This window comes from Pedobacter sp. MR2016-19, assembly GCF_014947265.1.
In the GTDB taxonomy this organism is placed as follows: domain Bacteria; phylum Bacteroidota; class Bacteroidia; order Sphingobacteriales; family Sphingobacteriaceae; genus Pedobacter.
Window position 1 is genome coordinate 1 of the sequence record NZ_JADCNK010000004.1, and the last position, 114,058, is coordinate 114,058.

Genomic DNA, 114,058 nt, shown 5'->3' on the forward strand with positions numbered 1-114,058 from the left:
GATTTTTACAGGGTCGATTCTATTGCCAACCAGGCCAAACCAAAAGATGCACTTGCTTTAATTGAAAAAATAAATGAGCAGGCACGTAAAACGCATAATACGCCTTTGCTCGTTAAATCGGTTATTTACCGGATGATGTTTCAAAGTTACCTGGAGGAAAATTCATTTGATAAGATTTTGATCAATTTGCAAAAAGATATCAATATAGCCAAACAGCCTGAAAAAAGCATTTTACAATCACTTTTAGCCGAAACATATTGGAACTACCTGCAACAGAACCGTTGGCAGATTAACCAGCGTACGCAGGTACAGGGAGATATAGGAGATGATATTAAAACCTGGAACATTAAAAAACTGAATGATGAAACGGTAAAATATTACCTGCTATCGCTAAAAGAGAGCCAGATTTTACAACAGACGAAAGTAGATACTTTGGATGCGGTTTTGGCAGGTGATAAAAAATACAGAAGCTTTAGGCCTACCTTATACGATTTGCTGGCCCACCGTGCCATCGATGTTTTTAGCAATACACAACTCAACCTTACACAATATGATGATGAATTAATCGACATGAGTAATGTTGACTGGTTTGGTAACAGACAACTATTTTTAAATATTAAAATACCGGCCGATAGTTCTTCTTTTAAAGTGCAGGCTTTGCAGTTATTTAAAAACCTGATCCGATTTCACCAGAACAACAGTAATTCTTCAGCACTGGCAGATGTAGATTTAAAAAGGTTAAAGTTTGTACAACAGCATTTTACTGGCGACAAACAAGAATTGTACTACAACGCTTTAAGTCAGTTGGCTGAGCAAAGTACCCAAAGTGAAGTTTTTGCTGATATTTTATACGAGCAGGCCACCATACATAAAAACGCACAATTACCTGTTGATACCAATAAACAAAACCTGATTACGGCAATTGCTTTGGCCGAAAAAGCGATAAATGCCTTTCCAAAAAGCATCGGGGCAAAGAATGCCAGGAATTTAATTGAAGAGATTAAAAGCAGTAGTTTATCGGTTAAAGTAAAAGAATTTGTACAGCCCGATCAACCCAGTCAATTATATCTATCCTACAAAAATACAGATACCGTACAGCTGAGGTTGTACCATTCGCCAGAATTTAAAAATGACTATGAACAGTTTAACAATAAGGCCGATTTTTTAGCTTTTTTAAGAAAGAATAAAATAGTTAAGCAGTGGGCCATAGCTGCGCCTAAAACCAACGATTATCAAACCCACAGTTTAGTTGATAAAATTGAGGCATTGCCTTTTGGTAGTTATACTTTAATTGTCCAGACCATTAACCACAAACAGAACGATACCGTTTATAGCAACATCAATTTTAAGGTTACAGCAATGGCGGTTATTAACAGACGTAATTTTGATAATCATGAATATTTTGTTAGTCAGTTGAATGATGGTGCGCCTTTAAAAAACGTAACGATCAGGCAACGGAGATACGATTACAATACCCGTAAATATATTGATGGTGAATTGTTAACTACAGATGGGAATGGTTACGCCAGTACCGCCGAAACCCAGTCTGGAATGAGTGCCGCATTATTAAAGCTTGGTAAGGATGAATTGCAGATCAACATTAACAATTATAATAGCTACCGGGATGACGAAGATGAAGAACGTATAATTCTATTTACCGACAGACCGATCTATCGCCCGGGACAAACCATTTATTATAAAGGATTGTGTTTGAACATCCTGAATGGAAAGAATAAAATTGCCGTAAATAGGGCCGTTGATATTTCTTTTAATGATGCCAATGGAAAAGAGATTACCAAAACGAAATTGATGAGTAACGATTATGGCACATTTCAAGGTTCGTTTACCATCCCAATGGGCATATTAAACGGTCAGATGGAAATTGAAACCGAATATGGCCGCATTGCTGTACAAGTTGAAGAGTATAAGCGGCCTACCTTCGAGGTGGTTTTTGATAAACCCAATAAACACTATAAACTGAATGATAGCATTAAAGTAGAGGGTAGGGCCAATTCTTTTTCAGGCTATTCGGTGAGCAACGCGAAGGTAAACTATAAAGTTTTTCGGAGAGTGATGGACGATTACAGGCTCAGCTACGAGCAGCGGATTGTTATTTATGGCTCCAGGATGTATGCTGAAAGAAAACAGGTAGCCATTGGCAAAACAAGCACCAAAGCAGGCGGTAAATTCGAGATTACTTTTTTTGCAAACGTTACGGATACCAGGGCAAATTATAGCTATGAAATTGTGGCTGATATCACTGATTTAAATGGCGAAACCCGTTCGAAGACGACTACTATAAATGTTGGAAAAAAGGATATTACACTTAATATCAATGCAGAGCAAGTTGTGTATTTGAGCAATAAAACAGATAGTATCTCTTTTTCGGTTACCAATTTAAACAATGAAGCCATTAAGGCTGATGTTAAAGCAGAGTGGAGTTTATTGGAGGCACCATCAAGACTGATGAACAAAAGTCCTTTTTATCCCGAAAATTATGCCATGAGCAAGGAAGATTTTATTAAGAACTTTCCCCATGATGATTATAACAATGAACTCGAAGTAGCTAAATGGCCGGTAAAATCAGTGGAATTTAAGCAAAACCTTAGTGCCAAAAACGGTCGTGGAAACTTAAGTTTTAGTCAGAAAGACCTGAAACCAGGTTATTATAAAATCATCTTAACGGCTGTAAATGGGCAAAATGATACGGTTACTGTAGATAAATACCTCGTGGTTTATCATGCAGCGCCTGCAGTAATACAATCAAACATCGAATGGATTACACCAGAAGTTACGGTGATCAAACCAAACGAAAGCGCTGTATTCCGTTTGGCAGGTTTGGCAGAGAACAGTAAGGCTTATTACGAAGTTTATTATCGCGATAGCATAGCCGAAAAAGTGTGGATCAATTTATCACCAAAACAGACCATTGTTAAAATACAACCAAAAGCCAATTACGAGGATGGGTTTGCAGTGCAGTTTACCATGGTGCACCAAGGTACTGTTTACAACTCCATGCAACAGGTTAAAATTGCAGATCCGCAGAAGGAGCTGAACATCCGCTTTTTAACCTTTCGTAATAAATTACAGCCCGGTGAAAAGGAAAGCTGGAAACTGCAGATCAGTAATAACAAGGGAGAAAAACAAATGGCCGAAATGGTAGCCACACTTTACGATGCCAGTTTAGACGACCTTAGGAAGATGAACTGGAATACGAATTTGCAAAACAGTTTTAATTATGGTTTTTATAACTGGAATTTCAATGCAAACAATGTTGCTAACCCAGGTTACCTATGGTTTTTAAGACAGGACATAGATTATAGCGTAATTAACCGGGGTTATGAAAACCTTAATCTGTTTGGTTATAACTATTATGGCGGATACAACTCTGGTTACCGGAACTACGTTAGCAATTTACAAAGGGCTAAACGAAAAGGCTTATCTCCGGAAGCGGTAAAAAAACTCGCGGAGTTAGAAAATGGTAAATTAATTTATGGGGTGGTGCTCGATCGTCAGGGCGAAATACTGCCAGGCGTACAGGTTAGTGTAGGTAAAAGGGTAACCACCAGCAATGTTTTAGGTATTTACACCATTAATGCCAAAGCAGGGGAGATACTGAACTTTTCTTTTATCGGCTATAAAAACTATTCTATAAAAATAGGCAGTAAAAAGCGTTTTGATGTAACGTTGAAAGAGGATGGGAATGCTTTAAAAGAAGTAATGGTTACTGGATATGCGACACAAAAAAAACAAAATATAACTGGTTCGGTTGTTCAGATTAGAGGAATGTCAACTTTGCAAGGGAAAGCTGCTGGATTAAGTGTTGCAGCCCCAACAGTTGAAATGTTAAAAGAGGAAGCAGTTGCGGTAGATGAGACTGGGATATATGATTTCGCAAGCATTAACAGTTACGATCCTAAAACAGGTTTAGAAATCGTAAATGGTAAGCCAGTCATCAAAAAACCTAACATTACCCCACGTACCAACTTTAACGAACTCGCATTTTTCTATCCGCAATTGTTAACCGATGCTAAAGGTGAAATCAAGATCGAGTTTACCATCCCCCAAAGTTTAACACGCTATAAAATGATGGGTTTTGCACATACCAAAGATTTAAAAACGGCATCTATCACTAATGAATTGGTTACCCAGAAACAATTGGCCATTGCCATAAATGCCCCACGCTTTTTCAGGGAAGGAGATACGATTTTATTAAGTGCCAAGCTGAATAACCTTGCTGGTACAAAACTGGTCGGCAATGCCAGTTTAGAACTTACCGATGCCTTAACGGCAAAACCGGTCCAGATTTTAGGCTCAAATGATAAGTCGGAAAAAACTTTTGAAGTGGATAACGAGGGCAATACCGTTTTAAAATGGACATTAATTATTCCATCAGGCATTAGTGCCATTACCTATAAAGTTTTGGCCCAAAGTGGCAAATTTAGCGATGGCGAAGAAAATACCATTCCGGTTTTGGCAAATGCCATGTTGGTTACCGAAAGTATGCCCATAAATGTTCGTGGTAATACTAGTAAAACTTTCGACTTTGAAAAGCTGGAGAAATCTGGCGCTTCAAAAACTTTACGCAACCAAAGTTTAACATTTGAGTTTACCTCCAATCCGGTTTGGTATGCGGTGCAGGCCTTACCTTACTTAATGGAATATCCGTACGAGTGTGCTGAACAAACTTTTAGCCGCTTTTATGCCAATAGTTTTGCAACGGGAATTATTAATTCATCGCCAAAAATTAAAACGGTTTTTGAACAATGGAAAAACACCAATAATGGCGAAGCATTGTTATCGAACCTGGAGAAAAACAAGGAATTGAAATCGATTTTATTAGAAGAAACCCCTTGGGTACGCAATGCAGATAATGAAAGCGAACGTAAAAAACGTTTGGCTACACTTTTCGACTTAAACAGAATGACTTATGAGTTAAAAGCCAATTTTGAGAAGTTAGAAAAAATGCAGTTTAATAACGGGGCTTTCCCATGGTTTAGTGGCATGCGGGAGGATAGATACATTACCCAGCACATCGTTTTGGGAATGGGCCAGTTAAAAAAACTGAAAATGGTTGATGAAAAAGCTTTTCCGAAATTTAATGCTATGCTCAATAAGGCCATTATTTATTTAGATGCGGAATTCGTTAAGGATTATAAGGATGAAGTGAAGGGGAAACGCTCTGGCTACTTGCCGTTACACTATCTTTTTGCCAGAAGTTATACCAATCAAAAAAATACTACTGCCGATTTTACAAAAGCTAAAGATTTTTACCTCAAAAAATTGGTTGCCAACTGGAAAACCTTTGATACTTACCAACTGGCACAAACAGCTTTGGTGTTCAACAGAAACGGCAATAGTGTAGAAGCGAAGAAAATCATTACGCTGTTAAGTCAAACCGCACAACAAAACGACGAACTGGGCATGTACTGGGCTAACAACAAAGCAGGTTGGTGGTGGTACCAAAGTCCGGTTGAAACGCAGGCTTTGTTGATTGAGGCTTTTGATGAAGTGGCGAATGATACCAAAGCGGTAGAGGAAATGAAAATCTGGTTGCTCAAAAATAAACAAACCAACGATTGGCAAACCACAAAAGCTACTACAGCTGCCTGTTATGCATTATTAATGAAAGGTACCGATTTATTAAGCGAAAGTAATGAACCAGAAATCACAATTGGTAGTCAGAAATTAACAGAACTGCAACAACCCAATGCTACAAAAGAGGCCGGAACCGGTTATCAGAAAGTAAGCATTGCAGGTGCGAATGTTAAACCTGAAATGGGCAGGGTAGAGGTTAAAAACAATAACCAAACCATAGCCTGGGGAGCACTGTACTGGCAATATTTTGAGCAATTGGATAAAATCACATCAGCCAACACCGGAGTCAAAATCAAGAAACAATTATTCATCCAGAAAGCCAGCGATAAAGGTGATGTGTTAACACCGCTTACCACCAGCAATGTTTTGGCACCAGGTGATTTATTGAAGGTGCGTATAGAAATTAACTGCGATAGGGATATGGAATATATCCATTTAAAAGATATGCGTTCATCAGGTTTTGAACCCGTAAATGTGATCTCCCAGTATAAATATCAGGATGGTTTGGGTTATTATGAAAGCACTAAAGATGCTTCAACCAATTTCTTTATCAGTTACATGCCAAAAGGAACTTATGTATTCGAATATCCATTACGGGTTACCCATGCAGGCAATTTTTCGAATGGCATTACCAGTTTGCAAAGCATGTATGCACCAGAGTTTACTACTCACTCAGCCGGGATAAGGGTAAGTGTAAAATAAATGGGTTATAAACCTAAAAGATGCACTCAGGTGACTTAGGTGGTCAGTTTTTTTTGGAAAAGCAGGGTTCGGCGTACTTGGGTGATTAGAGCCCTGCTATCCGCTACAAAGCCTCGGTTCGTGCCTCACCTTCGGGTTTTACGCTACTATCAGGTTTATTTAACAATGGTTCTGCATTTCATATCGCTGTTCCAGACCTAGCAGATTTCGAAAACCTGCGAGGCTTAAATTGCATTAAGTAAGTTGTATTCCACCATAGGTTGCCCCAATAGGAATGATCTTTTCCCCGATCCAGATTTGGCTGCGGTCAAATTTGGATACTTTGTTTTTTGCAACAATAAATGCCCGGTGGCAGCGGATAAAATCTGTTTTTGGAAGTAAATCAGCCAGATCGTTTATGGTAATGCGCGAGCTCAGTAATTTATCCTTAAGCTGGATTTGGGTGTAATTTCCCGAGGCTTCCACATACCAGATTTCGTCTAAATTAACCTTAATTTGTTCATAACCATCTTTTATAAAAATGTATTCCGTTTTGGCTTCCTGTTTCTGGCTACGCAGGTTAAAGAGTTCGTGTGCCTTATTGCAGGCCTTCAAAAAACGCGAAAGTGAAAAAGGTTTTAACAAATAATCAACAGCGTCAAGTTCAAAACTCTGTACGGCATGTTCGGTATAAGCAGTAGTGAAAATAACCATTGGCGGCTTGTTTAAACTCTTTAAAAAATCAATTCCACTGATATCGGGCATTTTAATGTCGAGAAAAATCAGGTCAACCTTGTTATGCTGAAGATAAGTGATGGCAGCAAAGGCATCAGTAAAGGTTTCCTGCAATTCTACAAACGGAACTTTTGAGGCATGAGATTTTATAATGTCTAATGCAATCGGTTCATCATCTATAGCAATGGCAATCATTTTTGGTTGGTCTTTGTGGATGTCAGGCTAAGCGTAGTCTAAGCCCATTACTTGGTAAAATTCGTATGGCTAGTAGTGTTTTTACAAATAGATAGTTCTTTAAGTTTATCCCAGTTATCGTTTATAATAGCCTCTTTCTTTTTTCTAGACCAACCTTTAATTTGTTTTTCAAAATTAATGGCTTCATTAATGTCTTCAAAGTGCTCGCAAAATACTAAGATTATAGGTCTTTTTCTAGCAGTATAACAAGTTAGGTTTGTAGCATTTTCGTGTTCATAAAGTCTTTTGTCTATATCGTTTGTAACTCCCGTGTAGTAAGAGTTATCTGCACATTTTAAAATATAGACGGTGTAGGTTTTCATATTTTATTTTGACTTCGTCTTCACTTTATACTAACGCGTGGTGTCATCCTGAGCGGAGTCGAAGGACATTTTAAATATAATAAAATCAAGATAAATGCCAACAGATATTTTGATCTACTGCCCTTCGACTCCGCTCAGGGTGACATTCGCAGATAAATTATCATTTATATTGATATAACAAATTATGGGTTACCATAAGCAAAGTCGAAGGACTAATCTAACTGCAAAGTTAAATGAACAAAAAACTCGTTTGCACTTTCGCGGATAATTAATTCGTGTTTTCCGTAATAAAGTAATGATAAGCGTTGTTTAACATTTTCAAGTCCGATGCCGCTTTTTAGTTTTTCAGGATCATTATCTGCCTTGATATAAATACTGTTGCTTACGTCGAAATATAAAGTCTTTTCTTTAGTTTGCAGCGTAATTTTAATGTATGAGGGCTGTTGCAAACTGATCCCATGTTTAAATGCATTTTCGATAAAGGGGATCAACAACATTGGTGTAATCTGCAAATTGTTTAATTGTTCTTCAATATGGGTGTCAATCCTGATATCTGCCGAGCGTGAGGTGCGCAGTTTTTGCAGATCGATATAATTGTTCAGGTATTCTACCTCCCGGGTTAGCGAAATTTTATCCTGTGTGTTTTCGTGAAGCATAAAACGCATCATATCACCCAGTTTTTGAATACCCTCGCCCGTTCTTTCTGCATTTTCCTGTAAAGCTGTTCCAAAAAGGGTGTTTAAAGCATTAAACAAAAAGTGTGGGTTAATCTGCGATTTTAAGAAATTCAGGTTCGCATCGGATTTGCCCAGTTCCGTTTTCAGCATCTGGATTTCGCTCAGCTTTTCAAATTTATGTTTGTAAACATACCAGGCAGATGGCGTGGTAATGCAGATTAAACATATTGCATTTAAAATTAAGGTAATTGGCACAACTTCGCCATTGCGCATAAAAGGGATAAGGGCAATGAGCAAGAGGAGTGAAATGATAATGGTTAAACCTACATTGCCCCAAAAGTACCGGCCAAAACCCTTAAAGTTTTTTCGAAGATTTGGAATGATATAATAAATAGCGCAAAAGGCAAAGAAAATATTTACCGGTGGTACAAGTAACCAAACGATCAACAATTCATAATCGATTTTTAAAGAGAGTACTGCCGCAAATACCATGAGCGTAATCAGCCAGATTTTTGTACTCACAAATATCTCTGAAACAATATTCTTATTATAACTCTTTAAAAAGTGGATTCTATTAAAAAGCTCTATGCCACGCTCGTTAAAATAGGCGTAAGCGTTAAAAAGTAAATAAATAAAAAATATATAGGTAAAAGCTTCTCCAAAAAACATGTCGTAACCGCGGTCCATATCATCATATTCCACAAGGCGGTAAGCTTCCGAATAGGTATTGGCGATCATCCATCCAATAATAGAAAACGCAGTAACAGCAATGGTCATGATCAGGTTCATGGTCACGTTACGGCCCTTTGCCAATTGAGGCATTGAAACAAAATTGAAAAGCAAAAAACTAAAGTAAATGATACTGATCTTGAATATTTCAGGAAGAAAGAAATTCGCCATAATGCTATACTCAACCGAATTTTCAGAAAAACGGTAAGACCCGCCAGAACCATAAGTGGTCTGCGTGCAAATGCTGATCAATGCTAGAATGTATAATGTTGTAGAAATCCAAAACTCAAGCTGGTTGATGTTTTTGGATTTGATGGCAGTTGAATTACCTGAAAGAATTTCCATTTTTATTTTAATTAATAGTACAATTTTACAAAGAGAACCGGTCACAATATTTAAAATGTGATGGATGGGGCTAAAAATGTGACGAATGATCAGGATTTATAGGATTGCGGGATTTTAAGATTGAGTTTTTTCGTTCATCGTGCAGTCAGATGTTGCCATCTGACTGTTTGCGAAAATCAATAATTCAACTTTGTGTCTGATAACAATATCCAACACCACGGATATCAGGCGACCTGATTCATCATCCATTTTTCATTGTTTAACCATTAAGAATTTAAGCACATTAAGATTTTATAGTCAGTTTTTAAAGCGCTTGGTATCGATTATTGAAAATTGATCATTAGTTATTATTCTTTCCATCATCCATCTTCCATTTTACACAGTTTGGCATTGGTTATTGCAAATTGATCATTGGGTATTATCCCCTCATATTCCCTTTTTTACTATCTTTGAAACGGATTGCTGGATTGGTTTTTCCATCATACATTTTCCATCTTACATTATTACAACTCAACATGACCGTTTACGGAATTCCAAATTGCAATACAGTTAAAAAATCGCTCGATTGGTTAAAAGCAAATCAAATTGATTTCGAATTTCACGATTTCAAGAAAAAAGGCATTACTGAAGAAAAGTTAAATGAATGGTGTAATACTTTCGGCTGGGAAACGGTGTTGAACCGTAAAGGTCTAACCTGGAAGAAACTCACTAAAGAGGAACAAGCCAAAATTGATAAGCAGGATTTGGCGATCGCTTATTTAAAAGAAAATACCAGTGCAATAAAACGCCCGATTATTGAGCAAAACAACAAAGCCATATTGATTGGATTTGACGATGAAAATTATTTAAAAACACTAACCTGATTCATTTGTTCTAATGTTAAAGTTTGTTAAATGCAGATTTTAAATGTCGAACTAAGTTACTTTTGAGTATGTACAAACTGATCATTTTTCTATTGCTTGCCTTGCCAATTGGCGTTTTTGCACAAACGGTAACTACAGGTACAGTTTTCGATTATTCGAAAAAAACACTCTCACTGCCTGGCGTTTCCATCAGAAACCTGAACAGTAAAAAATCTACCAGTACCAACAAAGAAGGTAAATATACCATTGCAGCCAACATTGGCGATTTGATTGAATTTTCGGCAATAGGGTATCATACCGACACGCTTTATTTAACCAATCTCCTAAACAGAACCATCTACCTTCCGGTAAAATCGAACAGTTTAAAAGATGTAGATATTACTGCGGTCCGCATGAACAGCCAGGTAACCGATGCTAAAGATCCCCTGGCAGAAAAATACACCTTGCTTAATACCGGGGGTAACCTAAACCGTAAGCGTATGAAAGATAAGGTGGGTGGCTTGAACCTGAATTTAGGTTACGGTAAATATAAAAGACAACAGCGTAAAGAAGCCGATTTAGAAGAAAAGGAATTGTACCAGGATGAAATCGACGAAAACTTCACTCCAAAGGCCATTACCGATCTTACTAAACTGGAAGGTGAAGACCTTAAAAACTTTATGATCATTTATAGGCCTTCAATCGAAGCTATAAAGGCTGAAAGACCTTTTCGTTATTCTTTTTACATCTCACGTGCCTTTGTAGCATGGAAAAAATTAACACCACAGGAAAGAAAATTGCAGGATCTGCCAAAATTAAAGGCTAATTAAGTCTCTTTAACAGATATTAATTGAATTATAACCATTATTGGTAACATTATAACCACATATAAATCTATATGTGGTTATTTTTTATATTTACCGCAGTATTACAACCTTATTATGATCATGAAATTGACTAAACTGATTAATTTTGGTTTGGTTTGTTGTGTTTTTGCTTTTTCAGCATCAGCCCAGCAGGCTACAACCCCCGCACCAGCAAGCAACTATAATCCCGCTGAAGCATTTGGACCACTATTTTATACCCAAAACGGAAATGAATTCCGCTCGGCAATTGGTGCGCCAGGTCTGAAATACTGGCAAAACCATGTTGACTATAACATTACCGCCAACCTCGATGAAACCAAGAACATGGTTAGCGGAACGGTTACTATTACCTACAAAAACAACAGTCCTGATAAGTTGCCTTATTTATGGTTACAGTTAGATCAGAATACTTTTAAAGAAACTTCACGTGGTTATGCCATTACCCCTTCACGTAGCCGTTATGGCGCACAGGGCGAAAAATTTGATGGAGGTTATAAAATCCAGAACATCAGCGTAGCTCAAAAAGCAGGTGCAGTAAAATTCACCTCTATCGTTGAAGATACCCGTATGCAGATTCGTTTAGATCAACCTTTGGCCGCTAATGGCGATTTGGTAACCATTAAAATGGATTATTCGTACATCGTACCGAAAGAAGGATCGGACAGAACAGGTCATTTAACTACAAAAAACGGTGAAATTTTTGCCATTGCACAATGGTTTCCACGCATGTGTGTATATGATGATGTAATCGGTTGGAATACTTTGCCATATTGGGGCGGAGGAGAGTTTTATTGCGAATATGGCGATATCAACTTTGCCATTACTGCACCGGCAAGCCATATCGTTATGGGTTCGGGAGAATTATTAAACCCTGCTGAAGTTTTTACACCAGAGCAGTTAAAAAGATGGAACGCGGCTAAACTGAGCGATGCTACCGTGCATATCCGTACCGAAGCAGAAGTAACCGATCCAAAATCACGTCCGGCGAAAGATAAACTAACCTGGAAATTTAAAATTACCAATGCACGCGATGCGGCCTGGGCTTCATCAAAAGCATTTGTATTAGATGCCGCCAGGTATAAACTGCCAAGTGGTAAAACAGGTTTGGCCGTTTCTGCGCAACCGGTAGAAAGTAATGGTGTTGATTCTTATGGCCGTGGGGTAGAATATGTGAAATCTACCATCGAGCATTATTCATCAAAATGGTTCGAATATCCTTATCCAATGGCTGTTAATGTGGCTACCAATATTGGTGGTATGGAATATCCTGGCATTGTTTTCTGTGGCTGGACTGCTAAAAAGGCCGGCGCATGGGGAGTAATCGATCACGAATTTGGGCACACCTGGTTCCCGATGATCGTGGGTTCTAACGAGCGTAAATATGGTTGGATGGACGAAGGATTTAATACTTTCATCAACGGTATTTCTAAGAAAAACTTTAATAATGGCGAATATGCAGGTCCTCCGGCTGATTTACACAGAATTGGTAAAAATGTGATCGGTAACCCGATTTACGAAAATATTATGCAGATGCCTGATGGTATGGCCGAAAGAAATATAGGTGTTAACTTATACAGCAAACCAGGATGGGGCCTGGATATTTTGAGAAACCAGATCTTAGGCGAAGACCGTTTTGATTATGCTTTCCGTCAGTACATTAAAAACTGGGCATTTAAACACCCAACACCGTTCGATTTCTTCCGTTCGATGGAAAATGGAGCGGGCGAAGATTTGGCCTGGTTCTGGAGAAGCTGGTTTTTAAACAGCTGGAAAATGGATCAGGGTATCGCTGCCGTTGAAGCCGTTAAAAAAGATGATAAATTGGTAGGCTATAACATTAAAGTGGTAAACTTAGAGAAAATGCCAATGCCAATTATCCTTCAGGTTAAAACCAAAAGCGGAAAAACTGAGACCGTAAAAGTTCCGGTTGATGTTTGGATGAAAAATACTAGCTGGCTGGTTCGTTTCCCAACAACTGAAGAAATTGAGTCGGTTACTTTAGATCCCGATAAAGTATTGCCAGATTCAAATCCTGATAACGATACGTGGACCGCTACAGGCAACTAAGCCAATGTTATTAATTAAGTGCTGCGGTTGTCAGTCTGAGGGTTAATTTATTTTAAAAAAACCAATATAATGAGGTTATTAATCTACGCGTAAAAATCCCTCTAGTTACCGTCATTTCGAGCGGAGTGCAACGCAGTCGAGAAATCTAACTAAATAGATCTCTCCATTTCGCTGCGCTACAGTCGAGATGACGACCTTTCTATTGGAGTCTGTCACTGATAGAGTAGTCGAAGACTTCTTGAGGTTTACCCTTTAGCTTAATCGGCAACAGAGCTTACATTAAATAAATTCCAGACCTCCTGATTTTAAAAGATCAGGAGGTTTTTTATTGCAAACTGCCGACGGTTTACGGAAAACTATCAGATAATTTAGCTGTCATAAATTTACAAATATGGAAACACCTGGTTTAGAAATTACCAATCCTGCTGGCATATACGATCCCCGTCCACACGGATATTCTCATTTGGCTTCAGTTCCGGCCGACCGTCAATTGGTATTTGTTGCAGGTCAGGGCGGTAGCAGAACAGATGGCATTTTAAGTGATGATTTTAGGACACAGGTAGGCATTGTTTTCGAAAATATTGCCTTAGCTTTAAAAAGCAAAAATTTAACCATGGCCAACATTGCAAAACTGACTACTTTGGTGGTAGATTACGATGAAGCCAAACACGAGATCCTGATCGAAGAATCAAATAAAATATGGCCCGACCAGAAATTCCCGGTAAACACGCTTATCCCGGTACAAAGGTTGGCCTTAAATGGCATGTTAATCGAAATTGATGCTACGGCTGTTGGTTAATTTATAAACCCGGTTACAATTATTGTTTAACCGATATTGTTTTGGAAATGAAGGGTCCAATACCTTTGGCGTGATCCTGGAAGCAGACCGTTCATCCTAAACCTGACAGTAGCGGGCATGAAGTGCAACGGAGTAAAGCGGATGGCAGGGCTGCATTTGCCAAGAACCACTGCAGTTTTGTTTCCAATAAAAAATAGAATATGTTTATTTTATTGTTGTTAATGCAAGGGGTGGTGTTCTGGATATTTTAAAACTTTGAATTAAAGATTAACATCAATAATAATCTAAAATTTACACATATGGAAAAAGGAGAACGCAAAAACGTTTACAAAGTTTACAATAAGATAGGACACTGGTTTGCTGAAAACCGTTATGCTGATTCGGTAGAGAAAGCTTATTTAAATGATATCCTCCAACACCTTGCAACAGATGCAAAGGTTTTAGATCTGGGCTGCGGTGATGGGAAACCCATATTGGAATATTTTATCAACCATGGGGTAAATGTTCTAGGAGTTGATGCCAGCGAAAAAATGATCGGGCTGGCAAAAATCAATTTCCCATCTACCAGATTTCTGCTAAAAGATATGCGTGAACTCGATCTCGACGAAAAATTTGATGCGATTATTGCCTGGCACAGTTTTTTTCATCTTCCTGCTGATGATCAGCCGGATATGTTTGCTATTTTTAAACGTCACCTTAGGCCCAACGGTATTTTACTGTTTACGTCTGGAACGGAAAGGGGAGAAGTGTGGGGCATGAATGGTGGCGAAAATCTTTTTCATGCTTCTTTGGATACCGCTGAATATCAAACCCTGCTTCAGGCAAATCAATTTGAGGTGCTCAGGCACAAAATAAACGATCCCGATTGCGGCGGTGCAAATGTTTGGATGGCCCAGTACAAACCCTGATAATTTTGCCTTAACTTTGCGAAATGGCCGAACAGCAAAAAAATAATCCTTTACACGGTATCACTCTGGAAAAAATAGTAACCGATCTGCAAACGCATTACGGTTGGGAAAAACTGGGATCATTGATCAGGATCGATTGTTTCAATAATAACCAAACGATCAAATCGAGCTTAAAATTTTTAAGAAGAATGCCCTGGGCCAGAAAAAAGGTTGAAGATTTATACCTTGATACGTTTAATAAATGATGGAATGAGTGAGTTTAGAAGGAGTGAATAGGCTAGTCTAATCCAATATTCTCTCATTTAATCATTTCTCTTTCCTTTGCAACCTTTTCTTTAAAACCGTCGTCATCTTGATCTAAACCATATCAAATGAAAAATATTATCTGTTCTTTTTTGCTGGCGATCATTTTAAGCAGCTGTGCTTTATCAACCATGACAACCATCTATTCCATGTCGAGTGGTAAAATAGATGTTCCTCAGAAAGAAACTTATAGCGTAGTGTATCAGGCAAATTTTGGCGATGGTTTAATGGCCGACATGGCTTACACTACTGAAAATGGAAAACAGACAGAACTAAAAGAAATTAACGGTGCATGGGAAAAGACTGTAATCTTAAAATCTGGAACACATGTTCAGCTTACAACTTTTGCTACTGCTAAGCATCAATCTAAGGGTGAATATAAAATCCTCGTTGACGGAAAGGTAGTTTCTGAGTATGTGTTGAGTGGAAGAAAGCTAAAATATTCTTTTGCTTTCGACCTGCCATAATTCATTAAATCTTCATTTTGCTTTTCGAGATTTAATAAAAAAATAACAAGGTTTATTCATTATTAATCAACTTGAAAATGAAAGCAATTAAAGTTTTAAGCATCGCTTTATTAGCCATGTTTACCTTTGCAACGGTTAATGCGCAAACTGCAGCACCTGCAAAACCAAGTACAGAAAAATCTATGACTAAAAAAAGTCATAAAAAGCATCATCATAAAAAACACACAAAAAAAGTAGCTAAAGCTTAAAAAAGGAAAGTCTTTCAGGTAAAACTGGAAGACTTTTTTGCATTATAACAGGTCATTATTTTAACCCAGTGAAAAAACAGTTATGTAATTAACCCATTACTATAAATGTAAGTTTCTGTGATAATATCAAGTAGCCCAATGAAATTATGAGAATTAAATAAATTTGTTTTGTTACCATTTTGGTAATACATTTGTATATGCGGATTATTGCTAAAAAGACACTTGTTGAATATTACAGGAAGCACAGCACCGCCAAGGCTAGTTTAGAGGCTTGGTATGGTGAGGTTGTTGAGCAAGATTGGAATATGCCAGCAGATGTAATTAAGTTGTATGCAACTGCAGATGTAATAACAGGTAAACGATTCGTATTTAACATTAAGGGTAACGATTATAGGTTGATTGCCGATATAGAATTTAAATTAAAAATTGTTTTTATAGTTTGGATTGGCACACATGCTAATTATGATAAAATTAATGTGGAGGAGGTAAAATATGTTAAAAGTAATTAAAACAGAGAATGAGTATGAATTGGCTTTAGAAAAGGCCTACTTGTTGATGCAAAAAGATCTTGATTTAGATACCGAGCAAGCTGATGAATTGGATTTATTAACATTATTAATAGAACATTACGAAGAAAGTCATTATGCAATTGCACCTCCATCACCAATTGAAGCCATCAAATTTAGGTTAGAACAGTTGGGTAAAGCGCCAAGTGAGCTATCTAAAATTTTAGGTGCCCGCAGTCGCCAATCTGAAATATTGAGCGGTAAGCGCAAACTTAGTTTAAGTATGATTAGAAAATTACACGAGGTTTTGAATATTCCGGCCAATAGTTTGATTGGTGCTTATTAAGCTATTTATTAAATATCGCGAAAAACGGAAGGCAAACTGATCTCCTTTAAACTTTGCAGGGAAAATGTTAATATTAGAAGCCTACTTTTGCCACCTAAACCCGATATAAGTGGAAAGTGAGTTCTTCACGAACTTGTAACATTAGCGGGGCCGAACCCAGCCAAAGTATGGCTGAAACTGCTTTCCAAATAAGCGTTTAATAATGATGAAACAAGGCCAGGATGCATTGAGTATTTAAGGTGAGAAAGATTGCTTCAGGCCACCATCATTGCCTCCGCTTCAGTTCGGAATGACGACAAGAGACAGGAAGAACTGCAAGTCCTTAATCTTCAACTGAAAACTGATAAGTGCCAACTGAAAACTTTTTACGCTAACCCCTTGATTTTTAAAAAGAATTGTTCTACTTTTGCAGTCCGTTTTATGGGCTATCTGCAAGGATGCCGGGGGAGCGGTAAATTTTTTAATAAAAAAACATAAAAAAGCACAATGCCAACCATTCAACAATTAGTTAGAAAAGGTAGAGTAGCACTGGAGTTCAAGAGTAAGTCTCCAGCGTTGGACAGTTGTCCACAGCGAAGAGGTGTATGTACACGTGTGTACACCACTACCCCTAAAAAACCAAACTCAGCAATGCGTAAAGTAGCCCGTGTTCGTTTAACGAACGGTAAAGAGGTGAATGCTTACATTCCTGGAGAAGGTCACAACTTACAGGAGCACTCAATCGTATTGATCCGTGGTGGTCGTGTTAAAGATTTACCAGGTGTACGTTACCACATCATCCGTGGTGCATTAGATACATCAGGTGTGGCTGGTCGTAACCAACGCCGTTCTAAATATGGTACTAAACGTCCTAAACCAGGACAGGTAGTTGCGGCACCAACAAAAGGTAAAAAGAAATAATCGGGAGGAAATAAGAAATGAGAAAGTCAAAACCAAAAAAGAGAATTATTCTTCCTGATCCAAAATTTAATGATGTTCAGGTAACTCGTTTTGTAAATAATATGATGTACGATGGAAAAAAATCTATCGCTTATTCAATTTTTTATGATGCTGTTGAAATTGCTGAGAAAAAAGCAGGTGAAAACGGTTTAGAGATATTCAAACGCGCATTAACTAACATTATGCCAGCTGTAGAGGTTAAATCTCGTCGTGTTGGTGGTGCTAACTTCCAGGTTCCAACTGAGGTTAGACCAGAGCGTAAAACAGCTTTAGGTATGAAATGGTTAATTTTATACGCTCGTCGTCGTGGTGAAAAAACCATGAAAGAGAAATTAGCTGGTGAAATCGTAGCTGCTGCTAAAGGCGAAGGAGCTGCTGTTAAGAAGAAAGAAGATACGCACAAAATGGCTGAGGCTAACAAAGCGTTCTCTCACTTCAGGTTCTAATTTAGGATTAACAGATTAGTAAGATTACACAGATTTAATTAGAAGATTATACTGATTAGATAAATTGCACCGATTTGTTTTAACATAATCGGTGTAATCATTTAAAATCAGATAAATCAAAAACATAACATGGCAAGAGATTTAAAATTTACAAGAAATATTGGAATCGCGGCTCACATTGATGCGGGTAAAACTACAACAACTGAGCGTATCCTTTATTATGCTGGTGTAAGTCATAAAATTGGTGAAGTGCACGAAGGTGCTGCAACAATGGACTGGATGGCACAAGAGCAAGAGCGTGGTATTACCATTACTTCTGCTGCAACTACTGTTGATTGGAATTACAGAGGTCAAAAGTATCACGTTAACGTGATTGATACTCCAGGTCACGTGGATTTTACCGTAGAGGTAAACCGTTCACTACGTGTACTAGATGGATTAGTATTCTTGTTTTCAGCTGTTGATGGTGTTGAGCCTCAATCAGAAACAAACTGGCGTTTAGCAAACAACTACAGTGTGCCTCGTATTGGTTTCGTTAATAAAATGGACCGTTCTGGAGCAGACTTTTTAAAAGTTGTTAAACAGGTTAAAGAAATGTTGGGTAGTAATGCAGTTCCATTACAATTACCTATCGGATCTGAAGATGGATTTAAAGGTGTGGTTGATTTGATCAACAACCGTGGTATCGTTTGGAATGAGCATGATAAAGGGATGACCTTTACTGAAGTGCCAATCCCAGAAGATATGATTGATGAGGTTGCGGAGTGGAGAGAGAAATTACTTGAATCGGTTGCTGATTATGATGAGTCGTTAATGGAGAAATTCTTCGAAGCGCCAGAAACAATCACAGAACGCGAAGTTTTAGATGCTTTACGTGCAGCTGTTTTAGATGCTAAAATTGTACCTATGGTTTGTGGTTCATCTTTCAAAAATAAAGGTGTACAAACGATGCTTGATTATGTGATGGAATTATTGCCTTCACCTATGGATAGTGAAGGTGTTATTGGTACAAACCCAGATACTAATGAGGAGGTTTTATTAAAACCAAGCATTAGTGAGCCATTTGCAGCTTTAGCTTTTAAAATTGCAACCGATCCATTCGTAGGGCGTTTATGTTTTATCCGTGTTTACTCGGGTAACTTAGAAGCAGGTTCTTACGTGTATAACTCTCGTTCAGAAAATAAAGAGCGTATTTCTCGTATCTTCCAAATGCATGCTAACAAGCAAAACCCTGTGCCAAATGTGGCTGCTGGTGATATTGCTGCGGTAGTTGGCTTTAAAGATATCAAAACAGGTGATACGCTTTGTGATGAGAAAAACCCAATCGTTCTTGAGTCAATGGATTTCCCAGAACCAGTTATCGGTTTAGCTATTGAGCCTAAAACTCAGGCTGACGTTGATAAATTAGGTATTGGTTTAGGTAAATTAGCTGAAGAGGATCCTACATTTAGAGTTCAAACAGATCAGGAAACCGGTCAAACGGTTATCTCTGGTATGGGTGAGTTACACTTAGATATTTTAATTGACCGTTTAAAACGCGAATTTAAAGTAGAGGTTAACCAAGGTGCACCACAGGTAGCTTACAAAGAAGCTATTTTAGGTTCAACAACACACCGCGAAACATACAAGAAACAATCAGGTGGTCGTGGTAAATTTGCTGATATTTCAGTAATTATCTCACCAATTGATGCTGATTTCGAAAAAGGTGGTTTACAGTTTGTAAACGAAATTACAGGTGGTTCAATTCCTCGTGAGTTTATCCCTTCAGTAGAAAAAGGTTTTGCTGCTTCTATGGCAAATGGTGTATTAGCTGGTTATCCACTTCCTGATATGAAAGTTCGTTTAACGGATGGTTCATTCCACGCGGTCGATTCAGATGCTTTATCATTTGAGCTTGCTGCTAAAATGGCATACCGTGAGGCTTTACCTAAATGTAAACCTACTTTGATGGAGCCAATCATGAAAATCGAAATCTTAACCCCTGAAGAAAACATGGGTGACGTGATCGGTGATATGAACCGTCGTCGTGGTCAGTTATTAGGTATGGATACCCGTAACGGATCTCAGGTAATTAAAGCAACTGTGCCTCTTTCTGAAATGTTTGGTTATGTAACGCAGTTACGTACCATTACATCAGGCCGTGCAACTTCTACAATGGAATTTGACCACTATGAAGCTGCGCCTAAAAATGTACAGGATGAAGTAATTGCTAAATCTAAAGGCAGAATTAAATCTGAAGACTAATTAGTATTAAGATAAAAGTATCAAGTATCAAGATGGATTATCAGTCTTGATACTTAATACTAAATACTTGCTACTAAAAAGATAAATCCGGTTTCTGTTGTTAATAGCTCTAACAGGAAACCATAATTAAAAATAAGATGAGCCAAAGAATCAGAATTAAATTAAAATCTTACGATTACAATTTAGTAGATAAATCTGCTGAGAAAATCGTAAAAACTGTTAAACCTACGGGTGCAGTGGTTAGTGGTCCGATTCCACTTCCTACAGAGAAAAAAATCTTTACTGTTTTACGTTCTCCACACGTAAACAAAAAAGCTAGAGAGCAATTCCAATTGTGCGCTTATAAACGTTTATTGGATATTTATAGCTCTAACTCTAAAACAGTTGATGCTTTAATGAAACTTGAATTGCCTAGCGGTGTTGAAGTTGAAATCAAAGTTTAATTGATTTTAAAAAGAACAGAAAAGGTCTCGATGCAAATCGAGGCCTTTTTTTATGCAATGCAAATTCCAAAACAAAAGCTGTGCAGACTGGTTGTACTTATATGACTAGTAAGGATAAGGAACAAGAAGAATTACCAATTGAGGGACAGGATTTTGCCGACCCAAAGGAAGAACTAACAAATAAACCTTCTTCACATGGGGAAGTGGCCAATCAAAAAGGCGGTGATTTTTCAGAACTGGAAAAAAGTAGAATGGAAAATCCACCAAAACATCGTGATGAAAATGGATCAACTAAAGACGATTTGGATAGTAGTACAGAGATTGATCAAAGTGAGGGTGTATAGTAACTGCAATTGAATGGCGGATCGATAAGATGAGGTGGAAAGACTGGGCAATATATAATGGGATCTGTTAAACTTTTTTTATTGCACCAATGTTGTTAAAGGAGATTATCTACAAATAAAAAATGGCTATGGAAAGTAACGAAAATAAAAATGTTGATCCTAATGCTGGGGTTAACCACAATGATGAGCACATAGAATGGGATAATGGAGAGGCTACTTACGGCCATAAACGCACTGATTTTAAACGTAAGGATGAACCAGAGGCATCACATTTATTGAAAACAGAAAATGATCCTAATCATACCGTAAATGAAAATTTAAATAATTCGAATTTAAGTCAGGGTGAAGACATTGGAAACAGAAACAAGAATAATGAGAAGGGGTTAAGTGGGAAAGATTTATGATTTAGTTATAAAGAGACTATTCTTATAGAATAATCCCTTTACAAGACTTATGCATTTTCCGGTAGATGGAATTTATTTAGGATTCGACAACTGTAATGCGTTAATTAAGTAGCAAATGCCCTTAAATAGTTAGTTAATGATTTTTTAATCTTTGTCGCGAATCCTACAGCATAGCAAATTTCAGGAACTTATAGTCAATTCACAAAGAATATGGTTTTAATATATTGATATATATCAATATTTTGCCGGTGTAATAGTTAACCCAAACTTGATTAATTAGCAGCCTTTAAGGTCTGGTAAATACTTTCATTTTCAGTAGTGACACTCACCCCTATGGTGCAACGGAAAGCTCCGTAGTAACCATGCCTTAAGCGGGGTATTTATTTGAGTGACAATCTAAACATTAATATAAATCGCTGGTTTGCCGATAATCCTGCTTTATTTTTGTGGCGTAATTATTAATTTCATCAACATATTCCGGAACTTTTTCCTTAAAGTCATCAATTAAAGATTTCCCATCAGTTGCACGCTTTTTTGTGGCGTATTTAAAACCGTATACTGCTGCTGCGCCTAAAATTGCATATTTTAATAATCCCATAACTGTCTCTTTATATTCCTGTATTTAATGCATGGTTTTCATCATCCTCATTGATGCCGGCATTTGCTTTAAAATCTTCAGATGAACTCCCGGTATGGCTTTCGGAACTCTGTATGGTTGGGTTTTTATCAGCACTGTTATATGCATCATCGCTAAGCGAATCTTTACCCTGTGTACCAGAATTATCGAAACCATCTTTTGCTAAAGCATTGCCTTTAATCAGTTCGCTTGGTTCTTTACCAAAAGCGGTTATAACATTGGTATCATTACCCTCTTCGTAAGCTTTCTGCACATCAGATTTTTCTTCTTTTCCACCATCTGGTCCTACGTAACCCTCAGTGTGTTCTTCCTTATTATAGATGCTCGTTTTCATATAAATAAATTAAATCTCATTTAAACAACGTTTCTGAAACCAAAAGGTTTGTATTTTATTATTGAGTTCGTGACTTAAAACTTAGAATATATTTACTTTAATCATGGATATTTAACTTCATATTAATAAGCTGAAAGCTAACTGGTAATTGGTATAGTTTTAGCAAGTGGACTATTAGCTAATATTGAAATATGAACAAGGCAGAGCAAAATCGGATTAATCAACAATATGCCAATCAAAAAGCATGGCTTAAGTGGGGGCCATACCTTACTGAGCGACAGTGGGGAACTGTGAGGGAAGATTATAGCCCCAATGGAAATGCCTGGGATTTTACAACGCATGATACAGCGAGGAGTAAAGCCTTTAGGTGGGGTGAGGAAGGATTAGCGGGCATAAGTGATGATCAGCAACTGCTTTGTGTAGGGTTAGCTTTATGGAATGGCAAGGATGCTATTTTAAAAGAACGGCTTTTTGGTTTGAACAATTCAGAGGGTAATCATGGAGAAGATGTTAAAGAACTTTATTATTATTTGGATAATACGCCCATGCATACCTATATGCAAATGTTGTATAAATACCCACAGTCTGCTTTCCCTTATGCTAAACTTGTAGATGAAAATGCCAAACGATCCAGACAGGAACCCGAATTTGAATTGATGGATACAGGTATATTTGATGAAGATAAATATTTTGATGTTTTTATCAATTATGTAAAAAATGATGTGGATGATTTGCTCATTAATTACACCATTTTTAATAGAAGCAATGAAGATGCCAATCTTCATATTTTACCACAGTTATGGTACCGTAACAACTGGGGTTGGGATGGTGCTACAGCTAAGCCTGCAATTAGCAGTATTGGACAAAATAAATTGCTTTTGCATTCAGAAAAGCTAGGTAAATTTTATTGTTATGCAGATGGTAAACCTGAATTTTTATTTACCGATAATGAAACCAATAATGAACGTTTATATCAATCAGCAAACGCATCAGATTTTGTAAAGGATGGTATAAACGACTATTTGATAAACGGGAATAGAAAGGCCATAAATCCTGCCAAAACAGGAACCAAAGTCGCAGTTCATTATACCAAGCTCATTCCTGCAAAACAAAGCATCAGCATAAAATTAAGATTAAGCTGTAACCAGTTAGAAGCACCATTTGAAGATTATGATCAGATTTTTGAAGTGCGTAAAAAAGAAGCCAATGAGTTTTATGCAGATAAATACGCTGTGGATTGCAGTGATGAAGAAAAAATGCTGCAACGGCAAGCTTGGGCGGGTATTTTATGGAATAAGCAGTATTATAATTATGATGTAAATGCCTGGTTAAAGGGCGATGCGGGTTTACCTAAACCAGCACAAGAAAGAGCATGTGGTAGAAATTACCATTGGAGCCATTTTACGGCTAATGATATTATTTTAATGCCTGATAAGTGGGAATACCCTTGGTTTGCTGCCTGGGATCTTGCTTTTCATTGCATAGCGCTTGCGCCTGTAGATCCCGATTTTGCCAAACAGCAATTGCGATTGTTATTAAACAATAGTTATATCCATCCAAACGGACAATTACCCGCATACGAATGGGATTTTACAGATGCAAATCCGCCGGTGCATGCATTGGCTTCTTACAAGGTTTACCTGGTAGATAAGAAAATAAAAGGAACCGGTGATTTAAAGTTTTTAGAAGAGGTATTTCAGCGCCTACTCCTCAACTTCACCTGGTGGGTTAACCAAAAAGATAGCGAGGGGAACAATATTTTTGAAGGTGGCTTTCTGGGGCTTGATAACATTGGGGTGTTTAACCGCAGTGAGCCCGTTCCCGGTGGTGGTTTTTTGGAGCAAGCTGATGGCACCAGCTGGATGGCTATGTACGCTTTGAATATGCTTCAAATAAGTATAGAACTAGCCTTACACGATCCGTTATATGAAGATATGGCAATAAAATTTGCACAACATTTTTTATTTATTGCCGGATCAATTGATAATATGGGCGATCATCACATTGGATTATGGGATGATCATGATGGTTTTTACTACGATTTATTACGTAATCCCAATGGAGATTGGGATCGGTTACGCCTTCGCTCTCTTGTCGGTTTGATCCCCATGTTCGCGGTAATCGTTTTTAGCGATAAAGATTGGAAAGACTTGCCAAAACTTAGGTCTCATTTGGAGGCTTTTATGCTTCAACGACCTGATTTGGTACAGTTAGTGAGCCATTGGGCAGATAAAAGTGGAAATGATAAACACTTGTTTTCGCTTTTGCGTGGCCATAGGATGAAAATGCTTTTGCGCAGAATGTTGGATACTACCGAGTTCCTCTCTGATTTTGGTATTCGATCGGTTTCTAAAATTTATGAAACACAGCCTTTTAGTTACTGGTTAAATGGAAGTGATTATTCTGTAAAGTACACACCTGCAGAAAGTGATACAGGTATGTTTGGTGGAAACAGCAATTGGCGCGGACCAATTTGGATGCCTCTAAACTATTTATTAGTTGATGCCTTAAAACATTTTCACGAATACTATACAGATGATTTTAGGGTAGAATATCCAACAGGTTCGAACGACTATTTCTCACTGAATGAAATTGCAGATTTGTTGAGCAAAAGGATGAAAAATTTATTCCTTAAAAATGATAAGGGTGAGCGTGCGGCATTTGGAGGCTATCCCAAATTAAATCACGACGAGCATTTTAAAGATTACATTTTATATTACGAGTACTTTAACGGTGACAATGGAAAAGGCCTGGGCGCTAGCCATCAAACCGGGTGGACTGCTTTGATTGCCCTTTTATAGACGTAAAAATTATTCATACCATGTATTACACTCGATAGGCTTAAAAAATCAAAGGTTTTAAAAACGAATCTTTTTATTAAAGCAGCACCTGAATCATTAACTTCGCCCAAAATTAATTGAACGCATGGAGTGGAAATATTTACTATCGAATAAAAGGTACGGACAGGAACAATATGGTGCCAGTACTGATCGTGCGCGTTCTGATTTCCAGCGTGATTATGACCGGTTAATTTTTTCATCTCCATTTAGAAGATTGCAGAACAAAACCCAGGTTTTCCCCTTGCCGGGAAGTGTTTTTGTTCACAATCGCCTTACGCATAGTTTGGAGGTGGCAAGTGTGGCCCGTTCAATGGCAAATATATTTTTAAAAAGTATAGAAGAACATCAGCCGCAACTCATTAAAGATGTTCCTTTAATTAATGAAGTTGGTAATATTGTGGCTGCTGCTGCTTTAGCACACGATTTGGGTAACCCGGCTTTTGGCCATTCAGGAGAAGCAGCCATCTCGCGCTACTTTACCGATGGTGATGGTAAGGTTTACCAGAAAGAAATGAGCGAAACACAATGGCACGACTTGATTAATTTCGAAGGAAATGCCAATGCCATCCGCATTCTTACTCATCCGCTAAAGGGAAAAGGAAATGATGCCTATGCGCTTACTTATTCTACTTTGGCCTCTATAGCTAAATATCCATGTGCATCAATTGCTGGTAAACAAAAAGGCCTTTTGCACCGTAAAAAATACGGTTTCTTCCAGTCAGAAGAAGCGAGTTTTAAAAAGATTGCAGCCGAACTTCACCTGACGCAGGAAGATAATGAATACCTCATTTATAAACGCCATCCTTTGGTTTACCTGGTAGAAGCTGCTGATGATATTTGTTACAGCATCATTGATCTGGAAGATGCACACCGTTTAAAAATCCTGTCGTACGAAGAGGTGAAAAACTACCTGTTACCTTTTGCCAATTCAACAACAATAGAAGAACGTTTAAAAAATGATTACGAAGACGATGATGCCAAAATTGGTCTGCTCCGTGCTAAAGCGATTAATACCTTGACAAACCAATGTGCATCCATATTTTTTAGAGAACAAGAAAAACTATTAAAGGGTGAACTTAACCATAGTTTAACCGATTTACTACCCGAGCCCTACATTTCGGCCTGGAAAGCTGTTGAAAAAATCTCAGTAGAGCGCATATACAATTTCTCGTCGGTTATACAGAAAGAGGTGGCAGGTTACAAAATTATGGCTGGTTTATTAGAAGAGTTTGTTCCTGCACTTATTCATAATAATACACACTATTACAAAAAACTGGTTAAACTTATTCCTAAACAGTATCATACCGATTTGACCGATATTTATTCTATTATACAGAGTGTACTGGACTTTGTTTCTGGAATGACAGACCTATACGCTGTAGATTTATACAGGAATATTAAGGGAATATCTTTCCCGTCAGAAACCTAAGCTATGGCTTTTAGGTAAAATATTCCCGCATACAATTTTGTAAATTGAAGGAACTGGTATCTCGCTTCGGTCGGCTTATGTGGCCAAACGTCGCTACTATGTGTTTCAGTGGTGTCAGATGTTGCCATCTGACACTCATTCAATTTGAACAATCTGGTCATTGTGCCAGATACAAGCAAATTTCTACGTGTTGATCTGCGCATCTGTGGCTAGATCTTTTTTATCTTCCCCGGCCATCATCCCATTTATTCCGTTCGTCCTGAAGCTCACGGGCAAGTTTCATTTCTTTATCTTTTGCCTTTACTTTATGCGCCTGAAATTCATCGGCTACTTCCTGATAAAGCGATGTTCTGTACTTTGCTTCGTGCCTTAATTTGCCAGATTGGAAAATAACAAAGGCCAAGCCTATACCTAACAGAATAATAATTGTCCACACAATAGTATTATAAGTGCCTTTATCAAAAGAAATTCCTAAAAACTTAATTTCGTTAACCGAAGCGGTAGCATTGGCCAGCGAACTCTCTTTTCCGGTTACTTCTCCTTTTAAACTCGAAATATTGCCTGCCTGTGCCTTAATTTCCTGCCTGGCTTCCTGCAATTGCTTGCGTTCCTTTTTCAGCGTATCGTTAACACTTTTCCATAAAGATGATAACCTTGAAGGATTGATCAATCTTGCGCCATACAAACTTTTAGATTTTTTTAACATGAACTGATACTGTCCATTTAGAGATGGATCAGTATTCTTTGTCGTGTCTGGCTTAACTTGCCCAAACGCAACGTTTAAAAATAGCATAGCGCCTAAAAACAATAGGGTGTGTTTAATTTTCTGCATAGTTTAAATATAGGTGTTTGAATGTAAAACTACATTTTTATCTATTTCCCTGTTTAATATTTTTAGGTGAAGTTTAGGAACGATAGATCAAAATGTTTGTGTTTAACATGTTAAATAACAATTTTATCTAAGTTTTATTATAAAATTATTTGCGATAGGTTACATTTGTTTCATGCAAATAGGAATTATTGGTTTAGGCGATATGGGCAAATTGTACGCTTTATCGTTTGTAAATGCAGGTTATAAAGTATTTGGGGCAGATATGCCTTTACGTTTTGCAGATTTAAAGAATGAGCTGGAACCAAAAGGAATCGAAGTTTTAATTGATGGCCATGAGGTAGCACGTAAATCTGACTTTATTATCTATTGCGTTGAGGCCGAAAAAATTGATGAAGTGGTAGCTGTTTTTGCACGCTCTACTAAATATGGTGCAATTGTTTCGGGCCAAACATCGGTTAAACATCCGGAAATTGCTGCTTTTGAAAAATACCTTCCAAAAGATACACAGATTGTAACTTGCCATTCTTTGCATGGTCCTGCTTTTAGCCCTGAGGGGCAAACACTGGTGGTAGTGCGTCATCGTGCTACAGATGAGGTTTATGCACAGGCCCTTGAGATCTATAAATCTTTAAAATCGAACATTATTGAAATGGACGATTACAGGGAACACGATCGTATTGTAGCCGATACACAGGCTGTAACGCACATGGGTTTTGAGAGCATGGGTTCTGCCTGGAAAAATGCTGGTTTCTTCCCATGGGATAATCCTGCCTATGCGGGTGGGATTGATAATGTAAAAATATTGACTACCCTGAGAATTTTTAGTTATAAATCTCACATTTATGCAGGTCTGGCCATTTTAAACCCTTATGCACAAAAACAGGTAAAATATTATGCCCAGGCAGAATCTGAACTGTTTAAGCTGATGATCTGTGAAAATGAAGCTGAGTTTAGGGAAAAGATCTATGCGGCCCGCGATTTTGTTTTTCATGAAAGTCGTTCGCTTTTACTGTTGGATGATAAGATCATGAAAGAATTCAGTCTATCGGATGCCAGCCATAAGCAAAAACCCAATTCACATTTAAGTTTGTTGAGTATGGTATATGCCTGGTATAAAATGGGTGTAAATCCTTACGATAATCTGATCTGCCAAACGCCTCCTTTTAAATTGAGATTGGGTATTGCCGAATATCTTTTCAAGAACGAAGAAATGCTCGAAGAATCGATTCATACCGCCTTATATGATAAATCTATTCGTGGTGATGATTTGGAATTCCATACCGCCGTGCACGAATGGGCATCGATTATTGGTTATGGTGATTTAAAAGGGTACAAAGAACATTTCGAAGCTGCCAAATCATTTTTTGCCAACCGTTTAAATGATGGCAGGGATTTGAGTGCAGAAATGATTAAGCGATTAGGTAAGTAACCACTGAGGATGAAAACCATTTTAAATAAACCTGAGCTGGTTTCGCTGCTGGAGCGAGAACTAAAAGAGATAGAAATACTTTGTGATGAGTACGATAGCGGAAACGAATCTGTTATCTATCCGATTGCAGAGCGAATCGTGGTGATTTTCCATAACTCCGATCAGGCAAAAGCATTGGTAAGTCAGCTTAAATTAAGTCATCTCGATCTGTATTGCAGTTCTGAGATTTACAACTCCAAAAGTCTCACCAATTTTATCGGATTGTTAAAACTGACACATCGTGCTGAAAAGGGGTGGAGTTATTCGGCCAAATTAGATCGTTCTGCTTTAACAACCGTATCGCAAGAAAACTGGTGGAACAATAAAAAAGTGATTGTCGATTCGGATGGTTTGCCTTTTACCAGAGCTAAAATAATTAAATCGCTGGCTAATTCCGTTCCGATATCGCTAAACACTTCAGGTTGGACGGTTAAAGATGCTGAAGGCAACAAATCTACTATTTCTCCAATAGCCGAAACAGTAAGGCAAATTGCTTTTGAACTAATTGAAAGTTTTCGGGGTGTTGATTTGAATAAAGAAAGTAAGCTTTATTATAAATCTTAATTAAGTTCAACAAAAAATTGACAATAATACAATCTCAACAATCAAACAATTCTGCCTTTTATTTTTTAACTTTATTATTATGATCACTTTAACTGTAAATATCGACAATAAGAAATCAGAAAGAGCTGTTAAGGCTGTTTTAGATGCTTTAGGCTTAAATTATAATGTTGATAAGCCTCAAACCCTGGAGCAGTATAATGCCGATCTGGAAGAAGGGAATTCTGAAATAGAAAAGGGAAACTTTATTTCTGCTGATCAGTTGAAAGCCGAAGCCAGTAAATGGTAGTTGTTTGGAGTTATAGAGCAAGATTAGAACTAAAAAAGGTTTTTGATTACATTGCTTTAGACTCTTTAAAATATGCCATACTAGTGCGTGGTGAACTTATTGATTTAACAATTGCGCTTAGTGAAAATCCCGAGAAATATCCTTTGGATAAATATAAAATAAATAATGATGGCAGTTGGCGGGCCTTCGAAAAATATCGTTACCGCATATCATATAAAATTACTGCTAACCAAATCCGTATAGTCCGGTTACGTCATAGCAGTAAATCTCCTTTACATTATTAGCATCTCTTGTAAGCCTTCCATTTTTCCAACTCCATCTTACATCATCCATATAACATATAGACTTTATTTTATTCGCTTAATCTTTCGTTTCCCAAAAACAGTGCATTATATTTGCCCGCATGTCGGTATTGCTGTTTACGATTATCGTTTTATTAGGTGCTTTTTTAGCCGGATTATTAGGTTCGCTAACCGGTTTAGGCGGAGGGGTAATTATTATTCCATTACTTACTTTAGCCCTGGGTGTAGATATTCATTATGCCATTGGTGCATCTATTGTTTCGGTAATTGCTACCTCTTCAGGCTCGGCTGCAGCTTATGTAAAAGAAGGGATTACGAATATCCGGATCGGGATGTTTTTAGAGATCGCTACCACGATAGGGGCAGTTTGTGGAGCAATTGTAGCCGTTTACCTCAATGCCAATTACATTGCCATTCTTTTTGGCTGTATCCTCATCTTTTCTGCCATCATGACTTTAAAGAAAAAGGTAGACCATAGCACTCTGGATGATACCGATAAATGGGCCAAATTTTTTAAACTGAACGGGTCGTTTCCCGATAAAGGCGTTGATCATCCTTATGCTGTAAAACATGTGCCTGGAGGTTTTTTAATGATGCTTTTTGCAGGAACATTATCCGGATTACTGGGCATTGGAAGTGGAGCTTTAAAAGTAATCGCGATGGATAATATCATGCGTTTACCCTTTAAGGTATCAACCACCACCAGTAACTTTATGATGGGTGTTACCGCTGCAGCAAGTGCGGTGGTGTACCTGCACCGGGGGCAGATTGATCCTGGTATTGCCATGCCAGTCTGTATCGGGGTTTTAACAGGCGCTTCTTTAGGCTCTAAAGTTTTATTAAAGGCAAAAACAGATAAACTGAAAATTGTATTTGCCGTAGTGGTTGCCTTTTTGGCCTTGCAGATGATTTATAAAGGAATAAGCGGATTATAATGGGTACAGGAAAAAAAGAAAATCTGAATGATAAAGATATCCAGGTAATTCTGGGGACACTTTTGCGTGCAGGCGTAATCATTTCAATGAGCATTGTGTTAATCGGTGGCGCCATTTTCCTCATCCATAATAAAGGGGCTGTTACCAACTATAAAGTTTTTAAACCCGAGCTTAACAATTTTTCTTCTATCGCTGCGATATTTAAAGGTGTATTAACCTTTCAGGGTGATGCCATTGTGCAGTTTGGTATCCTCATGCTTATTTTTACGCCGATTGCCCGCATTGTTTTCGCTATTTTTAGCTTTTTAATAGAGCGCGATTACCTTTACGTACTCATTGGGGTAATTATTTTAACCATCATAACCATCAGTTTAAATGGAGGGATAGCGCACTAAGTTTTCTGTTCCCATCTTTTTTTTAAAATCTCTTTAAAATATTTAGTTAAAGCACTAAAATTGTAATCAGAAATTTTTAATACAGATCCAATGGCGAAATCAGGTAAAGTTGTTCAATTATTCCAAAAACCAGAGAATTTTATCAAAACCCGAGCCAGGGAATTGCAGTTGGGCAGCTGTTATATCAATTTCGACTGGGAAGAATCCGGTATTGCAAGTGCGTTGGTAAGCCGGAAACATACCAATGGAAACGTTACTCTGGGCTTTTATCTCATTGATCTGAAATGTTTGGGGATTAAGGATGCATTTTTTAAATTTAATGTAGGTGTAGACGAGATGTTCGACCTCGTAGACCAAATGAATGGGGTTGAGATCGAATATGAAAAAATACATAACATTATTTATGGTGCAGAAGCTTTTGCCAACGATTGTGGCTTCAAACCGCATAAAGAGTGGACAGTAACCCAATTTATATTAGCAGAAGACGATGACAGTATCCCATTAATCGAAATCGAATTTGGCGAAGGTGGTGTGCCGGCCTTTTTTGTTGGCCCTTATGATAATCCTGCTAAAGTAAATCAGATACTGGCCACCTTAGATAAAAATGTTGGAGTGGGCAATTACCTGTTTTATAATGATGAAGATGAGTTTGAGGATGATGAAATTACTGAAGGTGGTGATGAGCAAAGTTTCAAGCAGGTATACCATACTTTTACCAGCGCCTACCGTGATAAATTTGAGGGCAGTAGCACAGTTACCTTAGATAAAGACCATATTGCCGAAATTTGGGGCCAAAAAGTGGATTTGGGACTTTACAGCCTCAATGATGAACTGGATGATCGTATTATTGAATATGCCGAAGAATATGAGGCGATTTTTGAGGACAAAAGCCTCGAAAGTATCAGTCAAATTCATGCTTTGCTGATCCAAAATCCTGATATGCCATTATTTTACGCAGAATTATTTTTGCAATATAAAATGATGGGACTTCATGGAAAGGCCGATGCCATGGCTAAAAAGGGGATGCAGCTTTTCCCTGATTTCTTATACTTAAGGTTTTATGTGGCCCATGCCGCAATGGTTGATGGTGAATTGGAAAAGGGTTTAAAGTTATTGAATAAAAAGTATAACGTTGATGAAGCATTCCCACAGCGGACAGCATTTGCCGAAGGCGAGTTTATGCTTTTTTATGCTGCATTATGCCAATATTTTATGGCTAATGACAGTTTAATTGATGCCATCACCTGTAGCGATGCGCTGATTATTGAAGTTTATAAATACGCATGTAGCGAAAATGCGATACTTGATCTTTTATCAGTGATAAAAGCCAAACTGGGAGAGGTATACTAAAAGGCAGGTGTTGATCAAATTAAAGCATTTTTTAAACCAGGGATATGATCTAAATTGCTTTCAGTCAAATATATAGCTATGGCTTTAAACGCTCCAATAGCCCATTAACCTCACTTTTCAGGTTAAATCCCATTATATCAGCAATTTATTTGAAAAAATATTTGGCTAACTATTTGAAAATTAATAATTCTTGCCTATCTTTGCCGTCCCTTTCGGGGGATGTACAACCACCTTGAACGAAGCCCTACTGCTTCGATGGGTGTTAAAAAGAAAAGATAAAATGTCAGGAATTATTGGAAAAAAAGTAGGAATGACCAGTATCTTTGATGCCGAAGGAAGAAACATTCCTTGTACGGTAATCGAGGCTGGACCTTGTGTAGTTACACAGGTAAAAACCGAAGAAGTAGATGGTTATTCATCAATCCAACTGGGTTACGATGAGAAAAAAGAGAAAAACACAACTCAACCATTGAAAGGCCATTTCGCGAAAGCAAACACAACTCCGAAACGCAAGCTGGTAGAATTCGATTCGTTTACAACTTCACTTAATTTAGGTGATGTAGTAACCGTTGACGCATTCGCAGAAGGCGATTTTGTTGATGTTGTAGGTACCTCAAAAGGTAAAGGTTTTCAAGGTGTTGTAAAACGCCACGGATTTGCCGGTGTTGGTATGCAGACTCACGGTCAGCATAACCGTTTACGTGCCCCGGGTTCATTGGGAGCATCGTCATTCCCTTCACGTGTATTCAAAGGAATGCGCATGGCTGGAAGAACAGGTGGAGACAGGGTAAAAGTTCAAAACCTACAGGTTTTGAAAGTTTATGCTGAGCAAAACTTATTAGTAGTTAGTGGTTCCATTCCAGGAGCTAAAGGTTCTTACGTAATCTTAGACAAGTAATCAGATGGAAGTTAAAGTATTAAACATTTCAGGTAAAGAAACAGGTGCCAAGGTGCAACTTCCTGAATCGGTATTTGGTATCGAGCCTAACGACCACGCGATTTATTTAGATGTAAAACAGTATTTGGCTAACCAACGTCAAGGTACTCACAAATCTAAACAACGTAATGAGATTGCTGGTTCAACTCGCAAACTATACAAACAAAAAGGTACAGGTGGTGCCCGTGCTGGTAGCATTAAATCTCCGTTATTTAACGGTGGTGGTCGTGTTTTCGGTCCTCAGCCACGTGATTACAGTTTTAAATTGAACAAGAAATTAAAATCATTAGCACGTAAATCTGCTTTAGCTTATAAAGCAAAAGATAACAGCGTGGTAGTTTTAGAAGATTTCAACTTCGATACCATTAAAACTAAAAACTATACAAGTTTATTGGCTGCGTTAAACGTAGGTACTCAAAAAACTTTATTGGTTTTACCTGCACAAAATAATAATATCTATTTATCAAGCAGAAACGTTCAGAAAACTAAAGTGATTGCTGCAGCAGATTTGAATACATATGATGTATTAAACGCTGGTGTGCTTGTGTTAACTGCTGATTCTGTTAAAACTTTGGAGGAGGCATTTGCCAAATAATATGGAAATTTTAAAAAAACCAATATTAACCGAAAAAGCTTCAGCTTTAACTGAGAAATCTAACCGTTTCACGTTTAGCGTTAACCATAAGGCTAACAAAATCCAGATTAAAGCAGCTATTGAGAAATTGTACGGTGTAACTATCGTTGCAGTTAACACAATGGTTGTTGATGGAAAAGCTAAATCACGTTACACTAAAGCAGGTTTTGTATCTGGCCGTAGCCCGAAATACAAAAAAGCAATCGTAACGTTGAAAGACGGCGAAACAATAGATTATTACGCAACCCTTTAATTTAATAATTCATTATAACTATGGGCTTAAGAAAATTTAAACCAGTTACTCCAGGTACCCGCTTCAGAGTTGGTGCCAGTTTCACGGAGATTACAGCAACCACGCCCGAAAAATCATTGGTTGTATCATCAAAAAAGTCTGGTGGACGTAATAACACAGGAAAGATGACTATGCGCTACATGGGTGGTGGTCACAAAAAATCATATCGTTTAATCGACTTCAAACGCGATAAATTCGATATTCCTGCAACAGTAGCTACTGTTGAATACGATCCAAACCGTACTGCCCGCATCGCATTATTACATTATGCAGATGGCGAGAAGCGTTATATCATTGCTCCTGAAGGATTGCAAGTTGGTTCGGTATTATTATCGGGCGACACCGCAACACCAGAAGTAGGTAACACTTTAAAATTATCGAACATTCCATTAGGTTCTATCATCCACAACGTGGAGATTCACCCTGGAAAAGGAGCACAATTGGCTCGTAGTGCAGGTGCTTATGCACAATTAGCTGCCCGCGATGGTAAATATGCTACTTTAAAAATGCCTTCAGGCGAAACCCGTTTAATATTGACTACTTGTCTGGCTACTATCGGTGCTGTATCTAACTCAGATCACGCAAACGAAGTATTAGGTAAAGCAGGTCGTAAACGTTGGTTGGGCCGTCGTCCGAGAACTAGACCGGTAGCGATGAACCCTGTCGATCACCCAATGGGTGGTGGTGAAGGTAGATCATCAGGTGGTCACCCACGTTCAAGAAATGGTGTTTTAGCTAAAGGCTTCAAAACCAGAGAACTTAAAAAATATTCTAATCGTTACATCATAGAGAGAAGGAAGAAATAATGGCTCGTTCGATAAAAAAAGGACCTTATATTGACCATAACGTAGAGAAAAAAGTAAACTCTATGAATGATTCAGGCAAAAAGTCTGTAATCAAAACTTGGTCTCGCAGATCAATGATATCACCAGATTTCGTGAATCATACATTTGCTGTACACAATGGAAATAAATTTATCCCTGTGTACGTTACAGAAAACATGGTTGGTCACAAGTTGGGAGAATTTGCTCCAACCAGAACATTCAGAGGACACGCTGAAAAGAAAAAATAATTAGACAATGGAAGCAATAGCAAAATTAAACAATTGTCCAACCTCACCGCGTAAGATGCGTTTGGTTGTAGATCTTATCAGAGGTGAACGTGTAGAGAAAGCATTAAGCATTTTAAAGTTTACCAATAAAGAAGCAGCAATAAGAGTTCAGAAATTATTATTATCTGCTATCAAAAACTGGGAAGCTAAAAATGAAGGCACCAATGCTGAAGAAAACCAACTTTTTGTAAAAACAGTAATGGTTGATGGTGGCCGTCAGTTAAAACGTTTACGTCCAGCTCCTCAGGGCCGTGGATATAGAATTCGTAAACGTTCTAATCACGTAACGCTGATTGTAGATAGTAAAAGTACAGAAACAACTCAAAACTAATTAGGAAATGGGACAAAAAGCAAATCCAATAGGTGCCAGGTTAGGAATTATCAAAGGATGGGATTCTAACTGGTTCGGTGGCAACAACTACTCCGATAAATTAGTTGAAGATGAGAAAATAAGAAAATATCTTTCTGCCCGTATTGCAAAAGGCGGTGTTGCAAAAGTAGTAATCGAGCGTACGTTAAAACGTATCACGGTAACTATCCACACAGCTCGTCCGGGTATCGTAATCGGTAAAGCAGGTGCTGAGGTTGATAAAATCAAAGAAGAGTTAAAGAAATTGACTAAAAAGGAAATTCAAATTAACATCTTCGAAATTAAACGCCCGGAACTTGATGCACAATTAGTTGCAGAAGGTGTTGCAAAACAATTAGAAGCAAGGATCTCATTCCGTAGAGCAATGAAATCTTCTATCGCATCAACCATGCGTATGGGTGCTGAAGGTATCAAAATCATGACTTCTGGTCGTTTAGGTGGTGCTGAGATGGCACGTACTGAGCAGTACAAAGAAGGAAGAGTGCCTTTGCATACATTCCGTGCTGATATCGACTACGCTTTAGCTGAAGCCTTAACTACTTATGGTAAAATAGGTGTTAAAGTTTGGATCTGTAAAGGTGAGGTTTATGGAAAACGTGATTTGTCTCCAAACATTGGTGCAACAAACAACGGTCCAAAAGGCGCATCAGACAAACCAGCTTTCGGTGGAAGAGATAACCGTGGTGGTGGAAGAGATAACCGTGGCGGTGGTAACGACAGACGTGGTGGAAACCAAGGTGGTGGTCGTGGTCCAGGTCAAGGTGGTCCCGGAGCAAACAGAGGTGGTGGCGCAGGCGCTAACAGAGGTCCTCGTAAATAATTGATTTATTAACATCGTTTAACGATTAGAACAAAATAAAATGTTACAGCCAAAAAGAACGAAGTTCAGGAAGATGCAAAAAGGCAGAATGAAGGGTTTAGCTTCTCGTGGAGCTGAGTTAGCATTCGGATCTTTCGGTATCAAATCTCTAGAAGCTACTTGGATCACAAGTCGTCAGATAGAGGCTGCCCGTATTGCCGTAACTCGTTTCATGAAACGTGAAGGCCAAGTATGGATCAGGATCTTCCCGGACAAACCGGTAACTAAAAAACCTGCTGAGGTACGTATGGGTAAAGGTAAAGGTGCTCCTGAGTATTGGGTAGCAGTTGTAAGACCTGGACGCGTAATTTTCGAAGCTGAAGGTGTGCCTTTAGAAGTTGCTAAAGAAGCATTGCGTTTAGCCGCTCAGAAATTACCGATCCAAACCAAATTCGTAGTACGTAGAGATTACGTAGAAGCATAGTAAAGTGTTGAGGTGAATGTTGTAAATACTTGTTTATTATAACCGCTACACTCAACGTAAAAGAAAAAGAAAAATGAAAAATTCAGAAATCACAGGGCTTTCAAAAGAAGAATTAGTAGCTAAGATTGCGGAAGAAAAAGAGAACTTATCAAAATTGAAGTTCGCTCACACTATTTCAGCTATCGAAAATCCTTCACGTATTGCAAAAGTAAGGAAAGACATAGCCCGTTTAAACACTGAGTTGACTAAAGTGAAAAACACTGAGTCAGCTACTGAAACTAAATAATTTGAGAGTCGACATGGAAAGACAATTAAGAAAAACAAGAACCGGGTTAGTGGTAAGCAACAAGATGGATAAATCTGTTGTAGTGAGCGTGGAGCGTAAAGTAAAACACCCGATTTATGGTAAGTTCGTAAAGAAAACTACCAAATTTATGGCTCACGATGAGAAAAATGAATGCGGTATCGGTGATACTGTATTGATTATGGAAACTCGTCCTTTGAGTAAAAACAAGAACTGGAGATTGGTACAAATTTTAGAAAGAGCTAAATAAGATGGTACAACAGGAATCGAGATTAAACGTTGCTGATAACAGCGGCGCAAAAGAAGTATTAGTAATTCGCGTGCTAGGTGGAACCGGCAAACGTTATGCTTCAATTGGTGATAAAGTAGTTGTTACCGTAAAAAGCGCGTTACCTTCTGGTAACATTAAAAAAGGTACAGTTTCTAAAGCAGTTGTTGTAAGAACTAAAAAAGAAATCCGTCGTAAAGATGGTTCTTATATCCGTTTTGACGATAATGCTGCTGTATTATTGAACGCACAGGATGAGCCAAGAGGTACGCGTATCTTTGGCCCGGTTGCGAGAGAACTACGTGAAAAACAATTCATGAAAATTGTATCATTAGCACCGGAGGTATTATAAAATGGGAAACAAAGTAAATACACCATCAAAACTTAAAATCCGCACAGGAGATTTAGTTAAAGTCATTGCTGGCGATTCAAAAGGTCAACAAGGAAAAGTACTTTCAGTACTTATAGATAAAAACAGAGCCATTGTGGAAGGCGTTAACTTAGTATCTAAACATACTAAACCAAATGCTGCTAATCCAAACGGTGGTATTATTAAAAAAGAAGCTGCTCTTCACATTTCTAACTTGATGTTGGTTGATCCAAAATCTGGTAAAGCTACCCGCGTAGGTCGTAAACTTAACGCAGATGGTAAATTAGTTAGAGTTGCTAAAATTTCAGGGGAGGAGATTAAATAATGGCTACACCTAGATTAAAAAGCAAATACAAAGAAGAAGTTGTAAATGCACTAAAAGAAAAATTTCAGTACAAAACTGTAATGCAGGTTCCTAAATTGGAAAAAATCTGTATCAATCAGGGTGTTGGTCGTTTTTCTGTTACAGATAAGAAAATTATGGATACCACTATCGTTGAGTTGACTACCATTACTGGTCAGCAGGCGGTTCCGGCTAATTCAAAGAAAGATATCTCTAACTTTAAATTACGTAAAGGTATGCCGGTAGGTGTACGTGTTACTTTACGCGATAACAACATGTACGAGTTCTTAGATCGTTTGATCTCTGTAGCTTTGCCTCGTATCCGTGATTTCAAAGGTATCAATGATAAAGGATTTGATGGAAAAGGTAACTATACATTAGGTGTTACTGAACAAATCATCTTTCCTGAGATTAATATCGATAAAATCAATAAAATTTTAGGTATGGATATAACTTTCGTAACTTCGGCAAAATCTGACGTTGAGGCTCTTGAGTTATTGAAACAATTCGGATTACCATTTAAAAATCAAAAAACAGCAGAATAATGGCAAAAGAAGGTGTAAAAGCACGCGAAGTTAAGCGCCAAAAATTGGTAGCTAGATACGCTGAAAAACGTGCAGTATTAAAAGCTGCAGGAGATTTCGAGGGTTTAGATAAATTACCTAAAAACTCATCTCCGGTACGTTTACACAACCGTTGTAAATTAACTGGTCGTCCTCGTGGATATATGCGTACCTTTGGTATTTCAAGGGTAACGTTCCGCCAGATGGCACTAGACGGTAAAATACCAGGTGTTAAAAAAGCATCTTGGTAATATAATTAGTATAAAGTATTTAGTATCAAGTAGCAAGAAACCAATTTGGTCTTGATACTTGATACTTATATCTATTTACTAAAAAAAGAATTTTAACCGGTAGCAGGTCCCACAGCTGGGTAGCAGAAGGAAACCACTATCAAAAACAATAAAAAATGAATACAGATCCAATAGCAGATTATTTAACAAGAGTAAGGAATGCCATTAAGGCCAACCACCGTGTTGTAGAAATTCCTGCATCAAACCTTAAAAAAGAAATTACTAAAGTTCTTTTTGACAAAGGTTACATCGCGAACTACAAGTTTGAAGATACTACAGTTCAAGGCACTATTAAAATTGCTTTGAAATACAATCCAATTACTAAAGTTCCTGCTATTCGTACATTAGTGCGAGTAAGTAAACCAGGTTTGAGAAACTATGCTGGTGTTGAAAATATGCCAAGAGTATTAAACGGTTTAGGTATCGCAATCTTATCTACTTCTAAAGGTGTAATGACCGATAAAGAAGCAGCCAAATTAAACATTGGTGGTGAGGTATTGTGTCACGTTTATTAATATTAGGAGAACAGCACAATGTCAAGAATAGGAAAAGCCCCAATTACAATCCCTGCAGGTGTTACAATTACCGTATCAAAAGATAACGTAGTAACTGTAAAAGGTCCTAAAGGTGAATTAACACAAGCAGTAGATTCAGATATCACTGTAAGTCAGGAAGACGGAATTTTAACAGTTCAACGTCCTTCAGAACAAAAGAAACACAAAGCATTACACGGTTTATATCGCTCATTGCTTAACAATATGGTTATTGGTGTTACTGATGGTTATAAATTAACTCAAGAATTAGTAGGTGTTGGTTACCGTGCTACAAACACAGGTAATACATTAGATCTGGTTTTAGGTTATTCTCACCATTATGTATTCCAGTTACCAGAAGAAATTAAAGTAACTACATCATCAGAAAAAGGTCAGACTCCTAAAATCATTTTAGAGAGTACTGATAAACAACTGATCGGTCAGGTAGCAGCGAAAATCCGTTCGTTACGTGCACCAGAGCCATACAAAGGTAAAGGTATCAAGTTTGTAGGTGAAGTGTTAAGAAGAAAAGCAGGTAAATCAGCATCTAAAAAATAGTAATCATGGCAGGTAAAAAATTATCAAGAAGAGATCGTATTAAAAAAGGGATCAGAAAAAGACTTACCGGTTCAGAAGAACGTCCAAGGTTATCTGTATATAGAAGCAATAAAGGGATTTATGCGCAGGTAATTAACGATGTAACCGGTACAACAATAGCATCAGCATCATCATTATCGAAAGATTTTACTGGTACTGGAAACAAGAGCGACCAATCAGTTGCAGTAGGTAAATTAGTTGCCGAAAAAGCAATTGCAGCAGGTGTTAAAGAAGTTGTTTTCGATAGAAATGGCTATTTATACCACGGTCGTGTAAAATCGTTGGCAGAGGGTGCCCGCGAAGCTGGTTTAGTATTTTAATCTGAAGAAAAAGTAAGATGTCAACTATTAATATAAAAAGAGTAAAAACCACCGATATCGAATTAAAGGATCGTTTGGTTAGTATACAACGCGTTGCCAAAGTAACCAAAGGTGGCCGTACTTTCAGCTTCTCAGCAATTGTTGTTGTAGGTGATGAAAACGGTGTTGTTGGTTTCGGTTTAGGTAAAGCGAAAGAGGTAACTGAAGCAATCGCTAAAGGTGTGGATGATGCTAAAAAGAATTTAGTAAAAGTTCCAATTTTAAACGGTACTGTTCCTCACGAGCAAATCGGTAAATTCTCGGGTGGTTTTGTTTTAATCAAGCCAGCTGCAGTAGGTACCGGAGTAATTGCGGGTGGTGCGATGCGTGCGGTATTAGAGAGTGCTGGTGTACACAACGTATTGGCAAAATCTAAAGGATCATCTAACCCACACAACGTGGTAAAAGCAACTGTTGATGCATTAACTAAAATGCGTGATGCTTATACGGTAGCTCAAACCCGTGGTATAGATTTAAACAAAGTATTTAACGGATAATATTATGGCTAAGATCAAAATAACACAAGTAAAAAGCGTTATCGACAGAAGCGAGCGCCAAAAAAGAACCGTTCAGGCTTTGGGTTTATCTAAAATGAACCAAAGTGTTGAGGTTGAAGCTACTCCACAAATTATCGGTATGGTTCGCAAAGTGAACCATTTGGTAGCAATCGAAGCAATCTAGTAAAAGTTTTAAAGGTAATATTGGGTAAAACCGGTATTACCTTTATATATGTTTAATCGTTGTACCTGTTTAGTGAAAGCGAAGGGCAACACAAATTCAAAAAAATGAATTTAAGTAATTTAAAACCTGCAGTAGGTTCTACAAAAAACAGCAAAAGAATTGGTCGTGGTACAGGTTCTGGTCGTGGCGGTACTTCAACTCGTGGTCACAAAGGTGCGGGTTCTCGTTCAGGTCACAAAACCAAAATCGGTTTTGAAGGTGGTCAAATGCCTTTACAACGTCGTGTGCCTAAAGTTGGTTTCAAACCAATCAACCGTACTGAGTATGTTGGTGTAAACTTAGATGTTTTACAAACTTTAGCTGAAAAACACAGCTTAACAACTATCGATTTTGCTGCTTTACAAGCACATGGTTTAGCTTCTAAAAACGACTTAGTTAAAATTTTAGGTCGTGGTGAAGTTAAAGCAAAGCTAGAAATTACAGCACATGCGTTCTCTGCAACCGCACAAAAAGCTATTGAAGCTGCAGGTGGTTCTATTGTAAAATTGTAATTATTAAATGAAGAAGCTATTTACTACTTTAAGTAATATCTGGAAAATTCAGGAATTAAAAGAGCGTATATTGTTTACGCTCTTAATTCTTTTGGTATACCGTTTCGTATCTCACGTGGTTTTACCAGGTGTAGATCCAACTGCTTTAGGCAATAACGAAAAATCAGGGATCTTAGGCTTACTAGATATGTTTGCCGGAGGTTCTTTCTCTCGTGTGTCTATTTTAGCATTGGGGGTAATGCCTTATATCTCTGCATCCATTGTGGTGCAACTATTAGGTATTGCTGTTCCTTCTTTCCAAAAAATGCAGAAAGAGGGCGAAAGTGGTAGAAAGAAAATGAACCAGATTACCCGTTACCTAACGGTAGCGATCACAATCGTTCAATCTGTTGGTTACGTTAAAACGCAAGTTCCTGCAGAAGCTATTTTATTGCCAAATACTTTATTTTTAGTGTTATCTACGTTTGTATTAACAGCAGGTACATTATTTGTAATGTGGTTAGGTGAAAAAATTACGGATAAAGGTATTGGTAACGGTACATCACTAATCATCATGGTTGGTATTATAGCCCGTTTACCAGTTGCAATATCTCAGGAATTTAGTGCACGTGTAGGCTCATCTAGTGAAGGTGGGGGGCCGGTTGCATTAGTTTTAGAGATTGTTGCTTTATTTGCAGTGGTAATGTTTACCATTTTAATTGTTCAAGGTGTACGTAAAGTACCTGTACAATACGCTAAAAAAATTGTTGGTAACCGCCAGTTTGGTGGTGTTCGTCAGTACATTCCTTTAAAGGTAAATGCTGCTGGTGTGATGCCGATCATTTTTGCTCAGGCGTTAATGTTTATTCCAGGTGCTTTAATGCAGTTTGTTCCTTCATTACAAGGTTCTTGGTTAATCCAGTTCAGCAACACAACTTCGTTGGCTTATAGCTTAACGTTCGCATTTTTAATTATCGCATTTACTTTCTTCTATACTGCCATTACAGTTAATCCAACTCAAATGAGTGATGATATGAAGAAAAACGGTGGTTTTATCCCAGGTATTAAGCCAGGTTTTGCAACATCAACTTTTATTGATGATGTAATTTCTAAAATCACTTTCCCAGGTGCGGTATTTTTAGCGATCATTGCTATTTTACCTTCTTTAGCGGTTAAGTTCGGTATTAAGCAAGAGTTTGCACACTTCTTTGGTGGTACTTCTTTATTGATTTTAGTTGGTGTTGTATTGGATACTTTACAGCAGATCGAAAGTTATTTATTGATGCGCCATTATGATGGTTTGATGAAAACGGGTAGAGTTACTGGCAGAACAGGAGTTCCTGCTGCAAGTAGCAACGCAGCGTTGTAGTGTAACGGATGTCTAAAATTTATTACAAATCTCTTGAGGAGATCGAGTTAATAAGAGAAAGTTCCATGCTTGTTTCTAAAACTTTAGCCGAAGTGGCCAAGGTGATAAAAGCAGGCATGACTACTATCCAATTAGATAAACTAGCCTATGAGTTTATAAGTGATCACGGAGCGATTCCGGCATTTTTAAACTATAATGGTTTTCCCAATTCTTTATGTATTTCGCCAAACGAGCAGGTTGTTCATGGTTTTCCAAGTGAATACGTAATCCAGGAGGGCGACCTGATTTCAGTTGATTGTGGAGTAATTAAAAACAATTATTTTGGCGATTCGGCTTATACTTTTTCCATCGGGGAAATTGATGCAGAAAAACAGAAATTGATTGAGGTTACTAAACGTTGTCTGGAATTGGGTATAGAAAAAGCTGTTGTTGGTATGCGGATTGGTGATATCGGTTTCGCTGTTCAGCAATATGCAGAAGCTAACGGATTTGGCGTAGTAAGAGAGCTTGTAGGGCATGGTGTTGGTGTAAAACTTCATGAGAAGCCGGAAGTTCCGAATTATGGGAAACGTGGTGCAGGACCAAAACTTGAAGAAGGAATGGTAATTGCGATAGAACCCATGATCAATGCAGGCGTAGCCGGTGTTAAATTCCATAACGATGGATGGACGGTAACCAGTAAAGACAATAAACCATCGGCACATTTTGAACACACAATAGCCGTAAAAAAGGGCAAAGCAGATGTTTTATCAACGTTTTCTATAATAGAAGAAGTTTTACAACAAAAAAAATAAATAATTAAAATTTTTTATTTAATTTTGCAACCCTGTTTAGAAGCAGCTAATTAAGTAACAATCAATAAAATATGGCTAAACAAGCCTCAATTGAACAAGACGGAGTAATAAGAGAAGCATTATCCAATGCCATGTTCCGGGTAGAACTAGAGAACGGGCATGAGATTATTGCGCATATTTCAGGAAAGATGCGGATGCACTACATCAAGATTCTTCCTGGAGATAAGGTTAAATTGGAAATGTCTCCTTATGATTTAACAAAAGGACGCATTACTTATAGATACAAATAAAATGAAAGTTAGATCATCAATTAAAAAGCGTAGCGCTGATTGCAAGATTATTCGCCGTAAAGGAAAACTTTACGTAATCAACAAGAAAAATCCTAAATACAAGCAACGTCAAGGGTAATTAAGAATATTGTAATGAACCGCACAACGGTGGCCCGCCGTTCGGAGTTACTTAAAACATAAATAAATATGGCAAGGATTTCAGGTATTGATTTACCAAGAAACAAAAGAGGTGAGATCGGTTTAACCTATATCTACGGAATTGGTAGAACAACTGCTCAACGTATTTTAACTACGGCAGGTATCGATTTAAACAAAAAAGTACAAGACTGGTCGGATGATGAGTTATCAGCAATCCGTACAATGATTAACGATGAGATTAAAGTAGAAGGTGCTTTACGCTCAGAGGTTCAGTTAAACATCAAACGTTTAATGGATATTGGTTGTTACCGTGGTTTACGTCACAGAAAAGGTTTACCTTCTCGTGGTCAACGTACTAAAAACAACTCACGTACTCGTAAGGGTAAGAGAAAAACAGTTGCTAACAAGAAAAAAGCTACTAAGTAATAGATAGATAGGAGAAGTGAGATTTTAGATATGAGCATCATGTCTTTAAAATCTGCTCAAATCTGGAATAAAAGATAAAAAGTAGGATACTGAGTATCGGGGTAGAGAAAGTCTCATATCTCAAGTCTCATATCTAAAATCTAAAAGATAAAATGGCTAAGAGTAAAAAAGTAACAAAAAAACGTATCGTTGTAATTGAGTCTGTTGGTCAGGCGCATATCAATGCTACCTTCAACAACATTATCGTTACCTTAACAAACAACAACGGACAGACTATTTCATGGTCTTCTGCTGGTAAAATGGGCTTTAAAGGTTCTAAAAAGAATACCCCTTATGCAGCTGGTCAAGCAGCTTCAGATTGCGGTAAAGTTGCGTTTGATCTAGGTTTACGTAAAGTTGAAGTATTTGTAAAAGGTCCGGGTTCAGGTCGTGAATCTGCAATCAGAACTTTGCAAGTAGCAGGTATTGAGGTAATGTCTATTAAAGATATCACTCCACTTCCTCACAACGGATGTCGTCCTCCTAAAAAGAGAAGAGTTTAATTAATTTTAAAGCTAAGAATCTCCAGCTTCAGGTTGGATGATACTTTAAAACAGAAAAAAAATGGCAAGATATACAGGCCCAAAATCAAAAATTGCACGTAAATTCAGAGAACCAATCTTCGGTCCTGATAAAGTGTTAGACAGAAAAAATTATCCTCCTGGGCAACATGGCTCATCAAAAAGAAGAGGAAAACAATCTGAATATGCTATCCAGTTAATGGAGAAACAAAAAGTAAAATATACTTATGGTGTATTGGAAAAACAATTCAGTAACTTGTTTAAAAAAGCATCTTCTCGTGCTGGTATTACCGGTGATAACTTACTTCAATTATTAGAAGCACGTTTAGATAACACAGTTTACCGTTTAGGTATTTCAACAACCCGTTCTGGTGCACGCCAGTTAGTTAGCCATAAACATGTTACCGTGAATGGTGAAGTTGTAAATATCCCTTCATATCAGTTAAAAGCTGGTGACGTGGTTGCTGTTCGTGAAAAATCTAAATCTTTAGAATCAATTAGTAACTCAGTTGCAGGTAGAACTATTAATAAGTTTGCTTGGTTAGAGTGGAATGCCAGTGAATTAACTGGTAAATTCTTAACCTACCCTCAACGTGATGAGATTCCTGAAAACATCAAGGAAAACTTAATCATCGAGTTGTACTCAAAGTAATAAATGAGCTAGTTAATTACCTCAAAAGGGTAATTAACTTTTTTCATGTTACTATATATTCAATAACGAATTTAAAAAATTATAAATGGCAATTTTAGCATTTCAGAAACCAGACAAAGTGATCATGCAGAAATCAACTGATTTCGATGGCACATTTGAATTTCGTCCTTTAGAGCCCGGTTTCGGTGTAACAATTGGTAATGCCTTAAGAAGAATTTTACTTTCTTCATTAGAAGGTTATGCTATTACTACTATTCGTTTTTCAGGCGTTTCTCACGAATTTTCTACCATGAAAGGTGTTGTAGAAGATTTAACTGATATTATCTTAAACTTGAAACAAGTTCGTTTTAAGAAAACAGGTGATTCAGGTGATTCTGAAAAAGTTTTCATCATCGTTAATGGTCAAGATCAGTTCAAAGCTGGTGATATCACTAAGTTCTCTAACAACTTTACAGTTTTAAACCCTGAGCATGTAATTTGCAACATGGATAAATCTGTTACTTTGGAAGTGGAATTAACCATCAATAAAGGACGTGGTTATGTACCTGCTGAAGAAAATAAAGTTGCTGATGCTGTTGTAGGTGTAATCGCAATCGATTCGATTTATACTCCAATGAAAAATGTAAAATACACGATCGAAAACTTTCGTGTTGAGCAAAAAACGGATTATGAAAAATTGGTTTTAGATATCTCTACTGACGGTTCAATTCATCCGGAAGAAGCATTAAAAGAAGCGGCTAAGATCCTTATCCAACACTTTATGTTATTCTCTGATGAGAATTTAGTATTAGAATCTCAGGCTAAAGAAGAAACTAAAGAAGTTGATGAGGAAATTTTACATATGCGTAAAATCCTTAAAACTGAATTGGTTGATATGGATCTTTCAGTTAGAGCATTAAACTGCTTAAAAGCTGCTGATATCCGTACTTTAGCTGATTTAGTTTCTTATGATGTTGCTGATATGTTAAAATTCAGAAACTTCGGTAAGAAATCTTTAACAGAGATCCAGGAATTAGTAAAATCAAAAGGTTTATCATTTGGTATGAACCTGTCTAAATTTAAATTAGACGAAGAATAACCCCTAAATCCCCTTAAGGGGACTTTAGAATTAACTATTAGTTCACAGTGTATAATTCCCTCTGAGACAGAGACGGTATACACTTAATCAAAAAACAATGAGACACGGTAAAAAAGTAAACCACTTAGGTAGAACCGACAGCCACAGAAAAGCGATGTTAGCTAACATGGCTACATCACTTATTAAAGCAAAAAGAATTACTACAACTTTAGCTAAAGCTAAAGCTTTACGTACTTATGTTGAGCCATTAATCACTAAATCGAAAAATGACACTACTCACTCACGTCGTACAGTTTTCTCTTACCTACAGGATAAAGAAGTAATCACTATTTTGTTCCGCGAAATTGCTGAGAAAGTTGCAAACCGTCCAGGTGGTTATACTCGTATCATTAAATTAAACAATCGTCAGGGTGATAACGCTGAAATGGCTTTAATTGAATTGGTAGATTACAATACAGTTTACGGTAAAGATGTAGAAGTTAAAGAAGAGAAGAAAACAACTCGTCGTGGTAGAAGTAAAGCTACTGCTGCACCTAAAGCTGCTGAAGCGAAAGATGAAGTTGCCGAAGAAGTTGCTCCTGCTGAAGAAGCTTCTGCTACTGAAGAACCAAAAGGAGAATAATTTTATTCACCTTAAGTATACGAAAGTCCTGTTCGAAAGAGCAGGACTTTTTTTGTGCCCTTTTGTGCCGTCAGATGTTACCATCTGGCGGTTGTAGTATTATTAATCGGATGAGATGAGGGGATTAAGTTTTTGTGTCAGATGGTAAAATCTGACACCACTATAAATCTATGAATGAACTTCATAGACGACATGCTCTCAACTAATGAACCAATGACCAATGAACCAAACAATCAAACGTTTGTCTCATTTTTTCATTACATAGCTTTATTTCAGTATGCTATACATAAATTAGCTAAAACAAATTTGAAATGAAATTCAGGCTTTTTCTATTACTCTCTCTTTTCGGACAACTATCTCTTAACGCGCAAACACTAAAATATACCAATGGCAACAATGCCTGGAACCCAGATTCATTAGGTAATCATAGAGTTGTTGTTCAATTTGCGGGTACAGGTAAAATCGCTCATGCAAAAATTGATTGGCGCCGGAGGGATGAACATCCGGAATTAAAAGGAATTATCGTACAAGATGCCAATGGGAAAACTGTTTCGGTTGTGGGTTCGGATAAGTTAACCAGAGAAAGTGCTGATGTTTATTTCGAAGCTACCCGCCCTGGAAAATATTATGTGTATTACCTCGCTTATAAAAATGAGGCGAGAAGCAATTACCCAAAAGGTGTTTACATAAAACCTGAACAAATTGATCGGGGCTGGTTGAATAGGGCAAAACAGGTTAAAGTAAACACCGCTGTGATAGAGATCCAGTCTATCAATGCTTTCAACTCCTTCTATCCAATGGAAGTGATTGCTACAGCCAAAGAAACATCGGCTATAAAAGCCAAGTATCCGTCTGAAGCTTTTATCGTATTTCCTGAAGATAGAATGTATCCGATCAAAATGCAGAACGATTTACCTTATCGTTGGGTACAAAAGGGTGCTGCAAATACTTTTACAGGTTCAGCAAGTAAAGGCGAAAATTATGCCTTACAACTGGGTGTATTTGCTTTGAGAGATCTAAATAACCTAACAGTAAGCTTTGGTGATCTTAAAACCTCCACCGGAAAAGTAATCTCCTCGAAATATATCAACTGTTTAAATACGAATGGAACAAGCTATGATAACAAACCTTTGGTTGAAACGGTAAATGTGGCCTCTGGTAAAATTCAACCAATGTGGATCACAATTAATATCCCTAAAAATACTGCTGCAGGTCTTTATGCTGGAAAGTTTACGGTTAAAGCCAATGGAAAAGCTAAAGTAATTGATGCCAGAATTACTGTTGGTAAGGAAGTGTTAGCTGATGCTGGTGTAGGAACGCCAAATAAACAGACCCGTTTAACATGGTTAAATTCTACTTTGGCACAAGCCAATACCATAGTGGCTCCTTATACGCCATTAACTGTTGAAGGTAATGTAATTTCGCTTTTAGGCAGGAAATTCGAAATCAATGCTGATGGTTTTCCTAAGCAGATCCAGACTTTCTTTAATGCTGAAATGACCGCTTATAGCGAAAAACCAAATAATATCCTGGCAGAACCGATTCACTTTCACTTTTTTAATACGCCAAAAACGCAGGAGAAATTTGTGCCAAGCAATTTCCAGATTACCAGTAAAGAAGCTGGGACAGTAAAATGGTCGGCGACTAATACTTCTGAAAACCTGAAAATGGATTTGGAAGGTGCTTTAGAATTTGATGGTTATGTACATTATATAGTTAAGGTTACGGCTTTAAAAGATGTAGAATTCAGTAATGTTGATTTTCATATCCCTTTTGATAAAGGTTCTACTAAATATTTAATGGGTTTAGGAGAGAAAGGTGGTGTTAGGCCAGATACCTTAAAATGGAAATGGGATGTAGCCAATAAAAACCAGGATGCCGTTTGGATTGGCAATGTAAATGCAGGCCTATATTACAATTTAAGAGATGAGAACTATGTTCGCCCATTGAATACCAATTTCTATCTTCAGAAGCCTTTATTGTTACCTAAATCGTGGGGTAATGGGGATAAAGGAGGGATCCAGATTAATGTTAAAGGCAGTTCGATGCTGGCCGATAACTTTACAGGTGCCAGAAGCATGAAAAAGGGGAACGTGCTTTATTATAATTTCAATTTACTGATTACTCCTTTCCATTTACTTAACACCGATTTTCAATGGGATAACCGCTTTTATCATAAATATGGCGATTTAGATTCTATTAAATTGACAGGAGCAACAGTAGTGAATATTCACCATGCTACACCAATTAATCCATGGATCAACTACCCATTTATCGAATGGAAAAAGATGAAAGGTTATATTGATAATGCGCATTCGAAAGGATTAAAAGTAAAAATTTATAACACTGTTCGCGAATTATCTAATCATGCCTACGAGTGGCCTGCTTTGCGGAGTTTAGGTACCGAAGTATATTCACCTGGCAAGGGCGGTGGTTTTAGCTGGTTACAGGAACATTTAGATTCGAATTATATTGCAGCCTGGTTTGTGCCTGAAATTAAAGATGCTGCTGTAATTAACAGTGGAATGAACCGTTGGCATAACTATTATGTAGAAGGAATGAATTGGTTGGTAAATAACGTGGGCATTGATGGGGTGTATTTAGACGATGTGGCTTTCGATCGTGTAACCATGAAGCGGATTAAACGTGTACTGACACAGAATAACCATCCGGGCATTATCGATCTGCATTCAGCAAATCAATACAATAAAAGTGATGGTTTTAACAATAGCGCCATTTTATATCTGGAGCATTTTCCTTACCTGAACCGTTTATGGTTTGGCGAATATTTCGATTACCAGAAAAACAATCCTGATTTCTTTTTAACAGAAGTAAGCGGCATTCCTTTTGGATTAATGGGAGAGATGTTGCAGGATGATGGAAATCCTTGGCGTGGTATGATTTATGGCATGACGAGCCGTTTGGGCTGGTCAGAGAAAAGCGATCCAAAACCGCTGTGGAAAGCCTGGGATAACTTCGGTATTAAAGGATCTGAAATGATCGGTTATTGGAGTGAAAACTGTCCGGTTAAAACAGATAATCCTAAGGTATTGGCAACAGTTTATAAACAAAAAGGTAAAACAATGATTGCTTTGGCGAGTTGGGCAAAGAGCGATGTAAAGGTTAATTTAACTATCGACTGGGCCAAGCTGGATTTAGATGCTGGTAAAGTAAAAATAGCAGCCCCTCTAATTGATAAGTTCCAAACTTCGGGAAGTTATCTTGATGGAAAATCGGTTCCTATTGAAAAAGGAAAAGGTTTGATTTTGATTTTAGAGTAATATTTTATTGGCGTCACCCTGAACTTATTTCAGGGTCATTATTGCAATAAATAAAGAAGTCAAGTTTTTAAAACTTGACTTCTTTGGTATAAGATTATATTTTCCATGCACCGTGGTTCAAGTCTTCACAAGCCGCGTAATTTCGCATTGGTCGTCATTGCAAGGAGGAACGACGAAGCAATCTTACAACGATCGCTACTAGCTAGCGCTTTAAGATTGCTTCGTCGGCTGAAAAGCCTTCTCGCAATGACGATTTTTTTTAGAAATTATACCTTCACATTTTCCATACCGTACTGCTTCAGTACATCGGCAGGAACACCGGCCCATTGGTTTGGCGCATTACCCACATAGCCAATGTCTTTTACGCCTATTTCTGTAGTATAAAAACCTGATGCCGTTAAATTTCTCATTCTATTGAAAAAAGTTACCCCTGCCTGCATTTCTGGCCTGGCTTTTTTAGGATAGGCAATCTCATCTACAATCGAGATTTGCTGATCTGCCGAAGCTTCAACAAAAGGTTTTTGGAATTTATTAAAGCTGTATATATCCAGCCATTTCAGGCCGCCCCGCATAGGTACTTTATGTTCAGGAATATCTTTTACTATAAATTCGATAAACTCTGGCACTTTGGCATCAGATGCACTGCCCGAAACCTCGTCCTTAGGAATAATGATATCGGCCAAAACCGTAATTGTAGCCATTTCATGTTTAGTGAAAAAGGTTTCTAATTTCAGATTTTTATCGCGGTCTAATTCCCATTGCTCCCTTCCTGCTTCTTTTGTGCTTTCTTCTGGTGCGGCAACTTCGGTTTTTGTTTCGGGCTGCTTACAGGCATCAAGCAGCACGCTTGTGCTTATAGCTGTTAAACCTAATGCTTTTAGTGAATCACGTCTGTTCATATGGTAATTCTTAAATGTTCTGTTTTTTCTTTTGAGCTAAAATATATTCTGCAGTACGCATCGAAAGGGCTAAAATCGTCCAGGTGGCATTTTTGTCACCCTGTTGCACAAATGGCCCTGCATCTACCACAAATAGATTTTTACAGTCGTGTGCCTGGCAGTATTTATTTAGCGCCGATTTTTTAGGATCATCACCCATGCGGATGGTACCCACTTCATGGATGATTTTTCCGGGGTTGAGTAAACCATAATTGGTATCTGCTCCCTGAATTTCAGAAGTAACCACGGCACCCATTTCCTTCATAATCGATAGAAAGGTTTCCTGCATGTGTTTAGCCTGTAGAATTTCATCTTTGTCCCATTTGTAGTTAAATCTTAAAACAGGAATGCCATATTTATCTACTGTGTTCGGGTCGATTTCGCAATAGTTACTTTCTCTGGCAATTGCGGTACCACGGCCAGCCATTCCAACACCAGTTCCATAAAACCGGCGGTAATCATCTTTTAATGATTTTCCATAACCTCCGGCTTCTTTCATTTTACCATCTCTGCCAGGTACCATCCCGTTCATTTGAGCCACACCACCACCAAAACCGTAAGCAGGCATGCCCATTCCGCCCCAATATTCGATATGGTAACCACGTGGGAAATTCAACTTCCTGTTGTCTAACCACCATGGCGAATAAATGTGGACACTGCCTACACCATCTTCATTATAACGTTTCCTGTCCATCAATTGTGGCAGGAATCCGGAAACACTTGCTCCGGTAGAATCGTGCAGGTATTTACCAACCACACCACTGCTGTTAGCCAGGCCATTTGGATGTGAAGTTGATTTTGAATTCAATAAAATACGTGCTGATTCGCAGGCACTGGCACCTAAAATAACCAGTTTGCCATTTACCTGGTATTCTTGCAAATCTTTACGGTTCACATAAGAAACACCTTTAGCCGTACCATCCTTATCCGTAATCACTTCGCGTACCATCGCATCTGTAATCACAGTCAGGTTTCCTGTTTTTACTGCAGGGTTTACCAAACATGATGAGGATGAAAAATCGCCATAAACCTTACAGCTTCTGCCACATTGTCCACAGTAAAAACAAGGGGCACGGTCGCTATTATTAGGTAAAGCTTCTGTTAATACAGACCCGCGACCGGTAATTACCTTTACCCCGGCTTTTTCTGCTCCTTTTTTGATGAAAAGCTCATTTAACCTTGGTTTAGGTGGTTTCATAAATATGCCATCAGGTTCATTTTCTAAACCTTCAGCTGTTCCATAAATACCGATCATGCGGTCAACTTTATCGTAAAATGGTTTTACATCAGCATAAGTTATCGGCCAGGCATCTGTTAAACCATCTTTAGGTTTAAAATCGTCAGGACCCATTCGCAAAGAAATCCTTCCCCAGTGATTGGTACGGCCACCGAGCATGCGCGAACGGAACCATTCGAATTCACTTTTGTTTTTCTGGGTATAAGGCTCGCCTTCTAATTCCCACCCCCCGTAAGAAGCATCAAAATCTCCAAATGGACGGACAGTACCTGCCCCACGGCGTGGCGACTCCCATGGCCATTTTAATTGATGTGAATCTAAACGTGGATCGAAATTTTGACCAGCCTCGAGCAATAAAACCTTTTGACCAGCATGCGCCAGAACGTAGGCTGCCATCCCGCCACCAGCTCCTGAGCCAACAACAATGGCATCATAAACTGTAGGCGATTTTTTTATCTGAAAGTCACTCATGTATTGTGATTAGCTATTTAAATATCCTAATCTAGAATTTAATTTTCTGAAAAAAAAGCGTTGCGCTACTTTGGAATCAATATAGATAATGGTGCCTTTTTGTATTTCTAAATCGTATTATGTCATTCATTTATTTAAATCAATACTAACGATTTTTCTGGTTGAAAATGGCAGGCCATATTACATTTTACCTCTTCCGTGATTTTATATGGTCGCTCTATTGTTACATTATCATAGGTATGTGCCGCTCCAAATAAACTTGATTATCTTTGTGTTTTAAATATAAATGCCAGTGTCGGAATATATAGAACAATTTATCACAGCTTTAAAAGAAAGCCTGAATGCAGCAACATTTGTAAAAGTTTCCCTGGGGAACTACAAAGGAGCAGAGGAAGCCTTAAAACAATTGCTGATCCGTAAGGTGGTGATCAAACGTGAAGATAAACTGGCTTTTACCTATCGTTATAAAACACGCGATGTGGTAAAAAATTATGCCATTGATGAGGCAATCGATTTAATTGCGGGTTATCTGGAGAATGGATTTAAAATAGCTACGCTGTTTACCACAGAAAACGACCTGATATTGGAAGAACTGAACAATGGAAAAATTGTATGGAGGAAAGGTAAAGCATCAAGTGAGGCAGCGCCATCAGCCTATCATGACAAGGAAAAAAGCAGGTTGATCAAACCTGATTCGAAATCATATTTAACTGAATTAAAGATTACCGATGCAGACGGTAAGGTTTTTAAAAATGCGCAGGATAAATTCAGGCAGATTAACCATTACATTGAAATTTTAAGTTCTTTAATAAAGGAACTGCCAGAAGGAACCATTAAAAAGGTGGCTGATATGGGCTCTGGTAAAGGTTATCTAACTTTTGCACTGTACGATTACCTGCATTCGGTTTTAAAGCTGGAAAGCGAGGTGACAGGAGTAGAGTACCGTCAGGATATGGTTGACTTGTGTAACCAGGTTGCTGTTAAATCTGCTTTTGATAAATTGAATTTTGTACAGGGAACCATTGAAGGCTATCAAGCTGAGGATGTAAATCTTTTAATTGCATTACATGCCTGCGATACAGCAACCGATGATGCCATTTATAAAGGGATTAAAGCGGATGCTGAACTGATTGTGGTTGCGCCGTGTTGCCATAAACAGATCCGCAGGGAAATAGAGAAAAGCAAAGTGAAAAACGATGTTTCTTTTTTAACCAAATACGGGATCTTTTTAGAACGTCAGGCCGAAATGGTTACGGATGGAATAAGGGCTTTGATTTTAGAGTATTTCGGTTATAAAACAAAGGTTTTTGAATTTATTTCTGATGCACACACACCAAAAAATGTGCTTGTAGTGGGGGTAAAGGGCAAGGCGCATAGCGCGGAGCGAAAAGCAGAGATTTTACTGAAAATTAAAGCAAGTAAGGAGTATTTTGGGATCGGTTACCATCATTTGGAAAGGTTGTTGGAGTTGTAATTTAACCGCAAAGAACGCTAAGTTTTTCGCAAAGAAACGCAAAGCTGTGCTTAAATTATGATGCTGGCTTAAGCTATAAGAACCATAGTCATTTTGATCTGATAGTTATCGGATTTATTTCAGCATCCTTCAAGATAAAACCCTGAAACAAGTTCAGGGTGGCGATTGCGGCCAGGAATTTACCATGTTGGTTGGTGTGATACCAACCAATAGAATGGAGCCTACAGATGCAATAAAATTAATGCGATTAATGCCGGGATGGATTGCACATAAAGGATTTTTTTGCTGGCTGTTGCGGCGCCATAAATTCCGGCAATAATTACGCAAGTTAAAAAGAAAATGGCCACATAAAGTTTCCATTGATGATCGCTGATACATAACGACCAGATTAAACCTGCTGCTAAAAAGCCATTGTACAAGCCTTGATTGGCAGCCAAAGTTTTTGTTGGTACGAATAAATCTTTCGGGATGGTTTTAAAAACTTTTGGTGCTTTGGTGGTCCATGCGAACATTTCCAACCAAAGGATGTAGATGTGGATAAAGGCGACTAAGCCGATTACTATTTGTGCTGCTATTTGCATTTTTTTGGTAATTATAAGGATTTTTAGGTGATTACACAGATTTAAATGATTGCACCGATTGATTGTAATTTAAAGATATAAAACTTTGAGGGCATTTAGATGACTACTCATTATTTCTGCTTGTGTTTTTATCACCGAAGCACAAAAAACGCTGTTCAATAAACCCGATAATAGCGAACACGAGTGAAACGAATAAAGCGGTTAGCGGGGCAGGTGCTCCCAACGAGATTCGAACGCTCATTTTCAAATCAATTTAAAATAACTTCTCTTTAAGCTTTAGTCTTTCTGCTTTCACCTTTGGTCTTTAGCCTCCCTTACTTCCATCTTCCATTCCACATCATCCATCATTTCTGTCATGCTGTCAGTAAACTATAACCGCTTTTTTTACATTTTATCAGTCTTTTACCTGTATTATCTGCCAAAACCCAATTGGCACAAGCATTGTTTAATAGGAGTAGAAATTATAATACTTTAAAAAGAGAAAAATAAAAATACAATGGGAAAAATTATTGGAATAGACTTAGGAACAACAAACTCTTGCGTGAGCGTAATGGAGGGCAACGAGCCTGTAGTTATCGCAAACAGTGAGGGTAAACGTACTACACCGTCTATTGTTGCTTTTGCAGAAAACGGTGAGCGTAAGGTTGGCGAGCCTGCTAAACGTCAGGCTATAACCAACCCAACAAAAACGATATATTCGATTAAACGCTTTATGGGTAACAGCTACGACGAAAGTGCGAAAGAAGCTGGGCGTGTACCTTATAAAGTGGTTAAAGGTGATAACAATACACCACGTGTTGAAATCGACGACAGAAAATATACTCCACAAGAGATTTCTGCAATGATTTTGCAGAAAATGAAAAAAACTGCTGAAGATTTCTTAGGTCAGGAAGTTACAGAAGCAGTTATTACTGTACCAGCTTATTTTAATGATGCACAACGTCAGGCTACTAAAGAAGCTGGCGAAATTGCAGGTTTAACTGTAAAACGTATCATTAACGAGCCAACTGCAGCTGCTTTAGCTTATGGTTTAGATAAAGCACACAAAGACATGAAAATTGTTGTGTTTGACTGTGGTGGTGGTACTCATGACGTTTCTGTATTAGAATTAGGCGATGGTGTTTTCGAAGTAAAATCTACTGATGGTGATACACACTTAGGTGGTGATGACTTTGACCACATTATTATCGATTGGTTAACTGAAGAATTTAAATCAGAAAACAGCATGGACCTTGCAAAAGATCCAATGGCTTTACAACGTTTAAAAGAAGCTGCTGAGAAAGCTAAAATTGAGTTATCAAGCACCACTTCGACAGAAATTAACTTACCATACATTACTGCTGATGCCAGCGGCCCTAAACACTTAGTGCGTACATTATCTCGTGCTAAATTTGAGCAATTGGCTGATAGCTTAATTAAACGTACTATCGATCCTTGTAAATCTGCTTTGAAAAATGCTGGTTTAAGCACAAGCGATATCGACGAAATTATTTTGGTAGGTGGTTCAACCCGTATCCCTGCAATCCAGGAAGCGGTTAAAGCTTTCTTCGGTAAAGAGCCAAGTAAAGGTGTTAACCCTGATGAGGTTGTAGCAATTGGTGCTGCTATTCAAGGTGGTGTGTTAACTGGTGATGTGAAAGATGTATTGTTATTAGACGTTACGCCTTTATCATTAGGTATCGAAACCATGGGTGGCGTAATGACTAAATTAATCGAGTCTAACACAACTATCCCAACTAAAAAATCGGAAACTTTCTCAACTGCAGCTGATAACCAGCCTTCAGTAGAGATCCATATTTTACAAGGTGAGCGCCCAATGGCTGGCCAAAACCGTACAATTGGCCGTTTTATTTTAGATGGTATTCCACCAGCACCTCGTGGTGTGCCTCAGGTAGAAGTATCTTTCGATATTGATGCCAACGGTATTTTACACGTAAGTGCTAAAGATAAAGCGACTGGTAAAGAGCAAAAAATCCGTATCGAAGCATCTTCAGGTTTAACTGATGCTGAGATCAAAAAAATGAAAGAAGAAGCTGAAGCTAATGCAGCAGATGATGCTAAGCAAAAAGAAGAAGCTGATAAAATCAACGGAGCTGATGCTTTAATTTTCTCAACTGAGAAACAATTAAAAGAGTTTGGTGATAAATTATCTGCGGATAAAAAAGCGCCAATCGAAGCTGGTTTAGAGAAATTGAAAGCAGCGCATTTATCACGTAACTTCGCAGATATCGATGCAGCGCAAGCTGAATTGCAAAATGCATGGAACGTAGCATCAGAAGAAATGTATAAAGACGGCGGTCAGCCTCAGGGTGGTGAACAACCACAAGCTGATGGTCAACCTCAAGGTGGTGGCGATAACGTTACTGATGTTGATTTTGAAGAAGTAAAAGAAGACGATAAGAAATAGTGTCTTAAAGTCAGAAAGTCTGAGGTCCGTAAAGTCCGAAGATTTAAATATAGAAAGCGTTCCGGTGTAAAATCGGAGCGCTTTTTTTATGGGCTAAATCTCGCAGGGTGTCAAAAAGGGCTTATATGTTTTTATATGTCTTATATGGTTCAAAAGATTTTGGAAATGAGTGTTCCGGTACTTTTCGGGAACTGCAGTCCCGCCATTCGCTACAATCTTTTTAAACTTCTGTCATGCTGAGGAACGAAGTATCTTTTCCATCTGTTGCAATTGCTTTGTATTAAGGCCATACTTTAAAAAGTATTTTCGCTGCTGTCGGGTTTAGGAAGAAGGGCTTGTTGTTTATGGCAGGTGTTTTAAGCCTCGCAGATTTTCAAAACATGCGGAAGGTTTGGAAAAGTACTTATATGACCTTAAATGTCTTATATGGTCATAACCTGGTAGCTAATTTTTTATTACTCAATATAAAAACAATTCGCTCAGTGAAAAAACCATAAAACAAACAATTGATCAATAGTCCAAAGAAGAAAATAGGACCATTCATAAATTGAAAAAACAAAGTATGTGTAGGGAAACGGAAAATATAATATGCTTTAGCTATTGCTTGTACAGTCGAGCTGTTTCCATCGGTACCTTCATCAACCAATCCAGATGCAATGAATGTTATGAAAGTAAAAAGGACAAAAAGGAGCGAAGCGGAAATAAAAAGCCAGACTTTAAAATTATTGATTCTCATGTTCTTCTCTTTGTTTGGCGTATTGCACCGCAAGCTACTATTAGACTTATTAAATGAAAACATATTTGGCGCAAATGAAGCCATAAGCCAGTATTCGTTGTGAAGGTAGGCCTATTTCTTCGCTGAGTTATCGAAACCGGTTTTATAAAAATGTAATCAGCATAGGTAAAAGCAAGATAATCAGCTATTAGTCTGAGGTTATTTGCAATAGCTTGTGGCGATTTAAATACCAGATTATTGATATTTTGAAGAATATATCTTTTCTTCTGCTTATGGAGAAAGCAAATAGGTACGGTTAATTAAACCCGTACCTATTTGTGTAATTGATATTTTCTTTAGCGTATCCTTAGTCTTTTAAAACTTCAGAATCTAAAATTTAATTCCAAAGTTTTTCCGGATATGTTCCGTTTTTAACCAATTGGTCAATACTATCCTGAACATAAGGCTTGTCTTCTTTGTAAGTTACACCGAACCATTTGTTTGAGGTTGGTACAACTTTAAAGGTTGCTGTATTGCTTTTTACCAGGTTTTCTCCAATTAATGGAATAAAAAATTCTGCCTTAGGTTTATCTTTGTTCGCCTGCACAAATTCTCTAAAAAGATCTTCTGTGATTTTGAATACTGCTGGTGTAAAACCCCAGAAATTCATCGATACAGGTGTTTCAAAGGCCAATGGGAATTCTTCGCCATTTTCTTCGTAAAAGATACTACCGTCTTTAGGATAAACTTTTGTGCGTTCTATAATTTCTTCCAGATTACCGGCTGCATCTACTTTACAAACACCGCGGGAAACAGCGCCAAACTCAGATAAAGTTTTGCCAATTTCGTAACCGATAATTGAATAATTGCTATCCGTCACTTCCGTGGTTAAGAAATCAACCATTTTTTTAAAGGCATCGAAACCATAATAATCATCAGCGTTAATTACGCAGAATGGTTCTTTAACTACATTTCTACCTGATAGGATTGCGTGTGCAGTACCCCAAGGTTTTTCTCTATAAATTTCTTCTTCTATTCCGAACTGTTTTAAATCGAAATTTTGGAAAACATAATCTGTTTCTATTCTTCCTGCAAGTTTAGGTTCGAAAATAGCTTTAAAGTTATCTACAAACTCTTCTTTAATGATAAATACAACTTTACCAAAGCCGGCATTAATTGCATCGTATATTGAATAATCGATAATCGTTTCGCCATTTGGACCAAAACCATCAATCTGCTTCATACTTCCATAACGGCTTGCCATACCGGCTGCCAATATTAATAGGGTGGGTTTCATTTATTACTTGTTAATTTTTGTTAGTGCCGAACTTTTTGATGATTAATAGAACAATCCTCTCTGGTTCGTATTGCGAAATTAATAATTTGAGCGTTTTAAAGGTTAAATAATTTGTTTAGAATCCAAAAAGTCCACCACCGGTTTTTGATCTTGTTTTCTTGCCGGTGAGCATGCCAAAAATACCGCGAACAATTTCTTTACCAATTTGGCGGGTTATTGTCGCGCCCATTACTTGTTCAACCAGACTTTTTTCGCCAGGTTTGGGTTTGCTTTCCTTTTCGGCCTGTTTTTGGGCTTCGGCTTCTTGTTTTTGTTGTTCTACAACAGCAGTTTGGTCGTTAATGCGCCGGGTTAAAATTTCGTAGGCACTTTCCCGATCAATTGCATCTTTATATTTTGTATACATCGGACTGGCGTGAACCACCTGATCAAAATCTGCAGCAGTTAATGGCCCCATTATGGCCCTTGGTGGGGTAAGCATGGTTGCCGAAACTTCAGTCGGAATACCTTTTTCATTTAAAACAGTAACCAAAGCCTGTCCGGTTCCCAATGAGGTTAATATTTTATCGATCTCATAAAAATCTGATTTCGGGTAGGTATTAACTGTCTTTTTAAGAGCATCTACATCATTTGGAGTAAAAGCCCTCAAGGCATGCTGCACGCGGTTACCCAACTGGCCTAAAACACTTTCCGGAACATCGGTAGGTGCCTGTGTACAAAAGAAAACACCAACACCTTTAGAACGGATGAGCCTGATAATGGTTTCTATCTGTTCTAAAAATGCTTTAGAAGAATTTTTGAATAATAAATGGGCCTCATCAAAAAAGAATACCAGCTTTGGTTTGTCTAAATCGCCAACTTCGGGCATGGTATTAAATAATTCAGCCAATAAGCTTAATAAAAATGTAGAGTATAATATGGGCTGGTTTTGAACATCAGAGATGTTTAACAAACTAATGGTTCCTTTGCCATCAACCCGTTCGGAAAGGTCTTCTATATCAAACGATTTTTCGCCAAACATACCACCTAATCCTTGCTGTTCTATGGCAACTATTTTTCTTAGCATGGTACCTGATGTTGCAGTAGAAATACTGCCATAACTGCTTTTGATTTCTGCTGCCCCGGCACCTTCTGAAAGATATGAGACTAGTTTTTTTAAATCATTTAAATCGATTACTGGTAGTTTATTATCATCGGCATATTTGAAGATAACTGCTAAAACACCTGCTTGTGTGTCGTTTAAATCTAAAATTTTTGATAATAGCGTAGGCCCAAATTCAAGTACAGTTGCACGCATCTGAGCGCCCATTTTACCCGAAAGGGAGTAAATCTCAACAGGGAAACCTGTTGGCGAAAAAGTTTTGTTGAGTTGTTGTGCTCTTTCTTCTATTTTCGGATTAACGGCTCCTGGTTGGCTTAAACCTGATAAATCGCCTTTAACATCCAACATAAATACTGGAACACCAGCATCTGATAACTGTTCTGCTAATAATTGCAGGGTACGTGTTTTTCCAGTTCCTGTTGCTCCGGCAATTAAACCATGTCTGTTCATCATTTTTAATGATAAATTAACTTCGGCTTCGCTGTAAACCTGTCCGTCTAAAATTCCGGCGCCTAAATAAATGTACGACCCCGAAGGAGCATAGGATGATTTTATTTTTTCGATGAATTTTGAAGAAAGATCGCTCATTTTTTAAAATTAGATTGCCAATTTAAGAAACATATCTTAGAAGGTTGTGTTTTTGTTGGCACTTTTAATCTGAAATACCGGACAAATGGCTGTTTAGTATTACGGGTTAAGTTGCTTATAATAATTTAGTTCGTTCTGAAGAACGGTTATTTCCTGTTGCATATTTTGCAATTGATTAAGCAGATGAGAAACGGCATGAATACCTTCCAGATTAATCTGCAGATCTTTTGCTAAACGCAGGTACTGCTCCAGTTTAGATAATTCATCGACAGGCAAAAAGACAGATTGCTTTTTAACGGTGGTACGGAGCAGTCCAAAATCTTCAAGAGAATGGATAAAATTGATTTCTACATGGTGATAAGTGCAAATTTCTTCTACAGGTATTAGATAGGTTTCCATAATGGTTAGAATTTGGAAAGTTTTTCGAATAGTTCTTTTTGTTCAGCATTTAGCTGGGTGGGTATTTTAACCTGCCATTTAATATACAGATCGCCGAACTGGTTATCTTCTTTGTAAACCGGAAACCCTTTGCCCTTTAATCTTAAAGTAGCATCTGGCTGTGTTCCCTCAGGCACTTTAAGTTTGACTTTGCCATTTAAGGTTTCTACAATTTTTTCGCCACCCAAAATGGCGGTATACAGATCTATTTCCTCCTGGATATAAATGTCGTTCCCTTTTCGTTTGAATTTGGGGTCATCGGTAATATTGAATTTTATAAACAGATCGCCTGGAGGGCCATTATTAACTCCCGGCGCGCCATAGCCCGGAAGTTTGATCTTTTGTCCGTTTTCTACACCAGCTGGAATGGTAATGCGTACTTGCCTGCCATTAACAGTTAAGGTTTGTTTGTGGGTGGTATAGGCATCAAGTAGGTTTAACTGTAAATCAGCATTGTAATCCTGGCCTTTAAAAGGTGAATTTCTGCTGCTTCTGCCGCCACCGCCACCAAACATGGAGGAAAAGAAATCAGAAAAATCTTCGCCACCAAAACCACCAGAATAGCTATTGCCTCCATAACCCTGGCCTTGCGACTGGTATTGTCTTTGCTGCTGTTGCTGCGCATCAAGCTGATCGGCATGCTGCCAATCTTTGCCGTATTTATCGTATTTCTTCCGTTTTTCGGGATCGCTTAAAACTTCGTTAGCCTCGTTAATTTGCTGAAATTTTTTATTGGCTTCTTCATTGTTGGGATTAAGATCCGGATGATGTTTTCGGGCTAATTTTCTATAAGCTTTTTTAATATCCTCAGTGGTTGCATCTTTTTTTAAATCGAGGATTTTATAATAGTCTATGTAGTCCATGATGGTTTAACAAATTAATAAAGGGAATGTTCAATTTTATTGTATAAATGTAAGATTTTAGGATGGGAATGTAGAGAGGGCTCTAGGCAAAGCGCAAAGTAAATTGGCAGTGAGTAAGCTATTATCAACTTACTGGTGAAGTTTAAACTATTGCAATCCAAAGGAAAACAAAAGTTAAACATTAAGTAGAAATACCTGACACCACCAAAAAAGAAGCCGTCTCATAAATATAAAATTGTCATCATGTGGGATAATTTTTTTATAAAATTTATATTAGTGAGGTATAATTGATTGTTTTGCCATACAACACGGTCTTACCTCCGAAGGTCTCTTTCTTTTTGGCTTGCTTATGATGCGCCGCGGAATGATTTATTTTGTAGTGAATTTAATTGCTGTGAAGAAATCAGCTCAACAGGTAAAATGTTTTTTAATCAGCCTGATGTAAAACAAAATAGCCACCTGTGCGATGGCTATTGGTAGGAAGAACTGTAACTTCTTTATGGTGTGCCTGCCCTCCGCGGATCTCCCGCTCACAGGACTTTTTTGTCTTTTCTTTATGTTTAATAATTTAGGCAATAGTTAGTTTTAATGCATCAAATAATTTTACACATCGTGTGGAAAATGTTAATATCTCTGGAGCTGAGTCAACAGCTATCTACCCTTTCTTATGCTAAGTAGTTACACCCATTCTTTTTGTATAAAACTTTTTTACCCTTGTGCTGTTTGAAATGTGACTGCTGATTCATTATTTATATCGTTTAGTGGCAGATTATCAAACATTAAATCATGGTCGAATTGAATAAAGAGCTTTTTTGTAATCTTGGTGAACGTTCTCTTGATGGTTATTTTATTTTCAACTATACAGCGCAAAATTTTTCATATCTAAATAAATCGATAGGTAATATTTGGGAACTCGATTCTGATGAAGTTATCACTAATCCACAGCTACTTCTGGGGCGTGTACACCCTGAGGATGTAACACATGTGATGTCATGCCGCATGGAATGCCTTGAAGCGCGTACGGAGAAAAAATATGAATTCCGTTTGCTGTTTGCCAATAAGGAAAAATATGTACGTGTAATTGTATTTTCTGTTATTGATGGGGATGTTAAGCATTTAGTGGGTACGGTAGAAGATACTACTGTGGCACGCCATAATAAAATTCACATCGAACAAATAAATGCCCGAAAGAATATAACACTGGAAGTATTGGCGCACGATTTAAAAGAACCGCTGGGCATGATGAAATTAACTGCTTCATCCATGAAAGAGGACATTTCAAAAACGGGCGATGAGCAGATGATAAACTCGCTGGATTTTATTCAGGAAATGTGTGAGCGTAACCTGCTTTTGGTACGGAGCATGATTAATCGTGAATTTTTAAAATCATCAGTAATTGAAATTGGGAAAGAGCGGGCAGATTTGGTTTGGGAACTTAGAGATGTAGTTCGTTTTTATAAACGATCAAAACTAGGTAAAATGAAAAACATTAAGTTCACCAGTCCGTCAGAGCAGATTTATCTGAACCTGGATAGTATGAAATTTTTGCAGGTCATCAATAACCTCATCTCAAATTCCATAAAATTTACTCCTGATTATGGAAATATTACACTACATGCCGAAGAATATGAAAGTTCCGTTTTAATCACCGTAGCTGATGACGGGATCGGTATTCCGGAAGAACTGCAGGCCGGCCTTTTTAACCATTTACCCGAAACTTTGAGACCAGGTCTTAAGGGAGAGGAATCAGGCGGATTTGGTATGGGCATAATCAAGGCAATTGTTGAGTTACATCAGGGGAAAATCTGGTTTAAAAGCAAAATTGGTATCGGAACTACCTTCTACATAGAGCTGCCTAAGTAGCCGTTTTAATTTTAAAATGGCGTAAGTTATATTTGAATTATGATTAACATTATTCTTGCGGACGATCACCATATCATCCGGACCTCTCTTAAAGCGCTTATAGAAAAACACGAAGGCATCAATGTTGTTGCAGAAGTACCAGATGGCTTAGCCGTTTTGGAGCTTCTTGAAAAAGGAACAAAAGCTGATATCATTTTATCAGATGTTGTAATGCCAGGGCTTGATGGAATAGCTTTATCCAATACGATTAAAGAGCGTGGATACAATACAAAGGTAGTGGTTTTGTCTATTTTAGAAGATGAAAAATATGCATCAAATGCTTTAATATCAGGTGCTTTTGCTTACCTGTCAAAAGATATTGAAGAAGATGAATTGCTGTTTTGCCTAAAACACGTAATGAAGGGAAAACGGTATCTTTCTTCTAATATGTGCATTTCCATTTTAGAGCGTTTTAATACGCAGCTGAATATGCTTTCGCGAAAAATGAATACCGATATTAACTTCACAGAGCGCGAAATTAATGTGTTAAAACTCATCGCTGATGGCTTGACGAATCAGGAAATTGCCGATAAATTGTACTTAAGCAGGCGAACAGTAGAGAGTCAAAGAGAAGCTTTAATTAGTAAAACCGGGACAAAAAACTCCGCATCTTTAATTCGTTTTGCTATGCGAAATGGTTATGTAGACTAGTGTTTTTGGTCATTTTTAGAGGCTTTTTTGAGTGATTTAAATAAACCGTAAAAAATCGGGTATTTTTACAAATAACATAAGGTATTGCTGTTTGTTGAATAATTACATCAGCCTTAACTAATATGGATACCTTAAATTTCAATTGCGACATCTATCAGTACAGACAACCACTTTTCGATCGCGCATTAGCCTACACACATGACGAAGACGACGCTGCCGATTTAGTTCAGGATACCTTTATGAAAGCATTTAGGTTTTCGGCTAAATTTGAAATGGGAAGCAACGTGCGGGCATGGCTTTTTACCATCCTGAAAAATACCTTTCTTAATCATTACTATAAGGTAAAACGTAAGAATGAAATGATCCAGCAGGAAGAAGATCTAACTTCCATCCAACTGGTTCCAAGTGCATCATCAAATGGTGGTGCCACAAAGTTTGTAATGGAGGATATTCAGAAATCGCTAAATGCTTTGCCTGAGGATTGCCGGTTTTGCTTTTGCCGTTATTTTGAAGGGTATAAATACCATGAAATTGCTGCCGAGCTAAACATTCCCCTGGGCACTGTAAAAACGAAAATACACGTGGCCAGAGGCTTGCTGAAAAAAATGCTTAAAAATTATAAGTCTGGTTTAGCTGCCTAATATTTATTCGGTAAATTCGGGTATAAATACCTTGTATGAACTAAGCCACTTCAACTAGATTTGCTGCAAATGAGCAACACGCTAGTTAAGAAAATTCTTATAGTTGATGATGATGAGAACATTCATGATATTATTAAATTAATTTTCGAGGAAGAACATTATCATATAAGAGGTATTTTAAATGCTGGAAATTTAGAAGAAACAATCGCTAATTTTTTACCAGATATTATTTTATTGGATATACTTATTGGTCAGTATGATGGCCGGGAAATTTGCAATAAGTTAAAGCATAATCCTAAAACAGCATACTTGCCAGTTATATTGTTTTCGGCTTTGAATATGGATAACTTAAACTGTACTCCCAATGATATCATCGAAAAACCTTTTGATATTATCAACCTGCAAGAGAAGGTGAAGGCATTGCTGAATAGCAATAAACTTGTTTGAACATAAAAAAGGGATAGACTAGAAGCCTATCCCTATATCTAAACTCAAAACATGCGCTCAAACATGAATGAATCTTAACAACTAAACATTTCAGTTTAGTATTGGTTTTAAAAAAGACAGGTTTTATCTGTTAAATTCAGCATAATTTTACCTGATCTTTTGTTTTAGTTCTATTTTCAATTCTTTGATTTGTTCCTTTGCCTGTCTGTTCTCCAGATAAAAATAAATGGCACACGCTAAAAATACTTTTCCTAATACAAAGACTGCAATAAATACCCATTTCCAGGCTTTATTTACGCGCATTTGGTTAGATTCTGATTCTACCTGTATATATTTTTCCTGCCTGCTTTCCCCATTAGATTTTTCATGCCTGTATTCGGGCTCGAAAGTGGTTTGTAGCGCCTGGTTACGACGTTGGATTTCACTGATCTCATGCTCAATTTTAGACAAAGTGCCGACCGGTGGCTCAATACTCATGCTTTGTGCCAGTAATTCCATATCATATTCGAGCAGTTCCAAAGCTTCTTTGAATGCCGGATATTCTTTTTTTAGCGATAAAACTTGCTGTACCTCCTCTTCGGTGGCAATTCCCATTACATAGGTCTCCATTAAACCGCTTTCAATAATTTTATTAATTTCCACTTGTCCTCCTCATTTTATCGATTGATAATTTTAACTGATTGCGGATTTCGCTTTCATCACAGCCAATTGCCGCCGCCAGGTATGAAACTGATTTTCCATGGTAATATATTGCACAGAATATCCGTTTCTGTAAATCATCTAATAAATCCAGCCTTCCCTTGTTTAATGAGGGGTGAGGTTTTAACTGATGATCTTTTGCCGCAAACAAAGTTAATTTACTTTGTGCATATTGGCGCAGTTGGAGCCAGCTATTTAACCTGCATTTTTCCTGCAAAATAACAACGTCCTGAACAAATGAAGTAAGAATAGCAACCAAATGGTCTTCTGATTTTTGATGATCTTGCACGATGCCGTTGATATAGCCAAGCAGCATGGGTGCATACTGATCATAAAACCAACGGATGTCTTTTGATTCGGCAGAAGTATTGTTTGAGACTGCTTTGAACATGGGCTGTTTGAACCTGTGCAAAATGAATTGCAAGATAAGTCCAAATTTTTAAATTATCTGAATTATTTGACCAAAATTTGGCCTAATATTTAAGATCAAAATGTAACAATCTTCTATTTTTGGGTTTTAATGTTGAGCTTTATAAAATGAAAATAGCTACTTATAATGTAAATGGTGTAAATGGCCGCTTGCCTGTACTGTTACGTTGGCTGGAAGAAACCCAGCCAGATGTAGTGTGCCTGCAGGAATTGAAGGCACCGCAGGAAAAATTCCCTGAACAGGCGATTAAAGATGCAGGATATAATGCGATCTGGCATGGACAGAAAAGCTGGAATGGAGTAGCTATACTGGCCAGAAATTTAGAAATAACAGAATTAAAGCGTGGTTTGGATGGAGATCCTGAAGATCTGCAGAGCAGGTATATAGAGGCAATGGTAAACGGTGTGGTAATTGGCTGTTTATACCTGCCAAATGGCAATCCGGCACCCGGCCCTAAGTTTGATTATAAGCTGCAATGGTTTGAACGTTTTGCTGCACATAGCGCAACGTTGCTGGCGCGAAAGATACCTGTTGTTTTAGCGGGAGATTATAATGTGATTCCGACCGAGCTGGATGCCTATAAACCTGAAAGATGGGTTGAAGATGCTTTATTCCGTCCGGAAACACGTTTAGCATTTAAAAATTTACTTGCCCAGGGCTGGACAGATGCAATCAGAAAATTATATCCAACCGAAACCATCTATACCTTTTGGGATTACTTCCGTAATGCTTATGGCAGAAATGCCGGATTAAGAATTGATCATTTTTTACTAAGTCCTCAGGTGAGCGATCGCTTAAAATCAGCAGGAGTGGATATGCACGTTAGGGGATGGGAAAAAACAAGCGACCACGGACCTGTTTGGATTGAACTAAATGATCTGTAACTCATATTAAGATTGTTTTAAATCGGTAACATCTAAAGTTGTTCCAATTAATTTTAACGTTTCGCCGTCCTGTTGGGATAGTATTCCATTGGCTTTTATCCATCGGATTTTCCCATCTGGACGGCGGATACGGTACACAACATCATAACTGTTTTTTTCTTTGGTAATGGTAAGCTCTACTTCATCCTGAACATGATCAAGATCTTCTGCTAGGATTAAGCCCAGAACAGTTTCATAGCTTAAAACACCATCTGGCGGATAACCAAAGTTTTGTTTAAACGACCGGGTTGAACGAAGTATGCCTGTTGCTATACTCAGCTCCCAAAAACCAAGGCCAAGGTGGTCGAATACCACATCCCAATGACCATCACAAATAATGGATAGATCAATATTTTTTTTGTTCATAAATAAAAGGATAAACTATCTGGGTAAATTACATAAACAATGTAAAGATATTTTGAATTTTAATAAAATAATCTTAAAATCAGGAGGTTATCTCAATGTTGAGCAAAATTAGCTTAAGCTAAAACGATTGGAGGTATAGGGGGAAAAGAGAGGCTGTATCATCAAAATATAGAATGTTATCTTGAAGATAATTTATGGTATAAAAATGAATGTTAGTGACAGATGGTTTTAGCGGCTATGTGCCAACGAGGAATCGTCATTGCGAGAAGGCTTTTTTAGCCGACGAAGCAACCTTACAACGATCGCTATCAACGTGCGTATTAAGATTGCTTCGTTCCTAGCAATGACGATTTTTCTATTGGAATCTGTCAATGGTAGCTTGTCGAAGGGCCTTTAAAGGTGTTTCGACAAGCTCAACATGACATCATCTGAAGCGAAATTAATACTGATTGGTGTTTTTTGACTTTTCAATCAGTTGTTTTTGATCGGTTAAATCTTTATAATAAAAATAACCACCAAATCCCAAAATGAGGATGATATTACTTATTTTAAAACTATGATTGAGCCAGTAATTAAGTGGTGGTATATTACCACTAAAACTCTGTCTAATATTTGGCCATGAATTAAGAATGATAATAACAACAATCATTAATAAAACCTTTAACAAGGTGCTGATGATAATTTTCTGGTGGTTTACTTTTTCCATTATTTAAATTCCCTGAAATCCTGACCGTTGGTGATGTTCAATAAGCTTTCATAAATCAGGCTGATCACATTGTCAACATCCTCTTTGTGTACCATTTCTACGGTTGTATGCATGTAGCGTAAAGGCAGCGAAATTAATGCAGATGGTACGCCGCCATTTGAGTAGGCAAAAGCATCGGTATCGGTTCCGGTGGAACGTGATGAAGCCTGGCGCTGGAAAGGAATATTGTTTTTCTCAGCAGTTTTAATCAATAGTTTGTTCAGATTGGTTTGTACAGCAGGGGCATAAGAAACCACCGGACCTTTACCTGCAGATAAATCGCCCTGAACATTTTTGTTTATCATTGGGGTAGTGGTATCGTGCGTTACATCGGTAATGATGGCCACATTTGGTTTAATGCGCTGGGCAATCATCTCGGCACCGCGTAAACCAATTTCTTCCTGTACAGAGTTAACAATGTATAAACCGAACGGAAGTTTTTTCTTGTTTTCTTTTAATAAACGGGCAACTTCGGCAATCATAAAACCACCCACACGGTTATCTAAAGCACGGCCAACATAGTAGCGGTCGTTCAAAACCATAAACTCGTCTTCGTAGGTAATTACACAGCCTACGTGGATGCCTAATTTTTCTACTTCTTCTTTTGATGTGCAACCACAATCTAAAAAGATGTTTTTTAACTCTGGAGCCTGTTCTTTCTCCCCATGGCGCGTATGGATAGCTGGCCAGCCGAATACTGCTTTAACCAAGCCATTCTCGGTATGAATGTTTACACGTTTAGAAGGTGCAATCTGATGGTCAGAACCGCCATTGCGGATCACATAAATTAAACCATCGTTGGTGATGTAGTTTACATACCATGAAATTTCATCGGCGTGAGCTTCTATAACTACTTTAAAATCAGCTTTAGGGTTAATAACGCCTACAGCGGTGCCATAATTATCGATAAAATGTTCGTCGATATATGGTTTTAAATAATTTAACCAAAGTTTTTGTCCTTCCCATTCATAACCGGTAGGAGCAGGGTTATTGATGTATTCTTCCAGAAATTGCAGCGATTTTTTAGTAACCACAGCAACATGTTTTTTCTTTTCGTCGTCTTTTTTCTTAGCCATTTTAATAGATATGAGATTTGAGTATTCAGATTTGAGACTTCATACTCATTTTAAACTTAACTTGATAATTCTTTTTCCATTACTACAAAATCGTAACCATCTTTAAAAAAGGTTTTATCTGTTTCCTGGAAGCCAAATTTAAAATAAAATTCCTTAGCATTTACACGTGCATTGCACCATAACTTTGTTGCTTTTTGAATTTTACAAAAATCAAGGATATAAGCCATTAGTTGCGAGCCGTAACCTGCATTTTGAGTATCGGGCAGAATGGCCAGTTTACGGAACTGATAAACATCACCATCATGAAATAGAGAAACTACTCCAGTTAATTTATGATCGAGGTATAATCCAAAATGGATGCCGTCAAAATCATCGGGAAGCTTTACACTATCAAAAGGTAATTCCGGATACATCGCCTCATGCCTGATCCGCCAGGTTAGCGATGGGAATATTTGCTCAATTTGAACCATATTTATAATAAAAAGCTGAAGCCTATTCTTCCATCAACGCCATAATAGGTTTGATATTTATTAATGCGCATATTTGGGCCCAATGAAAGCTCAAAATTTGTTTTCTTGCCAATGCTGCGTTGAAAACCCCATTGCGGGGTAATTCCGATCTCCCAATTTGCCACATTATATTGATTGAGATTGCCACCTTTAATTAAAGGAGAAAAATAACTGCTTACATCTAGTCCAAAATAATTAGAAGCGTTATTAATGGTTTTTTTTCCTTTTTTAATCCTGTTTTCAAAATGATAATATTTTCTGATTCCCGCGTAAAGGTTTGGTGCCAGATCAAAGTAGGTTTTGGTTTCACTTCCAGCCATGTAGTTATAATTGTATTCTATTAGAAAGGTGCCGGCCAATCCTGCACCTCCATAAACTGTGGTGAGTTTTCCTATTTTTTGTTCCCGTTCATAATGTAGTGAAAGAAGACTCAGTCTTATTTTATTAAGTGACTTTACTTCAGTTGGCTGTTCTACTTTAGTGCTGTCCTGAGCTTTTGCTTTACCAAAAATGGCCAGAAACATTAATAATGCTGAAAGTGTTTTGATTGCGTTTTTAGATTTCATGAAATTTTTATGATTGGTTATTTGTTTTTTTTCTTCCGTAGAACTGATAAATTAAAATATTAAGGACAATTATACCCGTCATTCCATAACAGAATAATTCCCATCCACCCTGGCCCCAAAGCCACAAACCCAGGGCAGAGCCACAGCTTGCACCAATAAAACTAACCGACATAAAAATGGTGTTTAGCCTGTTTCTGGCTTCTGGTATTAAGGTATAAATCCGGGTCTGGTTGGTTACATGTATGGCTTGCTGACCGATATCGATCAATACAATTCCGATTACAAACAGATATAAATGGCTGCCGGTAAAATAAAACAAGGCGATACTAACGATTTGTAATATAAAACCAATCATTAAGTTTTTGCGTGGATTGTTACCATCGCTTAATTTTCCAACCAATGGTGCAGCCAATGCACCTGCTGCCCCGGCAATTCCAAATAATCCAATCTGTAAAGTCTGGAAATTAAAGGGTGGGTTAGCTAGAAACAATACCATAGTTGTCCAGAATGCGCTAATAATGGCGAATGCCAGGAAGTTAATAATCGAAGTCTCCCTTAATACGGGTTGGGTTTTAATGTAACTGAACATCGAACGCATGAGTTCTTTATAGGATCCTTTAAAAGCAGGATAACTTTGTGGAAAACGTTTGGCCATTAAAAGAATGAGCATGCCACAAATTCCTGCAGCCATATAATAAACGGCTCTCCAGCCTAGCCAAAAGCCAATACTTCCACTTACTGCTCGTGAGGCTAAAATCCCAACCAGCAAACCACTCATAATCATCCCAATGTTGGCTCCGCGGTTCTCATCGGTACTTAAATTAGCCGCTAAGGGTAAAATTAATTGTGGTACGATAGAACAGGTTCCGATCAGGATAGAAGCCACTTCCAATATGAAAAAAGTATGTGAAAGTGCAGCCACCAGCAAGGCAAAAATCGCCAGGCCGGTAATAATGAGGATCTGTTTTTTACGCTCGAACATATCGCCTAGTGGTACTAAAAGGAAAAGACCTAAAGCGTAACCGATCTGGGTGAGGTAGGTAATTTTTCCCGCATCGGTTTCGGTAAGGTTAAACTCTTTTGCAATTAAGATGACCAAAGGTTGGCAATAATAAATATTTGCTACAATTAAGCCTGTGCAAAAAGCCATGAGAAGAATATCCGCTCTTTTTAACATGTAACTTGATGTAAGATGTAAGTAATGTAAAATGGAGTTAAATGTGTAAGACGTATAATGTAAAATGGATGATGGTGGACTCCATTTACCATCTTACTTTGTCCATCTTCCATCCTTACAAAGGTATATTTCCATGTTTTTTTCTTGGATTATTCACCACCTTATTTTCCAACATTTTAAATGCTTTTATCAACTTTAAACGGGTTTGGGCTGGCTCAATTACTTCATCAACAAAGCCACGTTCTGCAGCACGATAAGGGTTGGCAAAGATATCTGAATATAATTTTTCTTTCTCCAGCCATTTTTCTTCCGGCTTTTCTGCTGAAGTAATTTCCCGTTTAAAAATGATTTCTGCCGCGCCTTTGGCACCCATCACGGCAATCTCAGCACTTGGCCAGGCGTAGTTCATATCTGCACCAATATGTTTGCTGTTCATCACATCATAGGCGCCACCATATGCCTTTCTGGTAATTACAGTAATGCGCGGTACAGTAGCCTCACTAAAAGCGTATAATAATTTTGCCCCATTGGTGATAATGCCATTCCACTCCTGGTCTGTACCTGGTAAAAACCCCGGAACATCTTCAAATACCAATAATGGGATATTAAAGCAATCGCAAAAGCGGACAAAACGTGCTGCTTTGGTTGACGAATTGCTATCTAAAACACCTGCCAAATAAGCAGGCTGATTGGCTACGATACCAATACTTCTCCCTACAAGGCGGGCAAAACCCACTACAATATTTTCTGCATAAGCGGCATGTACTTCTAAAAAGCTATCGGCATCGGCCACGGCTGCAATCACTTCACGTATGTCGTAAGGCTGTGAAGCATTTTCTGGCATAAAAGTATTGAGTGCTGGCCGGCTTTCATCAGCTGCTTCGTAAGGTAAATGATCGGCTATCTCTTCGCAATTTTGCGGCATGTAGCTCAATAGCTTTTTCACCTGTTGAATAGCCTCAATTTCATTGGCACAGGCAAAATGGGTAACGCCCGATTTTGTAGCATGTGTGCTGGCACCTCCCAATTCTTCTGAAGTTACTTCTTCGTGTGTTACTGTTTTAACCACATTTGGGCCGGTAACAAACATATAAGAAGTATTTTCTACCATCAAAATAAAATCGGTAATGGCGGGCGAATAAACAGCTCCACCTGCGCATGGGCCCATTATGGCCGATAGCTGCGGAATTACCCCCGAAGCCTGCACGTTTTTATAAAAGATATCGGCATAACCGCCCAATGAAACAACACCTTCCTGGATACGCGCACCACCACTATCATTTAAGCCGATTAATGGCGCACCATTTTTCATGGCCATATCCATTAGCTTGCAGATTTTTTCGGCATGGGTTTCAGAAAGTGAACCGCCAAACACGGTAAAATCCTGAGAGAATACATAGGTTAATCTGCCATTAATTGTTCCATAACCCGTTACCACACCATCGCCCAGATATTTTTCGCGTTCCATGCCAAAGTCGGTGCTTCGGTGGGTCACCATCATGCCAATTTCCTCGAAGCTGCCATCATCCATTAAAAAATGGATGCGCTCGCGGGCGGTAAGTTTACCTTTTGTATGCTGACTGTCGATACGGGCCTGTCCGCCGCCAAGATTTGCCTGGTTGATTTTATCTTTAAGTAATACTATTTTTTTATCCATTGCAATGCGATGAGTTTTTAAAATTAAAAATTACTGTTGGTAATGCAAGGTAAGCGAGGTATTATTTTATTCAAAGCACGCGATGTTAGGTAAAACAGATGACGAGGCTACAACATCTATGAAATACTGACTGTTCATTTCCTAAAAAGAAAAAAAATATAAATATTTGGAAACGGTTGGTTCTTTGCTTTTGGCAGGTTTGGCCCCGCTTTTTGGTACGAGTTCCGATGAAGGATCGGAAGCTCTTCCCGGCAATCGGGTTTATTTAACTCCAGGCTGATGAACGGAACCCAAATCTTTCATCCGCCTACAGGTAAAATAGTGCGGTTTGGGAGCAGGTTGTTGTTAATTAAACCCGACAGAAGTGGTATCCTTTTTGGCTTTAATTGATTTTGAATTTATAGTTAATTTTGCCAAAAAGATTTAGCGGATGGCAGGACTGAACTAACCGATAATAATGGAACCAACTGTTTTCAAAAGTTATAAAGAATCCTGTTTTTGCTTGAAAGGTGCCTGCATTTTACTTAAATTACATTTTTTTTACAGCTTAAAGTATTGAAAAACCAATAATCCGTTTACTTTTGTAATCATAAGAATTAAAATAGCATTAGAAATTAAATGTTTTTTAGGAAATACAAGTATTTAATCGTTGCCACTTTTATGGTCATCTTCATGTCGAAGATGGGTATATCTGGAGCGCCGGTATTTTTTACGAGTATTGACAAGGAAATTATGAATGCTGTAATCATGCAAATTGAGTTAGAGCATGAAGGCGGAAAGGATGCCGCCAAAGACACTGCAAAGTTTACTGATTTCAAACTCATCGAGCTTAATCATCCTATCTTTTCTTACGAGTTCTCTTCAAGCCATTTCTTTTTGAAGAGCAGTTTTATAGAACATTTTAAAAGATATGTAGACCCATATCATCCTACTGTTCCAACACCTCCGCCTAACTTTATCTAGTCATTATTTTTTGGGGTATCAATTGCCTGCTCAATGGTATTGGGCGTTATTGCTATGTTTAAATTTATATAGTACGTAAATTCTTTTTGTAGCTTGTTTTTTATCCCCTGCGATTTTATTCGTTAAAATTTACTAGATAATTATATCGTTATGCAAAAGTTTAACCCGGCCTTTTCAGGTTCGGACGTGAAAAAATATTTTCTTAAAAAGAATTTAAAGAAAGATTTACCTTCAAGTATTGTTGTGTTTTTAGTGGCTTTACCACTATGTTTGGGTATTGCCTTAGCTTCTGGCGCACCCTTATTTGCCGGTTTAATTACCGGAATTATAGGGGGAATTGTTGTTGCCTCTTTTAGCGGCTCGCAATTAAGTGTTAGTGGCCCTGCTGCAGGTTTAACGGTTATTGTTTTAGGTGCAATAACTTCGTTAGGAAGCTATCCTACATTTTTACTTGCTGTTGTATTGGCAGGGGTATTCCAGATGGTTTTAGGCCTGGTTAAAGCCGGAACCATTGGTAATTACTTTCCTTCAAGCGTAATTGAGGGGATGCTTGCTGCCATCGGACTGATTTTAATCTTAAAACAATTACCGCATGCATTGGGCGTTGATACCGATTTTACTGGCGACGAAGGTTTCTTTCAACAAGATCACGAAAACACTTTTTCTGCGATTAGTGCAGCAATAAGCCATTTTAGTTTGGCTGCGGTAGTTATCAGTCTGTTATCAATAGCTATTTTGATTTTGTGGCCTAAGTTTCCAAAATTGGCGGTTGTACCTGCTCCATTATTGGTGGTAACTTTAGGAGTTCTTGGAACTATACTTTTTGCCGGGACAGATCATCCTTTACGTGCTGATCAAATGGTGAAAATCCCGGTAGTAAATGGTTTCGGCGAATTTTTGGGGCTATTTACGATGCCCGATTTTTCTCAGCTGGCCAATAAAAATGTGTATATAGTAGCCGTAACCATTGCTGTTGTAGCGAGTTTAGAAACTTTACTCAGTATTGAGGCTGTGGATAAAATCGATCCGATTAAACGTGTATCGCCTACAAACAGAGAGTTAATTGCCCAGGGTTTAGGTAATATTACTAGCGGTATGGTGGGTGGTTTACCTATGACATCGGTAATCGTGCGGAGTTCGGCAAATGTAGGGGCTGGTGGCAGAACCAAGATGTCGGCTATTTTTCATGGTATTTGGTTGTTATTGTCGCTGTTGTTTATTCCAGGACTCATTAACATGATTCCATTATCGTGTTTAGCAGCAATTCTTTTGGTAACGGGATACAAGTTAACCAGGATCAGTTTATTTAAACACATGTACCACAAAGGCTGGGATCAGTTTGTACCATTTGTAGTTACAGTATTGGCGGTATTATTTACCGATCTGTTAAAAGGTGTGGCTGTGGGTATGTTGGTTTCGATTTTTTATTTATTACGTACCAATATGCGCAACCCCTTTTTTTACAGAATTACAAACGAAGGCGACAAAAAGAATATCAGGATTAAACTAGCAGAAGAGGTTTCTTTTTTAAATAAAGCAGCGATACAGGTAGTTTTAACGAATATCCCTAAAGAAACAAATGTAATTATTGATGGTTCGAATGCCAGGTATATCGATCCTGATGTATTGGAAACCATTTACAATTATAAACATAATGCTTATACAAAAGGTATTATCGTAACCCTGGAGAATATCCAAAAGCATTATACAGTACCAAAATTAAATATAACAGTAGAAGAAGACATTAATAAATTATAGTTATGTGCGCAAAAACATTAGATACAAAAGATATAACTTACGAGAACTTATTACAGGGTAATAAAGACTGGGTTAAAGATACAATAGACAACGATCCTGCTTTTTTTGATAAATTATCAGAAGGTCAGAGCCCACCGGTTTTATGGATCGGCTGCTCAGATAGCCGTGTACCGGCCAATCAGATTACGAATACCAGACCAGGTGACATTTTTGTGCATAGAAACATAGCCAATGTGGTTGTACATACGGATATGAACCTGCTTTCAGTACTGGATTATTCTATTAATGTATTAAAGGTTAAACACGTTATTGTTTGTGGCCATTATGGTTGCGGTGGTGTTAAAGCTGCTTTGGGCAATAAACAAGTGGGTATTATTGATAACTGGTTGAGAAATATTCGCGATGTGTACCGTACCCACGAACGTGAAATGGCTACAATCAAGGATCCTGATCAGAGATTTGATCGTTTAGTGGAGTTAAATGCTATTGAGGGCGCTGCAAATGTGACCAATACCTCGATTGTACAAAGTGCCTGGGCAAATGGTCAGGAGTTAGCTGTACATGCCTGGGTTTATAGCCTAAAAACAGGAATCATCAAAGACCTGAAAGTAACTTGTAACTGTCTTGATGATGTTGCCCCTGCGTTTAAGGTAGGATAAAACACCCCATAGGTGTTATTTTTTAGTTGTTAGGGAAAGCTTCCGGTTTTACATCGGGAGCTTTCATTTTTCTGTACTGTTCGGCATATTGCCGGCATGGCCTTTATTGCCTTTTTCGGCATCTTCTCTGGCTTCTTCGGATCCAAAATCGCCTCTTCCAAAATTTCTACCCAAGTTACCGGCATCGCTTTCTACCGTATTTTTCTTTTCGTTATCGTTGCTGCGGTGGCGGGGTACCAACTGATCGGGCATATTGCTTTTATCGGCAGTGTTTTCGATGTCTTTATTGCCGAGATTTTCGTTGTTTTCTTTTTTGTTTTCCATGGTCTTATTTAAGCTATTATATAGAACAGTAAAAAAGAAGATTGGTTTTACATCTTTAAATTGGTAGATCGTGTCTTTGATAAATTTATGTGATGCAATCGCTTTTCTCCCCAATCCCATTTGTAAACGAGGATCATACACATAAAAAAGGCCAGACAATGATGTCTGGCCTTGTATTTAATATTAATCTTCTGCTAAGAATGGATAACGGTAATCAGTTGGAGGATTAAAAGTTTCTTTAATGGTACGTGGAGAAACCCAACGCAATAAATTAATCATTGCCCCGGCTTTATCGTTGGTACCTGATCCTCTTGCTCCACCAAATGGTTGTTGCCCAACTACGGCACCTGTACATTTGTCGTTAATGTAAAAATTACCAGCTGAGTTGCGTAAGGCATAACTGGCTTTTTCTATAGCATATCTATCCTGTGATAAAATAGCTCCCGTTAAGGCATAGGGTGAAGTGGTGTCAATTATTTCTAAAATCTGGTCAAATTCCTGATCTTCGTATACGTAAACAGATAGTACCGGACCAAAAAGTTCCTCACACATGGTGGTATATTTTGGATCGTCAACCACTAGAACAGTAGGTTCAATAAAATAACCTTTGCTCTTATCATAGTTGCCACCGGCAATAACTTCTACACCTTTATCTTTTTTAGCCTGATCAATATATTTAGCCAGTTTATCGAAAGAACGCTCATCAATAACTGCATTAATAAAGTTACCGAAATCTTCTGTTCCGCCCATTTTAAATGAAGCTAAATCCCTGATCATTAATTTTTTAATCTCAGGCCACAGGCTTTTTGGGATATAAGTACGGCTGGCTGCAGAACATTTTTGTCCTTGGTATTCAAAAGCACCACGTACAATAGCAGTAGCCGAAGCTGCAACATCTGCACTTGGGTGAACCAAAATAAAATCTTTACCACCAGTTTCACCAACGATGCGTGGATATGATTTGTATTTATGGATGTTTGTTCCGATTGTTTTCCAGATTTCCTGAAAAACTTTTGTTGAGCCTGTAAAGTGAATGCCTGCAAAATCAGCATGATTAAAAACCACATCGCCAACTTCAGGACCATCTGCAAAAATAAGATTAATTACGCCGTCAGGTAAGCCTGCTTCACGGAAAACATTCATAATTACATTAGCCGCATAAACCTGGGTATCGGCAGGTTTCCATACCACCACATTACCCATCATGGCTACACAAGAAGGTAAATTACCGGCAATTGCGGTAAAGTTGAAAGGTGTTAAAGCAAATATAAAACCCTCTAAAGGCCGTTGTTCTGTTCTGTTCCACATACCATTTGGTGATACCGGTGGCTGTTGGCCATAAATATCCTGCATATAACTTACGTTAAAACGCAAGAAATCTACCAGTTCGCAAGCAGCATCAATTTCAGCCTGATAAGCATTTTTACTTTGCCCAAGCATGGTTGCCGCATTAATTTGGTAGCGGTATTTTGTAGCAAACAAATCAGCAGCTTTCATAAAAATAGCAGCTCTGTGTTCCCAGGCTAAAGCTTCCCAATCTGCCTTGGCGGCCAAAGCAGCATCTATGGCTTGTTTTACATGGTTTTTATCGCCATAACTAAAGGTAGCCAGTACATGTTGATGATCGTGCGGAGCTACTACTTTCTTTTTATTTTGAGTATGTACCTCTTGTCCGCCAATAAACATCGGAATATCCAATTGTTTAGCACGCGCTTCGGCAATAGCCTCTTTTAAAAGCGAACGCTCTTTTGTGCCTGGTGCATAGCTGTTAATGGGCTCGTTAACCGGGGTAGGTACGTTAAAAAATCCTTTAAGCATATTTTATTTTTTATGATTTGTGCAAAGATAGTGCTTTTTGGGGTAGGCAATTCTATTATTCTGTAAAGAAAATAGGGGAGAGGTTTGGCTATGTAATTGAATGATAAGAGGGGTTAATTATAGGTTTATTGTGGTTAAAATTTGGCTAGTGTCAGGCCGATTCGATTTGCCAAGGCTAAAGATTATTATGATATTAGCTGTAACGCTTTTACCTTGAATACTAATGAGACTTATATATTTACCGATTATCTTCCTGTTATTTACCAGCTCGTCCTTTTGTCAAATAAATGATAAAAGTATTTTGATAGGGCAACTTGATTCTATTGGACGATTAGATCAGGTTTACAGAGGCCAGCTCAACGATATCAGGAACCACTTTGCAGATGATAGTCTTAAATTAAAAGATACACTGCGTAAACATTTTGAGTTGATCAATAAAGTAGACTCTTTGAACCTGATTACGGTATCAGCAATTATTGATCAATACGGTTGGTTAAGTACCGATGAAATAGGGGAGGCTGCCAACTCAGCCTTATTCATGGTGATTCAGCATGCAGATTTGAAAACGCAGGAAAAATACTTGCCTATTATGCGAATTGCTGCAAAGAACAAAAAACTAAAAGCCACCAGTCTGGCGCTGCTCGAAGATAGGATTGCAATGTTTCAGGGCAGGAAACAGATTTATGGAAGTCAGGTAGCCTGGAATATGCAGACCAATAAATATACCATCATGCCCATGATCGATCCAGATCATGTTGATGCCCGCAGAGCAGATATAGGTCTTGGATCTTACACCACTTATCTGATTGATATGGGTATTGCATGGGATGTTGAACAATATAAAAAAGATCTACCTCAGATAGAAGAATCGCATAAAAAGATGATGAGCGGAAATAAAGCTAAAAACTGATTTTTGTTTCCTGCAGATTTCGCAGAAAGGACGCAGATTTACAAAGTATAGTTAGAAGAAGCGTATCTGCTTAATAGCCAATGCTGTGCGCTCTGCCCTCTGTTTTTCGCTCAATGCTCAAGAGATCAACTTTTGCTTCATCATATCCAAAAAATCTCTCCGATAGGTTTCGCCAATTAATATTTCAGCCGAAATACCTTTTAAAATAATCCTGTTCCCATCTATTGAAGTAATTTTATTAAGTGCAACTATAAACGACTTCTGTACCCGGATAAATTGCGCTTTGGGTAATCTTTCCTCTACATCTTTCATGGTTAGCAGCGCGAGCGTTCTAATCCCGTTATGGTGAAAAGAAATATAATTTTTCATACCCTCAACAAAATCAATTTCAGCGATATTAATTTTAAGCATTTTACCTTTAGCCTCTGTTTTAACCATAAAATAATCATCATCCTGCTGGTTAGCCGGCATATTGGTTTTTTTAGAGTGGATTATCTTTTGAGCCTTGTTTATTGCTTGTAAAAAACGGGGCAGCGGGATAGGTTTAACTAAATAATCAACCACATCAAGATCGAAGCCCTCGGTCGCAAATTCCTTATATGCAGTAGTAAGTATAACCTGCACATTCCTGTTTTTCATGGACTGAATAAATTCGATACCTGATATCCCTGGCATATGAATATCTAAAAAAATGAGATCTACCGGATTGCTGTTTAAAAAGCTTAGTGCATCAATCGGATTGATAAATGTTGCCGCGATCTGTATGGCAGCAACAGATTTCAGGTAATGTTGTATTACTTCAATGGCATGGTCTTCGTCATCAACAATAATGCAGTTAATCATGAGGTGTATGGTTGAGGTTTAATTTGTGGTATCTTGAAATGTTCCAAAAAGCCTAAATTATCAAATGAGCTTGGTTTTTCCTGGTGATCAGTAACCTTATTATAAGGCAAAGTTAATTCAAGACTATAATCAATCTCAGTTTCATTAATATTTAATGCAATCCCTTTTTTGTAATGATTTGCGAGTCTTTTCTTTATGTTTTCCATACCTATGCCACTTGACAGTTCTTTAGGACCATTTTTCTTTTTATTCCAGGTGGTTAGATGAATGTTATGATCGATTTCGTTAATGTTTAAAGTAATCTCAACAGGATGCAACTTATCTGTGCAATCGCCATGTTTTAAGATATTCTCTACAATGGTGATTAGAATTAATGGAATCAGTCTTACATGATCAGTATTACCATTCACACTAAAATCGATCTGTAATTTGTTATTGAAACGAAGCTGATTAATTCTAATTACATTTTTAATATGCTCAATTTCCTCGTCTATTAAGGTCGTGCGGTCATCTTTATCCATTTCCAGGGAATAGCGCATGATTTTACTGAGGGTCATAATGCCATCGGCAAGCTCTTGAGATAAGGGTAACGATTTTGCGAAAAAGAAATTCAGGGTGTTGTTTAAAAAGTGAGGATTAATCTGTGCGCGGAGAAAAGCATATTCTGCTTCATGTTTTTCTTTTTCGATAAGGCGTAGTTTTCGTTCGTGTTTAACGCTCTCGCTAGCATAGTAATAACCAAATCCCCAGAAGAAGTATTTTATGAATACTCAAAGAACCGAAATCGAATGTTGTGAAAAGTTAAAGATTGGGGTAGGGGCTCCAATTACTTTAAATAAGGGCCTGATATGGTAGCCTGTAACGTACCATTGAATAAAAGCTAATGAATAAATAAACAAGATGGCCAATATTAACCTATATATCCTTACCGGATTTGTATACTTGCCAAATATCCAGACAGTTAGATAAAATGTGAAAACATTCGGAAGATTAGAAAATATAACATCTGCTAATCCGAATGAATAACTGTCAGGGCTATTTATGAATTCGGACAGATTACCTAAAAAGATATACAGCATCCAAAAAAATACATGGTATATCGTTAGCCTATATTTATTTAAATACACTTTTATGAATTTAATTAATGATGTTTTACGAAATCTATCCAATCAATTGTATCATGTGGTATTTTGATATCGGGTTCAATACCAATGTTATCTAAGGGGAATGCTGGTAAGCGTGTTGATTTAACGGCAGGGTACCATAAGGAATAAAAAGAGCAAGGCATTGCTGTATTAACTACTTCTAAATAATCAATTGCACCTGCCGTATTCTCACCATATACTTTTACTTTTTTACTCTGTTTTGCCTGCAAAATAAAAAGTTCGGCCGCACTGGCAGTATTTCTATTTACAAGAAAAGAAACACGTTCAGGATTTTTTAATGTTGTATCATATTTTATTGTATCTATAGGATACAAATTGTATAATTCGCCTTGATGAGCTTTAAGTTTTAATAAATTTTGTTTAAAAATCAGTTGCATGCTATCAGGTAATTGAGGATATTCTGTGGAATATCGATCTTTTATATTGTCTTCGGTTGCTAATACTATTCCCCCTTCGGTCAAAATTGGATTTGTATAGATGTACGGCATTAAATTTCTAAATATCAATACCGTTCCTCCCGAATTGTTTCTGAGATCTATAATTAAATGCTTTCTACTTTTTAGTTGGGCTTCATTTTTTTTTATTAAGCTGTCGGTTTTTGATATATAGTCCAATGATCTAAAAGATGGCATTTCAATTAAGTAGGTTTCATTGTCTATAATGCTAAACTTAGGGGAAAGATCTACACTCTTTATTGTTGCATTTTCTTTTGGTTTTTTAATGCCGCTATGCCATTTGCCAAATGGTCCAAAATCTAACGTGCCTGCGTCTACAAGTAAAGGAGGATAATTTAAGGAATGATCTATTGCTCGATAATAAATGGTTTTATATTTATTGCCAGTTTTTAACAACTTCCACTTTATCTGACCCGGAACCCATTTTGCGCCATCTGCTTTCAGTATAAAACCGTAAAATTCCTTATCTCTAATTCCAGTTTTTCGAACAGCTATTTGATATGTGCCAGTTTCATTGCTCCAAATACGCTCTATGCTGTCTTTTTTAATTTTATCATTATTTAAATATTTAATAAAATCTTGTTGAGACCATGATACATGTTCTTCTTTGGAGAAAAATGCTCTTATTGAATCTGGATGTTGGTCTTTAAACTCTATTGCGAAACCTACATGCTGATCCTTGAAAAAATTTAACCAAGTATTGCATATTAATACGCATTCAGAAGCATTCGAAGTATACGTAAGTTTTTGTAGGCTGTCTGTAAACTTCTGAAACTTAACTTTGTTTGATTTATTTATTTTATCATTATAGCCAACATAATTTAACATTATCTTTTTTACCATATAATCGAAGTTAATTGAGCAATTGCAATTTTGTGCTATTGACTTAAGATTAGACAAGAAAAATAGGGTGACTAACAAATATTTCATTTTACAATATGGTATTGATTTTGGATCGATTATAAATGTAAAAAATAAATTCTTATTGGCTAACTACTGTTTTTGCTTGAGTTTTATCACAGTCAGGTAATGTGGAAGCATTTCCAGCTGATTCTAATTGGTTAGTACGATTACCCCCATTAATTCTCCTCATTTGCTCTTTCGTTAAATTGGCAAAGTAGTTTCGCTTAAAAACAAATAAAGTTTTTTTTTCTAATTTTTTGTTTTTCATAATTGTAATATTAGAAGGTTAAATAAATGTGCTTAAAGGTGTTATTTCTTAATGCGATAGCCAAAAAATATACACCAAACGGCTGTTTATATATATCAAACCAATAGATTGTAAGGCTTAAGTACAGAGCCGTTATTTAGTTTTATACTTCTTTACAAAATCAATCCAATCGGTAACATCGGCAGGTATTATTACATCAGGCTTGATACCAATATTATCTAAGGGATAATCTGGTAATCTTAAAGATTTACAGGTAGGGTAATAAAGCGTGTAGAATTTACATGGCATTTCTACTTTAACAAATTCAGTGTAGTCTACAGCTCCAGATGAATGTTCACCATAGAGTTTCACCTTTTTACTTTGTTTAGCTTCCAGTAAAAACATTTCAGCAGCGCTTCCCGTACCCCGGTTAACAAGAAATGAAACACGTTCAGGATTTTTTGAAATAGTTTTAAACTTGATGGTATCTATTGGATATAGCTTATACATTTCTCCCTGGTGAGCTTTTAACTCGGTTAGGTATTTTTTAAAAACGTTTCTTATGCTGTCAGAGGTTTCGGGATATTCTTTAGCGTAACCGCTATCTTTAATGTTTTCTGGTGTTGCCAGAACATATCCGCCTTCCTTTAGTATAGGGTTGGTATAAAGGTAGGGCATTAACTTTTCATATATCAGAACAGATCCACCGCCATTATTTCTTAAATCGATAATTAAATGTTTGGTGTTTTTTAATACGTTTTCATTCTTTTTAATTAATGCTGCTGTTGGGGCTACATATTCTAGTTTGCCAAAAGATGGCATTTCAAATAATGCGGTTTCATGGTCCAAAACCTTAAATTTTGGCGAAAGGTCAATTTCTTTTTTAAGTGGAGCAGGGAGTAGTTTGGGGCTCCTCATCCACTTTCCGAATATTCCGAAATCTAAAACATCTCTAGTTTTCAAAAGTATTGGGTGTTGCTCTGAATGGTCCCCCCCAGCAAAGAAAATGGTTTGATATTGATTATCCTTTTTTGCCAATCTAAATTTGATATGTTGAGGCATCCATCTTACAGAGTCTGCCTTTAGTATAAAACCTATAAACTGATCGGACTTTTTGTCTTTAACAATCCCAACTTCATATATGCCAACGCTCCAAATTCCTTCAATGCTATCCAGGGCTTCTTTATTTTGTTCAAGATAGGATTTAAATGTGCTCTCTGTCCAGGTGGTTTTTTCTTCATTAGCAAAAAAACTTCTTACAGAATCTGGATCCAATTTATCAAAATCCATCCCAAATGATATGTGTTTATCTTTGAAAAAATCTAACCATTCCCGGCATAAACTTAAACACTTGTATTGGTTGGCCTGATTGGCTACCTGTTGCAGACTATCTGTGAATTTTTTAAACTGTTGGCTATTTGCAGGCTTTACTTTATCGGCATAGCCAACATAATTTTTTGTTATTCTATTAGTAAGATAATTAAAATTATCACCGCAATTACAGTTCTGAGCTTGTAAATTATAAAACGGGAATAAGAGCAATAAGTAGAAGATAATTTTTTTCATAGTTTTAAATTACAATTATAGTAGATATTTATCCACAAAGCATGAACTATTTTAAAATACATATTTGTATTGCCTTATCTTGAGGGAAATGTAATATCTATTGGCACTGATTTAAACTATTTCTGATGTTATATCTCTTTTTGTCCTTATAAAAGGGCTTTTAGTGTATCTTTTTTCTGAGTCGAATTTTAAAATTAGATACTTGTTTCATGTTAGGCCAACATAGGCGGAACCTGAAAAGCCTTTAAAGAGTAAGAAAACTTAAATGAAAAACTAATTATGAAAAATTTAAAATTAGAAAGTTTTGGCGTTCAGGAAATGGATGCAAAAGGATTGATTAAAGAAAATGGAGGTAGATTTAGCGTGGGGGATTACTTGATAGGACACTTATTAGATGGTTGGGTTGAAATATGGTATCATGCTGGGCAAGAAGGTGGTCGTTATCAACAATCTCTTCCGTCTGGATTAAAAAAGTAAATCTAAGCTATGGGGCATTTTCAAGATCTGCCCCATAGTCTATATCGAATAAAGGTAAAAAATCTTTTATTTGTAAATATAAATCTCGGTCAAGGTATGTTTAATAACACTTTTAAGGTAAGGTTGAAAAATGCAATGGAAAATCCAATAATATTTATTGTTATATTTTCATGTTTTTTATTAGGAATCAGTTTTTTATACGATTATTTTATTGAATTAATAGAATCGAAATTTGGTGTTGAAATTGTTTACAATAATAGAATTGATCATAAAACTTTACCTTACAAATTAATTTTATCTTGCTTTTTAGCTCCATTAATAGAAACCTACTTTTTTCAAAAAGCACCTTACGATATTTTGAAGAGGAGAAATTCAAAAAAATGGGTCATCATATTGGTTTCGAGCCTGCTATTTGGATTAATTCATTTTTCAAGTTTTGCTTATATCCTTTATGGTTTCCTTGCCGGAACTGTATTAATTATGGCTTATTTATGCTGGGAAGGAAGGAGATTAAATAAATTTGTAATTGTTTGCATCATTCACATGTTACATAATTTATTTGTTCTTTGTGGTGATTTAATTAACCTTAAATAATTTTGAATTGAAAAATGTAAAATATTGAAGGCGATAATTATTATTTAATTGTGATTATGTTTAATATTATAGCTTTTAACACGCCAGCCTAATCTGTTTTAGAACGCATATATATCTTTCGATCATAAAATATCTTTTATAAACGGAGCAATACAAGGCATTAAATATTTCAGTATTTTCTTGTTAACAATTTAAATAAACATTTAATCTAAAAATGAAATGAAAAATAACCTTTTGCTATTTATCTTTCTGGTTTTTGCCCTAGTTGGAATAACTTATTTAGGTGGTTATTTTATTGGTAAGGCGGTATATTATGTTAGCCACTAATAATGTTAGAATATTTGCTACTCCCATTAATTACAAATGAGTTTAATCCATGTATGAAAGAAATTATCGGGATTTGGCTCATGAAGTGTGTAAATCCCTAATCATTTATTGCTGGTAGGCTTTTGGTTCCATGGCGAAATTCATGACCAACTCTCTTATCCAGCCTTTTCGTCCCTGGAATAACCCTTTTAGTGTATCTTTTTTCTGAGTCGAATTTTAAAATTAGATACTTGTTTCATGTTAGGCCAACATAGGCGGAACCTTAAAAGCCTTTAAAGAGTAAGAAACAAAAATTTAAATTAAACAAAATGAAAAATTAGAATTAGAAAGATTTGGTGTTAAGGAGATGGTTGAAAAAAATGGAGGGATGCTAGGATTGCTTACTCTTCCAATTACTGGGTGGATTTCGGGCTTCATTTATGAAAAAGCACTGCAGGCTATTAAAAGTCACATTTAAAAAATTAAACAAATAAAATTGACATATTATGAAATCTTTAAATAAAATTAGTAAATTGAATTCACTAAAAATTGATAATCTTAAAGAGTTATCAGAGCAAGAAATTATTGAAACAAATGGAGGCATACTTGGATTATTAGGTTTAGTTGTTGGTGCTACAGCATTAAGCTACCAGCTGTTTAAATTTGGTTGGGATGCAGGTGTAGCTGCGGCTAAGTAAGTTTTTGTATGAAACAATTGGTAAGATAGGTAACAGACATAAATTTAATATTATGAATCATTCAATTACAAAAGAAGACAGGATTTACGTGTTTGTGTTATTTCTTGTACTTCTTACTTATTTATCATTTGAGCTGTTTAGGTTTGGTTTTGAACATGGGAAAGATTATGCAGTTGCTGCACTATCCCTCTAATCACTCTTCCTTAAATAGCGTTTAAATAGTTAACCGATAGATGTGGTTTTTATTTTAAAGATCCAAAGCCTTTTCACCTCTACAATACACCATTTCGTGTATCTTTTTTGCTCTATAAATTCTAAAATTAGATATTTGTTTTATGTTATGCTCAGCTAGACAGAATCTGAAACAAGTAGGAAGCCATGAAATCAAATTTCAATTAAAACAACTCATCTAAAATTGCTATGAAAAACAACCTTCTGCTATTTATCTTTCTGGCTTTTGCCCTAATTGGAATAACTTATTTAGGTGGTTATTTTATTGGTAAGGCGGCATATTATGTTAGCCACTAATAATGTTAGAATATTTTCTATTTCCATTAATTACAAATGAGTTTAATCCATGTATGAAAGAAATTACCTGGATTTGGCTCATGAAGTGTGTAAATCCTAATCATTTATTGCTGGTAGGCTTTTGGTTCCATGGCGAAATTCATGACCAACTCTCTTAATCGAGCCTTTTCATCCCTACAATTTCCCTTTTAGTTTATCTTTTTTCTGAGTAAAATTTTAAAATTAGATACTTGTTTCATGTTAGGCCAACATAGGCGGAACCTGAAAAGCCTTAAATGATTAAGGAATAAATTTTAAATTAAACGAAATGAAAAAATAAGAATTAAGCAATTTTGTTGTTCAGAAGATGGATATTAAAGAAATGGATAAAATAAGTGGAGGTAATGTACCAATTTGGTTATATTTATGGCACCCGGTTCTGCCTACCTAATCGAGAAATTTGAAAACGGCTGTCAATGTAATGTTTTATAAAAAAAATAGATATAAAATGAAAGTAGATTTTAAAAATTAGAAGTCAAAGAATTAACTTTGGTGGAAAAGAAAAATATAAATGGAGGGATTTGGTAGGTTTTTGCAGCAATTGGTGGACTTGTTTATCTAGCCGGAGAAGTGGCAGAATCAGCAGCTTATAGGAAAGAATTTTTGTGAAAAAATAGAATTTTTAAAGTACATTTTAATTTTAGGCAATATGAATAATATTATTAAAAAAAATGCAAAAGCGTTATCTACTGTAATTGCTATTGTTTTACTTGTTTTTGTGTTGGGCGAAATTACTGAATCTTTTGGGAGGAGTTTTGCTAAAGGCTTTAACATTAGTATAAAAAATTAATTAATTGTTAAATATTGCAATATTTCTAAAATAGTATTTAAGTAGTTAACCGATAGATGTAATTAGTACATCTATCGGTTTTTTTATTTTCTAAAGATCAAAACAGATTCATCCCTAAAATAGCCCATTTCGTGTATCTTTTTTCTGAGTCGAATTTTAAAATTAGATACTTGTTTCATGTTAGTCCAACATAGGCGGAACCTGAAAAGCCTTTAAAGAGTAAGAAACAAAAATTTAAATTAAACGAAATGAAAAACTTAAAATTAGAGCGTTTTGGTGTTCAGGAAATGGATGCTAAAGAGATGTTAACCGTTGATGCCGGGAATCCAATTGTTCTTTTGTTTGCGGGTGGGCTTTTGGGAATTGCATTGTATGCTGCTTATGAAATTGGTAGAGCAGATGGAAATAGATAGTTATCTGTTAATTAAAATAAAAAATATATGGAAAATTATAATAAAAATCTTAGTGTAAAGCTTACAACCATCAAATTAATAGAATTAAACAAAACTGAGCAATTAATGATCAGTGGCGGCTCTCAAGAAATATCAATAGTTAGCCACATGCTTAGGGCGATGTCTGGTAGTATATTTGGAGTAGCCTACTGGATAGGTTATGGCGTTTCAAAAGCAATAAACGAGTAATTTGTTAATTTTAATTATAACATATACTATGAAAATACTGGAAAATAATTGGGTTAAGTTGATCTTGTTTTTACTATTGTTTAGTACCATGATGGTTGCATATAAAATTGGCAGAAATGATGGAAACCGTGATGGTAAAAATGTAAGTATTGATTTGTCTAAATAACGTTAACTCTCTCAAACTAATTTAAACTGTATTTTGAGCAATAAAGCTATATTTAATTAAAAATATGAAATAAATTAATTCTAAGAAAGCCAAATACGATTAAAATATTGTTAACCGATAGTGCCTATTTGTGCATCTATCGGTTTTTTATTTTCTAAAGATCAAAACAGATTCATCCCTACAATAGCCCATTTCGTGTATCTTTTTTCCCGCATAAAATAATAATCACAAACTTGGCCTTAACCAAGCCAATTGATGATTATGTCTTTTACAGAAGATGCCAATTTCGAAGATAACGCCATTATTTTTTTACACCACACCAAGGTTCGTACACAAATTATTTATTCTGCCACCATATTTTTCATTCTTATTGCTTTTGCTGCCCTGCCTTTTATTTATACAACCGTAAGTGTTAAAGGTAATGGTTCTTTGCAGAGTAACATCGAAAGGGCAGAATTGTTGGCGCCAGTCTCCGGGAAAATTACGCTGATTAATTTAACCGATAACAAAAAAATAAAAAAAGGACAACTCCTTTTAAATATTGATCCTACCATACCCGAAACACAAAATGTGATTTTGAATAATCGCTCCCGTGAATTAAAAGATTTATTAAATGATGCGCTCCTCCTCTTAAAACTGGTCGATTTAAGCAATGCCGGGCAACCTGCATTGCAGACCGGCCTGTATGCTGCAAGCTGGCAACAATACGCAGAGCAGATTCAAAATGCATTAAATGTACGCGAACAGGCCTACAAAATTTATAAAAGGTATGAGATTCTTTTCAGCAAGAGAGTAGTTACCGAATCAGAGTATGAGCAATATAAATTTAATTACGAACAGGCACTTTCCGATTTTAAAATGGTTGCCAGGAAATATAAAACACAGTGGCAAACCGAATCTAATCAATATAGAAAAGAACTCAAGGACTTGGATAGTCAGAAAATCCAGCTTACCGAACAGGAAAAACTATATCACTTAACTGCCGGGATTTCTGGCACGGTACAAAATCTGTCGGGTTTACAATTGGGTTCTTTCATTTCTGCCAATCAGAAAATAGGCGAAATATCGCCAGATAGTGCTTTGCTGGCCATTTGTTATGTTAAACCTCCAGATATCGGTTTAATTAAAACCGGGCAAACCGTCAGGTTTCAGATCGATGCTTTTAACTATAACCAATGGGGTTTGCTTGCTGGTATAGTAGCCGATATTTCAGACGATATTATATTGATTAACCAGAGTCCTTATTTTAAAGTGAAGTGTAAATTGGATAGGGATTATTTGAGATTAAAAAACGGTTATAAAGGCCAGGTAAAAAAGGGTATGACCTTTAATGCACATTTTACTATTGCCAAACGAAACCTATATCAACTGCTTTATGATAAAGTTGATGATTGGCTAAACCCCTTAAAAGGCGTAGGGTAAAAGGCTTAGGGTTTAAGGAGGATAGCTTAAAGGTTAAAGCCGAAAATATCAAATCACCAATCACATTGCTCCAGTCTCATATCTCCAGTCTCACATCTCATATCTCCCTCATAATGTCTACACTAATAAAACAACGCGATATTACCGATTGTGGTGCTGCTTGTTTGGCATCTATAGCTGCATTTTATAAATTGAAAATGCCTGTTGCGCGGATTCGCCAATTGGCCAGCACTGATCAAAAAGGAACCAATGTTTTAGGTTTGATAGAAGCCGCAAATAAACTGGGTTTTGAAGCAAAAGGGGTAAAGGGCAATTTAGATAGTCTTTCTAAAATCCCACTACCAGCAATTGCTCATGTAGTAGTAAAGAAGCAATTGCAGCATTATGTGGTTATTTATAAGGTAACGGATAAATACGTCGAAGTAATGGACCCCGGCGATGGAAAAATACACCGCAAAACCATTGATGAATTTACAAGCGAATGGACAGGTGTATTGGTGCTGTTATTGCCTGATGAAGGCTTTAAACAAGGCAATGAAAAGGTTGATACTAAAAGCCGTTTTTGGAACCTGATTAAACCACATAAAAGTATTGTAACACAGGCACTTTTTGGTGCTTTGATTTATACCATACTTGGGCTATCTACCTCTGTTTTTGTTCAAAAAATAACCGATCATGTTTTAGTAGAAGGTAACCGGAACCTGCTTAATTTAATGAGTTTAATGATGGTAGCCATTTTAGCGCTGCAATTGTTTATAGGCACTGCTAAAACTATTTTTACCATCCGTACGGGGCAACAGATAGATGCCCGCTTGATATTGGGTTACTATAAACACCTCTTAAAACTGCCTCAACAATTTTTCGATACCATGAGGGTAGGCGAAATTATTTCTAGAGTAAACGATGCGGTTAAAATAAGGGCTTTTATAAACGATGTTTCCATTAACCTGGTGGTAAACGGCTTTATTGTTGTGTTCTCTTTTATTTTAATGTTCAGTTACTATTGGAAACTGGCCTTAATGATGTTAGCTGTTATTCCATTGTATTTATTGATTTATTTCATCAGCAATAAATTAAACAAGAAAATTCAGCGGAAGTTGATGGAGGAATCGGCCGAGTTGGAATCGCAATTGGTAGAAGGTTTAAATAATGTGGCCACAATTAAAAGATTTGGTTTAGAAAGATTTACAAATGAAAAAACAGAGACTCATTTTATCGGCCTCCTCAGAACAATTTATAAATCAGGATTAAACTCTGTTTTTTCTGGTACATCAACAGAGGTTATTGCCCGTATGCTTACTATCGTTTTACTTTGGGTGGGTGCCGGTTATGTTTTAGACGGCGAAATTACCCCCGGTGAATTATTCTCTTTCTATACATTAATCGGTTATTTTACTGGTCCGGCTACTTCCTTAATTGGAGCAAACAAATCTATTCAGGATGCCATGATCGCCTCTGATCGTTTGTTTGAAATCATGGATTTGGAAATTGAACAAAATTCTTCTGGCGTTTTCCTCACCAAAGAATTAATGGGTGATATCAGATTTGAACATGTAGCCTTTAGATATGGGAGTCGCGTTAATGTGTTTGATGATCTAAATCTAATGATTAAGGCCGGAAGTTTTACCGCTATTGTTGGGGAGAGTGGATCCGGTAAATCTACCTTAATGTCTTTGCTACAAAATATTTATCGCATACAATCAGGCAATATTTTTATTGGTAATCATGCGCTTAAGTATTTGAACAATGCCTCTTTAAGAAATTTATTAAGTGTTGTGCCACAAAAAATTGATCTTTTTGCAGGAAATGTAATCGAAAATATTGCCATTGGCGATTATGAGCCAAATATGCAACAGATTATTGGTATTTGCACACAATTGGGGATTATCGATTTTATTGAAGCTTTGCCAGAAGGTTTTCAGACTTATTTAGGTGAAAACGGAGCCTCTTTATCAGGTGGACAAAAACAAAGGATCGCCATCGCGAGGGCACTATACCGTAATCCTGAAATTTTAATTCTGGATGAAGCTACTTCCTCTTTAGATTCAGCTTCAGAGCAGTATGTGCAGCGAACAATAGATTTGCTAAGGATGCAAAAGAAAACAATCATCATCATTGCGCATCGGTTACCTACGATTAGAAAGGCTGATCAGATTATTGTATTAGATAAAGGAAAGGTTGTAGAAGAGGGGAGCCATACGGAAATGATGATGGCGAATGGGCATTATGCTAGTTTATGGAAACAGCAATTTGGCGATGATGACCTACCAAGTCTGATCACCCCCTCACTTGAATTTGTAAGAGATAGCATTTAATTATCCAACTGTACTATGAAACTATTAGAATACATCGATCGCATTAAGATCATTCACAAATTGATAAAAGAAAGCCGTACAGGTGCTCCTGAAAATTTAGCAAGAAGATTATCAATTTCTACCTCGCGACTATACGTGGTATTAGATGAGTTGAAATTAATGGGCGCTCCGATAGAATACTCGCGACAGTTACAAACATATTATTATACCCAGGCATTCGAAGTAAATATTAGGGCCGATTTTACGGTTTTAAAGCCTCAGGAGTTAACGGATATAAATGCTGGTTTTTTTTATCAGCAAAATTATCCACTCCTTTTTTTGTATAGTGAGCAAAAGTAATTTAGTACCGTTGCAACAAAAAGGCGTATACCGAAAAGCCTTTAACGAGTAGGTGAAATCAATAAAATCTAAATTGTGAAAAAATTAAATCTAGAGAACTTAAATGTTCAGGAGATGAGCTTCTCAGAAATATCTCTTGTTGAAGGAGGCAGCTGGATTGGCAGGGCGTGGAATTCGATAAAAGAGTTTGTTTTGGATGTAGTGCATGAAATTGTTACCGATGTGGTAGGCGCCGATCCAACCTCAAACCTATAAATAACTAAAATATAAACCGGATGGTCTAAATAGCAGGCCTAAAACTAATTAAAAAATACAATATGAAAAATCTTAAAAAATATGAGGTTGAAGAATTATCTTTAACAGAAATGAAGTCAATTGATGGTGGAAGCTGGTTTAGCAGAGCATTTGAAGCAGTTGGTAATGCTTTGGATGACGCTTATCATTGGTTACAGGATAATATTGGACTTACCTTAGGCTCAGATGGAGCACATGGAAAATAATTAAACAAAAATAGCAGGTCAAATACCTGCTATTTTACTTCATTTTATACCAGCTTATGTTTAAATATATATGTAACGCTAAAAATGCTTTTTTAGCGATTTTGTTTTTTTTATTCTCTTGGAATGTTGATGCACAGTCATTTTATCTTACAGGGCATGTTTTTGATGGTAAAGAACCTTTAATAGGTGCCTCAATAATAATTTCCGGCAAATATGTTGGCAATAGTGATGCATCTGGTTATTTTGAAGCCAATGCCAAATTGGGTGATACATTGAAGGTAACTTTTCCTTTTTATGAAGCTTCCACTGTTGTTTTAACTGATTCCCTTCAGAAAAATATCGTTTTAACAGCAAAGTCATTCCAATTAGATGATGTTCAAATAAGTTTTAACAAACGAAAAACAATTGATTCATTGTTGAACGTATCCTTTCTGCAATTAAATCCAAATGCTTTCAACGCGAAGGTTTTTTTGAGACAGTCTGTTGTTCGGAATAACGAAAAGGTTATCTTATTAAATGAAGGCTTATTAAACCTGAACTGTCCTGATTTAAAAGATCTTATTATCGCTGGTAGCAGTAAAAAAGTAAAATTAAATATTGATTACGCTTGTAATCAGATTAATTCAAATAGCCGTCCGAAGGTAACTTATGGAAGTAATCCTCAAATTAAATTGCGTTTGGGGTTATTGCCAAATCATTTCTATGAGCTCGTAAAGTCAAATATTACAGAAGAAAGTATTAAATCTGATAATATTAATACCGTTATTAATATTAAAGGAAATCTTTCTGCCAATGAAAAGCTTTTGGTTTCTTACCTATGGATTTTGGATAAAAAAACTAATTCATTAAAACAATCCCGGTATTACGAACAATATGTAAATAAAAAGCATTTTTTATTTTATGATTATTCTTATCTAAATAATGAACTCTTTTCTGGATCTATAAGTGCAAAACAAATAATTGGCAGAAATTCCTATTCAACAAATGATGAAATATTTGTATTCCGTCAAATAGGTGCAGATATAGATAAATGGAATTTTGATGTTAATAAATGTGGATTAGAAAAATACCTCGAACAAACTGGGAGTTGTGATGAATTGAGCGAATTTAAAATTAAGCATCAAATACCATTTCATAGGCTCTTTTAGTGTATCAGATCAGTCTTTTTAACCTTTAACACAAGCTTATTAATACACCAAAGCCAAATATTGTCCATGGTGACTCACACTGCCTGGTTTAGTGCGTTTATAATCATATGGATGATTTGGTAACTCGTAAATGGCTACTTTAATTTCTCCCAGTCTATTATAAACAGGCGCAGCAATGGTATGAATATATTGTAATTGTATATCACTTTTAGTGAAGTAAGTGTCGTTATCAATGCTTACCCTACCTTTTATCTCACTAACACTGGCATAAATAGTACAGTTTAAGCTTTTAGGAGCGAAATTCCTGATGCCTGTTTTACGGTTATGAATTTTGTAAGCCGATTCTTTCATGCTCCATAACAGCCAGACTATTTCATCAGGCCTTTCTGTTGAAGTAATCAATAACTGTTCTTCCGCTGTGAAAATTTTATTGAGGTAGTTTTTACGCCTCCAGTTACTTTGGATTTTAGCCAAATCCAAATCAACGATGTCGTTACCCAGCATTTGCTTCAAGCTTTTGGGCAATAATTTCGGTTGTGGCTTTTACATTGAGCATTTTAGCCATCGAATCATTGTCTATTTCGATGTTAAATTTCTCTTCAATATCCAGGACGATATCAACCAGGTTGGCCGAATTTATTTTCAAATCATTAATGAAATCGGTGTTTTCGTCAATATGTGCCAATGCTGATGCCTCTTCAGTGTAAGGTTCAACAATTGTTTTTAAGGCTTCAATGATCTCTTCTTTATTCATGGGTGTATTTTTTAAAAATAATGCAGGCATTAATATCGCCAAAACCAAAACTGGCTTTAGCTAAGATATTAAATGGTTTATGGATTAAGGTTTGCGGAATGCATTTCGCATCAATTAAAGCCGTAATTTCAGGGCTTAAGTCTTCGCAATTAATATTGGGAAATATAAAATCCTCTTTAAGTTCAAGTACCGAAGCGACACATTCGATACTCCCTGACGCTGCAATACAATGACCAATCATACTTTTCAAAGAATTGATGTATGGAAAATCATCAGCGGGTAATTGCAGGGCCGCTTTCCAGTTTTCTATTTCGAGCGCATCTTTAGTTGTTGCGGTAAGGTGGCCGTTAATCACGTCGATTTCATGGGCTTCAATACCTGCATTTTTTAATGCTGCCTGAATACATCGCTGTACAGCGGTAGGATTTGGTGCTGTCATAGAGCCTAAGCCCCGCTGACCACCAGAATTGATATGGCCACCAATTACCTCGCCATAAATTTTGGCTTTTCTAGCCATTGCACTTTCGAGCGATTCTAATACCAAAGCACCTGCACCGCTTCCGGGTACAAAGCCACTTGCTGTTGCACTCATTGGGCGGCTACCTTTTTCAGGATCGTTATTGTGCTTAAAAGTGCAAACTTTCATGGCATCAAACCCACCCCAAATATAAGGCCCGCTGTCGCTGGTACTCCCTGCTAACATTCTTGTAGCCTGCCCGGTTTTAATTCTTTCATAAGCCAGCAACAAACTTTCGACTCCTGTTGCGCAGGCAGATGAATTGGTGCTTACCTGATTGCCTAAGCCAAGTTTCCCACTGATAAAAGCACTTATACCGCTGGCCATGGTTTGTATTACGACTGAACTGCCCAGTTTTTTAATTTCAAGAGCATCTATCTTATTAATTGCCCATCTAAATTTGTCTATCCCGGAAGTGCCGGTTCCGAAAATGGTACCGCTATCCCAGTCGGGTTCGTCATTATTTTCGATGGCTAAGCCTGCATCTTTCCAGGCATCCAGGCCAGCAATAACACCATATATAATTCCTGTGCTGTTTAGGTTTCGTAATTCAAGTGGTGTAAAATATTGACTGATGCGCTCGTCGTTAAGTAATGGTTTGCCTGCTATCTGACAGGAGAAGTTTAAGGCTTCCAAATCGGGCTGATGACAGATCCCAGAGAGTCCTTTCTTTATGGCGTCAGAAAACTCAGCCAGGGTAGTGCCATTAGGTGCACATACGCCTAAGCCTGTAATTACAACTCTGTTATTCATTTTCTTTCGAAATTAACATGCCGGAAATATTTCCTTTGCAAACCATCTCGCCTGCTGCATTTTCCATTTTTAACTTGCAACTCAGTTTATTAAATCTGAAATATATTTTCTCGCTCGTTACCGTAACTTTTTCTCCCGGTGCAACTGGTTTTAAAAAATCGATTGCATTTGAGGTCATGGCAATGGCTATATTTTGATTAGTTTCAATGTTTTTTAGCAAGTAAATGCCCAGGCAAACCAATCCAATCTGTGCCATGGTTTCGGTAAGGATTACTGCGGGGGTAAGAGGACGGTTTTTAAAATGACCTTCGTAAAAAGGTAGATCCTTAGCATAAGTATAAGTTCCCTTCGCTCCATTTTCATCAATATGCAATAACTCATCAACAAAAAGAAAAGATTTACCGTAAGGCAGTTTATCTAATATTTCTTGTGGATTCATAAGTTGAATTATTGAATAATTAATTGAATTATTAAATGGTTACCATTGTAAAAGGATGCGTTGTGCCGAAAAGCCCGGGCCGAAGCTTAACATCAGTCCTTTTTCTCCAGGCTTTGGCTTTTTGTCCATAATCCGTTCTAAAACATAGAGCACTGTTACGCTGCTCATGTTTCCATAAAGCCTTAAAACTTCTTTTGTTTCATCTATGTTTTTACCAAGTTGTCCAAATAATTCTTCAACAATCTGGATAATCTTTTTTCCTCCCGGATGGAAGATCAAATGGTCTATATCATTAATTTCGAACCCGTTTTTTGCCAAAAATGGATGGATGATATTGGGGAAATGATTGGCAATAGTTTCAGGAACGGCCACATCCAGTATCATTTGCAGTCCGGTATTGGTGAGTTTAAATCCCATCATCTCTTCAGCCTCATAAAAATGGTACATTTCTTCAGCCAAAAGCTCTGGTCCGCTATCATCTTCATTCGAACTTAACAGTACACAGGCAGCACCATCGCCAAATATTGCTGCACTTACAATGTTGGCCATCGTAAAATCGTTTAATTGAAAGGTTGCCGTTGGCGATTCTACTGCAATAACTGCTGCCCGTTTGCCTGGATTAGCTTTCAGAAAATTCTTAGCGTAAATCATACCTGATACACCTGCTGCACAACCCATTTCGGTAACGGGCAGGCGCACGATATCTTGGCGAAGCTTAAGTAAGTTGATTAAATAAGCATCTAAAGAAGGGATCATGATTCCGGTACAGCTTACCGTAATAATGTAATCTAAATCCTGCGCTTTCCAACCAGCTTTTTCGAGTGCAGTTTCCAAACATTTAGCACCCAGCTTTATCCCTTCTCTTACATAAATGTTGTTTCGCTCCTCAAAACTTAAATCACTAAAAACCTCTTCGGGCGACATGATTGAGTATCTTTTATCTACTGCTGCGCTTTCAAAAATCTTTTTTACTTTTCGGATAAAACGATCATCCTGATCTTTTAGCCAAATATCCAGAAACGGCAAAATTTCATCGGTTGACCTCCAAAACTCGGGCAAGGCTTTACTTACTGCTTTTACGGTTACGCTCATATTGTTTTAATTATCCATTGGTAGCGGAAAGCCCATTTCCATTTTATTGAACTCGATTTTAGCTTTAATTGTTTGCTGTATTTAAGCAAATCTGCCCTTTTAAACCCACGCAGAATGGACACTAAACCATCTTCTCTCGACATATTATTTAAACGGAAAACATAACACAAAGCTTTAAACAGGTAATAGGCTACTGCACTTCTTTGCAGGTCGTTTATCACAATACCCATTGTTGCCGATCGTTTAAAATTGTTTAGCAAATCAATAATTTCTTCATCTTTAAAATGATGTAGCGTTAATGTGCAGAGCATAATGTCGCAGGGTTCATCTTTATTTAAATCCTCAAAAATATCGCTGCAGGCATAGGTGATATTCGGGTAGTTTGCAGATAAACTTTGTGCATGATTTATGGTGAATTTATTGGCATCTATCCCTTTTAAAATAAAATGTAAACCTTGTTTTTTCGCATAATCGGCCAGGGTCCGTAACATATCTCCATTTCCACAACCGATATCGGTAATACGTATAATCTGATCAAATGGTTTGCCCTTGATTAAAGTTTTAACTCCATCGAGCGTAACTTTATTACCACCAAGGAGTTGGTTAATGCTGGCTATTTTGTCTAATGCATCGCGCAATATTTCACCTTCCATGGCGAAATCATCCATAATCTCTGGTGCGGTGCTTCTAAATGTGGTATCTACTGGCATTTATGGTGAAATTGTAATGGGTTTGCCATGTGTTTTTTTAATTATTTTATGGAGCAGAAAGGGCATTTTAGTCAATGCACTCATGGCTAAACTTTCGAATTTATTGTTTCTCAGCAAGGAAGATAACATTCTTCCCGTTTTTAAGCGGCTTTTAAATTCCCTGTTCCAGCCGGCGGTATAACTTTCTTCGAGTGCTGTGCGGGAATTAATTTGCCCCTTGATTCTTTGATGCAAAAGTTCTGAAACTATTTTGGCACTGTGAATGGCCATGGCCATGCCGTTCCCACAAAGTGGATGAATCAAACCTGCAGTATCACCAATCATTAAAATATGGTTATTTACAGGTTCTTTAGCTTCAAAAGAAATCTGACTAATGGTTAACGGAACATCGAATAAATCTGAAGCATTTTCAAAAATAGCCTTCAGATAGCTGTTTTTATAGAGTACGTTTTCCTGAAAGGCAAGCAGGTTTTTATGCTTTTTAAAACTTTCGTAATTGGTCAGATAACAGATATTCAACCGGTCATTTTCAACCTTTGAAACGCCGCAATAGCCACCTTCGAAATTATGCAGGCTAACCACGTTATTCGGGAAATCGGCTTTGTAATGTGCTTTAACTGCCAGATATGGCGATTGTTTATTAATGAAACTCCGGTTTAGCTTAATATCAATAGCCGATCGTTTTCCATAAGCCCCAATAACATAAGCAGCAACAAAAGTATTGTTAGCAGTTGATACTGTAAATTGATTATTGGTAAACTTTATTTCTACAACGCGATCATGAACGATGTTTACTTTTCTCCTGATGAGTTCGGTATACAAATAATGATCGATGGTATATCTGCTTAAACCAAAACCGCCGAGCGGTAATTTTGTTTGTATGCTTTTACCAAGGTTTGAGGTGAAAAGCAGGTCGCTGATGAGTGCAGGGGCAAGGTTTTCGATATCCAGGCCGAGCCATTCAAAGTAGGGTAGTACCTCGTTCGAAATATATTCGCCGCAAACTTTATGGTGAGGATAGGTATCTTTCTCAATCAGTATAACATTTAAACCCATCTTATTCAGGTGAAGTGCGGCTGTTAAACCTGCCAATCCACCACCAATAATTAAAATTTCTGTTTCGGCCTGCATAAAATGAGATGGAACGCTAATATAACGTTTTAAATACTGGTTTGTTCCATTTAAGCATCTTTAAACACAGAGGCCACGGAGAGAAAAATACAGAGGCGCTGAGTTGTGTGTACTAGGTGCTGTCAGACGTTACTATCTGACAGTTTCGTTTGCGCTCGTTTTCAAACGAGCGCAGAAATAGTCATACGATTCCATCGTTTAAAACTATGAGATATTCAACACTCGTTAGAAACGAGCGTTAGCTCAATCTATTTATCTATCGCTTCTTTCTTCCATATTCAAATCGGTATCAAACGGACTTTTGGTAAAAGGGTAAATAGATTGTTTAACAAAACCTTTAGGATAAGAGGCTTCATGTACACCTGTTCCGGCTGGCCATTCTTTGCCTGGTAAATGATAGGTGCCGAATATCATATCAATAAAGGGGAATATTGAAGCGAAATTGTGTCCATAATATCTAGGGTCTTCGCAATGGTGCCAATGGTGATATTGAGGGGTAGTAAATATATATTTTAATGGGCCAAAGTTAATTCTGGTATTGGCATGGATGAGTACTGCATGTATGGCAATAAATATAATGTATACGTTGAAAACGGTGGATGAAAAGCCCAACACATAAAGCGGAATGAAAGTCATAGCCCTGGTAAAAAAGATGTCGATAAAATGGGTACGGCTTCCAGCCAGCCAATCCATATTTTGTGTAGAATGGTGTATGGAGTGGAAACGCCATAAAGCTACCCTTGTATGGAAGAAACGATGTGCCCAATACTGAAACAAATCGGTACTGAAAAAAGCCAAAAATAAAGCTACTATAAATGGGAGGCCCTGCACCCAGCTATGCAATTTATCTAATCCCATCCAGCCAAAAAATAATACGGCAGGCTTTTGCGTAATGATACCGAAAAACTGGATGAACAAATGGCTGATGACAAAATAGGTTAAATCGGTACGCCATTCTTCGTGGAATTTGGTTTGCCCGTTGTTTTTTGGAAAGAATAATTCTAATGGAACAAAAATGGCCACCATTAAAAGAAGATCCAAAATCATCCAATCTAAGCCAAAATGCCAGCTCGATTTGGCAACATCTCTACCTTCTACGCTTAAAGCACCCAGTATTACTGCCAGGGCGCCAAGCACAAAGCCTGGCCAGGCCCATTTTAGCTTTTTGCTGAGGATTAAGCTTAGCAATGAAAAGAAGAAACAGGCTATAACACCACCAAGCATTAAAACTTCCATGCTGTTTTTCGTATAAATTTCGCGGAATTCTGGCGTGGTTAATTTCTCGGGATAATGAAAACAGAGAATGCCCAATAAGGCCAATACGGCTAAAAAAATAGAGATATATCCACTGATCTGGCCTTGGCCCACTACTAATCTTTTCGGTGACATTAAAATATGTTTTGATAGATAACAATGATAATAATAAAAAATAAAATATAGTCGAATAATTTTGTTAGTTAATAATGGCTCATTATTTAATGGTTAACTGACTTCAAAAGTCCTACTTAATCCGTTATATTTTTGTTATTTAAAGAGATTGATTATTTTACACCTGAAATAACCAAATTTTAGCTAAATAAAGCCTCAACCAACTATGTCTTATCGCTCAAAAATCTTATTATCAATCATAATAGGCTGCTTTTTCATTTTCCCGTGCGCCTGGGCACAACAGCTTATTAAAGGACAAGTGCTTAACGAAGCCAATAAAGGTATCGCATCCGTGTCGATTTATAATAAGCAGAAATTAATTGCCCTGAGCGATCCTGAAGGAAACTTCAGCTTTAAAATAGATTCCTTAAATAAAGGTCAATCGCTTTCCTTCAGTTCGGTGGGGTACGAAAGCCATTCAGTTAAAGTTGATGAGCGTAGTGGTACAAGTGATCTCATGGTTAAGCTAAAAGACAAATACATTAAATTGGACGATGTGCAAATTTATGCTGCCAATTTTGCTTCTGCCTTAATTAAAAATGCGGTCGCGCACCTTGCGGATACCGGTGTGGTGAGCGAAAAATTGTTGTGCAGGCAGTATATGCTAAAAGATGGCAAATATTATAGTTATGCTGAGGGATTATTCAACCTCCATACCGATGAATATAAAAACGATATCAGGTTACAGCTTGAGGAACTAAGAAGGCTTAAGGAGCTCAAAAAAACTGGAGGGGTGAAGATTAATTACGCTGTTGATTTAAGAATTGAACTCAAATCTTATTTTGTAAGTAATCTCAACGATAATATGCTCAGCGATGATAATGATTACGAAATTGAAGGACAGGTTGAATATGAAGGGGCAAAATGTTATAAGATCTCTTTTATAAGGTCAAGAAATGCATTGTACAAAAGCAAGAATGGATGGGTTTATATCACAGTAGATAAACACCTGATTAAAGGAATGGAAAGCAATATCGCTACGATAAACAAGAGTATGATCTGGATAAACAGGCAAAACTATACCATTGATAATGGTTTGTCGAAGTTATCTTCTACGTATTTAAAGTGTAATGTAGTGGCCGGATTATTTTCGGAAGGAGAACCTTCGGCAGAGATGGAACTGATTTTTCTGGAAAATATTGATCCGGAACTAAAAAACAGCAACAACTATTCTACCCTAAAACTTAGACAGGATTTTTATCAATATCCTAAAAAGAATGATGCCGGATTTTGGGCAACACTTTATCAAAAGCATAACTTAACGATTCCGAAGGTAATTGTCGAAACCTATAAATCGGATAAGGATATTTTGGAACAATTTTAAATTCATCGGTTCATTGTTTAAATCGATTAATTGACTTCGGACTATCGACTTCGGACTAAATCATCTTCCTGCAAACCATTTCCCTAACGCTGTGGTTGCTTTATTGGGCATCAGACCAGGTTATACCTTTCTTTTTTAAATAATCAGTATTTTTGAAACCACGAATATGCTACTTAACTATCTACGCCTTTTACTGCTTCCTTTTTCGATCATTTATGGAATGGCTATTATGCTCCGTAAAAAACTTTACGACTGGGGATTGATGCGTACTATAAAGTTTGATCTGCCGGTAATCTGTGTAGGCAATTTGGCCGTTGGCGGATCGGGCAAAACACCAACAACAGAATATTTGGTGAGGTTGCTGGCCGATTATAAAATAGCTATACTGAGCAGAGGTTATGGTCGTAAAACGAAAGGTTTTATAATTGCCGATGGCGCTGCAACTGCCGAAACGATAGGGGATGAACCTTTACAATACCATCAAAAATTTGCAGCTGTTACCGTTGCCGTTTGCGAAGACCGTGTGAAAGGGATTAAGCAGTTGAAGGACAATCATGATTTAATTATCCTTGATGATGCCTTTCAGCACCGCGCAGTAAATGCCGGATTTAATATTTTGCTTTTCGAGTTTAGAAAGTTGGGTACTTTACAGTTTTTATTGCCTGCAGGAAATTTAAGGGATGTTTTCTCCTCACGCAAAAGGGCCGATGTATTATTGGTCACAAAATCGCCGGTTCCGTTGTTACATGTTGCGCAGCAGGCCTCAATAAATGAACTGCAGCCAAATAGCAATCAACCAGTATTACATTCTTATTTAAAATATGGCGATCTTATCCATTTATACCATAACGAAAGCCGCACACTTGAGTCAGTTAGGGATTTTGAAATTTTTCTGCTCACCGGAATTGCAAATCCGGATCCTTTGATAGAAGAGCTTGAAAAATATGCTGAAACCATTAAACACGAAGAATTTCCTGATCATTATGCTTTTAAAAGTGATGATATTAAGAAGTTTAAATCAGTTTTTATGGACAGTACTAAAAAAGATAAAATCATTATCACAACAGAAAAGGATAGCAAGCGTTTAAGAGCTACCGGATTTGAAGATTTACTGCTAGATTTACCTGTATATTATTTACCCATTGAGGTTGAATTATTTGAAGAAGATAAGATTACCTTTGACGAACTCATTTTAAATTATGTTAAGAGCAATAGAAGAAACCGTTGAATATATAAAACGTAAAACAGAGAACTTTAAACCTGAGATAGGCATTATTTTAGGTACTGGTTTGGGTGGCCTGGTAAAAGAAATCGAAATCGAGCATCAACTGATGTATTCTAATATCCCAAATTTTCCAATTTCTACTTTAGAGTTCCACAGTGGGAAACTAATTTTTGGAACGTTGAACGGGAAGAAGATTATCGCCATGCAGGGGCGCTTACATTATTACGAAGGTTATAGCATGCAACAAATCACGTTTCCGGTTAGGGTGATGAAGGGTTTGGGTATCGAAAACTTAATTGTATCTAATGCTGCGGGCTCATTAAATCCTGAGTTTAAAAAGGGCGATTTAATGATTATTGACGATCATATTAATCTGCAGTCAGATAACCCATTGCGTGGCTTAATTGAGAGCGAACTAGGACCACGTTTCCCAGACATGAGCCAGCCTTATAAACGCGATATCATAGCCAAAGCGCTGGAGATCGCTAAAGATGTTGATATTAAGTGCCATAAAGGGGTATACGTTGCCGTTTCCGGACCGAATTTAGAAACCAAAGCCGAGTACAAATACCTGCGTTTAATCGGCGCTGATGCAGTGGGCATGAGTACCGTGCCTGAAGTTATTGTGGCCAACCATGCTGGTTTACCTGTTTTTGCCATCTCCGTATTAACGGATGAAGGTTTTCCGGAAGACTTGCAACCTTTTAATTTAGATGAAATTTTAGAGGCAGCGGCTAAGGCAGAGCCTAAAATGACTGAGATTTTAACCCGCTTAATTTCTGAACTATAAGATGCATAAAGTCGTTAAAATCTGTTTTTTTCTGTTCCTGCTGTTAGGCATCAACAAAGTATTTGCACAAGATTTAAAGACGAGTGTTGGTACCAATAAGGAGCTCGATTCTGTTCGGAAAAAATTAGATTCGGGAAAGGACTCAGTTGTTTTTACCGCAAAATATATCCGGTTTACAAAGTTATCACTAAGTAAAGATAGCATTGTACTGCTGCCCTTAGATACCTCCACAACAAATATTCAGAATTATAGTCCGCTTTTACAACCCCTGCACCCAACCATTAGCAATGGTAATATGGGCCTGGCAGCGAGGCCTTTATTGTACGAGCCGAGTAAGAGAATTGGATTTGATGCAGGGTTTCACTCGCTTGATTATTATGCCTTAACGCCTGAAGATATCATTTACTATCAGGCCAGAACCCCATTTACCAGTTTATATTTTGTGAGTGCAGGTCAAAAGGAACAGCTTTTTAGAGCTATTCATACGCAGAATATTAAAAAAAACTGGAACGTTGGGGTTAATTTTAACCGTGGCGATTCGAAAGGTTTTTATGCCAGACAGCGCGGTGATAATCTGAATGTTGCCATATTTTCCTGGTACCAATCGCCAAGCAAACGTTATAATATGTGGGCATCGGCAATTTTTAACACCATGCGGGCCTACGAGAATGGTTCTACAGTAGCTACAGGTTTGTTCGATCCGGGCTATTCTAAAATTGACAGAGAGGCGGAGCCCATAAATTTATCAGATTCAAGGAATTTATATCGTAAAAACACCATTTTCTTAAAGCAAACCTATTATGTAGGCAGGATAGATACTTCTTCGAACATTAACAATGCGGTTTTACCAACCAATAAGGTTTCGTATATATTTGAATATAACAACGACAGTTATGATTTTTACAAAAATGGAACTGATGTTAATAATGTGCTGCCTCCCGGGATTGCGAGTACAGTATTTACCAATGATTCGACCCACGTAAAACATATTAAAAATGAATTTATTTATAGTTTTTTCTTAAGACCCAAAAATAGTTCGGTTATTAAAAATGAATTGAAGGTTGATGCAGGCATAAGGCACGATTATTACAAACATGAATATCTTGGCATAAAACAAGATGGAACCAGTTACGAACACAGTAGATTTGCTTATCAGAACATTACCATTTTAGGTGCAGCAGGCTATCGGTTCTCTAATAATATCGATTTCAATTTAGATGTACAGCAAATTTTGCAAGGTGAAAATGCCGGCGATTATTTATACGAGGCAAAAAGTAAAATTCTTTTAGGTAAAACCATAGGAAGAATTGAATTGGGTGCCTATGCACAAAACCAAACGCCGGCGGCTATTTTTAATTACTATCATGGCAATCATTACCAATGGACAAACAGTGATTTTAAGAATACTAAAATTGCCAATTTATCATTCAACTATATTAATGATAAGTATGGTTTTACTGCAGGAGCCAACTATTACTTAACCAGTAACTATGTTTATTTTGCTGCTGATCAAACCAATAATACAACTGCTATTTTACCAAAACAAGCTACAGCTGATATTAGCTTATTTAGGCTTGATGTATCGAAGAAAACCAGGTTTGGTAAGTTTGTAATGGAAAACTACATTGCTTATCAAAAAACAGATAAAAATGCAGTATTAAGAACACCGGAACTTTATACTTATAACAGTATATATTTTAATAATACGTTTTTCAAAGTATTAAAGGCTAATGTGGGATTTGATGTGAGGTATAATTCAGAATATGCAAATTACTTATATTCACCAGCAACGGCTCAATTTTATATTGATGAGCGCAATCCAACAAATCTAATCTCAAGACCAGTAATTGATGTCTTTTTTAAGGCAAATTTAAAGAGAGCTAATATTTTTGTGAAATATGATTTTATAAATCAGGGTTTATTTCAACCAGGTTACTACACTGTAAACAGGTACCCTATGCAAGATGCCTTATTAAAATTTGGGGTAAGCTGGAATTTTTACGACTAAAGAATCAAGCATAAAAAAGCCTCCCTGATTTAATAATCAGGGAGGCTTTTGTTTTTAAGGACTTTCGCTTAGAACGAATAACCAACTGAGAAACCTAATACGCGGTTAGTCAATTTATTCGCGTTAGCTTGTCTGTCTTTAGGAGTCAAATCAGTTAAACCTAAACCATAATTAGCACCCACTAAAAATCCTGAATTTGTACGGTAAGCTAAACCAAAGTTTGCACCAAATTCTGTGCTGTTGTAGCTTTTATCGCTTGCACTACCAAATGATAAGTCTCTATCATTAGAGGTGGTAGCAGTTGAGCTTGTGTTGTTGCTGTTGTTAACCGTAGTAATGGTATTTTGTCCTTTGTCTTTACCTGAAATATTAAAGCCAATATAAGGACCAGCACTGATCTGAACCGCACCGGCATCGCCAGTAGGAATTCTGAATACCGCATTAACCGGAACTTCAATGGCCATTAAATTTGTTTTAACAGATGATGTAGTTGTAATGGTACTATTACCAATTGTTGATGAACTTGTTGATTCAAACTTATTACCTTTGTTCTGTAACGACACTCCTGGTTGGATAAAGAAATTGTTTCCTACACCAAAATCACCAAATGCGGTCACATTAAAACCAACATTGTTTTTTGCATTATCGTTAAAAGCATTGGCTACGTTATCATCTCCACCTGCATGGAACTTTGAGAGGTTAACACCAGCTTTAATTCCAAAACGTGAAGTCTCACCTGTCATTGTCGATTGTGCGAAAGCACCTGTTGCTAATAAAATGATCGATGCGCTTAATAGTAACTTTTTCATGATATTTTTCTTTTATAAAAATCTTGTTTAAAATTTTCAGGTTTTATCCTGCTTGTTAATTGTCCCTGCTAATCCAAAAGCTGTGCCAAAGTATCAAACGTGTTACAGTTTGTTAGCTAAAATATTGGTTACCAGTATGATTCTCTTAAAGATTAAGTGTGGTTATGATCTGGCTCAAAAATGGTATAAGGCGCCATTTAGTGTATACATAACAGGAATATAGCGGAGACTTAACAATTTTTTAAACTCAAAAGGAAATGCAAGGAGTTAAATTCTGATTGTTTATGTTTTTTGAGGTTTCTTTTTTGCCGCCGGGAAAAGTACATTGTTTAAAATTAAACGGTAACCCGGAGAATTAGGATGCAGATTTAAATCTGTTGGTGGATCGCCTACAGCGTGCTGATAATCTTCCGGATCGTGTCCGCCGTAAAAAGTAAACTGGCCTTTGCCAATTTCCCCATGTAAATACCTCACCTCTGCCGCGCCTTTATTTTCACCTAAAACAGTTACACTCGTTTTTACTAAGCTTTTTTTAAATGCTGTGGTTTGCCCCATAAAACCTTTAATTACCTTATCATGATCCTGGGTAAGCATGGTTGGAACAAGATCCCACTTGGCAGAAAAATCGAATAAAGTAAAATAATCATTGGTTTGGTTCAGTGTACGGGTTTGGGTAACATCTATATCCGAAAACTCATAGTTCATCGGGTTGTTGTCTAACTTAAAATTCTGGAAAGCCAGTGTTTTGTTAAAATCCAGTTTACCTTGTGCATTCGGATCTGCGGCATCGCCATCAAACATCTGGGCACAAATGTCCACCCCTTCGGCGGCAAGGGCAATATCGAAACTGTCAGTACCAGAGCACATGGCAAACAAAAAACCTCCACCAGCACAATACTCCTTAATATGTTTGGCAACGGCTAGTTTCATTTCAGAAACTTTTTTATAGCCCATGCGTTTAGCTAGAGTTTCCTGGTTTTTCACATCTTCCTGGTACCATGTTGCATACCTGAAATTGGCCCAGAAACGCCCGTACTGCCCGGTAAAATCTTCGTGGTGTAAGTGTAGCCAATCGTATTTGCTCAATTTGTCCTGAAGGATATCGTCATCATAAATTACATCATATGGAATTTCGGCGTAAGTTAAAACGAGTGTAACCGCATCATCCCAGGGTAATTTGCTTTTTGGCGAGTAAACTGCAATTTTTGGTGTTTTTTCCAGTTTAACCATTTCCATATTCACAGCAGGATCGCTGATTTCATTTAAAAGATTGGTTACCTTTCCATCGGCCATTACTTCATATGATACCCCGCGGATTTTAAGCTCATCTTCAACTGTTTTATTGTATTTAATTAAAAAGCTTCCTCCACGATAGTTTAAGAGCCAGTCAACCTCCACTTGTTTGCTGATGGTCCAATAAGCAATACCATATGCTTTAAGATGGTTTTTTTGGTCTTCATCCATATAAATTAACAGAGAAGAAGCCCTTAGTCCAAGGGAGCAAAGCAGGCAGATGAGCAGGATATAATATTTCTTTATCAAATCAGTATGCTTAAAACACTAAATTACCGCATTTAAACTGTATAGAAAAATTTAATGATGTTATAAGTTATACAATTTTGTTATTTTTGCCCTCTACTAAAAAAATATGAAAGTTTTTTAGGGGAAGAAAAATTTAAAATTAGTACCGATATTGATATGAGTAAAGCAATAATAAAAACAGACAAAGGCGATATGACCGTAGAATTCTACGAAAATGATGCGCCAAAAGCCGTTGCAAACTTTAAAAAACTAGCTAAAGAAGGTTTTTATGATGGTGTAACTTTTCACCGTGTAATACCTAACTTTATGGTTCAGGGCGGATGTCCAAATTCAAAAGATCCGGCTAAAGCACATTTGGCAGGTACTGGTGGCCCGGGTTATAAAATTGATTGTGAATTGGACGGAGAAAATCAATACCACGATCGTGGCGTTTTATCTATGGCCCATGCTGGCCGTAATACTGGTGGTTCTCAATTTTTTATCTGCCATAGCAGAACAAATACCGCTCATTTAGACCGTAACCATACTTGTTTTGGTAAAGTAGTTGAGAATGTAGACCTTGTTGATGATATCCGTCAGGGCGATAAGATTGTAAATATTGAAGTTTTAGAAGATTAAAAATAGATACTAGATTTGAGACATTAGATTTGAGACTTGACTTCTCTGATTGGTGCTCCTATCTTATTTAATAATTGAACGAGGGTTTTAGTTATTTGATTTGAGTGATCTCTCATATCTGATATCTCAAATCTCATATCTCAAAAAGAAAATATGAATTTAAGAGGAATTGTTGCCGTATCTGGCAGACCAGGTTTATTTAAACTGGTTGGACAAAATAAAGTAGGTTACATTTTAGAGGGCTTAGATGCTCAAAAAACTAAAGTTGTAGCCAACATCACCAACACAAAATTAGCTTCATTAGAAGATATTACCGTGTATGGTGAAGATGAAGAAATTAAACTGGCTGATATTTTTGCTAAAATCTCTGCTAAAGGATCTACTCCTGATTTGAAAGGCGATTTACGCGCTTATTTTCTTGAAGTAGCTCCAGGTCATGATCAGGAGAAAGTTTATGCTTCTGATATGAAGAAAATCATTACCTGGTATAACTTATTAAAAGATTTGCCTTTGTTTACCGAAGAAACTCCGGAAACTCCGGGTACACCAGCAGAAGTTAAATTATCAGAAGAAAAAGCAGCTTCAGATAAAAAATTAAAAGCTACAGGATCTAAAGCTTCGGCAAGTGCTAAAGCGACTACTAAAACTTCAGCTCCAGCTAAAAAAGCAAGTATGACCAGTAAAAAAGGCGTTTAAGCTTTATTTAATTATTATAGAGAACACCAGGCTATACGTCTGGTGTTTTTTTATGGTTTAATCTAAGAAATACCAAAGCAAAGCTACAATCACTAAAGAGGCAATAATGCTGATCCATAAGTATTTATTGTTGCGGTTTTGATCGCTTTTATACCTGTATTCCCGTTTATATTTATCTAATATCATAACTTCTTTTATTTAATGATGATTTTAATTCCGCTTTTCCATATCTCATTCACCTAGTTCATCTTTCCTCAAACATTTACATCTCTAAGCGTGATGATAAGGTTCTCCTTTTAAAATGCTAAATCCGCGGTAAAGCTGCTCTGCAAAAAACAATCTGATCATTTGATGAGAAAAGGTCATATCAGATAAAGAAATTAAACCATTTGCTCTTTTGTAAATGGTTTCATCAAATCCGTATGGACCGCCAATGATAAAAATTAAATGTTGTACACTGCCCACCATCTGTTTATTCAGGTAATTTGAAAATTCTACAGATGAATATTTTTTCCCTTTCTCATCCAACAAAATAACAACATCGCCATTATTAATTTGTTTGTGTAGGAGTTCTGCCTCCTTTGCTTTTTGTTGTGCCTCACTCAGATTTTTAACATTTTTTACATCAGGTATGGCCAAAAAACTAAAATTAATATAATGTTTCAGGCGGTTGATGTATTTATCAATTCCTTCTATTAGATATTTATCTTCTGTTTTGCCAATGGCGATCAGGGTAATCTTCATTTAATATTTTGCCTATCTTTAGAATTTCGAGATTCAAACTTAGAGAAATTGTAACAAAAAAGACAATCTATCTATCTGATAACTTCGAAAACATATACTGAATAAAAATTATGCTAAAACAACAACAAGAAATAATTGCTGGTTACCAGGATAAAATAAAAGAGGTTACTACAGATATAGATCAAACAAAAAAACTAATCGATCAACTTTCCTTCCTTCGCATAGGTTTGTTTTTGGCCGAAATTTTATTTTTCATTTTGTTGGTTCGCTCGGCAGACGACAGCCTGCGGACATTAATCCAAATTTGTTTGTTACTGCCGGTAATTGCTTTCGTCTTTATTGTGCGCAGACAAAGCCAGCTCGACCGCGATATCGATTATAAAAAACAACTTTTATGGGTTTATCAGAATGAGTGGAACATATTGGATGGTGCCGCTAACGGATACGACCATGGTAAGGCAT

129 protein-coding genes (1 of these 129 cut by a window edge) are annotated in these 114,058 nt (G+C 37.2%); 88 read left to right on the forward strand and 41 right to left on the reverse strand.

Annotated elements, in window-relative coordinates; translation table 11 throughout:
- Positions 1–6,300 (forward strand): alpha-2-macroglobulin (locus tag IM793_RS06950; protein ID WP_193420358.1); only part of this gene is annotated, 6,300 nt, incomplete at its 5' end.
- Between the two features lie 234 nt (positions 6,301–6,534).
- On the opposite strand, the gene IM793_RS06955 is transcribed toward IM793_RS06950, so the two are convergent.
- The 3 genes from IM793_RS06955 to IM793_RS06965 all read right to left on the reverse strand — a co-directional run bounded on the left by IM793_RS06955 (position 6,535) and on the right by IM793_RS06965 (position 9,322).
- Positions 6,535–7,209, reverse strand: a complete 675-nt coding sequence (locus IM793_RS06955; RefSeq protein ID WP_193420359.1) for a LytTR family DNA-binding domain-containing protein — start codon at positions 7,207–7,209, stop codon at positions 6,535–6,537.
- Positions 7,210–7,256: 47 nt separating this feature from the next.
- Entirely contained in the window at positions 7,257–7,571 is a 315-nt protein-coding gene (locus IM793_RS06960) for a GIY-YIG nuclease family protein (protein WP_193420360.1), read from the reverse strand.
- A gap of 212 nt (positions 7,572–7,783) precedes the next feature.
- Positions 7,784–9,322 (reverse strand): sensor histidine kinase, encoded by a 1,539-nt coding sequence (locus IM793_RS06965; RefSeq protein ID WP_227256169.1) that lies wholly within the window; start codon positions 9,320–9,322, stop codon positions 7,784–7,786.
- 449 nt (positions 9,323–9,771) lie between these two features.
- On the opposite strand from IM793_RS06965, the gene IM793_RS06970 reads away from it, so the two are divergent.
- From IM793_RS06970 to IM793_RS07045, 16 genes are all read left to right on the forward strand, one after another.
- Positions 9,772–10,185, forward strand: coding sequence for a Spx/MgsR family RNA polymerase-binding regulatory protein (locus IM793_RS06970; protein ID WP_227256170.1), 414 nt, complete (start codon positions 9,772–9,774; stop codon positions 10,183–10,185).
- Between the two features lie 68 nt (positions 10,186–10,253).
- Positions 10,254–10,994, forward strand: a complete 741-nt coding sequence (locus IM793_RS06975) for a carboxypeptidase-like regulatory domain-containing protein (RefSeq protein WP_193420361.1) — start codon at positions 10,254–10,256, stop codon at positions 10,992–10,994.
- Positions 10,995–11,111: 117 nt separating this feature from the next.
- A complete protein-coding gene (locus IM793_RS06980) occupies positions 11,112–13,097 on the forward strand; it encodes a M1 family metallopeptidase (protein WP_193420362.1) in 1,986 nt (661 codons plus the stop codon).
- A 391-nt stretch (positions 13,098–13,488) separates the two neighbouring features.
- Positions 13,489–13,896 (forward strand): RidA family protein, encoded by a 408-nt coding sequence (locus tag IM793_RS06985; RefSeq protein WP_193420363.1) that lies wholly within the window; start codon positions 13,489–13,491, stop codon positions 13,894–13,896.
- Positions 13,897–14,195: 299 nt separating this feature from the next.
- A complete protein-coding gene (locus tag IM793_RS06990; RefSeq protein WP_193420364.1) occupies positions 14,196–14,804 on the forward strand; it encodes a trans-aconitate 2-methyltransferase in 609 nt (202 codons plus the stop codon).
- Between the two features lie 23 nt (positions 14,805–14,827).
- Entirely contained in the window at positions 14,828–15,049 is a 222-nt protein-coding gene (locus IM793_RS06995; protein WP_121283883.1) for a VF530 family DNA-binding protein, read from the forward strand.
- 126 nt (positions 15,050–15,175) lie between these two features.
- Positions 15,176–15,574, forward strand: a complete 399-nt coding sequence (locus IM793_RS07000) for a hypothetical protein (protein ID WP_193420365.1) — start codon at positions 15,176–15,178, stop codon at positions 15,572–15,574.
- A gap of 77 nt (positions 15,575–15,651) precedes the next feature.
- The gene (locus IM793_RS07005) at positions 15,652–15,822 is read left to right on the forward strand and encodes a hypothetical protein (RefSeq protein WP_193420366.1); all 171 of its coding nucleotides are present in this window, start codon (positions 15,652–15,654) and stop codon (positions 15,820–15,822) included.
- A 197-nt stretch (positions 15,823–16,019) separates the two neighbouring features.
- Entirely contained in the window at positions 16,020–16,331 is a 312-nt protein-coding gene (locus tag IM793_RS07010) for a type II toxin-antitoxin system HigB family toxin (RefSeq protein ID WP_193420367.1), read from the forward strand.
- The gene (locus IM793_RS07015; RefSeq protein WP_193420368.1) at positions 16,315–16,674 is read left to right on the forward strand and encodes a type II toxin-antitoxin system HigA family antitoxin; all 360 of its coding nucleotides are present in this window, start codon (positions 16,315–16,317) and stop codon (positions 16,672–16,674) included. The genes IM793_RS07010 and IM793_RS07015 overlap by 17 nt, the downstream gene beginning before the upstream one ends.
- A 486-nt stretch (positions 16,675–17,160) precedes the next feature.
- Complete coding sequence (gene rpsL, locus IM793_RS07020) at positions 17,161–17,574, forward strand: 30S ribosomal protein S12 (RefSeq protein WP_029278631.1); 414 nt, start codon at positions 17,161–17,163, stop codon at positions 17,572–17,574.
- 17 nt (positions 17,575–17,591) lie between these two features.
- Complete coding sequence (gene rpsG, locus IM793_RS07025; protein WP_056097505.1) at positions 17,592–18,059, forward strand: 30S ribosomal protein S7; 468 nt, start codon at positions 17,592–17,594, stop codon at positions 18,057–18,059.
- Between the two features lie 129 nt (positions 18,060–18,188).
- Complete coding sequence (gene fusA, locus IM793_RS07030) at positions 18,189–20,303, forward strand: elongation factor G (protein WP_193420369.1); 2,115 nt, start codon at positions 18,189–18,191, stop codon at positions 20,301–20,303.
- 137 nt (positions 20,304–20,440) lie between these two features.
- Entirely contained in the window at positions 20,441–20,746 is a 306-nt protein-coding gene (rpsJ, locus tag IM793_RS07035) for a 30S ribosomal protein S10 (RefSeq protein ID WP_008244591.1), read from the forward strand.
- Between the two features lie 80 nt (positions 20,747–20,826).
- On the forward strand, positions 20,827–21,090 hold the full coding sequence (locus tag IM793_RS07040; protein ID WP_193420370.1) for a hypothetical protein: 264 nt from the start codon (positions 20,827–20,829) through the stop codon (positions 21,088–21,090).
- Positions 21,091–21,218: 128 nt separating this feature from the next.
- Entirely contained in the window at positions 21,219–21,494 is a 276-nt protein-coding gene (locus IM793_RS07045) for a hypothetical protein (protein ID WP_193420371.1), read from the forward strand.
- A gap of 403 nt (positions 21,495–21,897) precedes the next feature.
- On the opposite strand, the gene IM793_RS07050 is transcribed toward IM793_RS07045, so the two are convergent.
- Positions 21,898–22,092, reverse strand: coding sequence for a YtxH domain-containing protein (locus IM793_RS07050; RefSeq protein ID WP_193420372.1), 195 nt, complete (start codon positions 22,090–22,092; stop codon positions 21,898–21,900).
- A gap of 10 nt (positions 22,093–22,102) precedes the next feature.
- Positions 22,103–22,465: a hypothetical protein gene (locus IM793_RS07055; RefSeq protein WP_193420373.1), complete on the reverse strand. Its 363-nt coding sequence runs from the start codon at positions 22,463–22,465 to the stop codon at positions 22,103–22,105.
- Positions 22,466–22,656: 191 nt separating this feature from the next.
- Between IM793_RS07055 and IM793_RS07060 the strand changes: the two genes are divergently transcribed.
- Both IM793_RS07060 and IM793_RS07065 read left to right on the forward strand, forming a co-directional pair.
- Positions 22,657–25,266: a glucosidase gene (locus IM793_RS07060; protein ID WP_193420374.1), complete on the forward strand. Its 2,610-nt coding sequence runs from the start codon at positions 22,657–22,659 to the stop codon at positions 25,264–25,266.
- A 124-nt stretch (positions 25,267–25,390) separates the two neighbouring features.
- The gene (locus IM793_RS07065) at positions 25,391–26,734 is read left to right on the forward strand and encodes a deoxyguanosinetriphosphate triphosphohydrolase (protein WP_193420375.1); all 1,344 of its coding nucleotides are present in this window, start codon (positions 25,391–25,393) and stop codon (positions 26,732–26,734) included.
- 220 nt (positions 26,735–26,954) lie between these two features.
- Here IM793_RS07065 and IM793_RS07070 read toward each other — a convergent pair whose 3' ends face one another.
- Positions 26,955–27,566: a hypothetical protein gene (locus IM793_RS07070; RefSeq protein ID WP_121283871.1), complete on the reverse strand. Its 612-nt coding sequence runs from the start codon at positions 27,564–27,566 to the stop codon at positions 26,955–26,957.
- A gap of 172 nt (positions 27,567–27,738) precedes the next feature.
- On the opposite strand from IM793_RS07070, the gene IM793_RS07075 reads away from it, so the two are divergent.
- From IM793_RS07075 to IM793_RS07255, 37 genes are all read left to right on the forward strand, one after another.
- The gene (locus IM793_RS07075) at positions 27,739–28,995 is read left to right on the forward strand and encodes a prephenate dehydrogenase (protein ID WP_193420376.1); all 1,257 of its coding nucleotides are present in this window, start codon (positions 27,739–27,741) and stop codon (positions 28,993–28,995) included.
- Between the two features lie 9 nt (positions 28,996–29,004).
- Positions 29,005–29,598, forward strand: coding sequence for a hypothetical protein (locus IM793_RS07080; RefSeq protein WP_193420377.1), 594 nt, complete (start codon positions 29,005–29,007; stop codon positions 29,596–29,598).
- 79 nt (positions 29,599–29,677) lie between these two features.
- Positions 29,678–29,884, forward strand: a complete 207-nt coding sequence (locus IM793_RS07085) for a hypothetical protein (protein WP_193420378.1) — start codon at positions 29,678–29,680, stop codon at positions 29,882–29,884.
- Positions 29,878–30,168, forward strand: a complete 291-nt coding sequence (locus tag IM793_RS07090) for a type II toxin-antitoxin system RelE/ParE family toxin (protein ID WP_193420379.1) — start codon at positions 29,878–29,880, stop codon at positions 30,166–30,168. Before IM793_RS07085 ends, IM793_RS07090 begins: the two co-directional genes overlap by 7 nt.
- A 119-nt stretch (positions 30,169–30,287) precedes the next feature.
- The gene (locus IM793_RS07095; protein WP_121283868.1) at positions 30,288–31,121 is read left to right on the forward strand and encodes a sulfite exporter TauE/SafE family protein; all 834 of its coding nucleotides are present in this window, start codon (positions 30,288–30,290) and stop codon (positions 31,119–31,121) included.
- Positions 31,121–31,516 carry a DUF1634 domain-containing protein gene (locus tag IM793_RS07100; RefSeq protein ID WP_193420380.1) on the forward strand — a complete coding sequence of 132 codons (396 nt, stop codon included), beginning with the start codon at positions 31,121–31,123 and terminating at the stop codon, positions 31,514–31,516. Before IM793_RS07095 ends, IM793_RS07100 begins: the two co-directional genes overlap by 1 nt.
- Before the next feature lie 90 nt (positions 31,517–31,606).
- Positions 31,607–32,866, forward strand: a complete 1,260-nt coding sequence (locus IM793_RS07105) for a hypothetical protein (protein ID WP_193420381.1) — start codon at positions 31,607–31,609, stop codon at positions 32,864–32,866.
- A gap of 280 nt (positions 32,867–33,146) precedes the next feature.
- Positions 33,147–33,764 carry a 50S ribosomal protein L3 gene (rplC, locus tag IM793_RS07110; protein ID WP_121284591.1) on the forward strand — a complete coding sequence of 206 codons (618 nt, stop codon included), beginning with the start codon at positions 33,147–33,149 and terminating at the stop codon, positions 33,762–33,764.
- Between the two features lie 4 nt (positions 33,765–33,768).
- On the forward strand, positions 33,769–34,398 hold the full coding sequence (gene rplD / locus IM793_RS07115) for a 50S ribosomal protein L4 (RefSeq protein WP_121283865.1): 630 nt from the start codon (positions 33,769–33,771) through the stop codon (positions 34,396–34,398).
- Position 34,399: 1 nt separating this feature from the next.
- Entirely contained in the window at positions 34,400–34,690 is a 291-nt protein-coding gene (gene rplW, locus IM793_RS07120) for a 50S ribosomal protein L23 (RefSeq protein WP_025145221.1), read from the forward strand.
- Between the two features lie 20 nt (positions 34,691–34,710).
- Positions 34,711–35,535: a 50S ribosomal protein L2 gene (gene rplB, locus IM793_RS07125; RefSeq protein ID WP_132398562.1), complete on the forward strand. Its 825-nt coding sequence runs from the start codon at positions 34,711–34,713 to the stop codon at positions 35,533–35,535.
- A complete protein-coding gene (gene rpsS, locus IM793_RS07130) occupies positions 35,535–35,801 on the forward strand; it encodes a 30S ribosomal protein S19 (protein WP_010599906.1) in 267 nt (88 codons plus the stop codon). Before rplB ends, rpsS begins: the two co-directional genes overlap by 1 nt.
- Positions 35,802–35,808: 7 nt before the next feature.
- Entirely contained in the window at positions 35,809–36,171 is a 363-nt protein-coding gene (rplV, locus tag IM793_RS07135; RefSeq protein ID WP_132398564.1) for a 50S ribosomal protein L22, read from the forward strand.
- Positions 36,172–36,178: 7 nt separating this feature from the next.
- Positions 36,179–37,030, forward strand: a complete 852-nt coding sequence (gene rpsC / locus IM793_RS07140; RefSeq protein WP_025145218.1) for a 30S ribosomal protein S3 — start codon at positions 36,179–36,181, stop codon at positions 37,028–37,030.
- Between the two features lie 40 nt (positions 37,031–37,070).
- Positions 37,071–37,493 carry a 50S ribosomal protein L16 gene (gene rplP, locus IM793_RS07145; protein ID WP_010599903.1) on the forward strand — a complete coding sequence of 141 codons (423 nt, stop codon included), beginning with the start codon at positions 37,071–37,073 and terminating at the stop codon, positions 37,491–37,493.
- A gap of 73 nt (positions 37,494–37,566) precedes the next feature.
- Positions 37,567–37,779, forward strand: coding sequence for a 50S ribosomal protein L29 (gene rpmC, locus IM793_RS07150; protein WP_025145217.1), 213 nt, complete (start codon positions 37,567–37,569; stop codon positions 37,777–37,779).
- A gap of 13 nt (positions 37,780–37,792) precedes the next feature.
- Positions 37,793–38,047, forward strand: coding sequence for a 30S ribosomal protein S17 (gene rpsQ, locus IM793_RS07155; protein WP_010599901.1), 255 nt, complete (start codon positions 37,793–37,795; stop codon positions 38,045–38,047).
- Between the two features lies 1 nt (position 38,048).
- The gene (gene rplN, locus IM793_RS07160; RefSeq protein ID WP_010599900.1) at positions 38,049–38,417 is read left to right on the forward strand and encodes a 50S ribosomal protein L14; all 369 of its coding nucleotides are present in this window, start codon (positions 38,049–38,051) and stop codon (positions 38,415–38,417) included.
- Between the two features lies 1 nt (position 38,418).
- Positions 38,419–38,760 (forward strand): 50S ribosomal protein L24, encoded by a 342-nt coding sequence (rplX, locus tag IM793_RS07165; protein WP_116250180.1) that lies wholly within the window; start codon positions 38,419–38,421, stop codon positions 38,758–38,760.
- A complete protein-coding gene (gene rplE / locus IM793_RS07170; protein WP_086547740.1) occupies positions 38,757–39,323 on the forward strand; it encodes a 50S ribosomal protein L5 in 567 nt (188 codons plus the stop codon). The genes rplX and rplE overlap by 4 nt, the downstream gene beginning before the upstream one ends.
- Positions 39,323–39,592 (forward strand): 30S ribosomal protein S14, encoded by a 270-nt coding sequence (rpsN, locus tag IM793_RS07175; protein ID WP_025145214.1) that lies wholly within the window; start codon positions 39,323–39,325, stop codon positions 39,590–39,592. The genes rplE and rpsN overlap by 1 nt, the downstream gene beginning before the upstream one ends.
- Before the next feature lie 155 nt (positions 39,593–39,747).
- Complete coding sequence (rpsH, locus tag IM793_RS07180; RefSeq protein WP_010599896.1) at positions 39,748–40,146, forward strand: 30S ribosomal protein S8; 399 nt, start codon at positions 39,748–39,750, stop codon at positions 40,144–40,146.
- Between the two features lie 18 nt (positions 40,147–40,164).
- The gene (gene rplF / locus IM793_RS07185; protein WP_193420382.1) at positions 40,165–40,722 is read left to right on the forward strand and encodes a 50S ribosomal protein L6; all 558 of its coding nucleotides are present in this window, start codon (positions 40,165–40,167) and stop codon (positions 40,720–40,722) included.
- A 5-nt stretch (positions 40,723–40,727) separates the two neighbouring features.
- Positions 40,728–41,081, forward strand: a complete 354-nt coding sequence (gene rplR, locus IM793_RS07190; RefSeq protein WP_090501109.1) for a 50S ribosomal protein L18 — start codon at positions 40,728–40,730, stop codon at positions 41,079–41,081.
- Between the two features lie 17 nt (positions 41,082–41,098).
- Positions 41,099–41,617 carry a 30S ribosomal protein S5 gene (gene rpsE, locus IM793_RS07195; RefSeq protein WP_010599893.1) on the forward strand — a complete coding sequence of 173 codons (519 nt, stop codon included), beginning with the start codon at positions 41,099–41,101 and terminating at the stop codon, positions 41,615–41,617.
- Positions 41,618–41,621: 4 nt separating this feature from the next.
- Positions 41,622–41,801 (forward strand): 50S ribosomal protein L30, encoded by a 180-nt coding sequence (gene rpmD / locus IM793_RS07200; protein WP_010599892.1) that lies wholly within the window; start codon positions 41,622–41,624, stop codon positions 41,799–41,801.
- Between the two features lie 104 nt (positions 41,802–41,905).
- Positions 41,906–42,352: a 50S ribosomal protein L15 gene (gene rplO / locus IM793_RS07205; protein WP_121284590.1), complete on the forward strand. Its 447-nt coding sequence runs from the start codon at positions 41,906–41,908 to the stop codon at positions 42,350–42,352.
- Between the two features lie 7 nt (positions 42,353–42,359).
- The gene (gene secY / locus IM793_RS07210) at positions 42,360–43,700 is read left to right on the forward strand and encodes a preprotein translocase subunit SecY (RefSeq protein WP_121283861.1); all 1,341 of its coding nucleotides are present in this window, start codon (positions 42,360–42,362) and stop codon (positions 43,698–43,700) included.
- Positions 43,701–43,708: 8 nt separating this feature from the next.
- Positions 43,709–44,494 (forward strand): type I methionyl aminopeptidase, encoded by a 786-nt coding sequence (map, locus tag IM793_RS07215; protein WP_121283860.1) that lies wholly within the window; start codon positions 43,709–43,711, stop codon positions 44,492–44,494.
- Between the two features lie 71 nt (positions 44,495–44,565).
- Complete coding sequence (gene infA, locus IM793_RS07220) at positions 44,566–44,784, forward strand: translation initiation factor IF-1 (RefSeq protein WP_010599888.1); 219 nt, start codon at positions 44,566–44,568, stop codon at positions 44,782–44,784.
- A 1-nt stretch (position 44,785) separates the two neighbouring features.
- Positions 44,786–44,902, forward strand: coding sequence for a 50S ribosomal protein L36 (gene rpmJ / locus IM793_RS07225; RefSeq protein ID WP_010599887.1), 117 nt, complete (start codon positions 44,786–44,788; stop codon positions 44,900–44,902).
- A 68-nt stretch (positions 44,903–44,970) separates the two neighbouring features.
- Positions 44,971–45,348: a 30S ribosomal protein S13 gene (gene rpsM / locus IM793_RS07230; protein ID WP_010599886.1), complete on the forward strand. Its 378-nt coding sequence runs from the start codon at positions 44,971–44,973 to the stop codon at positions 45,346–45,348.
- 152 nt (positions 45,349–45,500) lie between these two features.
- Entirely contained in the window at positions 45,501–45,890 is a 390-nt protein-coding gene (gene rpsK / locus IM793_RS07235) for a 30S ribosomal protein S11 (RefSeq protein WP_055910073.1), read from the forward strand.
- A gap of 61 nt (positions 45,891–45,951) precedes the next feature.
- Positions 45,952–46,560, forward strand: coding sequence for a 30S ribosomal protein S4 (gene rpsD / locus IM793_RS07240; RefSeq protein WP_029282720.1), 609 nt, complete (start codon positions 45,952–45,954; stop codon positions 46,558–46,560).
- 85 nt (positions 46,561–46,645) lie between these two features.
- Complete coding sequence (locus IM793_RS07245) at positions 46,646–47,638, forward strand: DNA-directed RNA polymerase subunit alpha (RefSeq protein ID WP_025145205.1); 993 nt, start codon at positions 46,646–46,648, stop codon at positions 47,636–47,638.
- A gap of 97 nt (positions 47,639–47,735) precedes the next feature.
- Positions 47,736–48,260 (forward strand): 50S ribosomal protein L17, encoded by a 525-nt coding sequence (gene rplQ / locus IM793_RS07250; RefSeq protein ID WP_193420383.1) that lies wholly within the window; start codon positions 47,736–47,738, stop codon positions 48,258–48,260.
- 311 nt (positions 48,261–48,571) lie between these two features.
- Positions 48,572–51,541, forward strand: a complete 2,970-nt coding sequence (locus IM793_RS07255) for a glycoside hydrolase domain-containing protein (protein ID WP_193420384.1) — start codon at positions 48,572–48,574, stop codon at positions 51,539–51,541.
- 266 nt (positions 51,542–51,807) lie between these two features.
- Here IM793_RS07255 and IM793_RS07260 read toward each other — a convergent pair whose 3' ends face one another.
- Positions 51,808–52,440, reverse strand: a complete 633-nt coding sequence (locus IM793_RS07260; protein WP_193420385.1) for a gluconate 2-dehydrogenase subunit 3 family protein — start codon at positions 52,438–52,440, stop codon at positions 51,808–51,810.
- Positions 52,441–52,450: 10 nt separating this feature from the next.
- Positions 52,451–54,187, reverse strand: a complete 1,737-nt coding sequence (locus IM793_RS07265) for a GMC family oxidoreductase (protein WP_132398572.1) — start codon at positions 54,185–54,187, stop codon at positions 52,451–52,453.
- 286 nt (positions 54,188–54,473) lie between these two features.
- Between IM793_RS07265 and IM793_RS07270 the strand changes: the two genes are divergently transcribed.
- Complete coding sequence (locus IM793_RS07270) at positions 54,474–55,661, forward strand: SAM-dependent methyltransferase (RefSeq protein ID WP_193420386.1); 1,188 nt, start codon at positions 54,474–54,476, stop codon at positions 55,659–55,661.
- A gap of 221 nt (positions 55,662–55,882) precedes the next feature.
- On the opposite strand, the gene IM793_RS07275 is transcribed toward IM793_RS07270, so the two are convergent.
- On the reverse strand, positions 55,883–56,242 hold the full coding sequence (locus tag IM793_RS07275) for a DUF1304 domain-containing protein (protein WP_193420387.1): 360 nt from the start codon (positions 56,240–56,242) through the stop codon (positions 55,883–55,885).
- A gap of 496 nt (positions 56,243–56,738) precedes the next feature.
- Between IM793_RS07275 and dnaK the strand changes: the two genes are divergently transcribed.
- Positions 56,739–58,649: a molecular chaperone DnaK gene (gene dnaK, locus IM793_RS07280; RefSeq protein ID WP_121284589.1), complete on the forward strand. Its 1,911-nt coding sequence runs from the start codon at positions 56,739–56,741 to the stop codon at positions 58,647–58,649.
- A 1,112-nt stretch (positions 58,650–59,761) separates the two neighbouring features.
- Here the strand turns inward: dnaK and IM793_RS07285 are convergent.
- The 4 genes from IM793_RS07285 to IM793_RS07300 form a co-directional block, all read right to left on the reverse strand.
- Positions 59,762–60,661, reverse strand: a complete 900-nt coding sequence (locus IM793_RS07285) for a sugar phosphate nucleotidyltransferase (protein WP_193420388.1) — start codon at positions 60,659–60,661, stop codon at positions 59,762–59,764.
- A gap of 115 nt (positions 60,662–60,776) precedes the next feature.
- Complete coding sequence (locus IM793_RS07290) at positions 60,777–62,351, reverse strand: helicase HerA-like domain-containing protein (protein WP_193420389.1); 1,575 nt, start codon at positions 62,349–62,351, stop codon at positions 60,777–60,779.
- 99 nt (positions 62,352–62,450) lie between these two features.
- Positions 62,451–62,750: a chaperone modulator CbpM gene (locus IM793_RS07295; RefSeq protein ID WP_193420390.1), complete on the reverse strand. Its 300-nt coding sequence runs from the start codon at positions 62,748–62,750 to the stop codon at positions 62,451–62,453.
- A 5-nt stretch (positions 62,751–62,755) separates the two neighbouring features.
- Positions 62,756–63,652 (reverse strand): DnaJ C-terminal domain-containing protein, encoded by an 897-nt coding sequence (locus IM793_RS07300; protein ID WP_193420391.1) that lies wholly within the window; start codon positions 63,650–63,652, stop codon positions 62,756–62,758.
- A gap of 786 nt (positions 63,653–64,438) precedes the next feature.
- On the opposite strand from IM793_RS07300, the gene IM793_RS07305 reads away from it, so the two are divergent.
- The 4 genes from IM793_RS07305 (at position 64,439) to IM793_RS07320 (ending at position 67,293) form a co-directional block, all read left to right on the forward strand.
- The gene (locus IM793_RS07305; RefSeq protein WP_193420392.1) at positions 64,439–65,515 is read left to right on the forward strand and encodes a PAS domain-containing sensor histidine kinase; all 1,077 of its coding nucleotides are present in this window, start codon (positions 64,439–64,441) and stop codon (positions 65,513–65,515) included.
- Between the two features lie 39 nt (positions 65,516–65,554).
- Positions 65,555–66,205, forward strand: coding sequence for a response regulator transcription factor (locus tag IM793_RS07310; RefSeq protein ID WP_193420393.1), 651 nt, complete (start codon positions 65,555–65,557; stop codon positions 66,203–66,205).
- Between the two features lie 122 nt (positions 66,206–66,327).
- On the forward strand, positions 66,328–66,846 hold the full coding sequence (locus IM793_RS07315; RefSeq protein WP_193420394.1) for an RNA polymerase sigma factor: 519 nt from the start codon (positions 66,328–66,330) through the stop codon (positions 66,844–66,846).
- A 69-nt stretch (positions 66,847–66,915) separates the two neighbouring features.
- Positions 66,916–67,293, forward strand: coding sequence for a PleD family two-component system response regulator (locus IM793_RS07320; RefSeq protein WP_193420395.1), 378 nt, complete (start codon positions 66,916–66,918; stop codon positions 67,291–67,293).
- A gap of 147 nt (positions 67,294–67,440) precedes the next feature.
- Here IM793_RS07320 and IM793_RS07325 read toward each other — a convergent pair whose 3' ends face one another.
- Together IM793_RS07325 and IM793_RS07330 are read right to left on the reverse strand one after the other, a co-directional pair.
- Complete coding sequence (locus IM793_RS07325; RefSeq protein WP_193420396.1) at positions 67,441–67,935, reverse strand: hypothetical protein; 495 nt, start codon at positions 67,933–67,935, stop codon at positions 67,441–67,443.
- Entirely contained in the window at positions 67,925–68,383 is a 459-nt protein-coding gene (locus IM793_RS07330; RefSeq protein ID WP_193420397.1) for an RNA polymerase sigma factor, read from the reverse strand. Before IM793_RS07330 ends, IM793_RS07325 begins: the two co-directional genes overlap by 11 nt.
- Positions 68,384–68,529: 146 nt before the next feature.
- Here IM793_RS07330 and xth point away from each other — a divergent pair, with 146 nt between their 5' ends.
- Positions 68,530–69,306, forward strand: a complete 777-nt coding sequence (xth, locus tag IM793_RS07335; protein WP_193420398.1) for an exodeoxyribonuclease III — start codon at positions 68,530–68,532, stop codon at positions 69,304–69,306.
- A 6-nt stretch (positions 69,307–69,312) separates the two neighbouring features.
- Here xth and IM793_RS07340 read toward each other — a convergent pair whose 3' ends face one another.
- From IM793_RS07340 to IM793_RS07370, 7 genes are all read right to left on the reverse strand, one after another.
- On the reverse strand, positions 69,313–69,711 hold the full coding sequence (locus tag IM793_RS07340) for a PAS domain-containing protein (RefSeq protein ID WP_193420399.1): 399 nt from the start codon (positions 69,709–69,711) through the stop codon (positions 69,313–69,315).
- Positions 69,712–70,150: 439 nt separating this feature from the next.
- On the reverse strand, positions 70,151–70,417 hold the full coding sequence (locus IM793_RS07345; protein ID WP_132398598.1) for a hypothetical protein: 267 nt from the start codon (positions 70,415–70,417) through the stop codon (positions 70,151–70,153).
- The gene (locus IM793_RS07350) at positions 70,417–71,532 is read right to left on the reverse strand and encodes a M42 family metallopeptidase (protein WP_132398600.1); all 1,116 of its coding nucleotides are present in this window, start codon (positions 71,530–71,532) and stop codon (positions 70,417–70,419) included. The genes IM793_RS07345 and IM793_RS07350 overlap by 1 nt, the downstream gene beginning before the upstream one ends.
- A 56-nt stretch (positions 71,533–71,588) precedes the next feature.
- On the reverse strand, positions 71,589–72,002 hold the full coding sequence (locus IM793_RS07355; protein ID WP_227256171.1) for a GNAT family N-acetyltransferase: 414 nt from the start codon (positions 72,000–72,002) through the stop codon (positions 71,589–71,591).
- Positions 72,003–72,004: 2 nt separating this feature from the next.
- Positions 72,005–72,607 carry a hypothetical protein gene (locus IM793_RS07360; RefSeq protein WP_193420400.1) on the reverse strand — a complete coding sequence of 201 codons (603 nt, stop codon included), beginning with the start codon at positions 72,605–72,607 and terminating at the stop codon, positions 72,005–72,007.
- Positions 72,608–72,614: 7 nt separating this feature from the next.
- Complete coding sequence (locus tag IM793_RS07365; RefSeq protein ID WP_227256172.1) at positions 72,615–73,784, reverse strand: MFS transporter; 1,170 nt, start codon at positions 73,782–73,784, stop codon at positions 72,615–72,617.
- Between the two features lie 115 nt (positions 73,785–73,899).
- The gene (locus IM793_RS07370; protein WP_193420401.1) at positions 73,900–75,441 is read right to left on the reverse strand and encodes an acyl-CoA carboxylase subunit beta; all 1,542 of its coding nucleotides are present in this window, start codon (positions 75,439–75,441) and stop codon (positions 73,900–73,902) included.
- Positions 75,442–76,059: 618 nt separating this feature from the next.
- Between IM793_RS07370 and IM793_RS07375 the strand changes: the two genes are divergently transcribed.
- The 3 genes from IM793_RS07375 to IM793_RS07385 all read left to right on the forward strand — a co-directional run bounded on the left by IM793_RS07375 (position 76,060) and on the right by IM793_RS07385 (position 78,821).
- Entirely contained in the window at positions 76,060–76,404 is a 345-nt protein-coding gene (locus IM793_RS07375; RefSeq protein WP_132398610.1) for a hypothetical protein, read from the forward strand.
- A 150-nt stretch (positions 76,405–76,554) separates the two neighbouring features.
- Positions 76,555–78,162, forward strand: a complete 1,608-nt coding sequence (locus IM793_RS07380; protein WP_193420402.1) for a SulP family inorganic anion transporter — start codon at positions 76,555–76,557, stop codon at positions 78,160–78,162.
- A 2-nt stretch (positions 78,163–78,164) separates the two neighbouring features.
- Positions 78,165–78,821 (forward strand): carbonic anhydrase, encoded by a 657-nt coding sequence (locus IM793_RS07385; RefSeq protein ID WP_193420403.1) that lies wholly within the window; start codon positions 78,165–78,167, stop codon positions 78,819–78,821.
- Positions 78,822–78,884: 63 nt separating this feature from the next.
- On the opposite strand, the gene IM793_RS07390 is transcribed toward IM793_RS07385, so the two are convergent.
- Together IM793_RS07390 and pruA are read right to left on the reverse strand one after the other, a co-directional pair.
- The gene (locus IM793_RS07390) at positions 78,885–79,145 is read right to left on the reverse strand and encodes a hypothetical protein (RefSeq protein WP_132398616.1); all 261 of its coding nucleotides are present in this window, start codon (positions 79,143–79,145) and stop codon (positions 78,885–78,887) included.
- 183 nt (positions 79,146–79,328) lie between these two features.
- On the reverse strand, positions 79,329–80,963 hold the full coding sequence (gene pruA, locus IM793_RS07395; RefSeq protein ID WP_193420404.1) for an L-glutamate gamma-semialdehyde dehydrogenase: 1,635 nt from the start codon (positions 80,961–80,963) through the stop codon (positions 79,329–79,331).
- Between the two features lie 301 nt (positions 80,964–81,264).
- On the opposite strand from pruA, the gene IM793_RS07400 reads away from it, so the two are divergent.
- A complete protein-coding gene (locus IM793_RS07400) occupies positions 81,265–81,873 on the forward strand; it encodes a DUF6624 domain-containing protein (protein WP_193420405.1) in 609 nt (202 codons plus the stop codon).
- Between the two features lie 117 nt (positions 81,874–81,990).
- Here the strand turns inward: IM793_RS07400 and IM793_RS07405 are convergent, their stop codons facing one another.
- The 5 genes from IM793_RS07405 to IM793_RS07425 all read right to left on the reverse strand — a co-directional run bounded on the left by IM793_RS07405 (position 81,991) and on the right by IM793_RS07425 (position 87,053).
- Entirely contained in the window at positions 81,991–82,716 is a 726-nt protein-coding gene (locus tag IM793_RS07405) for a LytTR family DNA-binding domain-containing protein (RefSeq protein WP_193420406.1), read from the reverse strand.
- Positions 82,713–83,480: a histidine kinase gene (locus IM793_RS07410; RefSeq protein ID WP_193420636.1), complete on the reverse strand. Its 768-nt coding sequence runs from the start codon at positions 83,478–83,480 to the stop codon at positions 82,713–82,715. Before IM793_RS07410 ends, IM793_RS07405 begins: the two co-directional genes overlap by 4 nt.
- 377 nt (positions 83,481–83,857) lie before the next feature.
- Positions 83,858–85,180, reverse strand: a complete 1,323-nt coding sequence (locus IM793_RS07415) for a S41 family peptidase (RefSeq protein ID WP_193420407.1) — start codon at positions 85,178–85,180, stop codon at positions 83,858–83,860.
- A gap of 139 nt (positions 85,181–85,319) precedes the next feature.
- Positions 85,320–85,508, reverse strand: a complete 189-nt coding sequence (locus IM793_RS07420) for a hypothetical protein (RefSeq protein WP_193420408.1) — start codon at positions 85,506–85,508, stop codon at positions 85,320–85,322.
- A 132-nt stretch (positions 85,509–85,640) separates the two neighbouring features.
- The gene (locus IM793_RS07425; RefSeq protein WP_193420409.1) at positions 85,641–87,053 is read right to left on the reverse strand and encodes a S41 family peptidase; all 1,413 of its coding nucleotides are present in this window, start codon (positions 87,051–87,053) and stop codon (positions 85,641–85,643) included.
- 279 nt (positions 87,054–87,332) lie between these two features.
- Here IM793_RS07425 and IM793_RS07430 point away from each other — a divergent pair, with 279 nt between their 5' ends.
- From IM793_RS07430 to IM793_RS07495, 14 genes are all read left to right on the forward strand, one after another.
- Positions 87,333–87,530 (forward strand): hypothetical protein, encoded by a 198-nt coding sequence (locus IM793_RS07430; RefSeq protein WP_193420410.1) that lies wholly within the window; start codon positions 87,333–87,335, stop codon positions 87,528–87,530.
- Positions 87,531–87,665: 135 nt separating this feature from the next.
- On the forward strand, positions 87,666–88,124 hold the full coding sequence (locus IM793_RS07435) for a CPBP family intramembrane glutamic endopeptidase (protein WP_193420411.1): 459 nt from the start codon (positions 87,666–87,668) through the stop codon (positions 88,122–88,124).
- A gap of 812 nt (positions 88,125–88,936) precedes the next feature.
- Positions 88,937–89,128 (forward strand): hypothetical protein, encoded by a 192-nt coding sequence (locus tag IM793_RS07440; RefSeq protein WP_193420412.1) that lies wholly within the window; start codon positions 88,937–88,939, stop codon positions 89,126–89,128.
- Between the two features lie 52 nt (positions 89,129–89,180).
- On the forward strand, positions 89,181–89,321 hold the full coding sequence (locus IM793_RS07445) for a hypothetical protein (RefSeq protein ID WP_193420413.1): 141 nt from the start codon (positions 89,181–89,183) through the stop codon (positions 89,319–89,321).
- A gap of 1,023 nt (positions 89,322–90,344) precedes the next feature.
- Entirely contained in the window at positions 90,345–90,485 is a 141-nt protein-coding gene (locus IM793_RS07450; protein ID WP_193420414.1) for a hypothetical protein, read from the forward strand.
- 248 nt (positions 90,486–90,733) lie between these two features.
- Complete coding sequence (locus IM793_RS07455) at positions 90,734–90,898, forward strand: hypothetical protein (protein ID WP_193420415.1); 165 nt, start codon at positions 90,734–90,736, stop codon at positions 90,896–90,898.
- A 27-nt stretch (positions 90,899–90,925) separates the two neighbouring features.
- Positions 90,926–91,126: a hypothetical protein gene (locus IM793_RS07460; protein WP_193420416.1), complete on the forward strand. Its 201-nt coding sequence runs from the start codon at positions 90,926–90,928 to the stop codon at positions 91,124–91,126.
- Between the two features lie 28 nt (positions 91,127–91,154).
- Positions 91,155–91,292: a hypothetical protein gene (locus tag IM793_RS07465; RefSeq protein ID WP_193420417.1), complete on the forward strand. Its 138-nt coding sequence runs from the start codon at positions 91,155–91,157 to the stop codon at positions 91,290–91,292.
- Between the two features lie 261 nt (positions 91,293–91,553).
- Positions 91,554–92,714, forward strand: coding sequence for an HlyD family secretion protein (locus tag IM793_RS07470; protein WP_193420418.1), 1,161 nt, complete (start codon positions 91,554–91,556; stop codon positions 92,712–92,714).
- A 113-nt stretch (positions 92,715–92,827) separates the two neighbouring features.
- Positions 92,828–95,029: a peptidase domain-containing ABC transporter gene (locus IM793_RS07475; RefSeq protein WP_193420419.1), complete on the forward strand. Its 2,202-nt coding sequence runs from the start codon at positions 92,828–92,830 to the stop codon at positions 95,027–95,029.
- 15 nt (positions 95,030–95,044) lie between these two features.
- Entirely contained in the window at positions 95,045–95,368 is a 324-nt protein-coding gene (locus IM793_RS07480; RefSeq protein WP_193420420.1) for a helix-turn-helix domain-containing protein, read from the forward strand.
- A 75-nt stretch (positions 95,369–95,443) separates the two neighbouring features.
- Entirely contained in the window at positions 95,444–95,623 is a 180-nt protein-coding gene (locus tag IM793_RS07485; protein WP_121283823.1) for a hypothetical protein, read from the forward strand.
- Between the two features lie 62 nt (positions 95,624–95,685).
- Positions 95,686–95,868, forward strand: a complete 183-nt coding sequence (locus IM793_RS07490) for a hypothetical protein (protein WP_121283822.1) — start codon at positions 95,686–95,688, stop codon at positions 95,866–95,868.
- Between the two features lie 56 nt (positions 95,869–95,924).
- Complete coding sequence (locus tag IM793_RS07495; protein WP_193420421.1) at positions 95,925–97,016, forward strand: hypothetical protein; 1,092 nt, start codon at positions 95,925–95,927, stop codon at positions 97,014–97,016.
- Between the two features lie 39 nt (positions 97,017–97,055).
- Here IM793_RS07495 and IM793_RS07500 read toward each other — a convergent pair whose 3' ends face one another.
- From IM793_RS07500 to IM793_RS07535, 8 genes are all read right to left on the reverse strand, one after another.
- Positions 97,056–97,520 (reverse strand): 4'-phosphopantetheinyl transferase superfamily protein, encoded by a 465-nt coding sequence (locus IM793_RS07500; RefSeq protein WP_193420422.1) that lies wholly within the window; start codon positions 97,518–97,520, stop codon positions 97,056–97,058.
- Positions 97,510–97,770: an acyl carrier protein gene (locus tag IM793_RS07505; RefSeq protein WP_132398622.1), complete on the reverse strand. Its 261-nt coding sequence runs from the start codon at positions 97,768–97,770 to the stop codon at positions 97,510–97,512. Before IM793_RS07505 ends, IM793_RS07500 begins: the two co-directional genes overlap by 11 nt.
- Positions 97,763–99,040: a beta-ketoacyl synthase gene (locus tag IM793_RS07510; RefSeq protein ID WP_193420423.1), complete on the reverse strand. Its 1,278-nt coding sequence runs from the start codon at positions 99,038–99,040 to the stop codon at positions 97,763–97,765. Before IM793_RS07510 ends, IM793_RS07505 begins: the two co-directional genes overlap by 8 nt.
- Positions 99,033–99,479: a 3-hydroxyacyl-ACP dehydratase FabZ family protein gene (locus IM793_RS07515; protein WP_193420424.1), complete on the reverse strand. Its 447-nt coding sequence runs from the start codon at positions 99,477–99,479 to the stop codon at positions 99,033–99,035. The genes IM793_RS07510 and IM793_RS07515 overlap by 8 nt, the downstream gene beginning before the upstream one ends.
- A gap of 39 nt (positions 99,480–99,518) precedes the next feature.
- Complete coding sequence (locus IM793_RS07520; RefSeq protein WP_193420425.1) at positions 99,519–100,571, reverse strand: type III polyketide synthase; 1,053 nt, start codon at positions 100,569–100,571, stop codon at positions 99,519–99,521.
- Complete coding sequence (locus IM793_RS07525) at positions 100,568–101,281, reverse strand: methyltransferase domain-containing protein (RefSeq protein ID WP_193420426.1); 714 nt, start codon at positions 101,279–101,281, stop codon at positions 100,568–100,570. Before IM793_RS07525 ends, IM793_RS07520 begins: the two co-directional genes overlap by 4 nt.
- Positions 101,282–102,412, reverse strand: coding sequence for an NAD(P)/FAD-dependent oxidoreductase (locus tag IM793_RS07530; protein WP_193420427.1), 1,131 nt, complete (start codon positions 102,410–102,412; stop codon positions 101,282–101,284).
- A 252-nt stretch (positions 102,413–102,664) separates the two neighbouring features.
- Positions 102,665–103,801, reverse strand: a complete 1,137-nt coding sequence (locus IM793_RS07535; RefSeq protein WP_193420428.1) for a sterol desaturase family protein — start codon at positions 103,799–103,801, stop codon at positions 102,665–102,667.
- 205 nt (positions 103,802–104,006) lie between these two features.
- Between IM793_RS07535 and IM793_RS07540 the strand changes: the two genes are divergently transcribed.
- The 4 genes from IM793_RS07540 to IM793_RS07555 all read left to right on the forward strand — a co-directional run bounded on the left by IM793_RS07540 (position 104,007) and on the right by IM793_RS07555 (position 109,187).
- The gene (locus tag IM793_RS07540; protein WP_193420429.1) at positions 104,007–105,164 is read left to right on the forward strand and encodes a carboxypeptidase-like regulatory domain-containing protein; all 1,158 of its coding nucleotides are present in this window, start codon (positions 104,007–104,009) and stop codon (positions 105,162–105,164) included.
- 166 nt (positions 105,165–105,330) lie between these two features.
- Complete coding sequence (lpxK, locus tag IM793_RS07545) at positions 105,331–106,392, forward strand: tetraacyldisaccharide 4'-kinase (protein WP_193420430.1); 1,062 nt, start codon at positions 105,331–105,333, stop codon at positions 106,390–106,392.
- Positions 106,364–107,179: a purine-nucleoside phosphorylase gene (locus IM793_RS07550; protein ID WP_193420431.1), complete on the forward strand. Its 816-nt coding sequence runs from the start codon at positions 106,364–106,366 to the stop codon at positions 107,177–107,179. The genes lpxK and IM793_RS07550 overlap by 29 nt, the downstream gene beginning before the upstream one ends.
- 1 nt (position 107,180) lies before the next feature.
- Complete coding sequence (locus tag IM793_RS07555) at positions 107,181–109,187, forward strand: putative porin (RefSeq protein WP_193420432.1); 2,007 nt, start codon at positions 107,181–107,183, stop codon at positions 109,185–109,187.
- A gap of 68 nt (positions 109,188–109,255) precedes the next feature.
- Here IM793_RS07555 and IM793_RS07560 read toward each other — a convergent pair whose 3' ends face one another.
- Together IM793_RS07560 and IM793_RS07565 are read right to left on the reverse strand one after the other, a co-directional pair.
- Positions 109,256–109,996 (reverse strand): porin family protein, encoded by a 741-nt coding sequence (locus IM793_RS07560; protein WP_193420433.1) that lies wholly within the window; start codon positions 109,994–109,996, stop codon positions 109,256–109,258.
- 282 nt (positions 109,997–110,278) lie between these two features.
- Positions 110,279–111,460, reverse strand: coding sequence for an asparagine synthetase B (locus IM793_RS07565; RefSeq protein ID WP_227256187.1), 1,182 nt, complete (start codon positions 111,458–111,460; stop codon positions 110,279–110,281).
- Between the two features lie 234 nt (positions 111,461–111,694).
- Here IM793_RS07565 and IM793_RS07570 point away from each other — a divergent pair, with 234 nt between their 5' ends.
- Both IM793_RS07570 and IM793_RS07575 read left to right on the forward strand, forming a co-directional pair.
- The gene (locus IM793_RS07570; protein ID WP_193420434.1) at positions 111,695–112,156 is read left to right on the forward strand and encodes a peptidylprolyl isomerase; all 462 of its coding nucleotides are present in this window, start codon (positions 111,695–111,697) and stop codon (positions 112,154–112,156) included.
- A 153-nt stretch (positions 112,157–112,309) separates the two neighbouring features.
- Complete coding sequence (locus tag IM793_RS07575; protein WP_121284583.1) at positions 112,310–112,852, forward strand: DUF5606 domain-containing protein; 543 nt, start codon at positions 112,310–112,312, stop codon at positions 112,850–112,852.
- 57 nt (positions 112,853–112,909) lie between these two features.
- Here the strand turns inward: IM793_RS07575 and IM793_RS24965 are convergent, their stop codons facing one another.
- The gene (locus IM793_RS24965; RefSeq protein ID WP_255511918.1) at positions 112,910–113,038 is read right to left on the reverse strand and encodes a hypothetical protein; all 129 of its coding nucleotides are present in this window, start codon (positions 113,036–113,038) and stop codon (positions 112,910–112,912) included.
- A gap of 84 nt (positions 113,039–113,122) precedes the next feature.
- Entirely contained in the window at positions 113,123–113,596 is a 474-nt protein-coding gene (rlmH, locus tag IM793_RS07580) for a 23S rRNA (pseudouridine(1915)-N(3))-methyltransferase RlmH (RefSeq protein ID WP_193420435.1), read from the reverse strand.
- 110 nt (positions 113,597–113,706) lie between these two features.
- Between rlmH and IM793_RS07585 the strand changes: the two genes are divergently transcribed.
- Positions 113,707–114,058, forward strand: partial view of a DNA mismatch repair protein MutS gene (locus IM793_RS07585; RefSeq protein WP_193420436.1) — the 5' portion only. It continues 1,463 nt past the right edge of the window; only the first 352 of its 1,815 coding nucleotides appear in the window; its start codon is at positions 113,707–113,709; its stop codon lies off the right edge, out of view.

What these genes read in the sequence shown, in the direction of transcription:
- IM793_RS06955 (WP_193420359.1), bottom strand. Translation starts at nt 7,209, where the DNA reads ATGATTGCCATTGCTATAGATGATGAACCGATTGCATTAGACATTATA.
- IM793_RS06960 (WP_193420360.1), bottom strand. Translation starts at nt 7,571, where the DNA reads ATGAAAACCTACACCGTCTATATTTTAAAATGTGCAGATAACTCTTAC.
- IM793_RS06965 (WP_227256169.1), bottom strand. Translation starts at nt 9,322, where the DNA reads ATGGAAATTCTTTCAGGTAATTCAACTGCCATCAAATCCAAAAACATC.
- IM793_RS06975 (WP_193420361.1), top strand. Translation starts at nt 10,254, where the DNA reads ATGTACAAACTGATCATTTTTCTATTGCTTGCCTTGCCAATTGGCGTT.
- IM793_RS06980 (WP_193420362.1), top strand. Translation starts at nt 11,112, where the DNA reads ATGAAATTGACTAAACTGATTAATTTTGGTTTGGTTTGTTGTGTTTTT.
- IM793_RS06985 (WP_193420363.1), top strand. Translation starts at nt 13,489, where the DNA reads ATGGAAACACCTGGTTTAGAAATTACCAATCCTGCTGGCATATACGAT.
- IM793_RS06990 (WP_193420364.1), top strand. Translation starts at nt 14,196, where the DNA reads ATGGAAAAAGGAGAACGCAAAAACGTTTACAAAGTTTACAATAAGATA.
- IM793_RS06995 (WP_121283883.1), top strand. Translation starts at nt 14,828, where the DNA reads ATGGCCGAACAGCAAAAAAATAATCCTTTACACGGTATCACTCTGGAA.
- IM793_RS07000 (WP_193420365.1), top strand. Translation starts at nt 15,176, where the DNA reads ATGAAAAATATTATCTGTTCTTTTTTGCTGGCGATCATTTTAAGCAGC.
- IM793_RS07005 (WP_193420366.1), top strand. Translation starts at nt 15,652, where the DNA reads ATGAAAGCAATTAAAGTTTTAAGCATCGCTTTATTAGCCATGTTTACC.
- IM793_RS07010 (WP_193420367.1), top strand. Translation starts at nt 16,020, where the DNA reads ATGCGGATTATTGCTAAAAAGACACTTGTTGAATATTACAGGAAGCAC.
- IM793_RS07015 (WP_193420368.1), top strand. Translation starts at nt 16,315, where the DNA reads ATGTTAAAAGTAATTAAAACAGAGAATGAGTATGAATTGGCTTTAGAA.
- rpsL (WP_029278631.1), top strand. Translation starts at nt 17,161, where the DNA reads ATGCCAACCATTCAACAATTAGTTAGAAAAGGTAGAGTAGCACTGGAG.
- rpsG (WP_056097505.1), top strand. Translation starts at nt 17,592, where the DNA reads ATGAGAAAGTCAAAACCAAAAAAGAGAATTATTCTTCCTGATCCAAAA.
- fusA (WP_193420369.1), top strand. Translation starts at nt 18,189, where the DNA reads ATGGCAAGAGATTTAAAATTTACAAGAAATATTGGAATCGCGGCTCAC.
- rpsJ (WP_008244591.1), top strand. Translation starts at nt 20,441, where the DNA reads ATGAGCCAAAGAATCAGAATTAAATTAAAATCTTACGATTACAATTTA.
- IM793_RS07045 (WP_193420371.1), top strand. Translation starts at nt 21,219, where the DNA reads ATGGAAAGTAACGAAAATAAAAATGTTGATCCTAATGCTGGGGTTAAC.
- IM793_RS07050 (WP_193420372.1), bottom strand. Translation starts at nt 22,092, where the DNA reads ATGGGATTATTAAAATATGCAATTTTAGGCGCAGCAGCAGTATACGGT.
- IM793_RS07055 (WP_193420373.1), bottom strand. Translation starts at nt 22,465, where the DNA reads ATGAAAACGAGCATCTATAATAAGGAAGAACACACTGAGGGTTACGTA.
- IM793_RS07060 (WP_193420374.1), top strand. Translation starts at nt 22,657, where the DNA reads ATGAACAAGGCAGAGCAAAATCGGATTAATCAACAATATGCCAATCAA.
- IM793_RS07065 (WP_193420375.1), top strand. Translation starts at nt 25,391, where the DNA reads ATGGAGTGGAAATATTTACTATCGAATAAAAGGTACGGACAGGAACAA.
- IM793_RS07070 (WP_121283871.1), bottom strand. Translation starts at nt 27,566, where the DNA reads ATGCAGAAAATTAAACACACCCTATTGTTTTTAGGCGCTATGCTATTT.
- IM793_RS07075 (WP_193420376.1), top strand. Translation starts at nt 27,739, where the DNA reads ATGCAAATAGGAATTATTGGTTTAGGCGATATGGGCAAATTGTACGCT.
- IM793_RS07080 (WP_193420377.1), top strand. Translation starts at nt 29,005, where the DNA reads ATGAAAACCATTTTAAATAAACCTGAGCTGGTTTCGCTGCTGGAGCGA.
- IM793_RS07085 (WP_193420378.1), top strand. Translation starts at nt 29,678, where the DNA reads ATGATCACTTTAACTGTAAATATCGACAATAAGAAATCAGAAAGAGCT.
- IM793_RS07090 (WP_193420379.1), top strand. Translation starts at nt 29,878, where the DNA reads ATGGTAGTTGTTTGGAGTTATAGAGCAAGATTAGAACTAAAAAAGGTT.
- IM793_RS07095 (WP_121283868.1), top strand. Translation starts at nt 30,288, where the DNA reads ATGTCGGTATTGCTGTTTACGATTATCGTTTTATTAGGTGCTTTTTTA.
- IM793_RS07100 (WP_193420380.1), top strand. Translation starts at nt 31,121, where the DNA reads ATGGGTACAGGAAAAAAAGAAAATCTGAATGATAAAGATATCCAGGTA.
- IM793_RS07105 (WP_193420381.1), top strand. Translation starts at nt 31,607, where the DNA reads ATGGCGAAATCAGGTAAAGTTGTTCAATTATTCCAAAAACCAGAGAAT.
- rplC (WP_121284591.1), top strand. Translation starts at nt 33,147, where the DNA reads ATGTCAGGAATTATTGGAAAAAAAGTAGGAATGACCAGTATCTTTGAT.
- rplD (WP_121283865.1), top strand. Translation starts at nt 33,769, where the DNA reads ATGGAAGTTAAAGTATTAAACATTTCAGGTAAAGAAACAGGTGCCAAG.
- rplW (WP_025145221.1), top strand. Translation starts at nt 34,400, where the DNA reads ATGGAAATTTTAAAAAAACCAATATTAACCGAAAAAGCTTCAGCTTTA.
- rplB (WP_132398562.1), top strand. Translation starts at nt 34,711, where the DNA reads ATGGGCTTAAGAAAATTTAAACCAGTTACTCCAGGTACCCGCTTCAGA.
- rpsS (WP_010599906.1), top strand. Translation starts at nt 35,535, where the DNA reads ATGGCTCGTTCGATAAAAAAAGGACCTTATATTGACCATAACGTAGAG.
- rplV (WP_132398564.1), top strand. Translation starts at nt 35,809, where the DNA reads ATGGAAGCAATAGCAAAATTAAACAATTGTCCAACCTCACCGCGTAAG.
- rpsC (WP_025145218.1), top strand. Translation starts at nt 36,179, where the DNA reads ATGGGACAAAAAGCAAATCCAATAGGTGCCAGGTTAGGAATTATCAAA.
- rplP (WP_010599903.1), top strand. Translation starts at nt 37,071, where the DNA reads ATGTTACAGCCAAAAAGAACGAAGTTCAGGAAGATGCAAAAAGGCAGA.
- rpmC (WP_025145217.1), top strand. Translation starts at nt 37,567, where the DNA reads ATGAAAAATTCAGAAATCACAGGGCTTTCAAAAGAAGAATTAGTAGCT.
- rpsQ (WP_010599901.1), top strand. Translation starts at nt 37,793, where the DNA reads ATGGAAAGACAATTAAGAAAAACAAGAACCGGGTTAGTGGTAAGCAAC.
- rplN (WP_010599900.1), top strand. Translation starts at nt 38,049, where the DNA reads ATGGTACAACAGGAATCGAGATTAAACGTTGCTGATAACAGCGGCGCA.
- rplX (WP_116250180.1), top strand. Translation starts at nt 38,419, where the DNA reads ATGGGAAACAAAGTAAATACACCATCAAAACTTAAAATCCGCACAGGA.
- rpsN (WP_025145214.1), top strand. Translation starts at nt 39,323, where the DNA reads ATGGCAAAAGAAGGTGTAAAAGCACGCGAAGTTAAGCGCCAAAAATTG.
- rpsH (WP_010599896.1), top strand. Translation starts at nt 39,748, where the DNA reads ATGAATACAGATCCAATAGCAGATTATTTAACAAGAGTAAGGAATGCC.
- rplF (WP_193420382.1), top strand. Translation starts at nt 40,165, where the DNA reads ATGTCAAGAATAGGAAAAGCCCCAATTACAATCCCTGCAGGTGTTACA.
- rplR (WP_090501109.1), top strand. Translation starts at nt 40,728, where the DNA reads ATGGCAGGTAAAAAATTATCAAGAAGAGATCGTATTAAAAAAGGGATC.
- rpsE (WP_010599893.1), top strand. Translation starts at nt 41,099, where the DNA reads ATGTCAACTATTAATATAAAAAGAGTAAAAACCACCGATATCGAATTA.
- rpmD (WP_010599892.1), top strand. Translation starts at nt 41,622, where the DNA reads ATGGCTAAGATCAAAATAACACAAGTAAAAAGCGTTATCGACAGAAGC.
- rplO (WP_121284590.1), top strand. Translation starts at nt 41,906, where the DNA reads ATGAATTTAAGTAATTTAAAACCTGCAGTAGGTTCTACAAAAAACAGC.
- secY (WP_121283861.1), top strand. Translation starts at nt 42,360, where the DNA reads ATGAAGAAGCTATTTACTACTTTAAGTAATATCTGGAAAATTCAGGAA.
- map (WP_121283860.1), top strand. Translation starts at nt 43,709, where the DNA reads ATGTCTAAAATTTATTACAAATCTCTTGAGGAGATCGAGTTAATAAGA.
- infA (WP_010599888.1), top strand. Translation starts at nt 44,566, where the DNA reads ATGGCTAAACAAGCCTCAATTGAACAAGACGGAGTAATAAGAGAAGCA.
- rpmJ (WP_010599887.1), top strand. Translation starts at nt 44,786, where the DNA reads ATGAAAGTTAGATCATCAATTAAAAAGCGTAGCGCTGATTGCAAGATT.
- rpsM (WP_010599886.1), top strand. Translation starts at nt 44,971, where the DNA reads ATGGCAAGGATTTCAGGTATTGATTTACCAAGAAACAAAAGAGGTGAG.
- rpsK (WP_055910073.1), top strand. Translation starts at nt 45,501, where the DNA reads ATGGCTAAGAGTAAAAAAGTAACAAAAAAACGTATCGTTGTAATTGAG.
- rpsD (WP_029282720.1), top strand. Translation starts at nt 45,952, where the DNA reads ATGGCAAGATATACAGGCCCAAAATCAAAAATTGCACGTAAATTCAGA.
- IM793_RS07245 (WP_025145205.1), top strand. Translation starts at nt 46,646, where the DNA reads ATGGCAATTTTAGCATTTCAGAAACCAGACAAAGTGATCATGCAGAAA.
- rplQ (WP_193420383.1), top strand. Translation starts at nt 47,736, where the DNA reads ATGAGACACGGTAAAAAAGTAAACCACTTAGGTAGAACCGACAGCCAC.
- IM793_RS07255 (WP_193420384.1), top strand. Translation starts at nt 48,572, where the DNA reads ATGAAATTCAGGCTTTTTCTATTACTCTCTCTTTTCGGACAACTATCT.
- IM793_RS07260 (WP_193420385.1), bottom strand. Translation starts at nt 52,440, where the DNA reads ATGAACAGACGTGATTCACTAAAAGCATTAGGTTTAACAGCTATAAGC.
- IM793_RS07265 (WP_132398572.1), bottom strand. Translation starts at nt 54,187, where the DNA reads ATGAGTGACTTTCAGATAAAAAAATCGCCTACAGTTTATGATGCCATT.
- IM793_RS07270 (WP_193420386.1), top strand. Translation starts at nt 54,474, where the DNA reads ATGCCAGTGTCGGAATATATAGAACAATTTATCACAGCTTTAAAAGAA.
- IM793_RS07275 (WP_193420387.1), bottom strand. Translation starts at nt 56,242, where the DNA reads ATGCAAATAGCAGCACAAATAGTAATCGGCTTAGTCGCCTTTATCCAC.
- dnaK (WP_121284589.1), top strand. Translation starts at nt 56,739, where the DNA reads ATGGGAAAAATTATTGGAATAGACTTAGGAACAACAAACTCTTGCGTG.
- IM793_RS07285 (WP_193420388.1), bottom strand. Translation starts at nt 60,661, where the DNA reads ATGAAACCCACCCTATTAATATTGGCAGCCGGTATGGCAAGCCGTTAT.
- IM793_RS07290 (WP_193420389.1), bottom strand. Translation starts at nt 62,351, where the DNA reads ATGAGCGATCTTTCTTCAAAATTCATCGAAAAAATAAAATCATCCTAT.
- IM793_RS07295 (WP_193420390.1), bottom strand. Translation starts at nt 62,750, where the DNA reads ATGGAAACCTATCTAATACCTGTAGAAGAAATTTGCACTTATCACCAT.
- IM793_RS07300 (WP_193420391.1), bottom strand. Translation starts at nt 63,652, where the DNA reads ATGGACTACATAGACTATTATAAAATCCTCGATTTAAAAAAAGATGCA.
- IM793_RS07305 (WP_193420392.1), top strand. Translation starts at nt 64,439, where the DNA reads ATGGTCGAATTGAATAAAGAGCTTTTTTGTAATCTTGGTGAACGTTCT.
- IM793_RS07310 (WP_193420393.1), top strand. Translation starts at nt 65,555, where the DNA reads ATGATTAACATTATTCTTGCGGACGATCACCATATCATCCGGACCTCT.
- IM793_RS07315 (WP_193420394.1), top strand. Translation starts at nt 66,328, where the DNA reads ATGGATACCTTAAATTTCAATTGCGACATCTATCAGTACAGACAACCA.
- IM793_RS07320 (WP_193420395.1), top strand. Translation starts at nt 66,916, where the DNA reads ATGAGCAACACGCTAGTTAAGAAAATTCTTATAGTTGATGATGATGAG.
- IM793_RS07330 (WP_193420397.1), bottom strand. Translation starts at nt 68,383, where the DNA reads ATGTTCAAAGCAGTCTCAAACAATACTTCTGCCGAATCAAAAGACATC.
- xth (WP_193420398.1), top strand. Translation starts at nt 68,530, where the DNA reads ATGAAAATAGCTACTTATAATGTAAATGGTGTAAATGGCCGCTTGCCT.
- IM793_RS07340 (WP_193420399.1), bottom strand. Translation starts at nt 69,711, where the DNA reads ATGAACAAAAAAAATATTGATCTATCCATTATTTGTGATGGTCATTGG.
- IM793_RS07345 (WP_132398598.1), bottom strand. Translation starts at nt 70,417, where the DNA reads ATGGAAAAAGTAAACCACCAGAAAATTATCATCAGCACCTTGTTAAAG.
- IM793_RS07350 (WP_132398600.1), bottom strand. Translation starts at nt 71,532, where the DNA reads ATGGCTAAGAAAAAAGACGACGAAAAGAAAAAACATGTTGCTGTGGTT.
- IM793_RS07355 (WP_227256171.1), bottom strand. Translation starts at nt 72,002, where the DNA reads ATGGTTCAAATTGAGCAAATATTCCCATCGCTAACCTGGCGGATCAGG.
- IM793_RS07360 (WP_193420400.1), bottom strand. Translation starts at nt 72,607, where the DNA reads ATGAAATCTAAAAACGCAATCAAAACACTTTCAGCATTATTAATGTTT.
- IM793_RS07365 (WP_227256172.1), bottom strand. Translation starts at nt 73,784, where the DNA reads ATGTTAAAAAGAGCGGATATTCTTCTCATGGCTTTTTGCACAGGCTTA.
- IM793_RS07370 (WP_193420401.1), bottom strand. Translation starts at nt 75,441, where the DNA reads ATGGATAAAAAAATAGTATTACTTAAAGATAAAATCAACCAGGCAAAT.
- IM793_RS07375 (WP_132398610.1), top strand. Translation starts at nt 76,060, where the DNA reads ATGTTTTTTAGGAAATACAAGTATTTAATCGTTGCCACTTTTATGGTC.
- IM793_RS07380 (WP_193420402.1), top strand. Translation starts at nt 76,555, where the DNA reads ATGCAAAAGTTTAACCCGGCCTTTTCAGGTTCGGACGTGAAAAAATAT.
- IM793_RS07385 (WP_193420403.1), top strand. Translation starts at nt 78,165, where the DNA reads ATGTGCGCAAAAACATTAGATACAAAAGATATAACTTACGAGAACTTA.
- IM793_RS07390 (WP_132398616.1), bottom strand. Translation starts at nt 79,145, where the DNA reads ATGGAAAACAAAAAAGAAAACAACGAAAATCTCGGCAATAAAGACATC.
- pruA (WP_193420404.1), bottom strand. Translation starts at nt 80,963, where the DNA reads ATGCTTAAAGGATTTTTTAACGTACCTACCCCGGTTAACGAGCCCATT.
- IM793_RS07405 (WP_193420406.1), bottom strand. Translation starts at nt 82,716, where the DNA reads ATGATTAACTGCATTATTGTTGATGACGAAGACCATGCCATTGAAGTA.
- IM793_RS07415 (WP_193420407.1), bottom strand. Translation starts at nt 85,180, where the DNA reads ATGGTAAAAAAGATAATGTTAAATTATGTTGGCTATAATGATAAAATA.
- IM793_RS07420 (WP_193420408.1), bottom strand. Translation starts at nt 85,508, where the DNA reads ATGAAAAACAAAAAATTAGAAAAAAAAACTTTATTTGTTTTTAAGCGA.
- IM793_RS07425 (WP_193420409.1), bottom strand. Translation starts at nt 87,053, where the DNA reads ATGAAAAAAATTATCTTCTACTTATTGCTCTTATTCCCGTTTTATAAT.
- IM793_RS07430 (WP_193420410.1), top strand. Translation starts at nt 87,333, where the DNA reads ATGAAAAATTTAAAATTAGAAAGTTTTGGCGTTCAGGAAATGGATGCA.
- IM793_RS07435 (WP_193420411.1), top strand. Translation starts at nt 87,666, where the DNA reads ATGGAAAATCCAATAATATTTATTGTTATATTTTCATGTTTTTTATTA.
- IM793_RS07440 (WP_193420412.1), top strand. Translation starts at nt 88,937, where the DNA reads ATGAAATCTTTAAATAAAATTAGTAAATTGAATTCACTAAAAATTGAT.
- IM793_RS07445 (WP_193420413.1), top strand. Translation starts at nt 89,181, where the DNA reads ATGAATCATTCAATTACAAAAGAAGACAGGATTTACGTGTTTGTGTTA.
- IM793_RS07450 (WP_193420414.1), top strand. Translation starts at nt 90,345, where the DNA reads ATGAATAATATTATTAAAAAAAATGCAAAAGCGTTATCTACTGTAATT.
- IM793_RS07455 (WP_193420415.1), top strand. Translation starts at nt 90,734, where the DNA reads ATGAAAAACTTAAAATTAGAGCGTTTTGGTGTTCAGGAAATGGATGCT.
- IM793_RS07460 (WP_193420416.1), top strand. Translation starts at nt 90,926, where the DNA reads ATGGAAAATTATAATAAAAATCTTAGTGTAAAGCTTACAACCATCAAA.
- IM793_RS07465 (WP_193420417.1), top strand. Translation starts at nt 91,155, where the DNA reads ATGAAAATACTGGAAAATAATTGGGTTAAGTTGATCTTGTTTTTACTA.
- IM793_RS07470 (WP_193420418.1), top strand. Translation starts at nt 91,554, where the DNA reads ATGTCTTTTACAGAAGATGCCAATTTCGAAGATAACGCCATTATTTTT.
- IM793_RS07475 (WP_193420419.1), top strand. Translation starts at nt 92,828, where the DNA reads ATGTCTACACTAATAAAACAACGCGATATTACCGATTGTGGTGCTGCT.
- IM793_RS07480 (WP_193420420.1), top strand. Translation starts at nt 95,045, where the DNA reads ATGAAACTATTAGAATACATCGATCGCATTAAGATCATTCACAAATTG.
- IM793_RS07490 (WP_121283822.1), top strand. Translation starts at nt 95,686, where the DNA reads ATGAAAAATCTTAAAAAATATGAGGTTGAAGAATTATCTTTAACAGAA.
- IM793_RS07495 (WP_193420421.1), top strand. Translation starts at nt 95,925, where the DNA reads ATGTTTAAATATATATGTAACGCTAAAAATGCTTTTTTAGCGATTTTG.
- IM793_RS07500 (WP_193420422.1), bottom strand. Translation starts at nt 97,520, where the DNA reads ATGCTGGGTAACGACATCGTTGATTTGGATTTGGCTAAAATCCAAAGT.
- IM793_RS07505 (WP_132398622.1), bottom strand. Translation starts at nt 97,770, where the DNA reads ATGAATAAAGAAGAGATCATTGAAGCCTTAAAAACAATTGTTGAACCT.
- IM793_RS07510 (WP_193420423.1), bottom strand. Translation starts at nt 99,040, where the DNA reads ATGAATAACAGAGTTGTAATTACAGGCTTAGGCGTATGTGCACCTAAT.
- IM793_RS07515 (WP_193420424.1), bottom strand. Translation starts at nt 99,479, where the DNA reads ATGAATCCACAAGAAATATTAGATAAACTGCCTTACGGTAAATCTTTT.
- IM793_RS07520 (WP_193420425.1), bottom strand. Translation starts at nt 100,571, where the DNA reads ATGAGCGTAACCGTAAAAGCAGTAAGTAAAGCCTTGCCCGAGTTTTGG.
- IM793_RS07525 (WP_193420426.1), bottom strand. Translation starts at nt 101,281, where the DNA reads ATGCCAGTAGATACCACATTTAGAAGCACCGCACCAGAGATTATGGAT.
- IM793_RS07530 (WP_193420427.1), bottom strand. Translation starts at nt 102,412, where the DNA reads ATGCAGGCCGAAACAGAAATTTTAATTATTGGTGGTGGATTGGCAGGT.
- IM793_RS07535 (WP_193420428.1), bottom strand. Translation starts at nt 103,801, where the DNA reads ATGTCACCGAAAAGATTAGTAGTGGGCCAAGGCCAGATCAGTGGATAT.
- IM793_RS07540 (WP_193420429.1), top strand. Translation starts at nt 104,007, where the DNA reads ATGTCTTATCGCTCAAAAATCTTATTATCAATCATAATAGGCTGCTTT.
- lpxK (WP_193420430.1), top strand. Translation starts at nt 105,331, where the DNA reads ATGCTACTTAACTATCTACGCCTTTTACTGCTTCCTTTTTCGATCATT.
- IM793_RS07550 (WP_193420431.1), top strand. Translation starts at nt 106,364, where the DNA reads ATGTTAAGAGCAATAGAAGAAACCGTTGAATATATAAAACGTAAAACA.
- IM793_RS07555 (WP_193420432.1), top strand. Translation starts at nt 107,181, where the DNA reads ATGCATAAAGTCGTTAAAATCTGTTTTTTTCTGTTCCTGCTGTTAGGC.
- IM793_RS07560 (WP_193420433.1), bottom strand. Translation starts at nt 109,996, where the DNA reads ATGAAAAAGTTACTATTAAGCGCATCGATCATTTTATTAGCAACAGGT.
- IM793_RS07565 (WP_227256187.1), bottom strand. Translation starts at nt 111,460, where the DNA reads ATGGATGAAGACCAAAAAAACCATCTTAAAGCATATGGTATTGCTTAT.
- IM793_RS07570 (WP_193420434.1), top strand. Translation starts at nt 111,695, where the DNA reads ATGAGTAAAGCAATAATAAAAACAGACAAAGGCGATATGACCGTAGAA.
- IM793_RS07575 (WP_121284583.1), top strand. Translation starts at nt 112,310, where the DNA reads ATGAATTTAAGAGGAATTGTTGCCGTATCTGGCAGACCAGGTTTATTT.
- IM793_RS24965 (WP_255511918.1), bottom strand. Translation starts at nt 113,038, where the DNA reads ATGATATTAGATAAATATAAACGGGAATACAGGTATAAAAGCGATCAA.
- rlmH (WP_193420435.1), bottom strand. Translation starts at nt 113,596, where the DNA reads ATGAAGATTACCCTGATCGCCATTGGCAAAACAGAAGATAAATATCTA.